Origin of the sequence: Gilvimarinus sp. DA14 (assembly GCF_024204685.1) — a bacterium.
Taxonomy (GTDB): Bacteria; Pseudomonadota; Gammaproteobacteria; order Pseudomonadales; family Cellvibrionaceae; genus Gilvimarinus.
Genome location: NZ_CP100350.1, coordinates 3,520,410 through 3,635,752 on the forward strand (window position 1 = coordinate 3,520,410; position 115,343 = coordinate 3,635,752).

Consider the following 115,343-nt stretch of genomic DNA (forward strand, 5'->3'; position numbering starts at 1 on the left):
TGTGTGGGGCCAGTGGATGCAACGGAAAGCTTTGAGTCCATTTCGTATCGCTTGTCTCAGAATGATGATTACCTGGTGGACGAGCGCTTGCAAGAACTGGCCAAGCGAGGAGACTCGGCGGCGGCGAAACTGCTAGCCGATCGCTGGTCGGCGTCCTCCGATTACGGTTTGCTCAAGTCGGCCATTGATTTGTATATCACCGGTTTTGATCGCGGCCGTGGTGATCCGTCAGCGCTATCTGGTCTGGCTCGGCTCGGCTCGGGCACTCCGTATTTACAGCAAAACGTGCGTGAACGCTTAACTGAACTGCTTCGTTATTTGCGGGTTGACGCAACCAATGAGAATACCCGGGTCGCTCTGGATGTGTACGTGGAGTATCCGGATCTGGCGACAGAACAGGAGTTTGAGCGTGCACTGGCTTTGTATCAGCGCTCGTGCGAGCCTCCTTGTCATACAGATACTTATATTGCCAAGCGTGCCGAATACCACGGTAACGAGAGCGAAGCTCTTTTGCTTTACCAGGTGGCGATGAAAACTGACGCCAAAGCGGTGACCGAATATCTTGAGCTGGTGGGCGAAGATGGGCGCAAAGAGCTGACGGTTTTTGCCGCGGACAACAAAACCGGTATTAATGATTTTTGTGCAGAGTGTATTGACATGATTGCGCAAGAAATTGGCCGCGGTGACGGTGAGTCCGACTCGACTGTAATGTACTGGCTGGATCAATCCATTAGTTCTGGCGCGGTGGCATCAATGGTAGTGAAGGCCGAGTATATGATGGATAGGCCCGTGACTTACAATTACGAACCGGTGCTAAGTTTGATTGACGAGGTTCGTGCAATCAGTCCGGACGATGCTGTCTATCTTGAGTCGCAAGCGCTACTGGTATATCAGTGGCTGATTCTTAATCCGCCCAAATCCGAGCAATTGATTACCCAGCTTGAATTTTCCCGCCCCGTACAGGCCAAGTTTGCGCGCGCACAACTTTACGTAATGGGCGGTCTGGACGAGCCGGACCCGCAAAAAGCAATCAGCGTGTATGAGGATTTAATTGCCGAGAAGAAAATCAATGCGATTTACCGTATCGGCGCACTCTACGATGGCGCGGCCGGAGTGCCAAAAGATCTGGTTAAAGCTTATGCCTATGCGGCGGTCGCCAGTGATCTGGGAAACCGACAAGCACGCTATATGGTGGCTAGGCTAACTCCCGAGTTAAGTGTTGAGCAGCAAGCTGAGGCTCTGCAGTTCCGTCAGGAAATAATGACCGAATTGGAGCGCAGCCTATGAGAGTTTTCTTACCAATCAGTTTGTGTCTCGCGGCTGGAGCTTTTTGTTTCAACGCTGTGGCCGATTCCGATTACTCATTCGCCAACCGTTTAACCGCGCAGGCCGGCTATGGGCCCACCCTGGGTGAGATTGGCAGTGATGAGGAAGGCTTTGGCGTTGCCCGCTACGCACCGTCGTTGCTTTGGTGGGGTGGGGAGGATGCCTGGCCCAAGTGGGAAGTGTATACGCGTCTTTGGTTTAGCTACAGCAGTAACGGCGCCTCATCTCCCGTGTTTGAGGACGATCAGGATCTTCAGGAAGGTGAAAGTGCTGAGTGGCGAGACTTTTATCTGAAAGTCAATCGCTTATTCGGCAGCCCTGGTGTGGATCTGACCATTGGCAGGCAACGATACTCCAGCGAATTAGGCGTCTGGTGGGACAATAACCTAGAGTCCCTAAAGCTTGAGTGGCGTCAGGCTCATTCGGATGGCTTTATTGCCTTTGGTTCTCGGCTGGCGACTTATAACTCCGCCATCGATGAGCTGCCAGAAAGTGAGGAGGAAATTCTTTACGGTTTTGGGCAATGGCGCTACAGCTGGCGCAACAAGCACTATGCCGGTATCCGCTTAATGCTGGAGGCTGATCAGTCGGAGGCTTACCAAGCTGAAGATCCTTACGATGTCGATGCGACCCGTTACGGACTTTTCTTTCAGGCCAAAGATTTGGATGGGTGGTTTAGTGATTATTACATCGACCTGATCGGTATTGAAGGTGACCTTGTAGAGTACGCGCAGGATCAAAAGGCGCAGCGTGATTTTTCAGGCTGGCTTGCCGCCGCCGAGTTTGGCAAACGCTTCTACGATACCGCATGGCGCCCGCGGTTTGCGCTTCGAGCTACCGTAAGTGACGAGGCCCAGGATCGTTTTGACGGTTATTACCTCAACAGTATGGAGTCTGACCGCATAAATATTGAGAGTCAGTTTCGTTCGGCCGCATCCGGCTCTCTGGTCGAGCTGACCATGTCTAACCTGCTGATGTATGGGGTGAAAATGGAGCTTCAGCCGCGTGCGAGGCAGTCGCTTGATGTGCTTATTACCCAGATTAGCTGTCGCAGTGCAACCGGTGTAATGCCTATTGAGAGAACGCGCGCGACTGACTCCTGCGCCGAGGATAACGTCGGTCAAACCTACGATCTGAACTATGTATGGGATATGTATCCCACACGTGCAGGCAGTCGAAAAGTCGATTGGCGCATTATGGTAAACCTCAGCTATTTCGCAGCTGGATCGGCTCTGACCCCGAAGGACTCGGAGTATCAGGCTCTTATCAGTACAGAAATTAATTTTTAGGGAAGGGTAAAGACATGATATTTACTTCTAACGTATTTTTGTTTTTGTTCTTGCCGGTTTACTTGGCTATTTATTACATGGCCAAGCCACACTGGCGCTCTAGCGTCATCGTTATTGGCAGCTACTTGTTTTATGCGTGGTGGCGTCCGGATTTTTTGTTTCTGTTTGTGGCGGTAACTTACTGGAACTATTGGTTTGGCCAGAGAATCAGTGCGTGCCGCGCCGACAACATGAAAAAAGCATTCCACTATTTGTGCGTAGGTGTGTTGGGTAATCTCGCCGCTCTGGCGTATTTTAAGTACGCCAACTTCGGTGCAGAGGTTATTTCCGGAGCGCTCGAGAGCATGGGGCTCAATACCTTTACCATGGAGCATATCATTCTGCCTCTGGGTATCTCATTCTATATCTTTCAGGCAATCAGCTACATTGTTGATATATACCGCAAGGAAGCAGAACCCGCCAATAACTTTATCGATTTTGCGGCCTTCGTCGCACTTTTTCCGCAGCTGATTGCGGGGCCTATTCTGCATTATCGCGAAGTGGATAAGCAGCTTAAAAAACGCACCCACTCCTGGGATTTGTTCTCTTTAGGTGTGTGCCGCTTTATGCTTGGCTTTATCAAAAAGGTGCTTATTGCCGACTCTCTAGCCCCCCTTACCAACCAGTTTTTGCAAAACCCAGACCTGCAGATGACCGACGCATGGTTTGGTGCTGCCATTTCGCTAATACAGCTGTACTTCGACTTCTCTGGCTACAGCGATATGGCAATAGGCCTGGGGATGATGATGGGCTTTAAGTTTTCTGAAAACTTTAATCAGCCGTTTTTGGCGAAAAGCCTATCCGAGTTTTGGCGACGCTGGCACTTAACCTTAGCCAACTTCTTGATGCACTATGTTTATCGCCCTCTAGTGAGAACGGTGAAGCTATCCCCCGATGTGGCCCTGTTTTGTACCATGATGCTTTCGGGCATTTGGCACGGCGCTGATTTTGCCTTTATCTTTTTCGGTTTGTCGTTTGCAGTTTTGATGGTTGCGGAACGCAGGTTCAACCTGGTTACCTCTCCGACCTCGCCTTATAACGTGGTAAAGAACATCGTTACTGTGATGCTGTTGATTATGATCATGCCGTTTTTTACCACCGGTAGTTTGCAGCACTCGCTCGATGTTTACACCGCCATGCTGGGCTTCCAGGGCCTGGGTAGCCTGACTCCCTACTTTATCGGTACCTCCAAGATGACAATGGCGTTTGTCGTGGTGGCACTTATCTGGCTATTTTTGGCCGGGCGGCAAAACGTCAAGTATGCCGCCACCAAGGGCCGGTATGTTATGGAAAACGTAACTGGGGCTCAGGCGGTATTGCTGTGGTTGGGGTTCGCCCTGGCTGTCACCAAGCTGTCTGCTAGTTCATTTTCTCCATTTTTGTACTTTCAGTTTTAGGAGGAAACTATGTATCCGGTAATGAAAAGTGCCAGTCGCTGGAACGGGTATATATTCTGTGGGGTTTTGGTGCTGATGATGGTGTATTCGATCCCGAAGTTGCTTAGCTTTTCCAAGGATGAGCAAGAGCCCCTAAGCCTATTTCTCAGTGGTGACTTATCGAGAAAATTCGAAGGGACATTTGATCAGCAGTTCCCCGTTCGAGATGCTTCTATCTCTTTCTGGGCGGGCCTTAAGTACCTAGCGTTCGGTGAGGGTGAGTCGGGGGTTCTGATAGGTCGAGAGGGCTGGCTCTTTTCTAATGAAGAGCTTCTTTTGCCCAATCGAACCGAAGATGTGGTCGCCGACCATGTGGCGAAAGTGTCCGAGTATATTGACGCGCTGCAGGCAAAAGGAAAAAAGGTGATTGTAGTACCGGTACCAATGAAAGTTACGGTGTACCCGGAATACTATGCATCTGAGCTTTCACCCGAGTACTACTCCGTGAATGAAAACTTTTTACGGGGTTTGAACCGCGAAGGCATACCCCACGTCAACTTGTACTCAGAGTACATAAACCACAAGTCGGTGGACGATAAACTGCTATACCTTAAAACCGATACACACTGGTCCGCCCATGGTGCCAAAATAGCCGCTCAGGTTGTGGCGCAGCAATACCCAGAGTTGGTTATGTCGCGTGAGTACCGTACCCAAAATGGCGGCAGAGATCAGTATCAAGGTGATCTGACCAACTTTCTTTTGGCTCCAGGCCCTCTGCTGGGAGACTTGAAAGCACCAGAAACCATTGATGTCTACGAAACCTCGGCGGTGATAGACGAGAGCAGTGCGAGCGCTCTGTTTGGCGAAACTTCCGACAGTCTCGATCTGGTGGGAACCAGCTATAGCGATATTGAACAGTGGAACTTTCGCGGTTTTCTGCAGCAGGATCTTGCGCGCAACGTTGACTCCTATTCGCTAAAAGAAAAGGGCCCATATGCGGCTATGGATGAGTATTTGGCCAGTGGCGTAGATCAATCAACCTCGGAGGTTGTGATTTGGGAACTGCCCATGCGGGTGCTGCTAAAAACCGACCACCGCAAAGCTACCTGGCAACAAACTCTGCAATCACAATTTTAACAAGGAATGAAAAGTATGAATATTGCCATGATTCGAAGCCTGTTTTTAATCACCCTGATAGGCTGGGTCAATGTTTGCGCGGCGGATGAAAACGCGGCCTTATACGACGCCGCGGTACCCGAAGATGCTTCCTTTATCCGTGTGGTTAATACCTCCGACGCAACCGTAACCGTTTCTGTAAACGGTATGAGCCAGGTGGTAGCTGCCAGACAGATGGGAAGTTACTTTATCCTCAGTGAGGGTGATTACAGTGTCGATGTCGCCGGTATGGTTGCTAATGTAAGTCTGGCAACAAAACAGGCAAGAACCTTTGTCTACGACGGTGAGGCTTTGAATATCCTTACAGATAAATTACCCGACACCGTGAAAAAAGCGCAAATAATGTTTTACAACTTTACGGGTGAGTCGCTCTCTTTGAAGACAGACGACGGAAAATTTCCGGTGGTTGAAAATGTTGCGCCTGGCAATGTAGGTTTTCGCGAAGTTAACGAAGTGAAAATGCCTTTTAAGGCATTTAATGGTGAATCTCCTGTGCAGAGCTTTGAGGCCCTTTTACTGCGCAAGGGGCAGACCTACAGCTATGTATTGATGCAAACCGGTGAGGGCAGTCTGTATTCGCAAGCGGGTGCCAATACCGTGTATATGCCGCAAGAGTAGAGCTGATCGAGGGCTTAATTGATGATGACCGGACTGACAAGCAGGCTGTTGAAAAAAACCTTGCCTGCTAGGGTTGTAACCCGATGCTGCTGCCTTGTGGCGCTGCTTACGTTGGGCTACAAGGCCTCGGGTGAAACCCTGATGTGTCCCGAGCTGACGCTAGAGGAAACTTACGCCGAAGGCTCTATGAAAGCCATGCGAAAAATAGTCGCTGGTCGCGATAATTGGCTCTTTCGATCTGAGTTTGATTTAACCAATCAGTTCGGTATGCCGCCTGAATATTTTCCGCAGCTCACCAGGTTGGTAGAAGCTTTAAAGCAGCAGGGCACTACCCTGGTTTTTGCGGTTCAGCCTACGCGAGGGCTTCTACATCGCGACAAGGTAGACCCAAATAACTCAGCGGGTTTTGATTACACCGATGCCAGACAAAATCTACAGGCCTATATGCAACAACTGAGTGCTGCCGGCGCCGTTGTGCCCAATACTCTTACGTTGTTAGACGAGCCCGCCAACGAAGACTATTTTTTCCGCCGGGATCACCACTGGACCCCGGATGGCGCTCGACGCACAGCGAGAATCGTGGCCGATGGCATTCGCGAACTGGCGGTCTACGGTGATCTGGAAAAGAAAGAGTTTGTCACCGAAAACGGTCTGTTTATTCCCAAAGATGGCACCATGAACTCGGCGCTCAAATACGTCTGCGGTAACAATTACGGTACTCAATACGTACAGGGTTATCAAACCATTGCCGCTGACTCATCTGATGCGGCGGCTCTGTTTGGCGATCAAGCGGAGCCCGAGGTGGTGTTAGTGGGTACCAGCAATTCTGCTATTCGGGACGACGAGCGAAAAAACTACAACTTTCAGGGTTTTTTGCAGGATTACCTAAAAGTCGATATTCGCAATTACGCGCTGCAGGGCTCAGGCCAGGACGGCTCTCTGGTGCAATACTTACAGTCCGATGATTATGATCCGAAAAATCCACCTAAAATAATTATTTGGGAGCTGCCCGCAAACTATGCGCTGGACGACCCGCTGATGTATCGTCAGCTTATGCCGGCTATTTCCGGGGCGTGTCCTGCGCACAAGACTTTGCTTTCATCCCAAACGAGCCAGCCAAGCTTGAAAGATTCTGAGCGTTACCAGGTGTTGGCCAATGCAGCCGATTCTCTGATTGATATCGCCGGTCGTGAGGGCTACTTACAGCTAGAGATTTCCGATGCCTCGTTGAAAGAGTTTTATGTCATTACCTATTACGATAATGGTGATCGGGACAAGGTGTGGTTCCGGAGACCGGCCATTGTCGATGGCGGCACCTATTACCTCGAACTGTCAAAGAGCCCAGAGTTTCACGGTGCCAATTTGTTGAGTGTCTTCATTGAGCCGACACAGATAATCGACTCGCCAGTTGAGTTCGACGTGAAGCTTTGCGGCGGCTAGAAGGAGTGTTATGCGCAATCCATTGTTAGTGCTTGGCGTCTTTACTGCTTTTATTTCAGCAGTGCATAAGGTGCAGGCATGCCCTAAGGATATTGCCGAGCCTTACACAGGCGCCCTGCAGATTGAAAGCAAGTATGTGCAAACTGACAAATCAAAATCCACTCTAAAAGAGGGCATAGGCGCTGACTCCAAAGCGGTGAAGGAGCAAATACAATCCTATGGCAAACAGGTCGTCGCCTTTTCAGACTATATGATTCGCGCCAACGGTGAAGCCCAGAAAGCGGCGCAGTCGTGTCTTGAACAGGCGTTAACTGATTGGGCCGAAGCGGGAGCGTTGTTATCTGGCGACGTTTCTAAAACCGGTATGGCGATGCGCAAATGGACACTTGCCTCTATTGCCATGGCTGTATACAAGTTGCAAGCGTTAAACATTGGAGACTTCTCCTTAACCGAGCGCCAGAGGGCCTGGTTAGATAAGTTGGCCGACAAGGTGGTGGACGATTATAAAGAGCGCTTGAGTCCGGACTTTCGTTACTTTAACAATCACGATTACTGGGCCGCCTGGGCCGTGGTTGCCAATGCCCTCGCGACGGGTAATACCGCCCATATAAATTATGCTTACGCCGTGTTGGATCGTGCGGCAGCACAGCTTGAAGTTGATAAACAGCGCAATGTCGGCTGGCTGCCCAACGAGGTTGGGCGGGGTAAGCTGGCGATGAACTACATGCACTATGCCCTAAGCCCCTTGGTGATGCTGAATAATTACGCCGAGAAATTTTCCCTCGCCAGCAACAAGAGCGAGAAAGCTGTAATACTGATGGTCAATTTTATTAGTGGCTTTGCCGACAACCCCGGGGCCTTTTCGGATATCGTCAGTGGGCCCCAGGAGCCCGTGCCCGCCTATAAAGCGGCTTGGCTAATACCCTATCTACATCGTTACCCCAAGGATAAGGCGGCAATGCAGCTTTACGATCGCTACGATCAAGATGTCGATGGCTATTCGCAGCTGGGCGGTTTGCTTGAGCCACTTTACCCATTAAACCCTTAGGTGTCCGGAGTTATTATGGCCAAAGCCTTTACCTGTCTGTTATTACTTTTGCTGCCAGTGTTGGTGTCGGCTCAGTCGGCGCAAGCTGATTTAACGCAAGAAGTAGAAGCCCTGACAGCAGACGCGGCGTGTTGTCGCCGGCCTGAGGCTATTGATGCATCGCAGTATCGGCTCCAGCCGCAATGGCGGCTGGAAACCATGTTTTCGGCCCAGGAGGGTAGCTGGCCGTTTGAGCCTTTTACCAACAATGGTTTGTTTACGGTGATAGCCCGCTACCAGAGTGCGCACCCAAAAATTGTTACTTTGGTGCAGGGGCGTTTTACCCTTGATGAGTTGTATAAAAAGATTGCGCGCGACGACATCATCAGTCGCTTCAACGACGGGTACCTATTGCATTACCCGATTATGGTCTTGCCTGACGCCCACCTTCTGATTGATAACACCGAGCTGCATTTATCGATTTATGGTGGCGCTGCTGTGATTAATCGTGGCGCCATCAGTATTCAAGGTTCGCTGCTTACGGTGCGCCAGGGGGACAGCCCTAAACCTTCGATGGCAAACTTCAGGCCCTTTGTGATGAACTGGGCGGGTAGCTTGCTGGATATAGAGTCCAGTAAGATCAGCAAGCTGGGTTACCACGCCAACCTGAGCACGGGCATTGCGAGCGCGCGCAGCAAGCATCAGCCAGCTAACAGCGCTCCCCCTCAGGTGACGGTGGTCAATAGTGAGTTTAACGACGTTAATATTGGATTAGACTTGCATACCTCCGACGCCTTTATCGATAAAACGCGCTTTCTTACCAGCCGCCATCACGCAATTAATATTGATAACTCGCAGGTTTCCGTAGTCGCTTCGCATTTTGCTGAAACAACCGTTAATAGTTTGATACGAATAACCGGAGACAGTCGTGTGCTGATTGAAGGTTCGAAATTAATGGATTCGGCCAAGCATGGTGTGGAGTGGAGTGCGTCGTCCGGGGCCGTGTCTTTGCGAGGCACGCTTATTACCGGCTCGGGGCAGCATGGCGTTGCGGTAAAACCTGCGCCGCAACAAGGCGCAGCGGTGTTATTGAGTGATGGCAATGTGATATCGCAAAACCTGGGCGCCGGAATTAATATTGAAAGACCCGTGGCGACGCTGGTAGAAAACACTTTGTTCAGCGCCAACACGGATTATGCTATTAGCTATCGCACAGACGGCGGTCACGACAGTAATACTTTGCTCTTGCGTAAAAGTCGTTTTGTAAATTCTCTAGCGCCCGCCGTGCGCGCGCAAAAGCTGGATCGTCTGGTGCTGCAAGACAATCAATTTGATCTCTCGCAGGTAAATCAAGAATTATTTTCTGGGGACCTTGCGCCCTACCAGAGTTCGCTGGCCGCTGCCGTGTTTCGCGACCAGTGTCCGACCCAGGTGGTACGGGATGTCAGTGCTAACCGGTTAGTGGTTTCTACACTTGCTGGCGATTCGCCCGAGTGTAAGCTCTAGTGCATCGTAGGGGCGTTCACTATATCTGGAACTGTTCCAGTTGGTGGTTAAGGCTGTGCGCAGCATCGCGTATTTGCCTCGAGCTGATTAACGCGCCCTGGGCAGTTTCTTTAGCGGTCACGGATAAATCTTCCACCTGACTCACATACTGCAGAATAAGGCCACTGGCCTCCACGTGCTCGGCCATTGCCTGGCGAATATGCGAGACAATATCCTCGACAATTTTGGTTTCTTCACGAATAGACTCTACCGTGGTGCCACCTTGTTTGGTTTGCTCAATCCCCTGGCGCAGCTCTTTAACCATCGTGTCCATTTGCGCTTTACTGTCGCGACTGCTGCTTTGCACCGCGTTAATTGAACTGGCTATTTCTTCGGTGGCCTGAGTAGTGCGCGAGGCCAGCTGCCGCACCTCGTCCGCTACCACAGCAAAGCCACGCCCTTGTTCGCCGGCACGGGCTGCCTCAATGGCAGCGTTAAGAGCGAGTAAGTTGGTCTGCTCGGCCACAGCGCTGATCACAGAAACAACCGCCGAAATGCTGTTTATCTTGTCTGCCAGCACATCAATGCTTTGCTGCGTGGCTGCCACCGTGTGATCAATTTCGGTAAAGCGGGTTACTGCGCTGGCGATGGCCTGGCGCCCGGACTCTGAGGTTTGCGACGCCGCATGCGTTTGTTGGCGGGCTTTTTCCGCTTCGCTCATAGCCTGCTGGGTTTGTTGGTTGAATTCTTCTGCAGAGCTGGCAATTTTGGCTGTTGCTTCGCTTTGTGCCTCGGCCATAGAGCTACTGGCTTGGGCCTTTTCCACCATATTGTCGCTAATGCCATCCAGGGTTTGTGCCGCAGCCGTCATTGCGGCCATCATCTCGCGCAGCGCATGGCGCATCTTCAATACCGAGGCGTAAATACTGTCCTCTGGCGCCTGGTGAGCCGGGTCGTTTTCAGTTAAATCGCCGCCGGCAACTTTGCGCACTAATTGCAAAACTTCTTTAAGCTCGCCACCCAAACCCTTTTGAATACCGCTAACGGCTAAGTGCACCGGGATCACAATCAGTAACATGATGGCCAGGCAGATGAGTAGTTGATCGCTTGCGCTGTCCCAAAAGCGCTGGTTCACCTCGTTAAAGCCTATACCCGTTCCGACTACCCAGCCCCAGCGAGGTGTGCGTTGGGCGATGGACAACTTCTCTTCTACCGAGCCGTCGGCTTGTCGCTGGGTCCAGGGGTACTGCGCCAGCTCGCCATTCGCACGGTCAATGGCTGCTAGCATGATATGGCCAACACTGTTGTTCTCGGCGTCTTTAAATTCGTGAAAGCTGGTGCCGTGCAGCTCGGGATCGAGTGGAGCGGCAACAAAATCGAGGTTTTGATCCGCTACGTAAACGTATTCGGATTCGTGGTAGATGTTATTACGCAGTAGGGCGGTGGCAATGTCTTTGGCTTGCGAGTCGCTTAGCACTCCGCTGGCTGCGAGTTTTTCCATTTCGGTGACGGTGGAGTAGGTGCTGGCCAATAACTGCTTTACCCGCGCCTCATTGTCGAGGCTGGTTGCTTGGCGCAATGTCCATAAGCCCACCGAGACGATTACTAAAAAGCCCACCAGTATCAGGCTGGATAAAACCCACGTTTTGCTGCGAAGTGTCATGCCCAGCCTCTCAATTTCCCGCTTTTTGGTTAATCTTTGGCTCAAGGTAAACAAAAAGTGGACAACGTTGTCAAATATTTTTGGCGCAATATTCTTCTTTTGTTTAAGGGCTTTACTTGCGGCGACTTTTGGCTATAAAGGCTGCTGCAAGCTGGTGCAGTAGTCGGCAAAAAATGCCTCAATTTGTAACACCCACTGCCCGTTAATTTTGTTTGCTCGTGTATACAAACGTTAAGGGGGATGGACGGGGCGGGTAATTCGTGTATTCTGACAACGTTGTCTAATTTCAGATGGTAACCGCAGTAAGGTGGGCGTGCTCAGGTGTGGGCCTATCGGGCGGCGGTACTGCAACCTCGCGAGGAAAATAACAATGAAGCGGATGATCGCATGGCTGGCACTGGCCGGTTGTTCTTGCGCCCAGGCGGGCGAATGGTCCCAGACTCAGTTAGCCCGTTTTACCGACTCGGCGGAGCTTAACTTTGCCGTTGTCTCCAATTTTAACGAGCAGGGCAAGCAGATGCAGCTGACGCTGGATAATCAATCCGAGCTCAGTTTGCCCGCCTCTGGTTGGGCGGTATATTTTCATTCGGTGCGCCAAATCGCACCGCTGGCGGATCAGCCAGTACAAATTGAGCATGTTCAAGGCGACTTGCATCGGTTAGTACCCGCTGAGAATTTCGCGGGGCTGGCTGCTGGCGCCGAGCTGAGCGTCACCTACCAGCCCTCGGCGCATATGGTTAGTTATACCGACTTTATGCCCCGCGCCTTTATGGTGTTTGATGGCTTAGAGGCCGAAGTTTTTGCCAACACAGACACTGAGGATATGACGGCGTTTGTGGCGCCTATCGTTAAGCCCGAACAGCAGCTTCGCAGCCAGGCTGATAACTTTACTATCGCCACCGCGCAAAACCGCTACGAGCGCAATAGCCAATTGCCCGCAATCGATAGCGACAGTGTTGCCACTCGCATTATCCCAGCGCCCACGCAAATGGACGAGCACCGCGGCGAGGCTCAGCTGACTGCGAAGTGGCAGTTGCGTTACGCCGGCAGCTTAAAAGCCGAGGCCGAGTATTTAAACAGTCGCTTACAGCAAATGTATGGTTTTAGCCTGACACTGCAGCCAGACCATATTCCCGCCGACGGTCCCACTATTTATCTGCGCGCCACCGGCCAGGGCGAGAAAAAACTGCCGGTGCCTGAAACCGCTGAGTCATATATTTTGAAAATTGATGATGACACCATCGTCATTGACGGTCGCGATGCGGCGGGTGCGTTTTATGGTGTGCAAAGCCTGCTGGCCCTGAGTCATAAATCCGACGACCAGGTAAAAGTAAAAAACGCCAGTATCAGCGACAGTCCACGCGCCGTTTGGCGCGGTATGCACTATGACATGGGGCGCAACTTTCACGGCCAGGAGGTAACTCTGCGCCTGATTGAGCAGATGGGCCGCTACAAGCTCAATAAGCTGCATATGCACGTTACCGAAGACGAAGGCTGGCGCCTGGAAATACCTGGCTTGCCCGAGTTAACCGAAGTTGGCGCCACACGCTGCTTTGATCTTGAGGAAACCGAGTGCTTGCTAACGCAGCTGGGTACCGGGCCGCACACTACGGGTTCGGGCAACGGTTACTACAGCAAAGCGGATTTTATTGAATTGCTGCGCTTTGCCGCCGCGCGCCATATTGAGGTTATTCCCGAAATCGATATGCCGGGGCATGCTCGCGCAGCCGTTAAAGCCATGGACGCACGCTATACAAAGTTAATGCAGGCGGGCGATGAGGCGGCAGCGAAACAGTACTTGCTTGCCGACCCCGACGACGCCTCGGAATACTTAACGGTGCAAAACTATACCGACAACTCCATCAACGTGTGTCTGGAGTCCACCTATCGTTTTGTGGATAAGGTGATTTACGAGCTGCAGCAAATGTACCGCGAGGCAGGTTTGAAGCTGTCAACTTTTCATATGGGCGGCGACGAAGTGGGCAAGGGGTCTTGGAGCGCCTCGCCAGTATGTGATGAGCTGTTCGCACGTGAATTGGGTGTTGCCGGTCCCGCTGACTTAAAACCTTATTTTGTCAGCCGGGTATCCCAGCTTGCCAGTGAGCGGGGCCTGGACTTGGCCGGCTGGGAAGACGGGCTCATGTACGATCCGACCAACACCTTTAACCGCAAGCAGTTCGTCAACGAGCGTGTGATTGCCAACGCCTGGGACAATATCTGGGAGTGGGGCGTTGCCGATCGCGCTTACCGCCTGGCGAACAATGGTTATCAGGTTGTGCTCTCCCACGCCACCCACCTGTATTTCGACCACCCGCATGAAGCTCATCCCGCCGAGCGCGGCTATTACTGGGCGGCGCGCTATACCGACATGGCGAAGGTGTTCAACTACCTGCCAGACGATATGTATGCCAATGCAGACTTTACCCGCAATGGCGACGCCATTGAAAACCTGGAGGCGTTGGTGGGGCGGCCGCTGCCAACGCTGCAAAAACCGGAAAACATTCTCGGTATTCAGGGGCAGGTATGGACGGAAACCATTCGCACTGCAGACCAACTGGAGCAGATGATTTACCCACGCATGCTGGTGATGGCCGAGCGCGCCTGGCACAAAGCGGGCTGGGAGTCGAATGGTTCTGAGCGCGAGCGCAGCGCCGATTATCAGGCCTTCAGCAGCGCTCTGTTCGGTCGGGAAATCCCCCGGCTGCAGGCTCAGGGAGCGGAGCTGTATATACCCCCACCGGGGGCCCGTATAGAAGATGGCGAGCTGACAATGAACAGTGCCTATCCCACAGCGGCGCTTGAGTACAGTCTGGATGGCGCCCAGTGGCAGACCTACCGGCAGCCAGTGAACCTGGGCTCTCAAGGTGCTCTGGTGCGAACCAAGCTGGGTGAAAGTGTAAGCCGAGTCGAGAGGGTCGAGGCGCAATAACGCCCAACTGTCACCACCCAAAAAGCCCGAACAGGCAGAGCTTGTTCGGGCTTTTTTTATGCCGGTGAGTTTGAAAACAGACGACCATAGAGATCTTTCTTGGTGCAAAGCGATTGGGATTCATTGCTCTCTTTTGGAGCGGTTTTCAGCGCGAAAGAAAAATCGCGAATCAAAGTTGTGCGTATTTTTAATATATAAATTTATTTTCAAAAACTGTTTGACAACGTTGTCAGGGCGCACGTAAAACAATAGCCACTCCCTGAAAAAGCCCAGAGGGTGTTAACGCATTAGCCGGCGCCTTGCCGCAGTGCGCAAGCTCAGACAAGAGGCGAAGGGTATACAAGTCGGTCGTGGTGTAAAGCAGCGCTGTTTCGCAAGACTGCTAACTCAGCAACCTAGCCGACTTTCCTAAAAGCTAAGATGTGAGGATGTGGTTATGAAAATTGGTCATCGTGGTTTTCAAAAGAAAGTGCTGGCTTCCAGTATTGCCAGCTGCCTGCTGTTGCCGGTTATGGCGCAGGCTCAGGAAACCGAGGAATTATTCGAAGAAGTGGTGGTAACCGGTATTCGCGGTTCGCTTGAATCCTCGTTGGATATGAAGCGCGATGCCAGCTCAGTGGTTGATGCAATTACCGCGGAAGATATCGGTAAGTTTCCAGATAAAAACGTGGCCGAGTCTTTGGCGCGTATTCCTGGTATTACTATCGATCGCGATTTTGGTGAGGGGCAGGGCGTAACCATTCGCGGCGTATCGCCCGATCAAAACATTACCTTGCTCAACGGTCAGGCGGTGGGGACCAGTAACTGGTTTGTGCTGTCCAATCCCACGCGTAATTTTAACTACGAGATTCTCGCCTCAGAAATGATTGCGGGGGTTGAAGTGTATAAATCAGCTCAGGCAAATATCGATGAAGGCGGCCTGGGTGGTACGGTTATCTTGCGCACGCGCAAGCCTCTGGATCTGGATGCCAATACCTTTCACGCCAGTGTTGAAGGTCAGTACAGCTCTAACGGCGAGAACTTCGACCCGGCTGCTTCAGCCATGTACAGCTGGAAAAACGATGCCGACACCTTCGGGGTAATGGTTTCTCTGTCGCAGCAAAACCGTTCGGTCTACCGTGAAGGCATGGAAGATTTTGGTTGGTTTGGTCCGTCTGTAGGACGCGTTGAAGGCTCTATGGAAGGGCCGAAGCTGCCAGATGGTAGCAACGACGATAAAGGTTCTATTCCTTGGGGTATGGGTTCTGCGCTGTTTGAGCAGGATCGTAAGCGCACCGGTATTGATTTTACCGCCCAGTTCGCGCCCTCCGATAACTTGGACATGAGCCTGCATTATCTGTCCTCTGAAATGGAAGCGGATAACGTCAACTCGAACCTGATTGGTATTCCCTTCCGCGGTGTTGCCTACCTGGGTACCGATACCGACATGGGTAATACCAACGAGCAGGGCATTACCGATGAGCTTTACGTGCGCGGTGGCGAAAACCACGAGGCGGCCACCTGGTCTCGCTTCTTGGCGTACGACAATATTTACCGTGACGGCTCAGAAATGAGCACCGAAGTGATCGACTTTGAAGGTAACTATTATAATGGGCCGCACCAGCTGCACTTCCAGCTTGGTCAAACCACCGGTGAAGGTACCAACCGTGACTTTTTCACCGAGTTTTGGGGTGATCCCACCGACGAGCGCACCGGGTTTGATTTTTATAATCCGGGCGGCACGGCGCCTTACATAGACTTTACCAGTTACAACGAATGGTTAAGCAACCCCACCGATGAGATGTGGTTGGGCGGCGCGTTTGACCAAATTAACAGCGCGGAAGACCAAGAAAATTACGCTCAGCTGGATTACGATTTAGAGGTCGATCTGGGTGCGGTGAATATGTTGAGCTTTGGTGCCAAGGTTCGTGACCGCTCTTTCTCGCAAATGCGCTTTCAAACTAACCTGTCTAACTTTGACCCTGTTGGTGAAGGTAGCTTAGGTCCGGCCAGTGATTTCTGGAGCGGCGACATGATTACCGTTGACCACTCCGCCACCACAGGCCGCGGTAGCCAAACCTATTTCATGCCCGATCGCGAGTTAATGTACAACGCCTTTTACGCTGTTGCGCCTTGCGGCGAAGCGACCACCACTTTGTGCCGGGTAGACGATCAGATTCAAAACCTCGCTTCGTTTGATGTGGAAGAAGATATTACCGCGCTCTACGCTATGGCAACGTTTGAGAGCAATGGCATTCGCGGTAACGTGGGCTTGCGCTATGTCGAGACAGATCAGCTGGCTTACGGTTATAACCCCGATGGTTCGGCGCAGGATGCCTACGAGTCAGACTACGCAGAGTTCTTGCCGAGCTTAAACGTGGCTTACGATCTGACCGAAGAAGTGGTACTGCGTTTTGCCGCAGGGCGCGCCTTAACTCGTCCAGCACCTTTCCAGTTGGCCCCCTCCTTTAACCTGACGCCGGAAACCGGACGTGGTGAAGCGGGTAACCCGGACTTAAAACCACTGTTGGCCGACCAATACGAAATGGGTATCGAGTGGTACTTTGCCGATGCGTCTAACGTAAGTGCTACCGCGTTTAAAAAGGACATAACCAACTTTGTCTTTAACCAAACCGTAAGCGCGGAAATTGACGGCGTACAGTACAACCAGTTGCAGCGTCCGGAAAACGGTGGCGCCACCAACATTGATGGTGTTGAAGTGCAGTTTACGCACACCTTCGATTCGGGCTTTGGCTTGCTGGCCAACTACACCTACACCGATGTCAGCCCCGCGGAAGTACAGAACGCTGTTCCGGTCACTGACGCTGAGGGCAATATCACCGGGGCGACTCTCGAAACCAGCACCGTGCGTTTCCCGAATGCGTCGAAAAACACCTACAACCTGGGTGCTTTCTTTGAAAATGACCTGATCAGCGCGCGCATGAACTACAGCTATCGCTCAGAGTACTTTATGGCGCAAACTGAGATCGGCAACCAAATGCGCGACGAGCAAGTGCAGCTTGATGCTCAAGTGTCTTACTATGTTACCGACAATTTGAGTCTGAAGCTTGAGGCGCTCAACCTTACTGACGAGGTTATTGAAAACTACTATGTGAGATCTACCGACGGCGCTCGCTTAGGTGGTACCTCATTCTCCAACGGTCAACGTATTTTCGTTGGCGCGAGCTACAAGTTCTAAAGCCAATTGGCTTTTCTCTCCTTGGTCGGCCTTCGGGCCGGCCCTTTTTCCGGTAAATGACTATGATGAACAACTCTCTCAATGGCATAAACCTGGTAATTGTGGGCGGCGGAACCGCAGGCTGGATGGCCGCGAACCTGGTTAAGCATCATTGCCCTCAGTCCGAGGTTACCTTGATAGAGTCAGATAAAGTCGCTCCTATCGGAGTCGGTGAGGGTTCAACGCCCTACCTAAAACAGTTTTTTAACACACTGGGGATTAAAGACTCCGTCTGGATGCCCGAGTGCGACGCCACCTACAAAGCCGGTATACGCTTTCCCGGCTGGTCAGAGGTGGCGGGTTTTAAAAGTTACTTTCACCCGTTTTTTTCCGAGTTGGATATTCCTACGGCGGAACAATTTTTTGCCCTGTCTAATAGGGCGCTGGCCGGTAAGGGTGGCCCGGTTCATCCCGACGACTATTTTGTCAATCAGCCTTTGGCGGCTCTGGGGCTAGCACCAATAGCCGCTGATGGCTCTTTCGATATGGACTACGGCTACCATTTTGATGCTGCAAAACTGGGTAAATTTTTAAAGCGTAATGCGCAAAGCCTGGGCGTCAAGTGTCTGGTAGATCATGTTGATGAGGTTCAGCTCAGTGAAACAGATGGCTCAATTAGAGGGCTTCAAACCCGTACTAACGGCGTGGTTAGAGCGAACGTTTTTATCGACTGTACCGGCTTTGCCGGGCTTTTAAGTCATAAAACCTACCAGCTGGAATTTAAAAGCTACTCCGAGTATTTATTCAACGACCGCGCTGTGACGGTTATGACCCCGGCCGATGAGGTTCTGCAAGCGCAGACCACATCTACCGCATTAAAAAATGGCTGGGCGTGGAAAATTCCGTTGCAAAATCGTAACGGTAACGGCTATGTATATAGCTCAGGTTACTGCTCGCCCGAGCAGGCCGAGCGCGAGTTGCTTGAGCACCTGGGGGTGAAAGAGCAAGAGACTAAAGTCCGGCACTTGCAGATGAACCTTGGGCGTTTACACGAGCACTGGCATAAAAACTGTTTAAGCGTTGGTTTGTCTCAGGGGTTTATTGAACCGCTGGAGGCCACCGCGCTAATGCTGGTGCAGTACACCATCGATACTTTTATCCGCAATTTCGATTCGGCAAAACCGGTGCTGGAAAATAATCAGCAGCGGGTGAATGAGAAAGTAAACAGCTTGACCGACGGCGTGCTGGACTATATTTGCGCCCATTACCAAATGAACACGCGCAGCGATACCGCCTATTGGCGCGACTGCCGCAAGGCACCGATACCGGCAACACTGGCGAGGCTTATTAAAGCCTGGCGCAGCGGCGCCGATTTTGACAGCGTTTTACAACAGCAGCACGGCGCGCTGGCCTACCTGCGCCCCTCTTGGTATGTGTTGTTTGCCGGTATGGGGTGCTTTGCTGCAGACAACCGCGAGCGCCAGCTCGATCAGGTCGCCGCGGCTAAGTGCCGGGCTAAGGCGCAGCAGCTTTTTACCGACCAACGAAAGCTGCTCTGTAATTACAACGCCCGCACCGGCGCCGAGGCCAAGGCATGAACCCTGGTCGCATTGTTATTGTCGGCGGTGGCGCCGCCGGTTGGATGAGCGCCTGTTTAATGGCCCATCACTGGCGCACCGAGCCCGTAGAAGTGACTGTGGTAGAGTCCCAGACCATTGGCACCGTGGGGGTGGGTGAGGGCTCAACCCCATTTTTGCGGGACTTTTTTACTCAGCTGGGCATCACTGAGCAAGAGTGGATGCCCGCCTGCAACGCAACCTATAAATGCGGTATTCGCTTTAGCGGCTGGTCAGAGCGGCCGGGCTTTGGCAGTTACTTTCACCCATTTAATACCGAGCTGGACCAGCCGGGGGCCGTGCAGTTTTTTAAAGATTGTTACGCCAGGCGCATGGGGTATGAGTTAACGCCTGTGCCGGATGACTACTTCGCCGCGAGCGCCATTGGCGAAAGTGGGCGCACACCTTTCGCGCTGATGTCGGACCGCTCGGCCAAACCCTTGACTGACTACGGCTACCATTTTGATTCACATTTGCTGGGTAAATTTTTACAGCGCCACGCCCTGTCGCTTGGTGTGAAACATATCGATGATACCGTCGTGCATGTGGAAAGAAATGAGTCCGGTGACATCAGCGCCTTGCAATTGGCGCAACAGCCGCGCTTGCGGGGCGATTTTTTTGTCGATTGTTCGGGTTTTAAATCACTGCTTATGCGCCAAGCTTTGCAGGTGCCTTTTATCAGCTGCCGCCAGCGCTTGGTGAATAATGCCGCTGTGGCGCTAGCGTCTGAGCACACTTCGCCTGGTGATACCGATGTCGCAGATGGTGCTCCTGGCTACCCCACTGAAACCCTAGCCCACGCCATGTCCAATGGCTGGATGTGGCGCATCCCCCTAACCGAGCGCTGGGGCAATGGGTATGTGTTTAACAGTGACGATGCCTCTTTTGCCGATGTAGAACAACAGCTGCGCGCTCACCTCGGGCTCAAATCGGATGCATTCAGCGCGCGTCATCTTCAATGGGAGAGTGGCCGCTTGCAAAACCATTGGCGCAACAATTGTATTGCCATTGGCTTGTCCCAGGGATTTTTAGAACCCTTAGAGGCGCCTATGTTGCGCATCATACAATTTACCTGCAAGCGGTTTATCGATCTGTATCAACGCCTGGGAGCCTCGACGCAGGCGCGACAGGCATTTGATAAAGCGGTTAATGGATTAATTGACGGCAACATTGATTACCTACAGGCTCACTATCTGGTCAGCGCCCGCACCGATACAGCCTATTGGCGTGCCGCGCGTGCCAATACGCACATCTCGCCGCTGTTGCGGCGGCTGTTGCAAGCGTGGCGTGGGCGCGGAAGCTTCGATGCCGTGCTGGGTGAGTTCGCTGAGGAATTGGTCTACCACAAAACTTCCTGGTACTGCCTGCTGGCGGGCAAAGGCGAGTTTAGCGCGGCGTGTCGTACCACCCCGGCTGTCGCCCATATGGCGCAGCATCAGTTTAAAGAACACAACGCGCGCCTGGCGCGCCAGTGCATGCTGGCAGAGGCGGTCTAGTGGGCTGTATTTGCCATACAAATCGAGCACTCAAGCAACAAACGCAAACAACGTTGTCATACCGGCGTATTTTTAATCTTTACAGGGGGTGTTTGACCCGAATTTCATGCTGAAATAATACTGTAACTTGCTGTTTTTCAAGGAAACCCTATGAATTCGTAACGTTTGCTGTCAAGTCGCTAGAGAGAGGCGGCTCAAAAAACTTTCTTGACAACGTTGTCGGGGCGGGTGTAAAACTACATTCCGTAACATACGAGCCTTCTAATTAACAAAATTAAGGGCTGGTAGAGCTAGATATCACTGCGCGTTTACCCCAAACGACAGTGTTATACCCATAAGAAAAGTCGATTGAGTTCGTCCGGCGGATAGGGGAGTTGGAGCCAACCAAAACTCTGGCCGTCATCAAGTTTGAAAATAACACTAAAACGATAGTGAGGAGACAGTTATGGAATCTAACAAAGGCACTTTCCGGAGGAAGGTACTGGCTTCCAGTATTTCATCCTGCCTGTTGGCATCCGCTTATATGGCTCAGGCGCAAGAGTCTGACCCAATGCTTGAAGAAGTTGTGGTGACCGGTGTTTACGCATCGCAACAAAATGCTATTGATGCCAAGCGCGACTCGGCCTCGGTAGTTGACGCCATCTCTGCCGAAGATATCGGTAAACTCCCCGACGTAACCATTGCCGACTCGCTGCAGCGTATCCCTGGTATTCAGGTAGAGCGTACCGCTGGTGAGGGTGGCCCGGTACAGATTCGTGGTCTGGGTAACGTAGATACCACTTTGAACGGCGAATCATTCCTGAGTGCGACCACCATTGATACTGTGGGCGCTGATTTTGGTGATCTGCCTTCACAGCTGTTCTCCGGTGCGGAAGTTTATAAGTCTGCCCGTGCTGATCTGAGCTCATTGGGTATTTCCGGTACTATTGATTTGCAAACACGTCGTCCTTTTGATCTGGACGAGGGCTGGACTTTTGCCGGTCAGGCTGAAGTTGACCACGGCACCATCAGCGATGAATACGATCCTACGGTCAGCGGCCTGATTGGTTACAACGCTGAAAAGTGGGGTTTGTTGGTAAGTGCGGTAACCACCGAGAAAAATCTGGCAACCGACTTTAATGGTTACTTCGATACCTCTGAAAACGGCGGTATTGGTGCTACTAACAACAACCACAGCTGGAGCACTCCTGCACAAGACGCAGATGTATATCACGTAATTCCGCAGGGTTTTGCTGCTTTCCATAAGGAAGAAGAGCGTCAGCGTGATGGTATTAACGCCTCTTTCCAGGCGCAATTGACCGACGGCGTAGAGCTGGTTGCTGATTACTTTTACAGCAAGCAAGATCGCTTTAACCGTCGCATGGGCTTCTCGCACAACAACCGCTGGCAGACTTTTACTGACTATGCCTACGCGGTCGATTTTGGCGATAATAGCTTCGTCGACGATTCAGGCAATACGTGGCACACCGTCAACCATTTTGAAGCGCGCCCTTATCGCGTGCAGTCCTTTACTCAGGTGAACCGCAACACTGAAGAGTCAGAAAACGCCAGTGTAGAGCTGAACTTTGACAACGGCGGTCCCTTGACCGGTCAGGTTCGTATTACTCGCGCCGATGCTACAGCCTCTATGCGTCACGGCTATATCGAAGGCGATATGATGAGCATTGACCAGAATACTCTGGTTACTGGTCCCGGTGGCTTTATTCAGTCCAAGTACTGTGATGGCAATAACCATATTGAAGGCACCAATATGGGTGAAAACGGCGGCTGCTATATTGAGTACGCGCCGGGCGGTATGTATGGCACTGATTGGCGTGTTACTTACGACGCCTCTGGTGAGCATCCCGTATTTGGTGGTTTCGACCAAGTTGTTGACGGTGGTCAAGGTGAAATGACCGTTGCCGACTACATGGCGAGCATCGATTCATACCACGTAGGTGCAATCTCTTCTGAAAACAATACCGATGACGACGGTGAGCTGAATACTTTCAGCACACGCTGGAGCTACGCTTTCGAAGAAACTCCCTTCTTGAGCAGTATTGACTTCGGTGTGCGTCAGAGCGAGCGCACTGTAGATCACGAAGTATTCTCCTACTTCGCTAACTTTGCTGATACTGGCTGTTCTGCACAGTGGAAAGCGGTTGACCAGTTTGCCGGTACTTCTGAGTGTGATCCTAACTTACCCCAGGGCGAGTACATCCTGGATGAAAACGGTGACCGCGTACAGGTAGCTATTGAAGACGAAGATGGCAATGTTACAGGCTACGAAGATCTGTACGAAAACTACACCCTGGTTCCACCAATGCGTCTTGATTCAAACAATGACGTAATTTGGATGGATGATTTTGGTGCGGTTGAGGGCATCCCCGGTGTATGGGTGGCCGATCCTAAAGCGTTTGACGATACTTTGGCGTATCAAACTCGTGTCTTCGGTGAGCAAACCAAGTTTATCCAGCCTGGTCAGAGCTACAGCGTTGGTCTGGATGAGTTTAGCTACTTCCTGCAGGCAAACTTTGAAGCCGGCGCCTTCAGCGGTAACGTGGGCGTGAAGGTTGTTGAAACCGATCTGCGTGTACGTCAAAACGTAACTGGCGGTGGTGTGCCTCACTCAGGTGTGAACTACGATGTTGGCGACACGCTGACCGAGCGCAGCTACACTGACGTTCTGCCTGCCATTAACTTGCGCTACGACATTACCGACAACTTGGTAGCTCGTTTCGGTTATGGTGAAACCATGCAGCCGTTGGATCTGTTGCAGTGGGGTGGTGCTAAGTCTGTAGGTCGTGTGTTTAACGAAGAGTGTGGCTGTATGCGCGTAACCGACGGCGGCAGCCTGTCTGGTAACCCGGATCTGGATCCGACTCGCGCCGACAACACCGATTTGTCTATCGAATGGTACCTGGGTAACGCTTCTGCATTGAGCGCGGCGTTGTTCAGCATCAACATCGACAGCTTCATCCAAACAGGCGACATCTGGATTGACGAGCCAGACGATGACGGTGTTTACCGTGGTCCATGGCGCTTCAGTGCTCCGATTCAGGGCACCGGTGGTAAGGTTGAAGGTGTAGAGCTGGCCGCTAAAGTAGCGTTTAGTGATCTGACCGATGGCTTTATGTCTAACTTTGGTTTCGACGTTAACTACACCTACTCTGACAGCTCACAAGACGCCGTTGGCCTAGGTGGCGAAGAGCTGCCTTTCGTGGGCAACTCGGAAGACACCTACAACCTTGTGGGTTGGTTTGAAAATGAGTTCCTATCAGCACGTCTGGCCTACAACTTCCGCTCGCCTCGTTTGATTACCGGCGGTAACGCAGCGACTGGTATGCAGAGCTTGTATCAAGATGACTATGGTCAGCTGGACATGAACGTAACCTGGGACGTTACTGACAACGTCGCTGTTTACCTGAATGGTTCTAACATTCTTGAAGAATACCAGCAGACTTATCTTGAGTTTGAAGAGCAAAAGACCTTCCAGAACATCTACGAAGCTCGCTGGGCACTGGGTGCTCGCGTAAACTTCTAAGTTCTGAGCTAAATCGTGCGTCGCTTAGTGGCGCACACTTTTCTAACCGCCACCTAAACCCAGGGTTTTGTGTGGCGGTTTTTTTGTATACGCTCTGTAAAAATAAATTTAAGGTGACTATCCGTGACTCACATTCCGGTGCAACGAATTGCCATTGTCGGCGGCGGAACCGCCGGTTGGATGACGGCGGCCATGCTTGCCAAGCATTTTCGTAAAACCGATATTGAACTGACGTTAATCGATTCTTCTGAGATTGGTACTGTGGGGGTGGGTGAGGCAACCATTCCCACTCTGCGGCGTTTTTACGCCGAACTGGGAATGAGTGATCTGGATGTGATGCGCGCCTGCCAAGCTACCTGTAAGCTGGGTATCGAATTTCGCGACTGGTACAAAGAAGATAGCCGATTTATTCATCCTTTTGGCGTCTACGGCCAAAAGGCCAATGGCATCGATTTTCACCATTACTGGATGTATCTGCGTGAGCAGGGTGATGCGGGCAGCCTCGATGAGTACTCCTTGGGGGTACAGCTAGCGAAACAACACAAATTTATTCAGCCCTCACCCAACCCGCCGTCTGAATTATCGGTATTTGACTGGGCACTGCATTTTGATGCCGCGCTTTTTGCCCGCTTAATGCGCGATTATGCTCTCGGCAATGGCGTTACTCATATCGATAAAAAAATTGAGCGGGTAGAAACCGCAGCGGATAACAGCGTTACCGCCCTGCATCTGCAGGGCGACCAAGCATTAAGTGCGGATTTATTTGTCGACTGCTCCGGTTTTTCGGGGTTGTTGATTGAGCAGGCGCAGCAGACCGGCTACGAGGATTGGAGCCAGTGGCTTAAATGCGACCGCGCCGTGGCGGTACAAAGTGTGCGCGAAGGTGAGGCCGCCCCCTACACCGTAAGCCAGGCCCACCGTGCCGGCTGGCAGTGGAAGATACCCCTGCAGCACAGGCAAGGTAATGGCCATGTGTATTGCAGCGAATATGTCAGCGACGATGAAGCTGCCAATACCTTAGCGAATAATATTGAGGGTGAGTTAACAACCGATTTACGCGCTTTTCAATTTGTAGCGGGGCGGCGGAAAAAAGCCTGGAATAAAAATGTGGTGGCGGTTGGTTTGGCGGCCGGCTTTTTAGAGCCGCTGGAGTCTACCAGTATTGCGCTGGTGGAAACGGCGATTGAAAAAATCCGCCGGGTATTTCGCGGCCCTTTCTATACCGCACAGCAGGTGGATGAATTTAACGATTTGACCGCGCAGGAATACGAGCGAGTGCGAGATTTTATTATTCTGCATTACAAACTCAACCAGCGCAGAGACTGTGATTTTTGGCGCGAATGCCGCGAGATGAACATACCCGCCACCTTGGCGCGCAAGCTGGAAGCGTTTAAAACCAAAGGCGACCTATTACGCTACCCCATTGAGATATTTGGCCCGCCCAGTTGGCTGGCGATATACAGCGGCTTTAATTGCCTGCCGGAACATTATGATGAGCGCGTTAAAAAAATGGACCCGGCCTATTTGCAAAGAGCCTTTGGTGATATGCGCCGTTCTGTGGCCGATGCTGTGGCCAGCGTGCCCAGCCACGATGAGTTTATTGCTGAACATTGCGCTGCAGCCGCGCCTTAATTAGGCGCCGCGCAGTGTCGTTGAATAAAATCTTCGTGACTTAAAGGCTGGCTGGACGCCTGTTTTACGGCTGTGCGCATTTTCTCCAGCTGCTCGGCCAGCTGGGCGTCACTCAGGGTGTCGGCGCGCCGGTCGTAATCTTGCGGCAGATCGTTAAACCCCCAGTACATGGTGACCCAGCTGTCGCGCTCAAAGGCCTCTGGCTCAAGCATCACCACTTTGCCGCGGCTGTTAAACACGTCCATCTTATGGGCCAGGGTGTCGGGAATCGCCATTTGCCTGCAGTGTTGCCAAAAAGGCGTATCGCTGCGTTTGCTGGCTTTGTAATGCAAAATAAGAAAATCGCGAATACGTTCAAACTCGTGACTGTGCTGGCGATTCACTTCATTCTGATCCGCGCGGTTAATGCCCTGGTGGGGAAAAAACTCTAGCAGTTTACTGATGCCGGTTTGAATCAGCGAAATACTGGTGGATTCCAGCGGTTCTAAAAAGCCTGAGGCCAAGCCGAGAGCGAAACAGTTTTTGTGCCAGATTTTTTTGCGCTTGCCGGTCACAAACTGAAAGCGACGCGGTTCGGTCAACGCGGTGGTGTCCAGGCCGCTTAGTAAGGTTGCTTCGGCCTCATCCTGTTGGCAAAACTCGCTGGCGTATACATAGCCATTGCCGGTGCGGTGCTGCAAAGGAATGCGCCACTGCCAGCCGGCGGCTTTGGCCGTGGTGCGAGTGTAAGGAGTCAGCTCGGCGGCTTTATCGCTTTGCACGGCAATTGCACTGTCGCAGGGTAGCCACTGGCGCCAGTCGTCATAGCCGGTATGTAGCGCCTGTTCTATTAGCAGGCCACGAAAGCCAGAACAGTCGACATAAAAATCACCGCTCACTCGGCGGCCGTCATCTAACGTCACGGCAGTGATATTGCCGTTGTCCGGCTGTAGCTCGGTGTTTGCGATTTTTCCTTCAATACGGGTTACCCCGCGCGCCTCGGCGTAGGCGCGTAAAAACTGCGCATAGCGTCCGGCATCGAAATGGTAGGCATAACCAAAATCGGCCAGCGGTGAAGGCGGGTTAGGGTGTGGTTGGGCAAAGCGGTTTTGCCAGGCAAGCTGGGTGGCAAATGAATACTCGGCCGGGTCGGCTGGCAGCCTAAGACTTTGCGCGCGGGTTAAATAATGATGAAACGCCACGCCGTTAAGATCGATACCATAATCGGCAAAGGGATGAAAAAAGCGGCTGTTTTTCTCTCGCCAATCGCGAAATTCAATGCCGAGCTTAAAAGTCGCTTGAGTGGCTTTAATAAAATCAATTTCATCAATACCGAGCGAATCATTGTAACTGCGAATGCTGGGAATCGTGGCTTCACCCACACCTACAGTGCCAATGTCCTCAGATTCAATAAGCGTGATTTTTATCGGAAAGTTTGCCAGTTGCCGGCTAATGGAGGCGGCGGCCATCCAGCCTGCCGTGCCGCCGCCGACAATAACAAGGTGATTAATTTGACTGTGTGACACGGGCTCGCTCGCATAAGAATGTGTACCGCGAGAATAACCAATGAGGTTGTGAGCGTCCAGCGTCGTTAATGCCGAACGCTCTTAATTTTACAGCGCTGGCGGTGCGGTATCGCGAAACGGCTGGTAGTTGTTTAAGGTTTCTAAAAAGTGCGCAAGATTCGGGTAATCACTTAAGCTGAAACGCTGGCGGTAAATGCCCCAGGCAAGAAAGCAACCCAAGCGCAGCTCCATATCATTGTAGGGGGCGTTGTGGGGCAGGGGCATCTTTTCCAGTTCGGCAAAAATAGAGTCCACCCGTGCCTGCTGGCGTTTTAAATAATCGCTGCGCGCCGGGGTCAGCCCTTCTTTTTCCAAGAAAAACAAATTGACACAGGCGTCCATGGCGGTGTTTACCAGGCAGAAGACGTCATAGGCGGCCACATCGCTGAAATAACTGCCGCCGGACTTCTCGCGCAGGTATTTTAAGATTGAGGTTGAATCGGTCAGCTGAATATCGCCATCGTGCAGAAAAGGCACTTTTTTACTGGGCGATTTTTCGGCGCTGGTGGCTGCATCGGTTTCGATAAATTCACATTTTAGCTCTGTTTCCACCAGGGCAATGCGACAGTGGCGCACAAAGGGTGAGGTGTAACTGCCGTACAGTTGCATACTTGGCTCCTTATACTGTGTCTTCGCCGCCAAAGGCGTCCAGGGCGGCCTGAATAAATGCGCTTAGCTCCAGGGTCATTATGGCGAACTCGTTGTCGAACTGCTCGGCCAGGGTTTCCGGATTGCGGTCGCCAGCGCGCTCGATAAGCTCGTCAGAAAACTTAACACGTTTAAAGGTAAATTGGTCATCAATCACGCAGCTGATGCTCTCTTTCCAGCTTACCGCCAGCTTGCTGGCAAACATGCCCGTGTCTAAATGTTGGGTAATTTGATCGTCCAGTAAATCCAGCTTCTTACCGCGAATCACTCGTTCGTCTTTGCTGGCGATTAATTCACACTCATCGCCCAAGGTAAATTCACCGTCGGGCTGGCCGGTTTTCAGCCAGCTGGTCATAACGCTGCTGGCGGGCTGTTTGGGATTGAGCGGGGTGGCTTTTAAGCTGCCCAGGGCATCGCGTAGGGCGCTGGTAAATTCTTCGGCCTTGTTGGCACTGGCGCAATCTACAACCAGCAGGCGATTGCGTGTGTCAATAAAGCCATGGCAGAGGCTGGATTTACTGAACGCCTGAGGCAGCAGCGAAAAGGTAATTTCATCTTTTAGGGTTTCGCGCTCTTTGCGGCCTACGGGGCGGCTCTCTTTATTGCGAATGTCGCGCACTTTTTCTTCTAGTTGTTCTTTAATAACCCCGGCAGGCAGTATTTTATCCTGCTTTTTGGCGCACAGTGCGATATAGCTGCCTGCGCCGTGGGTGAGGCTGGCACCCTCGGGCCCCAGGGGCGAAACCCAGCCGTAGCGCGATAAATCCATCTTACCGCAGGGCGTAAAGCTGGCCGGTTCCAGTTGTTCGGCCAATTGTTCGGCGGTTAGCTCGAATGCGTCACCGAGGCGAAATACACGTAAATTTTTATACCACATAGAATGCTTGTCTGTTGAGTTGAAACAAAGGTGGGCGAGTGTACCACTGCTGCCGATGAGTGCGGCGAGAATCTTGGACGTTGCTTTACTCGGCACAGAAACATCGGCTATTGAGTGTTCCCGTGACCTAATTCACGTGCTGATAACGTTCCCAGCAGCGGCTGGCAGTTTCGCGACCAATTTGGCAGTGAAGAGTGCCTGATCTGTCTACCCTGCAGATCGATTTTTCAATTACAAAGAGGATTGGCCATGAACCGTTCACTTTTTGCACTAATAATCAGCTCTGCGGCGGTGTTAACCGCCTGCGGCGGCTCCAGTAGCGGTGATAGCAGCGCTACTGCGGGGTCGGTAACTGCGCCGCAAGACTCCGGAGTAACTGCCACCGATGGCCTGGATGCACCCGATACCCAGGCTGTGCTGGTCCCCGAGGCGGGAGAGTCAGTTAGCAATGATATGACGCAGCTGCGAATCCACCTGACCGATGCGCCTAATCCGGCCATTGAATCGGCCGTGGTTACCATTGATAGCATCAGCGTTCACACCACCGGCGAAGCCCCTTTTAATGTGTTAAGCGAGCCGCGCACCCTGGATTTACTGGATTATCAAAATGGCTTGACGACCCTGATGGGCGAGCTGGAGTTGCCCGCGGGCAAATATACTCAGTTGCGCCTGTCGGTATCTGACGGTGTCGTGGTGAGCGAGGACGAAGAATACGATGTGTTTGTGCCCAGCGGGTCGGTGAGGGTTAACCGCCCGTTTGACCTGTGCGCTGGCGGCGAAACGGATTTAGTGTTTGATTTTGATGCCCTTAAATCTCTGCGCTATAACAAGGGCAAAGACGAATTTATGCTGCGTCCGGTGGTTAAAATTGACAGTGTTGAGTCGGACTGCCCAACGGAGATTGTCGACGACCAAGAGGGTGATTCCGAAACCGTGGAAACCTATTCCGGTCCTACAGGCTGGCTGTCTTTTGTCGTGCCTGCTGTAGAGACGGAATTGTTCGATTCTCTGGTCACCACTGTCGATGACATTCGTGTGCACGACCAGGGAATAGGGCAGGTAAGTGTGCTAGCTGAGGCCTACGATATCGACTTACTGGAGGCGGAGCGTCAGCTGGAGGACGGCGAGACGGGGGAAGTGATGCAAACCATGATGATCCCTCCTTTTGAGGTACCTGCCGGTGATTTGGATCAGGTGCGATTGATGCTGCAGCCGATTGTGGCTACCGATGCAGAGGGTCGCAGTATCAGCTTTGCATTGCCCGAGGCCGCTGATTTAGAAGAAGACGGGCTAAAGTTTTTTGACCAGATTGAGGTGTGTGAAGATGCTTTAACCGTTGTTCGCTGGGAGTACGCCTTTGATGCCTCTGTCATCGACTTTGAAGTGACCGACTCAGAGGTTAAGCTGCATCCGGTGGTTCAGGGCGTTAACCTGGTCGAGGAGTGTGTCGCCTACACGCCCCCGGTTGACGAGGCGGATGATTCTGAAGGTGGTGAAGAGTTGGACGAAAGTGAGGGCTCAAGCGAATCGGGCGGCGATAACGGATAACCTGCTATATCAGAGCAATAAAAAACCCGCCGCGGCGGGTTTTTTATTGGGTACAATTGAGGGCTCAAACAGTTAAAAAGGAGAAAGCCGTGCGTCAACTTTTAGCTTTAGGATTGAGTTTAATCTCATTGTCGGTAATTGCTAGCGGTAAGCTCGGCGCTCCCGCCTGGGAAATTCAGGGCTTGCGTACTCCCGAGTCTGTGCTGGTGTGGCGCAGCGAGGCTGGTAAACAGTTGCTGGTGTCGGAAATTGAAGGCGACTCTACCGCAGCGGACGGCCAGGGTGGTATTGCCCTGCTAAGTACCGATGGCGAGATCATAGACCAGAATTTTATTCGCGGCTTGAACGCGCCCAAGGGTATGGCGGTGGTGGGCTCCACCCTTTATGTGGCCGATATTACCGAGTTGGTTGCGATTGACTTAAACAAGCGAGAGAAAATTGCCTCTTACCCGGTCGAGGGCGCGGTATTTTTAAATGATGTGGCGGCTGATGCCGCGGGTGTGGTGTATGTGTCGGACACACGCACGGGCAAGGTACATGTGCTGCGTGACGGAGTTATGCAGACATTCCTGCCTGATGTGCCCAACGCCAATGGCCTGCTGGTGGAGGGCGATGCCTTGCTGATCGGTGCGGGTGATACGCTTTATCGAGCTCGCGACGGCGCGCTTGAGGTGGTCGCCAAGGGGTTTGCAGAAAAAGCCGACGGGGTTGAACCCCTGGCCGAGGGGGGCTACCTGGTTTCTTGCTGGGCCGGGCTTGTCTACCGTGTGGGCGGCGATGGCACCTTAACGCTGCTGCGCGACACTCGTGAGCCGCAGGTCAATACCGCCGATATTGGCTACGACCGGGAAACCAACAGGCTGTATATTCCTACCTTTTTATCTAATGGTGTGCAGGCCTACAGCCTGTAACTCAATTCTACTCAGGTGCCTGAAGAGGGCACCTGGTTGCTCCCGAAGGCGTAAGCGAGTCTGATTGCGACTGACAAAAAGTACCAAGATGATAAAAATAATATGAAAAATATTAACCTTCTTTGCTTTTCTAATTGTAAGCCCATGAAATTAAAAGAAAAATATTTTTTGTCGCGGTAGGAAATATTTTTATGTAGTACTTGACAACGTTGTCTTATCGGCCTAAAGTGAGAGTCATTGACAACGTTGTCCTATGGTGCAGCTTGTCAGTTTCTGGGCCGCTTAGCGGCTGCAGTCGAATTTAGTCTCGGGTCATTATTATGGGCATTTTAATGCCCCGGGCTGAATCGCGGTGCCAGGGATCGCATCGTGTGATACGCAGGGACTGTAAGTATCATCTATCATGGCTCTCCTTGTGGTTGGTGCCAGTTGGCACCAACCACCTTTTTTAAGAGCAGCTTGCGCTATAAAATCAAATATAAATCCCTATGGCACCTTGCGGTAGGGCGGGTCTCAAGCGAGGCCACAGTGAAAATAAACGAGGGTAAACATGGGCAGACAGCCTGGCATCAGCGACACTCTGTACTTAGGTATTGATGGCGGCGGCACTAAGTGTAGAGCGGTACTGGTTGATGAAAACAACCAGGTGCTGGGCGTTGGCAATGGTGGCCCCTCCAATCCTTATCACGGCGTTGCCCGTGCGCTTGAATCCATCGTCAATGCCAGTGATAACGCGCTGCGTAACGCCGGCTTAACCCCGGCGGACAAATCGCGTGTGGTGGCGGGCCTGGGTTTGGCCGGGGTGAATTTGCCGAGCTTGTTCAAAATCGTGGATCAGTGGGAGCATCCCTACAAGGCACAGTATCTGACCACCGATTTGCATATCGCCTGTATTGCCGCCCATGAGCAGGACAATGGCGCCGTTATTGTCTCCGGCACGGGCTCTTGTGGTTTTGCTCACGTGGATGGCAAATCTCTTACCTTGGGTGCACACGGTTTTCCTTGCGGAGATGTAGGCAGTGGTGCATGGATGGGGTTGGAGTGTATTAAGGCTGTCTTGTTGGACTCCGATGGCTTGGGGCCGCAAACCGCATTGACCGAGCTGGTAGCTGAGCAGCTGCAAGCGCGCGGCATTATGATTGTCGAGCGCTTAAACGGGGCCAAATCCAGTGATTACGCCAAAATGGCGCCGCTGGTTTTTGCCGCAGCCGAAGACGGCGATGAAGTAGCGCTCGCTATTGTGCACGCCGGCGCTGATTATCTGACCCAGGTGGCGCGCAAGCTATGGGAGTTGAACCCACCGCGCATGGCTATGCTGGGTGGCGTTTCTACCCGAATTGTCGATTGGATGGAGGCGGACATTGCCTCGCGCATGTCAAAAGCTCTGAATCAACCCGAATTTGGCGCAGTACATTTCGCCCGCAGCAGTTACGCCAGCGAAGTGGTTGCTGTCGCGCAGTAAACAACTCTACCGTCAGACAGGGCCGTCGCATAATAATCTTTACAAGAGGCGAAGATGGCAAAACAGCGTTACATTGCGCTTGACGCAATGCGTGGGCTGACTCTGGCCCTGATGATTCTGGTAAACACTCCCGGCTCCTGGTCGTATGTATACGCGCCTCTTTTGCACGCCGATTGGCATGGCGCAACCTTTACTGATTATATCTTTCCGTTTTTCTTGTTTATTGTCGGCTCGGCCATGTTCTTCTCTAACCGCTCGCAGCAGGCGGTGGCGAAATCGGTGCGTGCCCGCAAAATTTTTAAGCGCACTGCGCTGATGTTTTTAATCGGGTTGCTGCTTAATGCTTACCCCTTTACCGGGGCGTTGGATGAGCTGCGTATTCTCGGCGTGTTACAGCGTATTGCGCTGGCCTATTGCGCCGCCGCGTTTATTGTCTGGCTGCCCGGTGTTTGGCGCCTGGCGGTAGGTGTGGTGTTACTGGTGGGCTATTGGGGGCTATTAAATATTTCCGCCGACCCGTATTCACTGACGGACAATATCGTTCGGCAGGTCGATTTGGCGCTGCTGGGGGCGGATCATCTGTGGCAGGGTAAAGGTCTTGCGTTTGATCCCGAAGGGCTTCTTAGCACTTTGCCGGCCATCGTGAATGTATTAATCGGCTTTGAAGCGGCGCGTATTTTGATTGGCAGCGAAAACAAACAGCGCGCTCAGCTTACACTTTTGGCACTGGGGGTGGTGAGCGTTGTGGTTGCCCTGGTTTGGCATCAGGCTTTTCCGATTAACAAATCCCTGTGGACCAGCTCGTTTGTTTTGCTGACCTCTGGTGCGGGTATTCTTACTTTGCTGGCTCTGGTATGGCTGGAAAAATTACCGCCCGCCGTACCGGTATTAAAAAGTTATACGCTGCTGGGTAAAAACCCGCTGTTTATTTACGTGCTGAGTATTGTCTGGGTCAAAACCTATTATTTATTCAGCGTTGATGGCGTTTCTTTGTACCAGGCTATTTTTGAGTTTTTTAATGGCTTTCTAAACCCTTACAACGCATCGCTGGTGTTCGCCCTATTGCACGTTGCAATATTGTGGGCGATCGCCTGGTGGCTGGATAAGCGCAAGATTGTCATTTCGATTTAAGGCTGCTGAGCGCGAAGCGGTTGACGGGGAAGGGGGTACGAGCAAAATTCCGTAACCCGTAACCCGTAACCCGTAACCCGTAACCCGCGCTTTCTATTTCGGTGGCGGACAGCTGGATTCACGCACGATAAGTTCGGGGTAAAAGCCTTCGCTTTCCACCTTTTTACTTTCTCGCAGTGATTTAATTAACAGCGATGCCGCTTTTTGCGCGATGGTACTGGTGGGCTGAGCGGCGGTGGTCAGGTTGGGCCAGGCCTGGCGCGAGAAGGGGCTATCCTCGAAACCTGCAATAGACAGGCTGCGCGGTACGTCGATGCCTTCAATGCGCGCGGCAAACAGTGTGCCCGCCGCAATTTCATCGTTACAGGCAAAAATGGCGGTGGGGTTTTCACCTTTCGAGGTAAGCAGTTTACGGGTGCGCTCAACCCCGGACTCAAACGAGTAGCTGCCGGGTAAAAAGCGTTTGGCGAGATACTTAATGCCGTTATCTTCAAGCGCCGCCTTGTAGCCTGCCAGGCGTTCACCGCTCGATTGGTGTTCTTCATCCCCGCCCAAAAAAGCAATGTCGCGATGCCCGAGTTTGATCAGGTGGTCGGTAATGGCGTAGGCGGCGTTGCGGTCATCGATATAAATGCACGGCGACAGATCGTCTGGCGCCTTTGCGCCGGACAGTACGCGCACAAACTTTATGTTGCGCTCGCCAATGGCGGCGAGCACCTCAGGGTTTTCGGAAATTGGCGGTGTCAGCACCAGTCCGCCCACGCGACTGCGATCGATCATCTCCTGTACTTCTTGCACGATAGATCGGTTGGCTGCATCGCAGGGGTGAATCACCAACTCGTAACCCTGCTTGCGGCATTCATCGAGAATACCTTTTTGCATGTCGATAACGTAGTTGCTGTTGGGGTTGTCGTAGATAAAACCGATGGATGAGGCTGCGCCGCGCAAACCGCGGGCCGACAAGTTGGGTCGGTAATTTAGCTGCTTTACCGCTTTCCAGACGCGATCCTGCAGTTCTTGCCCCACGGTGCCTTCATTATTGATGACGCGCGAAACTGTTTTGAAGGAAACGCCGGCCAGCTTGGCAACATCTTTAATGGTGGGTTTCATGAGTGTTTTTATTCAGTCCTTGTGGGCAGTGGGGGTGCTTATTATGGGTGCACCATCGGGAGTAAAGCCCGACAAAATATAACGGATTTTGCAAGAGCGCAGTTTACCGTGTTTGCGGCCTGATGGCGAGTTAAACGAGGGCTCGTGCGGCCCACAGGGCGCGCTGTTCATTACTGCGCGGCTTCGAACGCGTCGAAATAAACCTCTCGAGGTTTGGCCCCTTTTAAAAAACATTGCTTGCGCATCTTCTGCACAAAGCTCGGCGCGCCGCACAGATAAATTCGATGGCGGTGCAAATCTTTGAATGTTTGTTTTACGTAATCGTAAGCATCGGCAAGCTGTGTCTCAGGGATTCTTGCCTCGCGTTGCACAAGACACTGCAGCGAAATTTGGGGGTTGGCCTGGGCTAGGTCTTGCAAAGCTTGCCGCCAGTACAGTGCCGTGGTGCTCACGCCGCAGTAGAGTATGGTGATATCGCCCCTATGGCCCTGGCTCAGGGCGTCTCGAGCTATAGCGTAAAGCGGAGCAATGCCCGTGCCTGTGCCGGCGAACAGCAGCGCTCGGTCCGGATCATCGTCGCGGTAATAGCAATCGCCGGCGGGGCCGGTAAGCGGCAAGATGGATCCCTTTTGCAGGTGTTGGCGAGCCCACTGGCTAAAGCGTCCGTTCGGCTGCAGGCCAATATGCAATGCAATGCGGCCATCTGCCGGAAGGCTGGCAATGGAGTAGCAGCGCGCAATCTGCTGGTCGCGCCACAGGGTTATATGTTGCCCGGCGCGAAACTTAAGATCGCATTGCAGTTGCAGCTCAAGCACGCGCTCGCTTAGCGGCGTCAAGGCGGTTACCTCGGCTTGAACTTGTTCATTGCGCGGGTCGTAAAGCTGTATTTGCATATCGCTTTGCAGATCGCAGCGACAGCTCATTAGCAGTTGCTTGGCTTTTTGGGTATCGCTTAGCCCCAGCTGCGCCTGGGCTGGAATTGGGCCCTGTTGTGCTTGCACCAAGCACGATTGGCATACCCCGGCGCGACAGCTGTAGGGGACTTGATAGCCATTTTGCAGCAGGGTGTCCAGCAGTGAGGCGCCGGGCTCCGGCTCGAGTATTTGTTTCTCTACAACCAGTTTTACCATAGTGTGATTTGGCTTCGAATGTATTAGTCTATTGTACGGCATTATTCAGTAGAGGCTTGGTGCCTTGTCGGGCGCGATTTACTTGCTTCCGACAGTTCAGACTTAATCTAAGCAATTTGGAGGCTTTATGAACAAGCTTATTACCCTTTTCGCGTCGGTAGCGCTGCTCTTTTCATTCTCCCTGGCCCAGGCCGACGACGATGAAAAGTATCAGGCAACGCTAAACACTTTCAAAGATTCCCCCCAGGTCAGTTCGTTTTTCGGCAGTGCTTATGGTTACGCCTTGTTTCCCACTATTGGTAAAGGTGGTATTGGTGTGGGCGGTGCCCATGGTAAAGGTCGGGTGTATGCTCAGGGTGCCCATGTGGGCAACACCAGCATGACACAGTTGAGTATTGGTTTTCAGCTGGGTGGTCAGGCGTTTAGTGAGGTCATCTTTTTTGAAACCAAAGAAGATTTCGACAAGTTCACCTCGGGCAATTTTGAGTTTGGCGCCCAGGCTAGTGCGGTCGCCATTACCGCCAGTGCCAACGCCAAAGTAGGTACTACCGGCTCGGGCATCGGCGCTTCTGGCACCTCTGATAAGGCAGGTATGCAAAAGGCCCGTTACAACGACGGTATGGCTGTGTTCACTCACGCCAAGGGTGGCTTAATGTACGAAGCGGCTTTAAGTGGCCAAAAGTTCAAGTACGAAGCTCTTTAAGTTCTTCGGCAGCCCTACGGGGCTGCTTTATTGCTTTTCTTTACTGCATTCTCCCCGCTCTCCGTCCCGCTCTCTCTTTACCCGCCGTAGTTTTCGGCGTAAAATGAATGATTGTTCATTTTCTCGTTGGGCTATTCATGGCTGAAGACAAGCGCCGTTCCATCTTACATGCAACCTTATGTCTGCTGGCATCGCGAGGCCTGCACGGCTTTTCCATGAAGCAGCTGGCTGAAAAAGCTGGCGTGGCGGCGGGAACGATTTATTTGTACTTCGAAGACAAGGACGATCTGATTCGCCAGCTGCATGAGGACATCATTCGCGAAGTGGCGCGGCGGATTTTTTTCAACTACGACCCGAGCATACCTCTTTACGACCAATACCGGCGGATGATGGAGAACCTCTGGTCCTTCCACAAGGACTGCCCCGAGATCATGCTGAGTAAGGCTCAGTTCGACACTATGCCGCCAGATTTGTTGTTTGGTCATCGGGGTAAAGATCCAGATACGCTGAACGAGCAGAGAGAAACTGTGTTGGCGGTGTTTCAGCCCATGGCTGACTTATACGAGGCCGGGCGCGCCAGCGGTGTGATTAAGCCGCTGCCGGATGAGCTTCTGTCCGCTCTGTGTATTGACCCGCTGTGCGCCTTGGCGCGCGAGCATCACTTGGGTATGACGAAACTCGGGGACAAGGAGCTGGCGGCTGTGATCGCCGCCGGTTGGGACGCCATCAGTATCCATCACTAAAGTTTTGTTAAACGGGCTTACCAGCTCGCTTTAATTTGCCTGATAATGAACGATTGTTCATCGGGCGTCAGATTATTATTGTTATTGCAGGCGTTGGCCTGTCACAAAGGAGCTGCAAATGTTGTTACGTTCAGTCGGGAAAGGTGCGGCGCACAGCCGGTCGATTGTTGCCTTGGCCTTATCTATGGTGCTTTTGAGTGCCTGTGGAAAATCCTCTGACGCTCCGGCCGGAGGCGGTGCCGGACAGATGCCTGCGCCAGAAGTATCGGTTGTCACCTTAAAAGAGCAGGAAGTCGACTTAAACGTCGAGCTGCCGGGCCGGGCGGTAGCGTTTCGCAAAGCCGAAGTGCGCCCGCAGGTGACTGGCATTATCGAAAAACGTCTGTTTACCGAGGGGGCTTATGTAGAGCAAGGTCAGCAGCTCTATCAAATAGATGCCGCGCGCTACGAGGCTGCGGTGGCCAACGCTAAGGCGCAACTTGCCCGCGCCCGTGCGAATGTGTCTACCACCGAGGCCCGCGAGAAGCGTTATAAGAATTTGCTGTCTGAAAAAGCTGTGAGTCAGCAGGATTATGACGATGCTTTGGGGGCGTACGATCAAGCAAAAGCCGATGTTGCAGTGGCTGAAGCGGCTTTGCGTACGGCCGAGATCGATTTGCGTTATACCGAGGTAAACGCGCCCATTAGCGGTCGCATCGGTATTTCCAGCGTTACCGAAGGTGCACTGGTGTCGGCGCAGCAGGCAGCGGTGCTGACCACTATTAATCAATTGGATCCGATTTATGTGGATGTGTCGCAATCGGCAAGTCGTATTCTGCAGATGCGTCGCGATGTGCAAAGCGGAAAAATCTCGCGCTCTGAAACCCCCAAGGTGAAATTGATTTTGGACGACGGCAGCGAATATCCGCACGAAGGTGAGCTGCAGTTTTCCGATGTAAGCGTGAATGAAAGCACAGGCACTGTGGTAGTGAGGGCACTTTTTGAAAACCCCGACAGCATGTTAATGCCGGGCATGTTTGTACGTGCCGAGCTGGCTGAAGGCGTGCGCAGCAATGCTGTGCTGGTACCTCAGCGGGCAGTGCAGCGCGATCGCGAGGGTAACGCCAGCGTAATGTTAGTAACCGCTGAAAATACCGTTGAGCCTCGCCCAGTGGTGGCCAATCGCGCCGTTGGCAGTGATTGGTTGGTTGAAAGTGGGGTCAGCGCGGGTGATCGGGTGATTGTTGCCGGGCTGCAAAAAGTCCGCCCTGGCGCACAGGTAACCACCGTCGAAGAAGGCAGCGCTCAGGGAGAGTAAGTTATGGCGAAGTTTTTTATCGATCGCCCGGTTTTTGCCTGGGTGATCTCAATCATCATCATGTTGGCGGGGGCGTTGGCGATCAACACTCTGCCTATTTCACAGTACCCCGAGGTGGCGCCGCCATCGGTGGAAATTCGCACCAGCTACCCGGGCGCCTCAGCCAAGGTGGTGGAAGACTCGGTGGTGCAGATCATCGAGCAGAACTTAACGGGTATTGATAACGTTCAGTATATGTCCTCGACCAGTGACTCTTCTGGTGTCGGGCAAATTACGGTGACCTTTGAAGCTGGCACCGATCCGGATATCGCTCAGGTGCAGGTGCAAAATAAACTGCAGGGTGCCATGACGCTCTTGCCTCAAGAGGTACAGCAGCAGGGCATTCGGGTTAATAAATCGTCTGCAGGGTTTTTATTGGTTCTGGGGTTTGTTTCCAACGACAACAGTCTGGATAAGTACGACATTGCTGACTATGTCGCGGCCAACGTGCGAGAACCTCTCAGCCGCGTCGGCGGTGTGGGCGATATTACGATTTTTGGTTCGCAGTACGCCATGCGAATCTGGCTCAACGCCGATAAGCTGGCTACTTACAAACTGACCAGTGAAGACGTTGTTGCGGCGATTCGCTCGCAGAACGTGCAAATTGCCGCCGGTGAGCTGGGCGGTGCACCGGCGATGCCCGGTCAGGATGTGAACGCCAGTATTGTGGTGCAATCGCGCCTGGAAACGCCGGAGCAGTTCCGCAATATTTTGCTGCGCGTCAACGAAGACGGTTCGCAAGTGCGCATGGGTGATGTGGCACGGGTTGAACTTGGTGGTGAAAACTATCAGTTTGAAACCGAATATAACGGCCAGCAAGCAACCGGTTTGGCAATTACGCTTGCCTCGGGCGCGAACGCATTGGAAACCGCCGATAGCGTGCGCCAGCGTATTGACGAATTAAAGCCATTTTTCCCCGAGTCGGTTGAAGTCGTTTACCCGTTTGATACCACGCCCTTTGTAAAGCTCTCGATTGAAGGTGTTGTGCATACCCTGATTGAAGCGGTGGTGCTCGTGTTCTTGGTGATGTACTTGTTCTTACAGAACTTTCGCGCCACTTTAATTCCCACCATTGCCATTCCGGTAGTGCTCTTGGGTACCTTCGCGATTCTGGAAGCCTTTGGCTTTAGCATTAACACCCTGACCATGTTCGCCATGGTGCTCGCCATCGGCTTGCTGGTGGACGATGCCATTGTGGTGGTCGAGAACGTCGAGCGGGTGATGCACGAGGATAAGTTGCCGCCGCGCGAGGCCACGCGAAAATCCATGGATCAGATTACCGGCGCATTGATTGGTATCGCTCTGGTGTTGTCGGCGGTGTTTGTGCCTATGGCATTTTTCGGTGGCTCCACCGGGGTTATCTACCGTCAGTTCTCGATCACCATTGTCTCGGCCATGGTGTTGTCGGTGGTGGTGGCATTGACGCTAACGCCTGCGCTCTGTGCCGTAATGCTCAAACCCACCAGCGATGGACACTACGACAAAAAAGGCTTTTTTGGCTGGTTTAATCGCTTTTTTGATCGCTCATCTAACGGTTATCAGAACAGTGTTAAGGGAATTTTGGCGCGCAAAAGCCGTTTTATGGTGGTGTATCTGGGGATCGTGGTGGTGCTGGCGCTCTTATTCGGTCGGCTACCTGGTTCTTTCCTGCCGGATGAAGACCAAGGCATTTTGTTTACCCAAATGACGCTGCCGGTTAACGCCACTAAAGAACGCTCGATTGATGTGATGAACCGCATCGAAAACTATTACTTGCAGCAAGAAGAGCAAGTGGTGGAGTCGGTGTTCTCGGTCATTGGTTTTAGCTTTAGCGGTCGTGGGCAGAATAATGGTATCGCCTTCGTGAAGTTGCGCGATTGGGATGAGCGCACGGAGCAGGGGCAAGATGTGCACTCGTTGGCCGGGCGTGGTATGGGTTACTTCTCTACCATTAAAGAAGCCATGATCTTCCCGTTTGCACCACCCCCCATTATTCAGCTGGGTACCGCCTCGGGCTTTAACATGCAGCTGAAAGATTTGGGCGGGCAGGGCCATGAGGCCTTAATGAACGCGCGTAACCAGCTGTTGGGAATGGCAGGGCAAGAGTCTGAACTGGTTGGCGTTCGCCCCAATGGTCAGGAAGACACACCGCAATTTAAATTGGATATCGACTTTGAAAAAGCCTCGGCTTTGGGCGTATCGATCAGCCAGATTAACAGCGTGTTTTCTACTGCCTGGGCAGCATCGTATGTGAATGACTTTATTGACAACGGCCGGATTAAACGTGTGTACGTGCAGGGCGATGCGCCTTACCGAATGATGCCGGACGATGTTGGCGACTGGTATGTCCGCAATGACGCTGGCGAGATGGTGCCTTTCTCGGCATTTTCCAGTGGCCGCTGGGTGTACGGTTCACCGCGCTTGGAGCGTTATAACGGTGTGTCATCGGTGAATATTCAAGGGCAGGGGGCTCCCGGAGTAAGTTCGGGTCGTGCCATGCAAATTATGGAAAATCTGGCCGCGCAGCTGCCACCCGGTTTTGGCTTTGAGTGGACCGGTATGTCTCTGCAAGAGAAAGAATCCGGCGACCAGGCGCCACTGCTTTACGCTTTATCGATTCTGGTGGTGTTCCTGTGTTTGGCGGCTTTGTATGAAAGCTGGTCAGTGCCCTTTTCGGTCATGCTGGTAGTGCCGCTCGGCGTCCTCGGTGCGCTGCTGTTCGCCATGGGGCGCGGCTTGTCCAACGATGTGTACTTCCAGGTGGGGCTATTGACCACCGTGGGTCTGTCGGCGAAAAACGCGATCTTGATTGTGGAGTTTGCCAAAGACCTGTACGAAGACGGCATGGATCTGATTAAGGCCACCATGGAGGCGGTACGGATGCGTTTGCGCCCCATTATTATGACCTCGCTGGCGTTTGGTTTAGGGGTAACGCCTCTGGCCATTAGTACGGGGGCTGGTTCCGGTGCGCAAAACGCCATTGGTACGGCGGTACTGGGGGGCATTATCTCCGCGACCTTCCTGGCGATATTCTTCGTGCCACTGTTCTACGTGGTAGTGGTTAAGCTGGGGCAGTTGCTGTCTCCCGGTAAGCGTCAGCAGCCATAAAAATTAATCCAACGGCGACTTAGGTCGCCGTTTTTTTACTCTGCTGAAATGCTGTAATTGTTTCTTCCAGCGTGGCCTGTAGCTCCGGTATGGCAGATTCTAACAGAGTCCACTGTTGCCTTTGAGCTGCGTGCTCGACTTGTTCAGCGTGTTTGTGGAGTTTAAATGCTTTTAACTGTCCGGCGCTGCCTTTCAGGCTGTGGGCTTGTAGCGTGATCAATTGCGCGTCTTTATTGTTCAGAGCAGTTGCTAAAATTTGACTCTTTTCGCGACCGGTTTTGGTAAATTGCACTAACAGTTTGTCTAGAAAATCTTGTTTATTAAATAGGCTTTTGAGCGCTTGCTCGCGATCCCAGATTAAGTCCTCATTCGGTTCTCGGTCGGTGGCTTGCGGTTGCTTTTCATCTTCCGCCAGCAACCAATACTGCAGAGTGCTTAACATAGAAGCGGCGTCTATGGGCTTGCTGAGATAGTCATCCATGCCCGCTTGGAGGCATTTCTCTTTATCGCCCTGCATGGCGTTAGCGGTTAAAGCGATGATGGGAATTTTACTGTTGCTTTCCCCTGCTTCTTTGTTGCGTATACGCCCTGTAGCTTCAAATCCGTCCATCTCTGGCATCTGACAATCCATAAAGACTAGGGTGTAGGGGTTGTGGCTCGGGCTATTTTTCAAGGCGATTAATGCCTCTTTACCGTTGCCTGCAATATCGGCGCTCAATCCTAGCTCGTGGAGTATTAGCTGGGCGACTTCTTGGTTAACGGGGTTGTCCTCAACCAGTAGCAGGCGGGTATTTTTTGGCCATGTTAATAGGCTTTCATTGCTTTTACTGAGAGTGTTTATACTTTCGGCATGGATGTAACCGTTATGTGGCTTGACCTGATTGAGCAGTTTCAGCAGCGCCAGCGTGCCCGGCGGGTGGTAGAGGTATTGGTCGTAGCTGCCTTGGGTAAAGCTTTCACTAAGGCCAATTATGGAAATTAAATAATGCGTGTTTTTCTCCTCTCGCCACTTTCGCGCCTGCGCCAGCTCATGTGATCCCGAACGACTATCGATAAAAACGAGGTCGAAGCTTGGCTCTTGCAGCTCTGTGAGCTGAGCCAGATCATGGGTGCATTTAGCCTCAATTCCCCAGCGGGTAAGTAGCCGATGCAAGGATTCGCTCAGAAGTTGGCTTGGGGTGTGAATCAATATTTTAGGTGGGCCATCGCTAAAGTCGGGGGCTTTAAACAGAGAGGCTTGTGCGGGCTTTAATTCTACCGAAAAGCTAAAACACGAACCTTCTCCCGCGCTACTCTGAGCGCTGATTTTTCCCCGCATAAGTTGCGTGAGCTTGCGGCATATGGCCAAACCTAGGCCAGAGCCCCCGTAGCGACGGGTGGTGGAAGCATCCAGTTGCGAGAAAGGATCAAACAGCTGCTCGATTTTATCGCCGGGAATGCCTACGCCGGTGTCTTGAATATCTGCCGAAAAGTGAACCCGGCCTGCTGCGAGGTGGCTGTGGCAGCGGATAACAATGCTGCCCTGCTCGGTGAATTTAATGGCGTTACCTACCAGGTTGGTGAAAATTTGTTGCAGTCGACCGCAATCGCCGCTGACACTGGCGTGGTTTAACTCGGATTTATCGAGAATCAGTTCCAGTCCTTTATCTTGGGCTCGCATTGCCATGGTGTGGGTAAACCCATCGAGAAACTGGTGCAGCTCAAATTCCGCCTCGTCCAGCTCGAGCTTGCCGGCCTCTACCTTGGAGAAATCCAAAATATCGTTAATGATGGCCAGCAATGATTCGGCACTAGTTTTGGCGATATGCAGTTTGTGTAAATCCCGGTCGGGGAGCTGGGCCTTTTTCAGCAGGTTTAGCATGCCCAATACTCCGTTCATTGGAGTGCGTATTTCATGGCTCATCATGGCGAGAAATTCGCTTTTTGATCGTGCGGCCACTTCGGCCTCAGTTTTGGCTGCCTGCAGGGCAAATTCTGCCAGCTTGCGCTCGTGAATATCCTGGAATGATCCGTACAGACGCACACACTTGCCATTTTCCATTACGGCTTTGCCCGCTGTAGAAATCCACTTTTCCGTGTTGTTGGCGGTGATTAAGATCAGCTCATCTTGAAACTGAGTGCCATTCTCAATGGCCTGTTCTACCAAAGAGGTTATTTTCTGGCGGTGCTCGCCTTCCTTATAAAAGTTAATGCCTGTGGCGAGGTCGGGAGTAAAATCTTCGGCGACCTCGTGAATTTTTTTAGTCATTTGTGACCAGTATATTCTGCCTTTTTCAAGGTCGACCTCCCAGGCGCCAATCTTTCCCAGTTCGCTCATGGCGTTCAGCAAACGGCTCTGGCGATTTAATTTTCGGGCAGAGGCTTCCTGTTCGGTAATGTCGACGGCAGATGCATAAATTTTGCCGGTTTCGTCATCAATTTTTGCACTCCAAAGTAGCGTTACAAAGTGACCTTCCTTGTGTCTGAAACGGGCTTTTACAGAGCTGATCGTGCTGCCCTGCTGTAGCTTTTTAAGCGCGTTGAGGGTGGGGGCACTGTCATCGGGGTGGAGGAACTCGAACACTGGCACCGCAAGTAAGTCTCTTGCGCTATAGCCCAAGGCGTGGGTGAAGTGGTTATTAACGCGCTCGAACACCCCTTCTGCAGTAGTTATACATAAGAAAGAGTTGGCGTTATCGAAGTACTGGTTTAACTCGCGCTGCGATAGCTGGATTTTATGCAGCGCTTGCTTGTGCTCTGTGATATCCAGGTGAGTACCCACCATCCGCCTAGGGGTTCCGTCACTATTCCACTCGACCACTTCTCCGGTATCAATCACCCAAACCCACTGGCCGTTTTTATGCCGCATACGACATTCGCAAATATATTTTTCGCTACGTCCGTCCCAGTGTTCCTGCAACTTTTTCTCTGAATAGGGAAGATCTTCAGGGTGGGCGTGATCCAGCCAGGTGTTGATGTCAATCGGGGCTAATTCTTCGAGACTATAGCCAATAATCTCGGCCCAGCGGTCGTTAAAACGGACTCTACCAGTGGGAATGTCCCAGTCCCAGATGCCGACCCCTGTGCTGTCAATGATCAATTCCAGCCTTTGTCGTTGCTCGGCCAGGCGGCGGGCTTGGGCCTGGGCTGTACTGATATCCTCGACGATCGACCACACCAGCTTTTCACCGGAGTTATCTTTCACCAATACACTGCTCAGCTGCACAGGGAGGGGCTCATCGTTACATTTAACAAATTCCAATTGCACCGGTCCGCAGCGACCCTCTTGGGCAAGCTGGGTGCGAAGATCCATTAAAGTGTGGTGATCCGAAGCGGTTAATACTTTTTTCACCGTTAGTTTGCGCAACTCGTCTAATTGATAATTGCCGTAGGCCAGCAGGGCTGGATTGGCGTCGAGAAATTTGCCGCTGTTGAAGTCGTGTAGGCAGATACCGATAGGAGAGCCGTGAAACAGGGTATGCAGTCTTTGTTCTGCGCCACGGCGAGATTCCAGCAGATAGATCACCCACAGCAAAGGCGCCAGAATAAGAATTGCAACCAAGCACATAGCCAGACGCAAAGGCGTCGCGTTGGGGGCTCGTTGGGGCCAGCCTTGCGCCGGAATAGCGGCCAGCTGCCACTCGCCGCCGGGAATGTCGACTGTGGCGGTGACCGGGTCTTGTGAGCTGATCGCCTGATCCCCCCAAAAAGGTAGAAGTGAGTCGCTGTGACGGATGCTCACATTTAAATTTGCTAGCTGATTTAGGCCGCTGGCGGCGTAGAAAGCTTGGGCGTCGAGCACGGCCGAGACTAACCCCCATAATTGCTGGTCATCGGTGTAAACCGGTATGCGCCCAATGATGCCTTGGCCGCCCTGTACTAATTCCAGCGGGCCTGCGACGGTCATATGACCAGACACAATAGCCTCTTGCACTGCAGCTTTTTGCGAGGGGTGGGTTAGATAATTCAGCCCCAGGGCCGTTTTGTTGTTCTCGTAGGGGTAAACCAATGAGAGCACAAAATCTGGTGCCGCACCTATATTGCGCAGCAGGCTGTTACCGCCAAATAAATGTTGGGCGTAGTGGCTAAAGGTTGCCTGGTCCATGTCGGGATTGACCTGGATGGCGGCTACCAGTCCCTGCACCGTTTGCAGGCTGGCGGTGATATTGCCTTCGAGGCGGGTGCGCAATATAGCCACTTCGTCCAGGGTTTCGCCGCGCACCTGGTGCAGGTGGCCCTGATAGTTAAGCCGGTCGATGTAATAACCACTGGCGAATGCGGTTACCCCTACCACTAAGGAGATAATGAAATAACCGATGCGAGAGAGAGAAAACGCCTGAGGCAGAGAGGAGTTGGATGAAGTACGGAGCATAAAACCTGCGCGCTTTTGTATGGCGGTGAATTTGTTTTTTTGACTCATCCAACTATAGCGTAAAGCTGTCGGGTATAAACGAAGTCGAGTAAATTTTTATGCTAGGAGGCGCGACCTTTGTCCGCAAACCCAGTGGGTAGGGTTATATCCAGAATGTCTCTGCTGATGGGCGAATATAGCGCCTTGGGAGGGTATGGCTGGAGTCAGGGAGAAATGGCGGCCATTGGGCCGCCGTGTTCAATTAGATTTGCTCATCGGCTTTCACAAAAACCGCGGTGGTCAGAGCGGGAACCATAAAATCTCCCTCGCTGAATTTTGCTTGTGTGGTCATAGCATCCGCCGATTGTTGCTGTACCGGATGCAAGGTAAAGGTTCCGCTGAGCGGGTTGGCTATCTCAACGGCTTGCGCTTGCGGGTTAAAAATAACCACGATGGCATCGTGTTCAGCGTCTAGCATTGGCACGTCCGTTAAGCTCATCACGATCACCCCGGCTTGCTGATCTGTGCCGGTGTTGTGAAACTTAAGCACTTGCTCTACGTCGCTGGCGCTGCGTAACCGAAACAGTGGCGAGCTGGCCCGAATGGCGAGCCACTCTTGAAACAGTTGGCGTGCGGTGTCGATATGCTCCGCCGAGGGCGCTGCCTGTTCATCCGCGATAATTTCACCGATTAAGGGCCAGTTGCTGCCGTCTTTGTCCTCGCGGGGTAGGCCCACATTCCAGTTGTTGCTTTGGCCGGTAAAATCTACGCGGTTAAACCAGTCGCCGGAATCGTAGCTGTCGCGCTGCATGGATTTAGAGCGCAGCAAGTCAACCCCCATATGGATAAACGGAATGCCCTGAGCCAGCATAGGCACGCTGAGCGAGAAGTTCTGCATACGCACACGCTCGGCCGCGGTTAATGCGCTGGGCGCTTTGTATTGCAGGTTATCCCACAGGGTTTGGTTGTCGTGCTTGGAGATATAGTTGATGCTCTCCTGCGGGTCCTCGGTGTAGCCGGCTTTAAGGTCAAAGTATGGCACCTGGCCGCCGGTGGTTGGGTTGCCGTTGCGATCCACCAAAGGGTAGCTTTTTAAGCTGCCCGCCAGGTTTACCCGTAAACGGTCGGTTAAATCCGTTAACGCATTTCGCTCGCTATCGGCGCCCGAATTTAGGTCGTTGGGGTAGTGGAACAGCCCGGTGCCATAGCCCTGGTTGCGGCGAATGTCATCGCCACTGTCGAAGGGGCCGCCGCCTCGTACCGCATCGCGAATGCGGTCGTTAAAGCTGCCCACGCCAGTGCCTGCCATATTATTTTGGATGGCGTTAACCCCCCGGCGGCTGTTGGCCACTTCGCCAAAGTTCCAGCCCTCCCCGTAAAAATAGCTGTCGGCATCTACCGCCTGTACGGCATTGCGGGCGGCGAGAATATCTTCGCGCATGTGGTGGCCCATCAAATCAAAGCGGAAACCGTCAATTTTGTAAGCATCGGCCCAGACCACCAGCGAGTCCACCATCAGCTTTTCCATCATCTCGTGTTCGCTGGCGGTGTTGTCGCAGCACGATGACATTTCTACCGCGCCGGACAGTTCGTTGCGGCGGTGGTAGTAGCCGGGTACTAACTTATCCAACACGGATTTTTCACCCAGGCCCGACGCGTTGGTGTGGTTGTAGACCACATCCATCACCACGCGCAGGCCCATCTCGTGCAGCGATTGCACCATCTGGCGAAACTCTACAATGCGCGCAAAACCTTCGCTTTGCGTGGCGTAGCTGCCTTCGGGCGCGGTGTAGTGGTAGGGGTCGTAGCCCCAGTTAAACGAATCCAGCCCGCGCAGATCATTCATCAGCGCTTGCGCCTCGGCGCCGGTGGGGTCAAAGCCCGCCAACACCGACTCGATGCTTGCACTACTGTCGGCGGAACCGCAGATAGCGGCGTTGGCATTCAGCGCGCACAGCTCGCCCACGGTATCGGTAATATCCACCCGCATACTTTCATCTTCATTGACGGTGGCAATATCAAAGGTGGGCAGTAGGTGAATGGTGTTCAGCCCCGCTTGCTGTAAATCGCGCAAGTGATTAACCGGCGCGCTGTCGGTAGCGCTAAAGGCGAGGTATTTACCGCGATGGGCTTCAGGGGTACTGGTATCCTGCGCCGAGAAATCGCGAATATGCACCTCGTAAATCACCGAGTCTTCAGGCGCGGCCAGTGGCGGCACACTGTGGTTACTCCAACCGCTAGGCTGGGTGTCGGCGCGGTCTAAATCCACCACCTGCGCCAGAGTGCTGTTGCTGGACAGGTTTAGGGCGTAAGGGTCGGTGGTGGTGAGGCTTTCTACCGTATCGGTTAAGTAGTGGTACACATCAAACCGGTAGCGGTAATACTGACCGTGCAGGTCGCCTTCTACCGTCGTTTCCCACACGCCTTCATCGGTTTTGACCATGGTGTGGGTTGCGCTGGGCTCATCGCTTAGCGTGGCAAAAACTTCCAGTGTCATGTTGCGTGCGGTGGGTGCCCATACCGCAAACTGCGTATTGCTGCCGTCGATCCAGCTGCCCAGTTTGGCATTGGTAGTAAAGTAGGCATCCAGTGCCCCCGGTGTTTGTACGCTGGTGGCTTTGAGTAAATTGCCGTCGCTATCGTAGGCGCTGGCTACCAGTTCACCGGTCAGCCAATCCTGGGTATTGATGTCGCTAACCGGAATTTTAAACGCTTGCCAGCTGGCAATATGAGGAAACTTTTCCGCGCTGGCGGAGCTGAGTTCGCCCGCGGTTAATTCAACGCCTGCACCGCCCGTGAGTTCATTATTGCTTACGTTAATGTCGCCCGCGCTGTCGGCGTGCAACATAATGCGGCTGGCATTAGCGGGGGCATCCCAGACCAGGGTGTCGGCGTCTACCCAATGGGCGGCGTAACCCGAGAGAGTAATTTGCGCAGGGCCTTCTTCGCCCTGGTAAACAATGGCGCTGGAGCCGTGCTCGGTGTAGGCGATATTGCCCTGGGTTAAATCCATCGCCAAATCGGCGTCGCCCAGCGCTTTTTCATCACCCTTATGCAAAATAAAGTTGATGCAACCGCCGGGGTTGTTTAAATCCAATATAAAGTACGCGCCGCGCTCGGCATCGACGCCGGTGGCGGGCATGGGGTTATCCCAGGTGATGCCGTTAACGCTGTTGTCAGCCAGGGCGTTACAGTCGCCGCCGTTCCACAAGTGCAAGCCCCAGCCGTCGTATTCGCCATCGGCGCGGGTGTAAAAAATAGCGGCTTGGGTCTCGGTTAAGGTAAAGGGCAAAGGTGCCTCGCCACTGTCGTCTTGCGGGTATTCAATGCTGGCTAAACCGTGCGTGGTAAGGGCAATATTGCCGTGCTCTAAATCGAGTATTAAGTCGCTTTCGCCCAGTGCTTTATTGTCACCTTGATGCACAATAAAGTTTACGCAACCGCCTTCAGTTGCCGCTTGCGCCAAGTCCAATACATAGTAAGCGCCGTAGATGTCATCGATGCCTGTGGGGGCCATGGGGGTGTCCCAAGTGACACCTTCTACCGCTGATTCCGCCAGCGCGTCGCAGGCGGCGTTATTCCACAAGTGCAAACCCCAGTTGTCGTAGTTTCCATCCTCGCGGGAGTAAAACACGATGGCCTGGGTATCGCTGAGCGCGACCGGCAACTCCATGCTCGGCACCGAGCTGGAAGAACTGGACACGCTGGAGGAAGACACACTGGAAGAACTTGAAGATTCGATACTGCTGGATGAGACCGAGTGGTCGTCGCTGTCACTGCCACCGCAGGCACTGAGCAGAGCGGCGCTGATAAAAACGCCAAGCGTAATAGAGCGCATGGATAAACTCTCCGTATTTTATGGTTATTGGAGTGGGAGAGATTACGCCAGGAAATTCTAGACAGAAATTTGCATACGTATTCATTTTTATGAATACGTATGCAAATTCTTTAAGGGAGAAAGGCTGAAAATAAATTTTCTACTATTGATATGCCCGTGTCGCCGGGCGTTGCGAGTTACTTTTTTCGGCAAAAAGTAACTCCGCCGTTCCTGCGCATCCATGCGCCCACGGCATTAGTGATTCCCTTCACGTCAAAACCTCGCCCAATAACTGGCCCCTGCGGGGTTCCCTTACTCCAGCCAATTTTAGCGGGCCGTATCGACAGGCCTTCCGTGGCCTGACGATACTTGCGCAAACGTCCTGTTTGCTTACCCCCTAAAATAGGCCTCCGCTCGGCTCAGTCATAATCGGGCGAAAATCCCCAGTTATCTCCATATTTTGAGTGCTAAAAGCCCCAGAAATAGTGGCTTTCGGCCTTGTCTGCTTTTGGAAGTCTCTGTTGCTATTTAAAAATAACGATTAGCTTTTTAACTTGTACCCGGTGTGAAAAACCCAGGCAATCAGGCCGCTGCAGATGGCGATAAACAGGGTAATCATCGCCAGGCTGACACCAATGTGAACATCGGCGCTGCCGTAAAAGCTCCAGCGAAAGCCGCTGACCAAGTAAACCACCGGGTTTAACAGGGTGACCTTCTGCCAAAACTCCGGCAGCATGCTGATGGAGTAAAAGGTGCCGCCCAAAAAGGTGAGCGGTGCAATGACCATCATCGGAATAATTTGCAGCTGCTCGAAACTATTGGCCCACAAACCGATTAGAAAACCCAGCAGCGCAAAGGTGACGCATGTAAGCACCAGAAACAGCAGCATCAGCAACGGATGATCGATGGAGTAATCCACAAACAAGCGCGCGGTTAACAGAATAATCAGCCCCAGAATAATGGACTTGGTGGCCGCGGCGCCCACATAGCCAGCAACGATTTCAAAGGCGGAAACAGGCGCTGAGAGTATCTCGTAAATCGTGCCACTGAATTTCGGCATATAAATGCCAAAGGACGCGTTGGAGGTGCTCTCGGTCAGAATAGTCAGCATCACCAGCCCCGGAATAATAAAAGCGCCGTAACTGATGCCGTCAATGGAAACGATCTGCGAGCCGATGGCCGAGCCAAAGACAATAAAATACAGCGAGGTAGATAATACCGGCGAGGCGATGGATTGCATTAAGGTGCGCCAAGTGCGCGCCAGTTCGAACAGGTAAATAGCTTTAATTCCGTAAGTGTTCACGCTTTTTCCTCCACCAGCGAGACAAAAATTTCTTCCAGTGAACTCTGTTTGGTCGATAAGTCAGAGTACTCGATACCAGACTGAGCTAGCTGCTGCAGTAGCTGGGCTACGCCCGTATCGGTTGCGGCGGTATTGTATTGGTAGCTTAGGCTCAGGCCATCCGCTGCCAGTTCTACGGTTTCGCTATCGATAGCGCTGGGTAAAGCGGCAAGAGGTTGTGTGAGATGAACGGTTAAACTCTTACGGCCCAGATCGCGCATTAAGCGATGTTTTTCTTCTACCAGCATTAACTGCCCTTTATTGATGACGCCAATGCGGTCGGCCATATCTTCGGCCTCTTCAATATAATGAGTGGTTAAAATAATGGTCACCCCTTCATCGCGCAGGCGGCGAATCATGGCCCACATGTCGCGGCGCAGCTCCACGTCTACCCCGGCGGTGGGTTCGTCCAAAAATAAAATTCGCGGTTGGTAGGCGAGGGCTTTGGCGATCAGTACCCGGCGTTTCATGCCGCCGGATAGCGCCATAATGGTGCTGTCTTTTTTATCCCACAGGCTGAGGCTCTTTAACAGCTGTTCCAGGTAAGCGTCGTCCGGCGCGCAGCCGAACAGCCCGCGACTGAACTTTACCGTGTTCCAGACAGACTCAAAAATATTCACCGCTAACTCTTGTGGCACCAGGCCGATACGCTGGCGGGCCTCGCGGTAATGGCGCTGAATATCCAGGCCATCGGCGCTGATACTACCGCCCGAGGCATTGACTATGCCGCAGATAATACTGATTAACGTGGTTTTACCCGCGCCATTGGGGCCCAACAGGGCAAATATTTCGCCGCGCTTGATGGTTAAATCAATCGGCTGCAGCGCCTGAAAGCCAGTGTTATAGGTTTTACTGACGCTTTTTATTTCGATAATTGAATCCACTGTGACTCCTTTAGTGGTAACAGGCTTAGGCTTTAGTGGTAACAGGCTTAGGCGCTTCGAGGCGCCCTTTGCCTGCGGTAATTAATGGCAGGTTAGTGCCGCCAGTGGCTACCAAATGTGCGGCTATTGGCAGGCGCAGTATTGACGTACCCGCTCGCGGCAGCGAGCAAACAACCCCGGATAGACACTGTTGCGCATAGGCGGCAAGGCTACCTTTTCCTCGCGAGGTAACAGTGCATCCAGCCGCACATGGAAATCCAGCTGTACTAAAAATTCTGCCAGCAGCAGGTTCCAGTCCAAGTACAGACTATAGCGCTCGGCACTAAGGCTCGCACCCTGCAGCTTTGTTAGGCATGCAAAGCGCGGCGCAAGTTTCGCCAGTAGGGCCGCCAAACGTAGATTACCGTCTTCCAGCCGATTGGCCAGTAGAGGGTCGTAGTCGCGTATACCTGGTTCCAGGGCTGTGGCGGAATTCTCCAGCGCTCGATGCACGCTGGCTGATATGCGCGCAAATTCAGCGTTGATAGCAACGCTGCTGTGGGGTTCGTTAGCTCCAAGTGTTTGCGCCAGGGCGAACATGTCGCCACGCAGAGCGTTTGTTTCGTGTTGGTTGGTGGTGTCAGTAGGCATGGTGCGCGTCCTTTACAAAAGTGTCAGTTCCTGGTCGATGGGGACAGAGCAAAATCGACCGGTACAGATTTTTCAATAGCGCTACGCTAATCCGGATATACGTCATATTCTGACGTATATACTGACTATGGTTAGAAAAGAACCGTTAGGCCCCTTTTAGGTAACTTTGCTATGGCGAATACCGCAACACGTTTAATTCATCTGATTATGGCGCTGCAGCGTCAGCCTAATTTGCCCGCTTCCAAGTTAGCCGAAGAGCTTGAGGTGTCGGTGCGCACGGTGCAGCGCTACATCGGCATGCTGGAAGAAATGGGCGTGCCCATTTATGCCGAGCGCGGTACCCACGGCGGTTATTCACTGGTGCGCGGTTACCGTATGCCGCCACTGATGTTCTCGGCCGAAGAAGCGGTAGCGGTGTGCCTGGGGGCAGAAATGGTGGCTCGCGCCTGGGGCAAGCTGTTTCGCCCATCGGCGCAAAGCGCGGTGACGAAAATTGCCAATGTACTGCCCCAAGCGCAGCTGGCCGATATTAACTGGGCCCGTGAGAGTCTGCTGACACGGGGTATGCCCCGCATTAACCCGAGTGTAGACGAAGATACCCTGCAAGTGGTTTATGGTGCGGTGCACGAGCAAACCCGTATAGAAATTGTCTATCGTGGGCGTGGCCAGCTCAGCACCGAGCGCCGCACTATCGACCCCTACGCGCTGGTGTACAGTTGGGGACAGCAATACTGTCTGGCATTTTGCCACCTGCGCGGTGCGCTGCGCTCGTTTCGGGTAGACCGAATCGAAGCGGTGAAAGCTTTAGCCGAATCTTTTGCAAGGCCTGCGGATTTTGATCCCGACGAACACTTTAACCCTTATGCGTTGGAGGCCGAGTCGTTTGATGTGGTGTTGTCATTCCCTCCCGCCCAGGCGCTGGTAGCCAAAGATCATCCCTGTTGCTGGGATTCGTTAATGGAACACGACGATGGCGCCGTAACGGTTACCTTTAAAAGCGCAGACCTGTCCATGGCGGCCTGCCGGGTAATGGGCTTTTTACCCGGCGCACAGCTGGAAAGCCCGCCGGAGTTAATTACTCTGGTACGGGATAAAGCCCGTGCCATCGCGGCCAGTTACGAACCGGCCAGTAACTACGAAGTGAACACTGGTTACGACAATTCAATAAAACCAGATAACGCTAAGGAACCTGCGTATGCCAAACACCATTAATATTTCGGACTTGCAACCCCAGCCTTTGCCGCCGGGCATGGCGCCCGAGGGGGAGGCCTGCGATAAATACAATGCCACCATTGCTTATATTGGCCCGCAATTGGGCGCGCAAAAACTGGGTTATAACCTCACCGTAGTGGCTCCGGGCAAGCGCGCCTTCCCCTTTCACAGCCATCGGGTGAATGAGGAGATGTTTTTTATATTGGAGGGGGACGGACAGCTGCGCCTTGGCGATACGCTCCAGACGATTAAAGCGGGGGATATCATAGCTTGTCCCGCCGGCGGGCCGGAAACGGCCCATCAGATAATCAATACTGGCGCAGAACCTCTGCGGTTCTTGGCCGTAAGCACTCGCTTAACCCCCGAGTTAGCCGAATATCCCGACAGTGGTAAGTTCGGTGTTATGGCGCAATACGGAGGTGCGGACGGCAAACCGGAAATGTTTTTACACGTCGGCAAGCGAGAGCAAAATTTGCCGTACTGGGACTGAGCTTATTCAACCGGGTCGCAGTTGATCATCCATTTAATGCCAAACTTGTCGGTAAAAGCGCCGAAGCGTTCGGCCCAGAATGTTTTTTCTATCGGCATTTGAATATCGCCGCCTGCACTTAATGCCCCATAGAGTGTTTCGGCCTCAGCGGCGGTATCGGTTTGCAGGCAAATGGATACCCCTTGGGGTTTTTGATAGTTACCGGGAGGTGCGTCCGAGGCCATAAGCGTCGAGGCGCCTATCTTCATACTGGCGTGCATAATTTTATTTTTGTAGTCATCGGCGACAGGCGATCCGCCTGGTGCCTCGCCATAGGTCATTATGGCGTCGATGGGGGTTTGCAGAATATCGCGATAAAACTCAAACGCAGCGCGACAATCACCGTTATAAAAAACATAGGGGGTTAGGCTTTGCATAATGACAGGCTCCTATTGTTTTTGCAGATGTTCAGGGTCCATATAAAACAGCTCCCAGGTGTGGCCGTCTAAATCCTCCAGGGTGCGCTGGAACATAAAGCCGTGATCCATGGCAGCGCGCGGCTCTCGCCCACCCAGCGCAATGCCTCGCTCCATTAAATGATCCACTTCCTCACGGCTCGCGCAGGAAAGCGCCACCAGTGTTTCTATCTGGTCGCGGGTATTGCACAGTTGTTTAGGGGTGAAGGTTTTAAAATAGCTGTCGGTCAGTAGCATCACATAAATATTGTCACCGACAATCATGCAGGTGGCTTTGTCGTCGGTAAACTGCGGGTCGAAATCGAAGCCCAGGCCGCGAAAAAACTCGATGCTGGTGGGCAGGCTTTTGACCGGGAAGTTAACAAAAATTTTATCGGGCATTGCGCTTATCTCCGTTTAAATGTGTGGAAAGCCTCAACTATTCATCCGGCAATTATGATTGTCGGGTTAACAGCGGCGCAGGATGCGCTGACCTCGCCGAAGGCGAGCGCGAGCTCTGTAAAATCAAGGGATTTCGCAAATTCCACCGATTTTGCAGAGTGACAATTAAGATGTTCTGGACGAGTAATCTTAATTAGCTGGTTAATAGTCGGTTGAGCGAATGGTCATTCGACCCGAGCCAGGATTTTATTTGTCGCTTAAAGGCCGTTAATCAACTTGCAGTTGGCGCACGGGGCGCACTTCTATACTGCCCACCCGGGCGGGAGGAATGCCCTGGGCGATGCGTAGGGCTTCGTTTAAATCTTTGGCCTCAATCATATAAAAGCCCGCTAGCTGCTCTTTGGTTTCGGCGAAGGGGCCATCGGTGATGTGCACTTCACCGCCACGCACACGCACGGTGGTCGCGCTGTTGACACTTTGCAGGGCTTCGCCCGCGACTAAATGCCCGCTATCGGCTAGCGATTGGGCGTAGGCGGCGCATTCGCGATCTTCAGGGCTATCGGGCAGACCGTGCAGGTCTTGCTCATCGCTGTATACCAGGCAGAGGTATTTCATGATTGGTTCCTTTCACGTTATCAGCCGTTGATAGAGGTTAGTCGGTTTGCGTGGCGTGGAATCGACAGGCGGGCTTAAATTTTTTCGCACTCGCGCAACCGTTTTTGAATATAGCGCTGCTCCGGCGCCTGGCCAGACAGTGCCAGAGCTTGGCGATAACTGACCGCCGCCTCGCGTGGGCGGCCTAAGCGATGCAGTAATTCCGCGCGGGCGGCGTGTGCAGGGCAGTAGTTTTTTAGTTCGCCCGCGGCCAACTGGGTAATCGCCAGCAGGGCTTGCTCTGCGTCTGCGGCCATGGCCTGTGCTACCGCCAAGTTCAGGGCTACCACCGGGGTAGGGGTGCGCGCGTACAACGCGTGATACAGGCCATGTATTTCTTGCCAGTCGGTAGCCTCGGGGCTGCTGGCCTCGGCATGCAGCGCCGCTATGGCCGCCTGTAATGCGTAGGGGCCAGTGGTTGGGCCAACCAGAGCACGGGGTACTAAAGCGAGAGCCTCGGCAATGTCGCTTTGGTGCCATAGCTCGCGGTCTTGGTCCTGGAGTAAGACAATATCTCCGCGCGCATCGCTGCGGGCGTCGCGGCGGCTGTGTTGCAGTAGCATCAGCGCTAAAAGGCCAAGTACCTCGGGTTCGGGCAGTAAGTCCGCTATCAGCCGCCCCAGGCGAATGGCTTCCTCTGCCAGTTGTTTGCACAGAAGGTTATCGCCGCCGCTGGCGTGATAGCCCTCATTAAAAATCAGATAAACCACCTGTAGCACCCGGGGCAAGCGCTCGGGCAAGTCTTGTTTACCCGGTACTTCGTAGGGAATGCCCGCTGTTTGTATTTTGCGCTTGGCGCGCACAATGCGCTGGGCGATGGTGGCGGGTTTGCTCAGGTAGGCGCTGGCAATTTCTTCGGTGGATAGGTCGCATATTTCGCGCAAAGTTAGGGCGGTAGCCGCCTCGGCATTAAGGCTTGGGTGGCAGCAGGTAAATATCAGCCGTAGACGGTCATCCGCCAGGTGCAGTTGCTCGGGGTGCTCTTGTTGCGCTTCGAGCTCGATAATGTCTGCCGGTAAAGGCGCTTCGCGGTTGTATTTGCGCAGTTTGTCGATGGCCTTAAAGCGCCCGGTAGAAACCAGCCAGGCGGTTGGGTTGTCGGGGATGCCCTCTGTCGGCCACTGCAGCAGGGCGTTGGTGAATGCGTCGTGCAGCGCCTCTTCGGCTAGATCAAAGTCCCGCAATAACCGAATTAAGGTTGCCAGCACCTGCCTGGAGTGCTGTTGATAAATTTGCGCGATGGTGGTTTCCATACACATGTAAGCAGGCCTCAATGCATCGATTCAACGGCCGCTATCGTATAGCCAATAACAGTGTGTAACAATTGCGCTGCTTTGCAGTCTGTAGAGTCTAGTTGAATAAAATTAGTGAATGTTATGTTAATTAAATCGCCATCCGATATTAAAGAAAGTGACATTACGCCCGAGTCCGTTTACCGCGAGAGACGGCGCTTTATGCAGTTAGCAATGGGGGCGGGCGCTCTTGCAGCGAGTCCTTTTGCACGCAGTAAACCCGGGTTTGTTACCGAGTCTGCGGTGAGCGAGGGGCCTGACTGGCTAGAGCGCCAGATCGCAGGTGCCGAGGCATACGAAAAACAGGTGAACGACAAGCTCACGCCTTACGAACACGTTACCAGCTACAACAACTTTTACGAGTTTGGCTACGATAAATCGGACCCGGCTCAGCACAGTGGCAGCCTTAAGCCGTATCCGTGGACGGTAGAAATTGCCGGTCATGCGGAGAAAACCGGGCGCATTAACCTGGAAGACTTACTCGCTAAAGTCAGCTTGCAAGAGCGCGTGTACCGGCTGCGCTGTGTTGAAGCCTGGTCTATGGTCATCCCCTGGGTCGGTTTCGAGCTGGGTGAATTGCTCAAGCAGTTTAAGCCCACCAGCCGCGCCAAGTATGTGGCCTTTACGACATTGTTGGATAAAAAGCAGATGCCGGAGCAGGCCAGCCGCTTTAGCACCATTGATTGGCCCTACCGCGAGGGGCTGCGTATGGATGAGGCTATGCACCCGCTCACTATTTTGGCCGTGGGGTTATACGGCAAGGTACTGCCCAATCAAAACGGTGCGCCATTACGCTTAGTCGTACCTTGGAAGTACGGCTTTAAAAGCATTAAGTCCATCGTCAAAATCGAATTTACCGAAAAAGAGCCCGCCACCAGCTGGAACGTGAGCGCTCCCAACGAGTACGGCTTTTACGCCAATGTGAATCCCAAGGTCGATCATCCGCGTTGGTCCCAGGCTACCGAGCGGCGCCTTCCCAGCGGCTTGTTTAGCCCCAATATTATCGATACCCAGATGTTTAACGGGTATGGGGATGAAGTGGCGCAGCTTTATAGTGGGATGGATTTGAAGAAATATTATTGAACGAAGAACGAAGAACGAAGAACGAAGAACGAAGAACGCAGAACGCAGAACGCAGAACGCAGAACGCATTGCGTCGGACGTCCGACGTCTGACGTCAGACGCAAAACCAGGAGGCTGCATTAATGCCGGTTGTGGCACGTAGATTGGTCATTTTCGTACTTTCGATGATGCCGTTTCTCTGGCTTGTCTATCGCACTGCGACGCAGCAGTTGGGAGCGGACCCGGCGAAAACGATTGTTCTGTTTACCGGCGAGTGGACGATTTACTTTTTGTTTATCACTCTGTCAGTCAGCCCGTTGGTTAAGTTGGCAAAGTGTCGTTGGCTGATGGTGCACCGGCGTATGCTAGGTTTGTTTGCGCTCTTTTACGCGCTTTGTCATGTGGCGGCTTATTTAACGTTTATTCTCGGGTTGGATTTGTCCCGCTTTTTCTCTGAAATGGTCAAACGCCCTTATATCACTGCGGGCATGCCGGCGGTGCTGATTTTAATTGCACTGGGAGTCACCTCCACCAAGAGGATGATGCGACGGCTAGGTAAGAACTGGGTTAAGTTGCATCGCTTGGTTTATGTAGCACTTCTTCTCGGTTGGGTGCATGTGCTCTGGCAGGTTCGTTCCAGCTATTTTGAAGCGGTAATTTACGGCTTGATTACTCTGACATTGCTGGGCATGCGCGTTTATTGGTTTTGCAAGCGGCGCAGTGCTCACTCAAAGGCCTGAGCCTGTGCGCTTCAGCACTCGTTTGTGATTACAAAATCACACAGAATCTTGTCGTTTTTTGGTTATGCTGGGAAGATAAATCCATACCAGGAAGGTGGAACATGCGCTCAATACTCTTTCCCGCACTCATTGCCGGGGCTTTAACGGCCTGCGGTGGCTCGTCATCCAGCTCGGATACCACTAGACCTATTGATCCGGGTGGCCCTAGTGAGCCCGTCGACTATAACCAACTCAAACTCAGCGAGCCCAGCGATGCGCCTTTGACGCTATTAGCGGGTGAAGATTTTGAACGCTTGGTGAAAAATGGTCTGCGATTGCAGACCGGCGCGAGGGACGAGGGCGAGAACGGGGGCGGCACGGTGGACTTCTCCGCCGGCCCCCCTGAGGCGGATACGGGCAACGATAATTACTCTGATACCAATGTCCATATTGAGGGGGTAGGCGAGTCCGACGTCGCCAAGTATGACGGCCAGCACTGGTTTGTCGCTTATCAGCCCAGCAGTTACAACGGCGAGTTGCCAGGTGTGCAAATTGTCTCAACCGACCCGGACATTCCCGATGCGACCATCGTTGGAACCTACAGTTTTGATGACCCTTTGTGGGGCCCGGCTTACTCGCTTTATTTGCAAAAGGACAGTGGGCTTGCCTCGCACTTGGTGGCTATTCGCAGCCAGTGGGGACACGTTGAGCCAGTGCTGCCCGGCTGGGGTATCGAGTTTTCAGCCGCGGATAGCGCTATTTGGCCCGGCCCCAGAAACAGTGAGTTAAACATTGAGTTTATCGATGTCAATCAGCCCTCAGCGCCTAAGCTTGCGACCGCTATCTCTTTAGATGGTTCTTTAATCGACAGCCGTCGTCTCGGGGACACCCTTTATGTGATTACCCGTTATGACCCCTGGCTGGAAACCCTGCAATTTGAAGAGGTGGAAGGTCAAGCTCGCAGCGAAAACGAGACCGCTTTAAGCCGTGTTGAACTTGCCGAGCTTCTGCCCCGGTACCGACAGGGCGATTTGGAAGCTCCGTTAAGTGACGATTGTTATGCCTCCAGTGAGACCCAACCCGAGCACGGCTTCTTTTCCATGGTGAATATTACCGCCATTGATTTGAACGCTCAGCAGGTCGTGTCCAGTGAATGCTTGAGTACCGGCGTTGATTCCATGACCATGAGCACTAACGCACTCTACTTAACGTCTTATGACTGGCGCCAGAGTGAACCCCGCACCATCATCCACAAGTTTGATTTAACCGATTCCGGCGCCAGCTACAGCGCCACTGGCGGTGTGCCAGGCAGTATTCGCGGCGACGCGCCTTATCGGGTTAATGAATACGAAGGCGACCTGCGGGTGGTGACCACGCGGGGCGACTGGAATCAGCCAACGCACCACCTCAGCATATTGCGCCAGTCGGGCTCGGGTTTTGACGCAGTGGCGGAGTTACCTAACAGCGCTCGCCCCGATCCTATCGGCAAGCCGGGGGAAGATATTTATGCCGTGCGTTTTGCCGGCCCCACCGCCTATGTGGTGACCTTTCGGCGTGTTGATCCGCTCTATGTGCTGGATTTGTCTGACAGCGCCGACCCCAAAGTCAGCGGCGAGTTAGAAGTGCCGGGTTTTGCGACTTATATTCATCCGCTTAACGATGACTATCTGTTTACCCTGGGGCAGGACGCCGATAACCAGACCGGCTGGACCCAAGGGCTCAAGGCGCAGTTGGTGAAGGTGGCCGGTGGCACCCCCGAGCTTGTGGGCGAAATGCTAATCGGCGAGCGCGGCAGCCATAGCGAAGCCCTATACGACTTGCGCGCGCTTAACTTCTTGTCGGTAGGTGAGGGTGATATGCGAGTTTCTTTTCCGGTCAGCGTAAACAGCGCGGAGAATGGCTGGCAGTACAGTGGCTTGCAGATGTTGTCTTTGCAAGGCTTGGATAGCGCCGAGGGTGTGATGCTGGATCAGGGCACCTTAATTGCCGAGGCGGCGGGTAATGACCGATATGATTACGGCGGCGGGGTGAGGCGCGGACTCTTACACAATGATGCCGTTTACTATGCCCACGATAATCATATTTGGTATACCCAATGGGGCGCGGCCGATGCACCCAGTGGCCCCATTGGCGGCGAGCCCATTGCCTGCACTGAAGAGATCCGCTATGGCTTAAATATCGATGTCTGGGCAAGTGAAGAGGACGCCGACGTGTGCGCCGCCCAAGTGGTAGCCACCGAAGGTGAATACTCTGAGCTTCTGCAGCCCAAAACCGGCCACTACGGAGCGGAGGGCTGCTATTTTTACGGTGCCTCCGAGCGAGCCGGGACCTATTCTATAACCGTCCAGCTGGACGGTTATGCCACCCAGACTCGGACGGGCATTGTGGTGTCCGAGGATGTCTGCCATGTGCAGCCACGTTGGTCGTCGATTGAATTGCACACCGTCAGCGGTCAATAGATTTACCCCTCGGTAGGGGTTTCGCATCGCCCTGGGGTATACTCCGCTTAGATTATAACAAGCAAGGAGTTACCCTATGGGTGAATGGCTGCAAACCGGGCTCGCGCCCTGGATCTGGATTGTTTTCGGTATCGCCCTGTCGGCGTTAGAAATTCTCTTACCCAGCTTCTTTATGCTCTGGCTTGGTGTCAGTGCCATTGTGGTGGGGCTGGTCACATGGCTGGTGCCGCTATCTCTGGCGTTACAGTTATTACTTTGGATCGTCTTGTCGTTTCTCTCGCTACTGGCCTGGTTTAAATGGATCGCGCCGCGCATGAAAGACAAAACCCTCTCGGGCATGGCCATGGAAAAAGCCGTAGGCCAGATCGGCACCGTGCTTAATTACACCGTCTCCACTCAACGCGGCATTCTGCGCTTTCCTGCACCAGTGCTAGGCGAAGATGAATGGCGTTTTATTTGTACTAGCGACTTGCAGCCGGGCGATCGCGTCATAGTGATGGACTTTTCCGGCAACGATCTAATCGTTAAACCGAAAGCATAAGGAAATATTATGGAAACAACATTAATTACGGTGGCAGCCATCGTTGTTTTGGCATTGGTGGTGATTACCCGCGGCGTACGCATCGTACCTCAGGGGCGCAAAGACGTTGTACAGCGTTTGGGGCGTTACCACACTACGCTCAACCCGGGGTTAAATCTGATTATTCCGTTTTTTGACACAGTTGCCTACAAAGTTACTACTAAAGATATCGTGTTGGATATTCCCTCGCAGGATGTGATTACCCAGGACAATGCGGTGATTATCGCCAACGCCGTGGCTTATATAAATATTGTCAGCCCCGAAAAATCTGTTTATGGGGTCGAGAATTACATTATCGCTATTCAGAACCTGATTCAGACATCTCTGCGTTCCATTATCGGTGAGATGGCGCTGGATTCGGCGCTGTCCTCGCGGGATCAAATTAAAGCAAAATTAAAAGCCTCTATCTCCGACGATATCGCCGACTGGGGTATTGTTCTGAAGACCGTGGAAATTCAGGATATTAACCCATCGACGACCATGCAGCAGGCCATGGAAGAGCAGGCCGCGGCCGAACGCCAGCGCCGCGCCGCCGTAACCAAAGCTGAAGGTGAGAAACAAGCCGCGATTTTAGAAGCGGACGGCCGGCTTGAAGCATCAAAGCGCGATGGTGAAGCGAAAATTGTATTGGCCAATGCCTCGGCAAAATCGATTCAGCTGGTGACCGATTCGGTAAAAGGGGGCGATGAGTTGCCTGTTATGTATTTGCTTGGCGAGAAGTACATAGAATCCATCGGGGAGCTCTCGACCTCGGATAACAGCAAGACGGTGGTTTACCCGGCCGATTTGGCAAACGCCTTTAAGGGAATGTTTGGCAAGTAAAACTATTCAGGCTTCGCAGTTTTGCGGAGCCTGATTTTTTAGATTTTTTTGTTGTGTTAATAAAGTTATAATTTTTCTTGCTTATTAAAAAGCTCTATTTCTCTTAGAATCTCACTTATAAAGTCTTTCCGGTATTTTAAATTTTTCGCTAATGCGCCTTTGTTCTAAGGTTGATTTGCGTACTGGTCTTGCTGTGCTAATTTCATACTTAACCTTGGCGCTTAAATCTTTCGGGTTTTAAGACAAGGTAATAAAAATGACGCAAATATAATTTTAAGTAGACCGTTCCAGGGAAAATCAATTTGTTGAGGGATATAACATGTACCGGATATTCTCACTGGCATTAGTGTGCCTGTTTTGCCTTGCGGGTTGCGGCGGTGGAGGCGGTGGTGGTTCATCGCAAACACCCAATCCTCCCGTACAATCCTCCAGTAGTTCCAGCTCCGACGGCTTTGAAGAGCCAGACCCCATAGACATCCCAGACGAACCCGCCGACGCCGATGACGACGGTATAGCGGATGATTCAGATAACTGCGTTAACACCGCTAACCCCAACCAGCTTGATAGCGACGGTGACGGTGTGGGCGATGCCTGCGATACAAGCCCGGTGACTGACGGTGATGGCGATGGTGTGGACGATAGCGTGGATAATTGTCCGCTCATTGCGAATAGCAACCAGCAGGATACCGACAACGACAATATAGGCGATGCCTGCGATCAGGATGATGACGGCGATAATATCAGTGATGGCGAAGACAATTGCCCGCTGCTGGTCAATCCGAACCAGCAGGACAGTGATGGCGATCGGATTGGCGATGCCTGCGATGGCGACAGCGATGGCGATGGTGTACAAAACGACAACGACAATTGCCCCCTAATTGCCAATACCGCGCAGTCAGACCTGGACAGCGATGGGCTGGGCGATTTGTGCGATACCGATATTGATGGCGATGCGCTGGATAATGGCGCTGACAATTGCCCTCGCGACCTTAATGAAGATCAAGCCGATACGGATGCCGATGGCATCGGAGATAGCTGTGATCTCAATGCCGACTCAGATGGCGATGGTATTGACGATGGCATTGATAACTGCGCCTTAGATTTCAACCCACAGCAGCTGGATCAGGATAATGATTGGATTGGTAATGTTTGTGATCTTGACGTCGACAATGACGGCGTAGCCGACTCTGGTGATAACTGTCCTTTAACCGCGAATACCTTGCAGCTCGACGATGACAGCGACGGTTTGGGTAACAGTTGCGACAGTGACGATGACGGCGACGGCGTAAACGATGCGGTGGATAACTGCCCGGTCGATGTCAATGCCGATCAGCTCGACTCCGACAGCGATGGTGTTGGCGATGTCTGCGATTTAGACCGCGATAATGACGGTTTGCCTAATCCCATCGACAATTGCCCAGCCAATGCCAACGCGGCACAAAACGACCTGGACGGAGATGGCATTGGCGATGCCTGCGATGATGACCGTGATGGCGACGAGATTGTCGACGAAGCCGACAACTGCCCCGCCGTTGCCAACCCAGGGCAAGTGGACAGTGACGGCGACGGTATAGGCGACGCCTGCGATAGCAGTAACGATCCGGTGGATCCTGTCGACAGTGATGGCGATGGTATAGCGGATGATGACGACAACTGTCCGTTAATTTCCAATGCCGGTCAGAGCGATGCCGACGGCGATGGCGCTGGCGATGTTTGTGACAATGACCGCGATGGTGACGGCATTGATAATACCGGTGATAACTGTCCCTCGGTTGCCAATCCAGATCAGTTGGACACCGATGGTGATGGCCTGGGAGATGCCTGCGACGAGGGCTCTGCTACCGATAGCGACGCCGACGGGATTGTCGACAGCGCCGATAACTGCCCCCTGGTTGCCAACGCCGGGCAGCAGGACAGCGATGCCGACGGCACCGGTGACGCCTGTGATACGGACGTGGATGGCGACGGTGTTGCCAATGATCAGGACAACTGCCCAACAACCCCCAACGCCAGTCAGCTCGATACTGATAGTGATGGGGTGGGTGATGCCTGTGACGGCAGCGACGATAGCGACACAGACAATGATGGCATTCAGGATGATGCCGACAATTGTCCGCTGATTGCCAATGCTGACCAAGCCGACATGGATCTGGATGGTGTCGGTGATGTGTGCGACAACGATCGTGACGACGACGGTGTTAATAACGGCGCCGATAACTGTCCCGACCAGGCTAACGCCAACCAAAATGATCTGGACGGCGATGGTATAGGCGACTCTTGTGATGCCGATGTGGACGGCGACACCATTAGCAATGGCAGCGACAATTGCCCCAGAACCGGTAACACTAATCAAAGTGATTGGGATGCCGATGGTGTCGGCGATGCCTGTGACGACGACCTGGACGGCGATGGTGTGGCCAATGGTGCCGATAACTGCCCAGCCATGCCCAATGCGGATCAGGTGGATACCGATGCCGATGGGGTAGGGGACGCGTGCGATAGCAACACCGACAGCGACGGTGACGGTATCGACGATGGCTCAGACAACTGCCCGGCCACGGCCAATGCGGATCAGCTGGACTTTGACGGCGATACTGTCGGTGATGTGTGTGACGACGATCGTGACGGTGATGGCGTTAACAACGATGATGACAACTGCCCCGACACCGCCAACGGCGACCAGGCCGATGCCGACGGCGACGGTATTGGCGATGCCTGCGACAGCTTTACCGACAGCGATAGCGATGGCATAGCCGATGCGGCAGACAACTGCCCGCTTACAGCCAATGCCGATCAGGCGGATGCCGATAGCGATGGTATAGGTGACGTATGCGACGGCGACAGAGATAACGATGGCATTGCGAACAGCGGTGATAACTGTCCTCTGGTCAGTAATCCCGACCAGTCCGATATGGACGCAGACGGTATGGGTGATGCGTGCGATGACGACCAGGACGGTGACGGCACCGACGATGACGCAGATAACTGTCCGCTGATCGCTAACCCGAGCCAGCTTGATAGCGATGGCGACGGCATTGGCGATGCCTGTGACAATGATCTGGACGACGATGGTGTGGACAATGGTGCCGATAATTGTCCCTCTACCCCTAATCCCGATCAGGCCGATATCGATGGCGATGGCGTAGGCGATGTGTGCGATGCCACAGAAGATGTAGCCTGCGCTCCGGGCAAACTCTACGAGCCGCTAATCGACCCCAATATCACAGTGCATACCGATGTAAGCAGCATACTGTGCGTGGGATGTGGGGTGTTGAACGCTGGCAACATTGAAGACAGCGACCTCAACAACTTTGCCACGGTTGCCACCCCAGTGGCGGTAGCCGGCACAGTGAGTCTGGCGGCGGAGGATACTGCCACCAGCTATGCAGGCAGTCATCGGGTCGGGGTAGTGGTCTCGTCTGCCAACGATCTCTTGGAGCTGGATTTGTTGGACAACATTACCCTAACCACATACCTCGATGGTGTGGCGCAGGAGTCTGGTGGCGCTACGGGGTTACTGGGTTTGCAGCTGTTAGGGTTATTTAATAACCCGGATCAGTACTTGGTAATGATGCCCACCAGCGCGGAGTTTGACCGGGTAGAAATATCTAAAGCCGCTGTACTGGGGCTGCTGAGCGACCTTCGCGTACACACCATGTGCGTTGCTCCGGCAGCACAGTAGCTGCCTGGTAATAGGGGTGGAGGGATCCGCCCCTAATTGCCAACCGTTTTATCCCTGCCCCATTTGTGGGGCTTTTTTATGTGCATGAGTTAAGCAATCTATTTTTATAGCGCTGGCTTATATCCATCGATGTGGATTTGAATGACATCTATCCATATTGGTTATTTTACGACCAGCCTCTTATACCTTATCATTCCCAACAGTTTCTAGTCAGAAACATTGGAACTAATCGACTGTAATTCCTTTGGGTTGATGGAATATCACCGGGTTTTAACACCCCCCTCCGCGTTTTAGTTGAACGCCTTCAGTCAATCAGGATGGATTCGTATTGGTCTGTGTTGATCGCAGCCCTTTGCGGCCAGAAGTTGGCGCATAAATCTTTTATTGGTGTGAGTGGGCTTAGAGCAAAGCTTAGGGATTTTTACGCTGGATATTGGCGTATTATTCATCTTTAGGGGTGAAGAAAGAGAAGTTTAGTTGCTCGATAGTTGGCCTGCGGAGACTAATCAAGCGTTTTCTGCGCTTTAATCGCTGAGGCTATTAATGAAATTATTGCAGCATCTTATTGTTTTCCCCGCGTTCTTGGTTCTTGCTGCCTGTGGAGGCGGTGGTGGCGGATCATCCTCAGGCGCTACCAGTGGGGCTGTCTCTAACGATATCGCGAGCAATGCAAGCAGTTCTGCACAGGCCAGCACCTCTTCGGTGGCGTCGCTCAATGAGCCGGAATTTCAGGACCTGGATAACAGTGGTGAAGGTTTTGGGTTTCTCGCCGGGCAAGTGGTGCGCGAAACACTGTTTACCTCGGCTATTACCGGGGTTGAGTATCCAGTGCATATCTATCTACCGCCAGGGTACGATGACTCGCAGCGCCGCTACCCGGTTATCTACGCGCTAGATGGGCAAACATTGTTTCCAGGCCTGCCGTATTTGCTCGAAGATGAAGGTGTAGAGGCCATACTGGTGGCCATTGCCGAGGGCCCCGATGACCGCCGTCGCACAGATTATTTGCTGCCCGGTGCGCGCGACTACTTCCAATTTATTGTCCACGAATTGATTCCCTTCGCCGAAGCTGGCTTGCGGGTAGACACCAGTCAGCGCACCATCGCGGGTACTTCCTTTGGTGGCGTATTTGCGGGTTTGGCCTTGTTGATGGATGATTCCGTCGATCCCGTGTTTCATAACTTTTTCGCGTTTGATGCCAGCTTTTATCAGCATCCGGAGCAGACTGAGCAACTGGAGCAAAACCGCTATCTGGCAAGTGCACAGCTCAATGCTAAGGTATTTCTTTCCAGCGCCTTGCCTGAGGGAAACGATGAATTTGTCACCCTTTTTGAGGCTTCTTTGGCTGAGCGTAATTTCAACGGCTTGACCGTCTATCGCGATCGCTTTCAGAGCACTCACGGCAAAATTACCGAGCCGTCTTTTCGCCGCGCCATCGGCCAGTTATGGGGAAATGACGCTAACTAGTGAATGGCGTATGGGCCTCAGCGGCTTACTTGCGGGTACTTTTGCCGTTAACCTTTAGCGTTTTTTGTTTGCTTTCGGTGTCGCTTTGCTCGTGCCAGCTAAAGCGTAAATTAACGCGGTTGTAGGCGTCTTCGCGCTGGGCGGTAACTTTTACTTGCATCAATCCCTGGGGGCAGAGCGTCAGGGTTTCTTTACCCTCACTAAAAGACAGTTCGCCCGCGTCTATGCCATCCATAAGCGCCTGCAACAAGTTGCGGATGGATTGCGAGTCCTGCAGCGATTCGTGGCGAAAGCTGTTTTTCTCTCGGCTCATGGTTGTTCCTTTGTTATTTTGCCTGCGGCTGAAATAATTTAATTGCGGGCCAATCGCTACTGATTCCGGCGACGAAGCCCTTGGGGTCGATAATCGTGGCGCCCGCTCCCAGCCCTTTAAGAGACTCTTTTTTGCGTGAGTGCTTATCCAGGGTGATATCGCACTCTATGTGCAGCAACTCGCGGCGCAGTGCCAGGCGTTGGCCCCGGTGTAAATTGCGGTGGCCGTGCACAATGGCGTGAATGCCGGCACTGTGAGTCCGCCGAGCACCGTGTTTGCTTAGCGGGTGATCCACAGCGCGGTATTTGGTGCGAATGCTGTTGGCCAGCGAGCCGTAGTAAAAATCAAAGGGCGAGCCTTTTAATTGTTTGGCAAACTCTTTGTTTAATGGTGTGAGACCGCGAGTGCTAATTTCGTTGGCAAGGTTGTCATCCAGGCCCGCGTGTACAAATAAAAAACTGCCGCGCTTGAGAGCTAGCCTCAGTTTTTTATAAAACCAGTAAAACTCCCCACTTTTAGATAAAAACAGCTTTTGCCATAAAAGGGCGCTGGCGTATACCTCGCGCAGGGTCAACCCAGCCTTGTGGCATTGGTCTTCAAATTCTGCGGATTTTTTTGCAATCTTGGCCAGTTCTCGTTCGCAGGCGGCGGGCGATAATTGGCTTTTAGCGGCCTCTTGGAAGCCGGCAAACCAGGTGTTTTGTGGCAAGAGTAATTGGCGGCATTGCTTGGTGTCTGGTACATCTGCCAGCGCATTTTTTCCGCTTAAGTATTCGTTGCGAATTTCTTTTAGCAGCGGAATAGCTTTGGCTCCCATGCGTACAAAAAAATGCCCGTTTTTAACATCGGCGGCGCAGCCTGCTGTACGCATGCCGAACAGTACTCTAACGTCGTGATTGCCCGCCAAGAGTTTTACCCGCGCCTTCTGATCGATCAGGTTTTTTAACACCCGCAACAGGCGCAGGTTGCTGGGGCCTTTATCAAAAAAATCGCCCCCGAAAACAAAAACAGATTTTTTCCCCTGTTTGCTCAACTTGAATTTATTGTCGCCTTTACCTGTGCGTATCACCCCGCCGCTGGCAACCAGTGAGGCGAGCAGAGCGTCGGCATCGGCGTGCAGATCCGAGATAAAAATGATCCGCCGCTTGGGCCACACCCAGGGGTATTGTGATACCTGTTGGTCAATGGCGTGGCGCGCGCGGCGGCGCCCGCGCTTGCGCTGGCGAAAAGCGTGTTTGCCCTCATCCAGCCAGGGGCGCACATGATCCGGCAGGGTCATAGGCAGCCATTTTTCCCCCTCGTAATGGGTAAGCTGGCTGATGGCTTTGCTGTTAAGCGACGATTCGGCATTCATGCTCAGTCGGTGAACTCCCGTGGTGAGGTGCGCGGTTTCCACTGCCCCGCTAGATGAACCCAGCCGGCCTCAGTACAAGCGATAATAACTGGTTGGGCATGATGCATACTCAGGTTGGCAACGTCAGATTCACTCAGTATACCCAGATTACTGGCGCCGTGGCGCAATGCAGCGCCGTGGCCGACAATCACCGTAAGAGAATTGTCCGCGCTTTCGTCGGCGAGCTGGCTGATATAACTTGCAACCCGCTCGCCGGCCTGCTGCAGAGATTCGGCCCCGGGCAGTGGCAGGCAGTAGTCGCTGCGCGATTTCCAGTTCTCCGGTGGGCTGGGGTAGCGTGGGTCTTGTTCCAGCAGCTGTTCTATCTCATCGATGGTGAGATTCGCCGCGCTGCCTACGCAGCGCTCGGTTAACGCATCGCTTTGCAGCAATTGCCCCTCGTCTACTGCCAACTCGCGGCGAATAATCTCGGCAGTTTGCCAGGCGCGAAGTAACGTTGAGCTGTGCATAACCGACGATAAACCCAGCTCTAAATCGGACGCTGCCTTTTGCAGTAACAGTGCACAGTCGCGCGCTTGCTGTTCACCTTTTGCCGTGAGCGGGTAGGGCTGATGGGCGCTGGGGGTGTCTTTTTTCTGCCGGTAGTCCCCATGGCGTATCAAGGCAAAAGCGCGCATTAATCCTGTGCCTCTGGTAATTGCCACAGCTGCCAGCAAAAATCCCGCAGCGCGCTAAAATCTACCCCGCCGCTAACGGCATAGACTTGGGTGTGGCTTAGCTGCTGCAGATAGGCTTGAAGCGCAGGCATTTGTGCATTGGGCTGGAACTGGCCATCGCTACGCTGGTAAAAGGGGCCAGAGGATTTCATCAATGCGGGGAGTAATTCCTGGCGCTCGTTTATATCAATTTTGTCAATGCGAGTGGCGCATTGCTCGCGGCGGTTCCAGTTCAACAACACAATGGCTTTTAGCGGCGCGGTATTCTCAATACGGGTGTTTTCACCTCTGCCGTAGAGTTTGGGAATCAGCACGTCGTATTTTTCCTCCAGCTCCCACAGCTCGTCCGGAGCCATGGTCTGGTAGCGCCGCTTTTGCTCGGCCGTTAATAACGGTTGCAGGCGCGGGTTGTTGAGCAGGGTGCCCGGGTTAACCCGTGGCATTTTGGCCGCGCCGCAAAGCAACAGCTGCTCACCGACTTGCTTGGTAAATATCCGATCGTTGCTCACAAAGTTAACTTTCGGGTGATCCAGAAGCCGCAGCATACTGGTGGATTTTCCGCCGCCCGAAAACCCGGCAATAGCGATTGCCTGCTGGTTGTAACTTGCCGCGGCGGCGTGGCCAATTAACCAGCCATTTTGTTGCAGCTGGTTCATGGCTTGGTTGTTGATAAAATTAATAACCTGATTCAGGTTGTCATTACAGGGGCCTATCGCGATACGCTGGTTTCTGCTTTGCAGAAATACCATGCCGGTGCGACATTTGCGCAGAAGACGCGCATCATCCAGATCGATAAACGTATCTTTGCGCGCGCTTTTGCCCGGTTCCCGCTGCCATTCTTGCCAGGGTAAATACTCCGCAACAGTGGGTGATTCAATTACGGTAACTGTGGCGTCACAATTTTTCTCGCCAGACATAAGCCAGGGCTGGAAGTAGGCTTTAAGGCTGCTGGCTGTTTGTGCCTGCGTGCAATTGACCTGCACTGAAGCGCCAGGTAGTGCCAGGCTCAGGGAGTACTCCGTTTTTTCCGGATGGCGCTGCAACCAGTGTAAAAAGTTGTGTATTTCCGTTTCGGTATTTGCCTTGGCTTCAGCCATTGAGCTTCTCCAGAACGTAATCCGCGTAAAGTGCAGCGGCATCGATACCTATACCATCTTTGGCGCCGCGAAAACCGCCGAACGCCGATACTTCAAAAACTATGGGGCCATTGTCTGTTTCAGCCACATCTACGGTGGTAAAGTCCATCGCGAATGGCGCTTGAGCACGGGTCGCGAGGTCAATCAATTCGGGTTCAGGTTCGGCTTTGGCGTATTTTCCGCCGCTGTGAATAGTCGTGTTCCAGCTATCTCCCGCTCCCAGTCGGGCATAGCTGCCAAGATACTGACCGCCCAGAAATACCATACCTAAATCGCGCCCGCTCAAATTCAGCTTTTGTTGGATATACATGCACGGGTGAGTGCTGGAAAAACGCTCCACGGCGGATTTCTTATCCGCATCCTCGGCCCTGATAATTTCCATACCGCGCGCTTTGGTGGAATAGAGAGGTTTAAATACGGCGGCGCCAAATTTATCCACGGTGTGCAGTGCCTGATCTACCGATTCGGTGATCACTGTGGCCGGCATGGGAATATCGTGGTTGCGCAGTGTTACCGTACAGCTCAAACGGTCAATCAGGCGCAGTATGCTTTGCGCCTGACTAAAAACCGGCACGCCCTGGGCCTCGGCTACCCGCAGAAGCTCCAGTCGGTCGAGAGTATTGGGGCTGTACTCGGCACTGATTTTCTTGACGATAATCCCATCAAATTCACACAGGTTGTGCTCGCGGTAATAGAGACTTTTGTTTTGTAAATCCAGTACCACCTCGCGCATGTCGACCACCAGACGAAAGCCGGTGCGCGCTTGCAAGGCATCGGCCAATACTTCGGTGGACCATTTGCCGGGCAGGCCTACCACAGCTATTTTTCCCTTGGTCGAATCAGTCACAAAAAAGCTCCGTTAATGGCACGTGGTAATCGGTCAGCTTGTGGCGTGGCAGCTGGTTGACTTGCTCCAGCAGGTAGCGCGCTTTTAAATACATGCGTGTGGCCATGGTGTGGTCGAGAATAAAGCGGGTCGAGGTGACGAACGAGCGTGCCAGCCCAAGCGCCAGCCGTACCTCGAAGGTGTCATCATTGTGTTTGCGGGCAAAGGTCTGAACAATGCTGTAAAACTGCTCAACTTGCTGGCGTATGCGCCGGCGTACTGGTTCGTCCAGCACTTGCAAACGATAGTTCGAAACCATAAACACCGAAACGTCTTGCACGTAATCCATGTGGCAAGAGCGGTGAAGATCAATAAAGTTAATTTTGTTTTCAACCGGGTCGTAAATAATATTGTCGACGTTAAAGTCGCCGTGAATAAACACACTAAAAGGTGCGCCGAGTTTTTCTTCTTTCTTCTGCACCTTCTTTACCAGGGCGTCAAAGCTCTCTATTTTGTAGCTGCCGAGACTCTGGCGCTCATGTTGAAAGTCCGGGTGCACGCTGTACACATCCGGCAGGCGCTTAAGAGTTTGAGCCATAAAGTTAGCCGGGTTGGGCTGGTCGGTATAAGTCTGTTGCCAAATGCTGTTGAGTGTTTTTTTCAGACTGGTCATGGCCTTTTTACGGCGCTTTTGTGGCGATTTTATGACCAGCTGTTCGAAGGTTTCTCCGTTTAAATGTTCAATCAGTAAGGCGGCATTGTCGCCTTGCTTTTGGTAGGTATGAATGTGCGGTGCAACCCCCGGATAAATATCGTGCCAGCGATTTACCCCCTCCAGCTCTTCTTTAAGCTTGCGTTTGCTGCCGTCTTTGTACACCAGTCTCTGCCACTGCTCATCGGTGGGATTGTCGATGGTGCTGATACCACTGCCAGAGCGGGTTTCGGCAAGGGGGGTAACTCGCAGTTGCGCGGCCAGATCTTCCTCGAGCCAGTTATTGATGGTGCTGCGCAGAGAGCTGTAGCGCTGTAAGTCCAGTGGCTGGCCCATATGCCCCGAGATAATGGAATCGCTAATGTTTAACAGGGCGTCGCCCATCTGCTCAATGGCGTGGGCAATAAACAATCCGCTGACTAAATCCTCGGTGTGCTTTTTCTTTTTCAGCTGGCGGGTGTACTGGCTGACCAGCTTTTTATAAGACTTCTCCAGTTTGCGCTCGGTCTTTCCCAGCTTTAAGGCCAGTTGCGTGTCACGATCTTTTAACGCCCGGGATATCAAATCGATACTTTTGTCGACTTTTTGCAATAGTGGCAGGTACACACTTAAGTCCAGTCGTGCGCCGCTGTGCAGAAAATTCATCTGTTGCAGGCATTCGCGTGCAAGCTCGGCGATGCGCTCCAGCTCGCTGGCAATGCGGCTCACAGCCCGGTAACTCATAGAGTGCTGGTTGCTTTGCAGCGCGACATGCTTCATGCAGGCATTTTGCACCCGCAGGTTAAGGTTGTAGGCGTGACCACTGCGCTCCAGTAAACGGTGGGCATGGGCTACCTTGCCCTGGGCGAAAAAGTTCTGCAGGTGCGCCAGGTGCGTTTTTACCTCGGCGATCAGAAAATGCAGATTGTCGGTGATGGCCGGGGTTAACACCATGCCGGGCTCCGGTTGTCCGTCTTTGTTGCTGAGCGGCTATATTACGGCCCGCCTTGTGGGATTGAAAGGCGAAGCGCCTCTTGTCATATAAATGTCATCCCCCAGCTTGCGCGCAGAAATGCCACATCTGTACAAGAAATAGCCGTTTGCGAGGGCGAGGTTGTTAGGCTAACTTACCCTTCAGGATGCGCAAACTGATAAACTCTCACGGATGAATCCAACGGCCCTCCACACTCTGCAAACCACCTTCGGCTATGACGCGTTTCGCGGTCAGCAAGCCGAGATTATCGACACTGTGATCAACGGCAAAGACGCGCTGGTGCTTATGCCCACCGGTGGTGGCAAATCGCTGTGCTACCAGATACCGGCGCTGGTGCGTCAGGGGGTGGCAATAGTGGTCTCGCCGCTAATCGCGTTGATGCAGGATCAGGTGGATGCCCTGGCGCAGCTGGATATCAGCGCCGCCTATTTAAACTCCAGTCTCAGTCTGGAGGAGGTGCGGGCGGTTGAGCAGGGGCTCGTAAGTGGTGAGATTAAAATTCTGTATGTCGCGCCAGAGCGCTTGATTCAGCCTCGTACTCTGGATTTGTTGCACCGCTTGCCGGTGTCTCTATTTGCCATTGATGAAGCCCACTGCGTGTCTCAGTGGGGGCATGACTTTCGCTCAGACTATTTACAATTGAGTCTGCTGCATCAGCAGTTTCCTCAAGTGCCCCGCGTTGCTCTGACCGCCACCGCTGACGAGCGCACCCGCGCGGAAATTCTCAGCCGGCTGCAGCTGGAGGGCGCGGCGCAGTTTGTCAGCGGCTTTGATCGCCCCAATATCCAGTATCGGATTGAACAAAAGCAGAACGCACGCCAGCAATTGCTGCGGTTTTTACACAACGAGCACCCTCAGGATGCGGGCATTGTCTACTGCCTGTCGCGCCGCAAAGTAGAAGAAACCGCCGCCTGGTTGAGTGTTCAGGGCTACACCGCCCTGCCTTATCACGCCGGTTTGCCCGCCGCCACCCGGCAGCAGAATCAAGAGCGCTTTTTGCGCGAAGACGGGGTGATTGTCGTGGCGACCATCGCCTTTGGTATGGGTATCGATAAGCCGGATGTTCGGTTTGTGGCGCACCTGGATTTGCCCAAAAGTCTTGAATCTTACTATCAGGAAACCGGCCGGGCCGGGCGCGACGGCCAGCCAGCCACCGCCTGGATGGCCTATGGCGTGCAGGATGTGATTAAGCTTAAGCAAATGCTCAGCCAGTCTCAGGGCACTGACGAGCACAAGCGGTTGGAGCACCACAAGCTGGATGCCATGCTGGGGTTGTGTGAAATCACCAGCTGTCGCCGCCAGGCGCTGCTGTCTTATTTTGGCGAGCAGGATCATCCTGACTGCAACAATTGCGATACCTGCCTATCGCCGCCGGAAACCTTTGAGGGCACAGTAGCGGCACAAAAAGCGTTAAGTGTTTGCTATCGCACCGGCCAAAAGTTCGGTGTCAACCATTTAATTGATGTGTTGCTGGGCAAAGCCACCGATAAGGTCACGCAGTTCGGCCACGAAAAGCTCAGCACCTTTGCCATAGGCGACGAGCTGGATGCCAATCAGTGGCGCTCGGTATTCCGCCAGCTGGTGGCACGAGGCCTAATGCAGGTTGATGTAGCAGGTTACGGCGGCCTGATGCTGACGGAAAAGTGTCGCCCGCTGTTAAAAGGCGAGAGCCACATCCAGCTGCGTAAAGACACAAAAGTCGAAAACGGGAGAAAGTCTCGCAGCGGCCAGGCCGCCAGCGGCTTAACCGGCCCGGACCGCGCCCTGTGGGATCGCCTGCGCGAGCTGCGCAAACGCCTGGCCGCCGAGCAGGATATCGCCCCCTACATGATTTTTCACGACGCGCATTTAATGGAAATGGTCAGCCTGCAGCCGCAAGATTTGGAGGCATTTGCACGAATTTCTGGCGTGGGCGCCAGTAAGCGCGAGCACTATGGCGATGCCTTTGTGGAGGCGATAACCGAGCATGTACAGAGCCTGGCCGATTACGCCGGTAGTGCTGCCAACGTAAAGGCCACCGAACACGAAACCTTTGCGCTTTTTAAGGCGGGCATGACGGTGGCGGATATTGCCCGCCAGCGCGACATTACCGAGACGACAGTCTATGGCCACTTGGCAGGTTTGATTGAGCAGGGCCAACTGGACGTCGCCGAAGTGGTGGAGCTACCCGAGCAAGAGCTGGATGCCATTTTCGATGTAATGCTCGCCCACGACGATGAACCCTTTAAGCTCAAGCCGGTCTATGAGGCGCTCGATGGTGCGTATGATTACGGTGTGCTGCGTTGCATTCGGGCGGTTATTGTGCGGGAGACGGCGAATTGAAAACCCAGGTTACATCGAGCGGCCAATGTAAAAACTCGCCTAAAAACCAACGAGCAGAAACTCTTGCCGTCGCGCTTGCTAGCGCAGACGCTCAAACCGCAGCGACACTGTTAACCGACAACGCGATTTGGCAAACAGCTGAGGGCAAAACCTTAATCGGCGACCAAATCGGCGAGAGTTTGCGCCGTGCCGAGGCCCCAGTGTCGGTTGTCGTTACTCATGTGATCACGCACGGCAAAAGCGCCGCGGTAAATGCCGAGGTGCGCGCCGGCAAGTCTTATCGACAGTGTGATGTTTTTGAGTTTTCAAACGCGAAAGCCGAGAAAGTACAGCGGATAATAAGTTACAGAGCTGTCGCTGATTGAGCACAAATATTAATCATAAATTGGATAAATTAAGCATGAGCAACTTTACTAAAAGTAATTTGTTAGGCATTTCAGGTTGCCGCTATTTTTGGCTTGCAGTGGCGTTGTTAATGCTCGCGCTTGAAGGCGGGGCACTTTACTTTCAGCACGTGAAGTATTTTTACCCCTGCGAGTTGTGCATTTATGTGCGGGTGTGGGTGGCAGCATTATTTTTACTTGCGTTGCTGGCGCTGGTGGCAAAGCGTTGGTGGTGGGGGCGTATTCTTTGTGCCACCACCGGGTTGGCGTTAAGCATTGGTCTGGCCGTAGAAACCTGGAACCTGATTAAAGTGGAGTACGCGATTGGCGATGGTGGCGCTTGTGGGTTTAAAGCTAACTTTCCTGCATGGGCGCCGCTCGATAGCTGGCTGCCCTGGATGTTTGAAGTCCAGGACATGTGTCAGGCCACACCGCCGGTGTTTTTAGGATTGACAATGGCTCATTGCTTGGCTGTTGTGAGCTTTGCATTGATAGTGTTATTCCTAGTGGCCCTGTTTGGCAGTCTACGTAAAAATAAAGCCTGATGTTTTCTGCTAGGTGAGGGTGTGCGGCGTGTTAATGTTAGCTCGCCGCAACGCCAATTGTCAGAGTCGCTGTATACCCCTCATTAATGGTGCCTTGGATAGTCACTCTTTGACTCTCAATTCCATCGGCAAAAATGCCATCTTCAACGTATGAGCGCACCGAAGTGTTTTGTCCTTTATCACGATAGAGGTCAGAATTATAAACGGTTTGGACTACGTCATCGGGAAACGCCAGCTGAGAGGTGGCGGTAGCGACTGAGACCGTATCATTGTAGAGAAATACTTGAAAGTGGATGTGCGTTAGTCGCCCGGCATACCAACCGGGAAAAATGGTGTGGAATGTGACTTCGCCGTTTTGATTTACATCTTGCACGCCCCGGCAGAAGGTTTCGCCGATGGTGTTGGCGCCCGGCTGAGAATAGCCGGAGTAAAGACCGTCTTTGTCGCAATGCCAGACATAAATAGACGCATAGGGAAAAGCTTCGCATCCGTTGTTGATGTCCACCAAATTAAATTTTAACGTGAGCGGAATGCCTGGTTTGTCTTCGTGAATAGTGCCGCGAACATAGGCCGAGTTGCTGAGAATGACTGATAGCGGATACGGGCCTTCAGTTTCCTGTGGAATCAGTATACAGCTGCCTTCCCCTGTACTTATGCTGGATGAGCTGCTTGTAGTTGTAGCGCCATTACCATTGTTGCTAGAGCCACATCCGGCCAGTCCCGCACCAGCCAGGCTTGCACCTAACCCCCGTAGCAGATTGCGACGGCTGGTTTGTGTAAGGTTTAAATCGGTTTTCGGTTTTTCAAGCATAGGGCCACTCCACTTATTGTTGGTGTTTCCAAGGTGCGGGATTGGAGATAAAAGTCGGAGTGAAGTTCGTGTGCGTGTACTAACTTTACAGTTTGATACATTCGCATACCGAGTTTTTCGTCGGCTGCGTGGTGGTAATCTTACCGTTAGTTAACGACAGTGCCTTGAAATCTGGCAAGGCTAAACCCGAGCTCTTTTCCTCAAAGGGTAAATTCCAGCGTGAGTTTTAGATACCAATCGCTCGCTATATCTCTGTCGTAATTCACATACTCAATATTGGGCAGTAAGCGAAGTTCAGGTGAGAGCCGGTACTCGCTCCCCAGAATATACAGGGTGGACTTGGACTCGGGAGAAAACGGCATATAGTCGATGTTTTCACCGCGCGCGCTCGGCTCTAGCAAGCGGTCTACACGGGCAATGAGTGGCCATGGCGTTGCCGAGGTTGAGGCAAACACCGAGAAGAGCTCAACATCGCCGGGGGTATTGTCGCCGCCGTGTGAGTCGCGATGGGTGTAGTGCGCACCGATACGGGTTCTGTCATCCTGCCAGCGAATAAACACTTGCTCGGTATTGGCGCTGGGGGTGTCATGCTCGCTTTTAAGCTCATCGGCATAGAGCTCTAGCGATAATCGTTCCGTTAACTTTATGTCGAGCGATGCCTGGTATTTCGCTTGTTGGGCATGATCTACGCCCAAGGTCCCGCTGGTAGAGATGACAAATGCGTAGCGAACTTCGTCGCTAAACAAAGGGCCGCTCGCACCTAGGCCAAAAATTCGGCTGGTAATACCCTGCAAATCCGGCGCTGTCTTCTCCAGCGAACGGAATTTCCAAAATGATTCAATGCGTTGAAACGTTAGGGCGCTCTGTTTGCCGAAGATAATTTTATGATTATGGGTATTCCATTCAAAATAGGCATCTTTTAGCTGGCTGCTGAAATCTTCGCTCTCGGCAATATGATCCGGGCCGTTGGTTTCACTGCGCAAACGCAAACTAATGGGTAACTCGGCGGGTGTTAAGTCCAAGGTTAAATAGAGCCTGCGCAGCCATAAGCCAGCATCGTTATCGGCTGCGTCCAGATGGTGGTCGGGTATGGCGTAAACATCGCCAAAGGCGATCAGAGAAGGATCCATGGACCAATCGGCGGTAACAGGTGAACTTGCAACCGCAAACAGAAAAAAAGTGGCAGAAAACCTCACGAACACCTCGAATAAATAGCGCAGCAGCTAAGTATAGGCCGCAATTGTTACTCGTTTTGTATTTGCTGCACCGCCCGACAGAGCCACGACTATCCGGCAGAATCTATTTAATGAGCTGGCTACAAAGCATGACTAAAAGTGGTAGCATCAGTGTCAAATGATTACCTGAGTTCATAAGTATGTTGGAGCGACACCACCTGGCTTTGCTGCGTGCGGTTGAGCGCGAGGGGACTTTAACCGGTGCGGCCGAGCGCTTGCACCTGACACAGTCGGCGCTGAGTCACTCGGTTAAAAAACTGGAACAGCGCCTGGGGATTGATCTGTGGGAAAAAGAGGGTCGCAGACTGCGTCTTACCGCCGCTGGTGAATATCTGCTGTCGCTGGCCAATCGTCTGCTGCCCCAATTTGAGCATGCCGAGCAGGTACTGCAGCAAATGGCGGCTGGCGAGCGCGGTGCACTGCGCATAGGTATGGAGTGTCACCCTTGTTATCAATGGTTGTTAAAGATAGTGGGTCCTTACTTAGAGGCCTGGCCAGGGGTGGACGTGGACGTCAAACAGGAGTTTCAGTTTGGCGGTATGGCGGCTCTTTTTGGTCACGAGATAGACCTGCTGGTAACGCCGGACCCCTTGCACAAGCCGGGCGTTGTGTTTACCCCGGTATTTGCTTACGAACAGGTGCTGGTGGTGGCCGCTGACCACCCGCTGGCGTCAAAAGCCTATGCGCAACCGCAGGATTTAGTGGACGAGGTTCTGATTTCTTACCCGGTGCCTCTGGAGCGACTTGATGTTTACAGCTATTTTTTAATGCCCGCCGGCATTGCTCCCAGGCGTCATAAAACCATTGAAACCACCGATATTATGTTGCACACAGTGGCCGCCGGGCGCGGCGTAGCGGCACTGCCGCGTTGGCTGGTGGACGAGTACGCGTCGGGTTTACCGATTACTCCCGTAAGTCTGGGAAAAAAGGGCGTGGCAAAACAGATTCATTTAGGCGTGCGCGAGACTGACCTGCACACTGATTACGTGGATGCTTTTGTGCAGATGGCGCGCCGGCCGGGTGGGTAAAGAGTTGAAAAAGCGCTAGCGAGAGCTGCGGCGCCTCGCTAAGGTTAATTTCTTTTGCAGTCACACAATAACAAGCAAAGGAGTTATCCATGAAATACGCTATCAGCCTGTTAATGGCGTGGTCTCTCGCCTACAGCACACTCGCCACTGCCGATACCTACAAGGTTAAAAAGTACGACGATATTCAGTGGGCCGAAGTCGCCGGCAAGTCGCTTAAGCTGGATATCTACACCCCTGAAACCGACCAAAAGGCACTCCCGGTGGTGGTTATCTACCACGGCGGCGGCTGGTTGATTAACGATGAAAGCGTGATGGACGCCATGAGCCAATACCTGGCCGAGCACGGCGGCTATGTGGTGGCGAATATGAATTACCGCCTGCTGCCGGATAACGGCAACACCACCACCATGAATGAAATTGTAGAAGACGTATTTGGCGGTTTACTGTGGGTGAAAGCGCATATCGCAGACTATGGTGGCGACCCAAATCGCGTTGCGATTACCGGCGACAGTGCAGGGGGCCATTTAACCAGCATGATTTTGACCGCCGGGCGCAAGCTGGAAAGCGACGGTTTTGCCGGGGACAGTTTGGGTTTTAATCCCACCTGGTTGCCAGAGGGTAAATCCGCCGAGCAAGTTGCCGCCGAGGACGGCCTAAAAGTGCAAGCGGCGGTGGTAAGCTATGGGGCCTTTGATTTATACGCCGCAGCCAAGGGCGGTTTCGAATCACCGCAAAATATATTCTGGCAATTTGCCAACGCCGAGGCGCGCGGTATTTTTGGCGAGGGCATCAACCCAGATTCCGCCCCAGATTACTACAGAGCGGTATCTCCCGCGTACAACATTCCTCAGGCCAGTGAGTATCAGCTACCGCCGCAATTTCACCATGTCGGTAGTGTTGATACCACAACGCCGCCCCAAGCGGTAAAGGCCTATGTCGACAAACTCGAAGCTGCAGGGCAAAGTGCCAGCTTAAAAATTTATGAGGGAAATAATCACGCCTATATGGATACCGGCTGTATAGAAGCGTTAGGCAGTTGTTTTGATACCCATGCCGTGCCTGTGCTACAACAAGATATATTGCCGTTTTTGCAGCAGCACCTGTAACCAAAACGAGGTATGGTCAATGTCCGATATCCCCGACACCGCCGATGCATTGGTTTTACAGTTTCGGGAGCGGAGGGTGGAACTACACCTGCGCCGCGATGAAGACGACATTGCCACGCTCCTGGCCTACGCTGGCGTGGGCCCTCAACCCGACAAAAGCAATGTGCAGGGGCCATACCAGCGCCTGGATCAGGCCATAGGCGCGCGCCGCGCTATTGCTCGGCAGTTGCAGAGCCAGGGGTATGAGTATTTGCCTGACGAATATCCGCAGTGGTCGCTACAGGCTCAGCGTGATATTAACGCCATGCGCAATATTAAATCTGGCTCCAAGGTGGATTACCGATTCGACCCGAAGGACGTGTTTCTAGACTGGTAGCCTGAGCTGGCAAAAGTTCTGGCGGGTAGGGCTATTGGTAAAAGTTACAGGATGGCCGTAAAAATTTCGTCTAAGTTTGGTGGTTTTTTGCGCGCAATGCGCATTTATTTTGCGTTTTATCACAAAAAACACTCTGTTTTAGCGTGATTTCGTTATTGGCACGTCTCTCGCTCTGTGCATGTCAGTAATTATGCAACGGGAGCAAAACATGATCAGCAAAAGCAAATATTTGGGCGTTTCTCTGTGTGTGTCGGTAATGGCGTTAAGTGCCTGCAGCAGCACCGATACCGCCCAGACCAGTGAACAAGACAGCTCTTATGAGCTGGTGAATATGCGCACCGAAAAAGATGTGCAAAATGTTAACGCTGCGCAAAGTGGCTACCATGCGGTGAAAGTTGCGGACGATGAAGCGCCGCAGAGCACAGACAGTGCTCGGGATGAGACTGTATCCACCGAGCCTGAGATGGAAATGGAAGCAACGGAAGAAGTCCTGCCGGTGGCGAAAACCGTGCGCTTTGAATTTGATTCTGACGAGCTAACTCCTCGCGCTAAGACCGAATTGCTGACTCTACTTGATAGCGCCGAAGACGCCGAGGGCGTAAAGATTCAAGCGGCGGTAGACGGCTATGCTGATGCCACCGGGCCCAGTAGCTACAATCAGGAATTGTCCAAGCGCCGCGCGCAAAGTGTTGCCGAGTACCTTGAGTACCAAGGCGCTGAAGTGGTCGAGTGGCAAGTGCAAGGTCATGGTGAATCCAACCCAGTGGCGGATAACAGCGATGCGTCTGGGCGTCAACAAAACCGTCGGGTGGAGGTGAATTTAGTAAGCCTGACGGACCGAGAGCTGCAAGATCGTGATAAGTCGCGCGAGCAATTCAGTGCGCGTTAACAGCGCGTAAGTTAAAGCGAAGTGTTTAAGCAGACGGGGGGCGCTTTTGCGGCCCCCGCTGTGTTCTCCAAGGTGATTACTGACCCCACAGAGAGCTGAGTGAGCCCAACAGTTCTTTGCCACCATTATTGCCAACATAGTCCAGCACCACCGGCGCAAACTGATTCACCATAGCCGGGTCCATTCCCAGAGAATCAAAAATCGACTTTACACTGTCCATATTGGTCACTTGGCTGATCAACTGCGAGGTGAGACCACCACTGTTGCCCACCGGCAGTATATCGCCCAGCGCCGAGGCTTGATCGCCAGATAAGTTGTTGGCCGCCATGGCCAACAGCGCTGAGGTGCCCCCCGCGGCTTGTTCCGAGCTAACTCCGAGCGATTCGGTCAGGTTGTTTAATAGGCCCGAAGGCAGGGTGCTCTCAGAGTTAGAGCCCAACGCTTTGTCGACATCTCCCATATCAAAAGCATTGGCACTTAAGGCGAATACCAGTGACAGAAAAGCAATAATGACGTGTTTCATACCATCTCCATTTGATTAAAGTCGGCCTATTTTACCTAGCCGTTAATGACATCGACGTGATCAACCGCCGAAAGCAGAAATAGTTTGCGCGTATGTCACTGACACCGCAATAGCGCAGATGTGAGCCACAATCCAGAAATGGCGGATTAATCATGTTAATCTTCCGTTTTTTATATCGAATTGCCCCGGAGGAGCCGATGTCGCGTTGGTTGAAGTGTGTGTGTATGTTGTTGTTAGCTCCGCTGGTATGGGGCGACGAAAACGCCCAAGCGTTGCAGTTGGCGTCCGTAAGCGCTCAGGTAATGCCGCTACAGAGCGAACAGCCGCTGTTTGAAAAGCGCTCAGACTGGGTCATGCCTATCGCCTCAATCACCAAAGTCATGACCGCTATAGTGGTACTGGATTCAAAAGCGGATATGGACGAACGCTTGAAAGTCGAAAAGCGTCACTTCCCCGCCGCCGCCAATGCCTACTCACGCATTCGTCCAGGCTCGGCCGCAAAACGCTCGGATTTGTTAAAAATTGCCCTTATGTCTTCGGAAAACTATGCCGCTTATTTGCTGGCCTGGCATCACCCCGGTGGCTATGACGCCTTTATTGAGGCAATGAACGCCAAAGCCCGCGAGCTGGGGATGCTGAATACCCGTTTTGTGGATTCCAGCGGTTTGTCGGAAAAAAATGTTTCCACCGCTAGCGACTTGATGCGCATGGTAAAAGCGGCCTATCAATACCCCGAGATTCGCGAGGCGAGTACCAGCTCTAAGCACGACGTCTGGTTTACCCAGCCGGGCTATTCGCTCTATTACGCCAATACCAACCCCTTGGTACGCAGCTCGCGCTGGGATGTGAGCCTCAGCAAGACCGGCTATTTGATCGATGCCGGGCGCTGTCTGGTGATGGTGACGGATATCGATGGTGAAGAGGTGGGCATGGTGTTTCTCGATTCGTTTGGCAAACGCACGCCTTTGGGGGATGCCGGGCGCACCAAACGCTGGATAACCTCTGGCACCGCCAGTCAGATAGCCGGTGCAGCTCAGCGCTACGAGATTGAAAAAGCCGGCTCAATCAAGGCGCAGCTGGTTAATAGTGAAAAAGAAGCTACCATTTCAGCAGGTGCAGCAAGTGTACAATAAATAGGGCAATTACATGGCGGAACGCAAAGGCTTGGATCGGGTTTCTACCCGGCAGTTGTGGTGGGCTCTTTCACTGGCTAGTGTGTTCTTTTGTGCCATTACAGTCTTAACCTATCAGCTTGGAGCTCGAGATATCCGTAACGCGTTGCAGCGGGAAATGGACATCTACCAAGCGGAAAGTCGTTCGCAACTGATCGAGCTTTTATCTTTGCCTGCTCAGCATTTAACCGGAATGGCTCGGGAGCCGATGGTGCAAACAGCGCTTGAAGCTCGCGATGAATCCATTAAGCGCCATAATTTCTCCCTGGCGATGTACTCGCTTGTTTATCGCAACCCTAGGTATTTTCAGGTGCGCTGGATTTTACCTGACGGGCGTGAGCAGATAAAAATTATTGCTGACACGCTCGGAATACGCGAATTAAGCCCCGATGTTTTACAAAATAAGTCTACCCGCCCTTATCATCAAAAAGTTTTAGAGTTAAATCCCTACGAGACCTATGTATCTCAGCCCGATTTAAATGTTGAAAATGGGCTTTTGGAACGTCCATTAAGACCTGTTGTACGTTACGCGATTCGTCTGCCGTCTATCCACGGTGTTGATCATGGATATCTTATTTTCAACTTGCTGTTTAATATCCATGACGGCTTGCTGCCGCTGTCTCGAGACTATGTGAACTTGTCTCTTGCCGACCATCAGGGCAATTGGTTGATGCAAGCCGATAGCGCAAAAACCTGGGGCCATTTGCTTGGCAATAACCACTCCGTTAAAACTGATGAGCCTGAGCTGTGGGCCGCTATGCAAGCTGGAGATAGCGACATTTCGAGTAAGTCTGGGATGTGGGCCTGGAGTCAAGTTGCCCCCTCTCTTGATAACTCTCCGAATGTAGCCGGTTTGAGTTTTCAGCCGGTGTACTTGTTAACATCTATACCCCGCGCTGTAATCTCACAGCGAATGCAAGCGGCTGCGATACGGTCGGCCGCTGTGCTCTTGCCTTTTTTGGGGCTGTTGATTATCGGCATTTGGTATTACTACAAATTGCTTCGCAGCGCCTCACAGCTGCGGTATGCACAGTGGCAACAATCCCAAGATTTACTGCGTCGCAATGAGTTTATTCTCACCTTGACAGAGTCCCTGCCTAATATGGTGAGTTATTGGACCTCTGACAGACGGTGCGTTTATGCCAATAAAAGCTTTCGTGAATATTTGCAGCTGGCGCCTGGCACCGATCAAGATATCTCTTTGCATAGGCTGATCAATTACAACGAACAGTCCTATTTTGATCAATGCGTAGCCGGTGAAGAGCTCGGCTTTCAAAAGAAGGAAGTTCGCAATTCAGGCGAATCTCATCTGCAAATTTATTTAATCCCAAATTGGGAAAATAGTGAAGGTGGGGGCCGAAAAGTGGCAGGCGTTATTGCCATTGCAACGGATTTGACCCAAATCCTACAGGCTAAAGCTCAGGTTGAAATCCTTAATGAGCAGCTCAAACTGCGCACGAAACAGGCCGAGGCTGCTGCGGAGGCAAAAAGTAGTTTTCTCGCCAATATGAGCCATGAAATTCGTACCCCCATGAATGGCATTACCGGGCTTATCGAAATTCTTAAACAGACACCTTTGGATGACAAACAGCGCGACTACGTGGGTAAACTGAGCCAGGCGTCTACGTCCCTGTTGGCAATATTGAACGACATACTTGACGTTTCCAAACTGGAAGCGGGCAAGGTGAGTATTGTAACCGAGCCCTACCACCCTGAAAGTTTGGTTTCTGATGTGGTCAACTTGTTTGAAGTTAACCTGGCTAAAAAAGGTGTGGCGTTACACACCTGGATTGACCCGCTTTTGCCATCGACCTTGCAGGGTGATCAGCACCGGTTGCGGCAGGTGTTAAATAATTTGCTGAGTAATGCGAATAAATTTACCGAGCAGGGACAAATATTGTTGTCAGTCACCCGAGAGTTTAGTGCCGAGGGGACGGAGCAGGTTCGTTATTCAGTCAAAGACAGTGGCGTTGGGATTAAACCTGAGAAGCTCGAAACAATATTCGGTAAGTTTAATCAAGCGGACGAGTCGACCGAGCGTCAGTACGGCGGTACAGGATTAGGACTCTCTATTTGCGAAAAGCTTGTGACGCTTATGGGCGGTAACATCGGTGTTTTGAGTACGGTGGGCAAGGGCAGTGAGTTTTATTTTAACGTGCCAATGCAGGTGGATTCCCACGAGCGGCCAAGCTTTGGTGGTTTGGTTGGAAAAAGAGCGCTGTTAGTGGATGACAGCGACACCTCTAATGAAATTATGCAAAGTTATCTGACCGCCTGGGGTATGCAGTCAGATTGCGTTAGCTCTGTCGAGGAAGCGGTAACGAGCTACCAGCGTTCTTTAGGCGGCGAGGGCTACGACCTGGTTATTGTCGACTGGAAATTGGGTGAAGAAGATGGCGTGGAGCTACTAAAAAGTTTGCAAGCGCTTACACCGAATCATGAGCTGGCCAGCCAGATTATGATGGTAACTGCCTACAACAAAGAAAAGCTGATGGACCAGCTGAAGCGAGAAAAAAAGCAAGAGACTCCGATTCTTACAAAACCGGTATTGCCATCCACTTTATACAACGCCATCGCGGATAAGCCCATGCGTTTACGTTCTAGCCGGCCCAGCGTTGGTACTCTTCCGGCGGTTAGCGAAAGTGTGCGACAGCTCATACGCGAGAAAAAAATTCTGCTGGTAGAGGACAATCTGTTAAATCAGGAGGTTGCTCTTACCCTTTTGGGCTACGCAGGTTTACACGCAGACGTGGCTTCATCGGGTGTTGAGGCTCTCAACAAAATTCAGGCGTGTCGGTACGATGTGATCCTGCTTGATTTACACATGCCTGAAATGGATGGTTTTGAAACATGTCGTCGTTTAAGAAAAGTACCAGGCTATGGCAATACCTTGGTGGTCGCACTCACAGCCGCGGTTCTGAATGAGGACGTTGAGCAGGCTCTGGCGGCTGGTATGGATGACCATCTGGGTAAACCCTTCGATGTCGAGCAGCTATTGAGGCTGCTGGGGCGATGGTTTGAGACAGAGCCAGAATCAGAAATCACACCGTCTGCCGCAGAAACGGCGCAACCCGTGCCAGATGCTCTGGCGCCACTGTTTAAAGCAATGGGCGTCAATCCGCAAGAAATGCTACGGCGTTTTCGCGGCAATGAGAGCATGATTTTACAGCTGCTGCGCAATTTCTCTCAGCGGCATCAAGACTGGCCTGCAATGTTGCGTCAGACTACAGAGACGGAAGCCCTGGCGGCACTGGTTCATACCATTAAGGGCACGACTGGCACCATGGGGTTGATGGAAGTCTATCGCCATGCCGAGCAAATAGAAGAAGACTTTCGCGAAGGACGCAGCGTTAACCTGGAACCTTTAGCCCACGATTTAGAAGTGTTAATCGGTGCGGTATTAGCCGATGCGCAAGCACAATGACAGTATCTTCAGCGGTTGTTATATTGCCTAAGCGCGAGGGTTTGCAGCGCAGTTAAAAAAACAACGACATACGTTACGGAGAGACATGCCCATGAAATCATTCTTTGCTTGCTTTATCATCGCAGTGTTGGCAGCCATAAGCACAGCCTGTTCGACAAGTCCAACCTCAAATACCCTGGAGCAAAATCACGGTTTTACCGCCGAGCAGGCGGCTGCCGAAGAGTTTTGGAACATTCCCTACCCCACCGCGTTTGATGCCGACAGCCTGGCCGAGCAGCAAAGTATGCTGCATGTAGACGGCCGCTTAGTCGTCAACGAACAAAACCAGCCGGTGGTGCTGCGCGGTGTTAATATCGCTGATCCCGCCAAGCTCGCCTATAACGATCAGTGGAGTGAAAGGCTTTTCAGCGAAATCGCCGCCTGGGGTGCGAATACCGTGCGCATACCTATTCACCCCATGGCGTGGCGGCGTGAAGGGCAAGCGTGGTATTTCCAGCGTCTGGACGAAGCGGTGCACTGGGCCAATCAGAACGATCTTTATATTATTCTCGATTGGCACGTAATTGGGAATATTCAGTCCAGCCTTTATCAGCACCCCATGTACGAAACCACCATGGTTGAAACCCGAAAATTTTGGCAGCAGGTGGCGCTGCGCTATCGCGGGGTGCCCACTATGGCCGTGTACGAGTTGTACAACGAACCAACCCACGACTTTATTGGCAACGGCCCCGAATCATTAGGTAAAGCCAGTTGGGAGGGGCTGCGCGCCATTCACGAAGAGTTGATTGACTTGATCTATGTCTACGATCAGAACGTGATTCCTCTGGTAAGTGGCTTTAACTGGGCCTACGACCTCAGCTTTATCCCCGAGCAGCCAGTGCGCCGCGACGGCATCGCCTATGCCATTCATCCCTACCCGCAAAAGGCCAAGCCCCAGCAGGACACCAAACAAGCCTACTTCGATGCCTGGCAAAAACAGTGGGGCTTTGTGGCCGAGACTTACCCTGTGATGGCAACAGAGCTGGGGTGGGTGCGAGAAGATGGCTATGGCGCCCATGTGCCGGTCATTCACAACGAGGGAACTTATGGGCCGCGCGTGGTGGAGTTTATGGCGGCAAGGGATATCAGCTGGACCGCCTGGGTGTTCGACCCGGACTGGTCTCCGACGCTTATCGACGATTGGGACTTTAACCCTTCTGAACAGGGCATGTTTTTTAAGCAGACCCTCGACGAGCTAAATCAGTAGGGCTTTTGCAACAGTGCTGTGAGGTTTTATAACCAACTTAACCTCTCGGCCCAGGCTTATGTATAAAGCGTATAAACGGCGTGGCGCATTATGCATTATAATGAGCATCATCTAAGCTAACCTTGATTAAGCAAATCGCCCCAAAGGCTATTAATGAATGGCATCTAAACTGCGCGATTATCTTTCACCCACCGACCTTGGGCTGGCGCTATTGGCGATTATGTCAGTAGCCGTTTTGTTTGTGCCCAAACAGTGGATAACACGTCAGTATCAATTGCCTTTATCCGAAGTTAATACCGCCCTGTTTAGTGATTCTGTTATCGGTGGAAACAGTCAGGCCACCGCAGTCGAGGGAAGTGATCACGCTTGGCACTGTAGTCTGCGATCAGGTTTTGCAGACCCTTTTTGCAGCTACCAAATTGATTTAATAGGGTCAGAAGGCAAAGGTTTAGATTTGTCGGTATACGAGTCAATGACGATTAATTTGAAGTACGAGGGTAACGCCAACAACGTGCGTTTGTACTTGCGCAACCGCCATCCTCAGTACTATAAGGTCGGTGATTTAACCACAACTAAGTACAACGGTGCCGAGCTGGATGTAGAAAGTCTTAACCGCGGTGCGTTTACATTTAAGCTGAAGGATTTCTCGGTTGCAGACTGGTGGATAACCGCTAAAAGTATACCGATGCCGCTGTCTCACCCTGATTTTAACGATGTGCTGTTTGTTGAGATACAAACTGGTTCCGATGTAAGTTCTGGCGAACATCAATTTAAGCTTGATAGCATTTCTTGGAGCGGGCCCGTTATCTCCCAGGCGACATTATATCGCGTGTTATTGATTACCTGGATTTTCGCTATCGTATTGGTGTTATTGATCCGGATCATTAATTTAAAGATAACCCTGCAAAGAAACGCCCGCTACCAAGCCGAGTTGCAAAAGATTAATGGTCTTCTCAACGTCAAGAACCGGAAGTTCGAAGAGCTTGCCAAAACCGACGGTCTTACCGGCGTGGCGAATCGCCTGGGTGTGCGTGAAGCGCTCTACCGCAGCTTAACCGAGTGGCGAGATAGCCGCACACCCCTGTCGCTAATTATGGTGGATATTGATCATTTTAAAGAGATCAACGATAAGCATGGTCACGACATGGGAGATAAGGTGCTCCAAGTGGTTGCTGACACCTTTTCTCACAGTGTGCGGCAAACTGACTTAGTGGCCCGCTGGGGTGGCGAAGAGTTTATTGTGATTTGCCCTAATACTGAGTTGCTCCAGGCGCAGTCTGTCGCGGAAAACCTGCGCGGGCGTTTGGCCAATACTTTGATTGGTGGGGCAGTACACGTCACCGCCAGTTTTGGCGTGGCTAGCCTTAGCGATAATAATTTAGATCAGCTTTTCAAACAGGCCGATGATGCGCTTTATAGGGCCAAGGCCTCGGGCCGCAACCGGGTGATGTTGGCTGAAACCCTCGCACCACCAAAGCTTGTGAGTGGTTAATGCGTGAGCTTGGTAAGAGAGCCCGGAACATCTGGGGCGACAGTAATCGCCAAGTTAAATCGCCGCTGCATCGCCTAAAGTCGCGGTAGTTGGCGTTACAAAAAATTAAAGGTTTTTGATTTTTTCACTTCGCGCTGTCGGCTCGATCAAAACATTAAGGCCAGATGCGAAAAAGTCCTGTTAAGAATGGCCTTATCGGCACTGTCACGGCCATTCTAATAAGTTCGCAAAGTATTATTGATAAAGCGCTTTCCGGCTTATCGGTCGCAGACAGTTTTAAAAGCAGATTTTCTCTCGCGGTATAGGCGTCGAATGGTATTAAGATTGACTGCAATCAGGGTTATTTCCAGTAGCGTTAAACCGATTGAGCCCACCAGAATATTGTTGGTTAGCCAGCAGCAGGCGCCCAGCAAAAAGCCAAAGCGCATCGCAATACCACTTAAGCAAAATACCGTGTAAGTGCCGATGCAGGTGCCCAGAATAGGGAAGAGGTCGTACCAGGCATCGGACAAATAAATCCCCCAGGCCAAAGATACCGCAATAAAGATAAAGGCCACCAGTTTAGAGCTGGTGTGCAGCGCAAGGGTTGTGCGCAGTAGCGAAAGCAACGCACTAGCTACGGCCGTGTGCGCGCCAAGCAGGGCAAAATGCAGCGCATGATTTAAATTCATGGCCACCATAATGCGTTTTAAGCGCAGGTCATCGCGCTGATAAAAACAGGCAATGCCCAACGCAAAGCTGACAAAGCCCACGGCCTGGGCAAGGTCGAGTTCGGGAAACGTCATAGCGGGGGTTTATAATATGAGGAAGAAAGGTCGCCAAGTTTACCAGAACCGCGCTTGTTCCGCCATTGGGTTACACGGCGGTTGCTCCAGGACGCTCGACCTGCAGACGCCCCGCTGGTCATAAATTACCAGTGTTTCAACACTGGCGGCGGTATTGTAGGGGCTCGATACACAAGGAGGGTTAAACCATGAAACTATTTCTTAAGCCTTTATTAGCGGTATGTCTTGCAATCTGCTCCGGCTCGGCGATGGCGGCCGATTATTCGCAGGAGCTAAACGCCCGCTGGCGCGGACTGCTGGAGTTTCCTCAGGGCGTGCATCTGGTGCTGGGTATCAATATTGAAAACGGCAAGCTTACTCTGGATAGCCCCAATCAGAGCATGTTCGGCCGGGTCCCTAGCGAATTTGCCCTGAGCGGCAACAAGGTTACTTTTACCGACCAAGAGTTAAATGCCAGTTTCAGCGGCGAGTTAAACGCAGGTGTTTTAAAGGGTAAGTTTACCCAGGGCAAGTCAGTCAAAATTACCTTGCAGCCACTGACTGCGGCCGATCGTGAGCGCTTAACGTTTGAGGGCCGTTACAGTGGCGAGCTGCTGATCGATGGGGCTACCGCGCTGCCTTTGCAATTGAATATTGCGGTTCTGCCTACAGGCTACATTGGCACCCTGGATAGCCCGGCGCAGCATTCATACAACATTCCGCTAACGGATGTCGATATCAATGCTGCGCGTGTCAGTTTTGCCTCGCCCTTGATTCACGCCAGTTACAGCGGCGAATTTAAAGATGGTGCTTACCGGGGCACCTTTACTCAGGGAATGGAGCGCCCCCTCAGTTTTAAAAAAACGCCTTTGGCAGAGGAGGCGCAAGTACCCTCCCCAAAGCCGCAGGCGGGTAAGCACGGTGGCGCCCTAGCCGTGATTACCCGCGCAAATGTTGAAACAACCTACTACGCCGATCACGATGCCAGCACCCAGTACGAGATAGGCTCAAACACCAAAACCATGGTCGCCTATGTGCTGGCGCAAATGCTGACTGAGGGGCGTTTAAACAGTGACAGCCAAGTCGCTGACTTTTGGCCGGATGTCCCTGCACAGCTAAGGCTGGTGGATTTGGCCAGCCACCACAGCGGTTTGCCGCGCCTGCCGGCTAATCTCGCTCTAACACCCGAAACTTTTGCCGACCCCTACGCCGACTATGGCCAGGCCGAGCTGCACGCGGCGCTGCAAGACCTGAACCCGCAGCGCGATGGGTATCAGTACTCTAATTTCGCTTATGGCATTTTGGGCGAGGCTTTGGCGCGCAGCGCGAGTGTTGGTTTCGCCGAGCTGTTGCAACACCGGGTATTTGCACCATTGCAAATGCAGGATGCTTATGTGGCTTTAACGGCGCGAGGGGATCAGGGCAATTTGGTTCAAGGCTACAACGTAGCCGATAAACCTGTATCAGCTTGGCATTTTGACGCGCTCGCTGGCGCCGGCGCTGTGGTCGCTACCCTGCCTGATATGGTGAAATACCTGCAGGCAATGTTGCAGCTGGCGCGGGATGATAGTGCGCTGCTTGCCACTATGCTCAATCCTGCCTCTGAGTTAGGGCCCTGCTGTACGCATCCGCTCGGCTGGATGCTGGGCGAAGATGCCCAGGGGCGCGCCTATGCCTGGCACGGCGGCATGACCGCGGGCTTTACCAGCATTATCGGCTTTTACCTGGACGGATCGCGGGCGATGGTGCTGTTGAATAACCAGTCCATCCCCCTAGGGGCTGAGGCGCTGGCACCCATGCTGACAACACCATGAACAGTATTTTTTACCCGGTTTATCAGGCGCTGGGCTGGTTGGCCTTATACATCGGTCTTACCTTTGTCGTTTCTCTTAAGGCTTTTTTCACTCCGTTTGAGTATCTGTACGGTGCTGTGTTGATAGGCGCCGCAGCCTGTTATTCACATCTGATCCGCTTGGGATTTAAACGCTGGTTGTACCACACCGCGATTTACTGGCAGTTGCTGTATTTATTCTGTCAGTCGGTAGTGGGTGGCTGCTTTGCCGGTTTGGTGCTTATGCTGTGTGTGTTCGGCTTATCGGCCGCCGGTATCACCGACCCAATAGCGCCCGGGCAGCAGTGGCTGGTATTTAAAATGGTGTTCTGGGGCAATGCGGCTAACATGATTACCGCACTGGTTCTGTGGAGTGCTATTTACCTGACCATCATAAAAACCAGACAACTGCGGGAAATGAATCAGGCGTTAGCTTCCAGCCAGTTAGACGTCCTGATTCAACAGTTAAGCCCGCATTTTTTGTTTAATGTGCTCAATAATATCCGCGCGATGATTTTGCACGACCCGTCCAAATCCCGTGAAGCGCTGGCGCAGCTGGCGGATATGTTGCGCTACAATTTACAGCGCGATAACAGCAGCAAAGTCAGCCTCGCCGAAGAGCTGGAAATAGTGCGCGAATACATTGCCTTGTGTCAGCTGCATTATGAAGACAGGCTTATTTTTAACCCTGAGGTCGAACTCGCCGCACGTGAGTGTTTAATTCCGCGCATGCTGCTGCAGCTGGTAGTGGAAAACGCCATCAAGCACGGTATTAGTAAGCTGGCCGGGGGCGGAGAGATACTGCTGCAGATCAAAAAAGAGGACGAGACGCTGTTGATTACAATACAAAACCCCTGCCCACACTACAGCGACAAGGCAATTGAAACCAAACCGGGCATTGGCTTGCACAATGTTGAGCGGCGTTTGGCCTTAATGTACCCGGCCAAAGTTGCACAGCTGGAGTATCAGCGTACCTCAGGGGAAGATCACGATTGTGTCAGGGTGATGGTATCCCTGCCTGCGGAGTCCGCCTCATGCGCGTAGCCATTGTCGACGACAGCCGCCTGGCACGTGTCGAGCTCAAGCAGCAGCTGGCCGAATTCGGGCACACCGCAGCCGTGCTGGAAGCAGCCACCGTGGCCGAGGCGGTAGCGCTGCTGGGACGGGAGTCGCCGGATCTGTTGTTACTGGATATTGATTTGCCCGATGGCAGTGGCTTTGATGTATTAGAACAGGCCGCGAGCGTGCCCCAGGTTATTTTTGTTACCGCGTTTGATGAATATGCCGTGCGCTCATTTGAAGTTAACGCACTGGATTATTTACTCAAGCCTGTGCGCCAGGAGCGTTTGGCTGCGGCGCTGGCCAAGGTGCAAAAAAACCGCCAGCAACCGCAGCCGCTGAAATCCGACAATCGCATTTTTATCAAAGACGGTGAACGCTGTTTTTTTGTCAGCCTCACCGATGTTTACGCTTTTGAAGCTATGGGCAATTACACCAAGGTTCATCTGGCCGACGCAGCGCCCTCGGTATATCGGCCTATCAGTGCTATCGCCGAGCGCCTCGATAGCTCGCAGTTTTTTCGCGCCAGTCGCAGCTGGATTATTAATACCGCCTACATTGAGACGATAGAACCTGCGCTCAGTGGTGGTTTCGCGCTGACGCTTGAGAACAGCCTCGAAGTGCTTATTTCAAAACGCCAGAGTGTCGAATTTCGGCGCTTGTGGTCTCTGTGACTTTTGGTAAGGCCAAATTGTGTGACAAATAATGTAATCGGTTTCCTGCTTTGCGTCTTTCTCGGGTGTTTAAAACTCGTGCACTTGCTGAGGCTTTTTTTGCAAAATATGCGTAACTACAGCCGTTTCCGCTTATTCTGCGCTGATTGTTAACCAATTATCCCCTAATATATGGCGCAAATTAAAATTGGGTTTGGATAGGCCAATAAATTCAGATAGAATTAAATTGGTAAGCCCAATTATTTTATGTGGTTTGGCAAAGTCTCGAATTGAGGATTCTGGTAAATGAAAAAACGCGCGCCGCTTGTGGTAGCAAACTGGAAACTAAACGGCGGTACGGATCTTATCTGTACCTCGGTGGCTTCTTTTCTGACAAAAAGCTTCAAGGCTGAAATTGGCATTGCTCCGCCCTATGTCTATATCAGCGATATGGTCAGCTTTTTGCGCAACTCCAAAATCATGGTGGGTAGTCAGAATGTCAGTAAGTTTGCCTCCGGAGCTTTTACCGGTGAGACCTCGGCGCAAATGCTCAAAGAGGTGGGCTGCGGCTTCTGTTTAATTGGTCATTCCGAACGCCGCCAGGTATTTTTGGAAAATGATGCTTCCTGCCACACTAAAATCGAACGCGCGCTCACCGCGGGATTAATGCCCATTCTGTGCGTGGGAGAAAACAATCAGCAGCACGAGCTGGGGCTGACCCATGATATTCTTTACCGCCAGTTGCATCAGGCGCTGCCTGGGTTGGAATTAAAAGGTAAACGTCTGTGTATCGCCTATGAGCCGGTGTGGGCGATTGGCACCGGCAAGGCGGCGACCGCCGAGCAGGTGCAACAGGTGCACGAGTATATTCACCAGGAGTTGATCGAAATTCTCGGCGCTGAGTCTGCCGATCAAGTGCAAATTCTTTACGGCGGCAGCGTGAAAAAAGATAATGCCGCTGAACTGTTGGCCATGCCCAATGTGGATGGCCTGCTGGTGGGTGGCGCCAGCCTGGACCCGGAACACTTTACTCAAATCTGTTCGATCGCTAATGATGTGGCGCCCAGCGAGTAACTGAATAACTAGGGCCTGTTAACACTAATTAGATGCAGCCTGTTGCGACTAAAAATTTGCCAATCAAGGCGCGAGGAGAGTGGTTTGGTTATTCCAAATGAACGACGAGCAACACAGAGTGGCGGATTTTTAGCCGCAACCCGAGGGGCTGGAGCCAGTTTTGCCCTCAGCGTTGTTGCCGATCGCTTATTTGGAGTTACCAAACTACGCTCACGGCGCCTAGCTGGAAACACCACTTGTTTGCAAAACAGGGGCTTCCCGCAGGCGCATCTAATTAGTGTTAACAGGCCCTAGGCAGAAACTACACCGCCAACGAACAACAACGCCAAAGAGATAATAAGCGAGATAAATAAGGAAGCAGCTGTGATTGATTTAGCCAGACAACTCACCGATGACAATACTCCGGCCGAACTTGGCCAGCTGGTGCTAAAGCTCGCCAGCGTCAGCGCGGACATTTCCGCCAAGGTGCGCCTGGGCGCGCTTGCCGGTGTGCTGGGCAGCGCCGGCGAGCAGAACGTGCAGGGCGAAACGCAAAAAAAGCTGGACGTTATCGCCAATGACATGCTTAAAGAAGCGCTACTGTCACTGCCGCAGGTGAGGGCATTGGCCTCGGAGGAGGAAGATAATGTGGTAGCGGCCAACCATGGCGGGGCCTACATTGTGGCCTTTGACCCGCTGGATGGTTCCTCCAACATCGATATTAACGGTCAGATAGGCACTATTTTTACTGTGTACCCAGCGCGCGACGAAGTCGCCTGCGACAGCGCCGAGCAGTTTGCCCAGCCCGGCCGCCAGCAGGTGTGTGCGGGGTACATGCTGTATGGCCCGTCAACGCAAATGGCATTAACCACTGGCGGCCCGTCGCGGCTGTTCACCTTGGTGCCTGAGCAGGGCGCCTATCAACTGACCCAAAACGAGTTGAATATTGCCCCCGAATGCCAGGAGTTCGCGATCAATATGGCCAACCAACGCCATTGGTCGCCCGCTACGCAAGCTTATATCGCCGATTTACAGGCGGGCAGCACCGGGGCGCGGGGCAAAGATTTTAATATGCGCTGGAACGGCGCCATGGTGGGCGATGTACATCGGGTACTGATGCGTGGCGGCATCTTTTTATACCCCGCCAACACACAAAGCAAAACACATAACGGCAAATTGCGACTCCTGTACGAGGCAAATCCCATGGCGCTGTTGGTGGAAAACGCCGGTGGCAAGGCGGTGGTTGGGGCGCAGGCGATTTTAGATGTGGCGCCCGAAAGCCTGCACCAGCGCGTACCGGTTATTCTCGGGTCTGGCGCCGAGGTAGAGTACTTTCAGGCGCAGCAGTAAGCGCAAAAAACAGCGAGCGGCGCAGTACAAACACGGGTAACTGCGCCGCTACTGCAATTAACTTTTCTTGACGCTCTATTGTCTTTATACTCAATTCTCTTTCTTTCCCGTTCCCACGGGCCCTGTCAGTTATATCCATTGGAGAGGATTGTATGAAAACCATTACTACTGTCACCAGCTTGGCCGCCCTTATTGCAATGGGTGCATTAACCGCATGCAGCGAACAAAGCCAGGACGATGCCGCCGAGACGGCGCAAGAAGTTGTTACCGTGGTCGAGGAAGAGGTGGTTGAACCGGCCGCCGAGCAGGTGAGCGAAATGACCGACGCCGCCGAAGATATGATGGCAGAAGACAGCGATCTAAAAGATAAGGCATTTATCGCCCTCACCGAGACAGAGATCGTCACCGCCGCAGTAACCGCTATTGATCACGAAACCCGCGAAGTAACCCTTGCAGGCGAGAACGGCGAAATGACGTTCGTCGCTGGTGACGAAGTGCAGAATCTCGATCAGGTACAAGTGGGTGATCAAATCGTTGCTGAGTACCTGAACCAGCTAACCCTTGAGGTGATAGATGGCGAGGGGATGGAAGCCGGCGAAGGCCTGGTGGAAATTGCCGAGCGCGCCGAGCAGGGTGAGCTGCCGGGTATGGTTGCCGGCGCAAGTGAAGTGCGCGTGTTTATGATTGAGGCTATCGACCTGGAAGACAGCACCTTCAAACTGCGCAACGTAGACGGCGAGGTGCGTCAATTTACCGCGCGCAACCCCGAGAACCTGAAGCTGGCCGATGTAGGCGATGCACTGGTCGCTACCATGACCACCATGGTGGCTGTGGAAGTGACTCACGCCGAATAAGCGCTGTTAGCACGCCCTTAAAAAGCCGCTCCGCAAGGTGCGGCTTTTTTGCTTGGGCCTGCGACGCAGAGCGTGCGCTAGGGATTGCGCCAACCACCGTTTACCCGGTGGTCATAAAGCGGCGCTATACTGAGCTTAAAATGTATTAGTGCTGGAAACGCCTTACTGACTTCGCGTAAGCTTTAGCGCACTTACTCTTATAATCTCGCGTTCGCGCGTCATTTTTATTGACTCCCCGGTGGCGGCGTTGACAAAAAAATTGAACTCTTGATAGGGATGAATCAACCGCAATGAAACCTACCTCCTCTCCCATTATTGATGTGGCAATTCGCTTGGGTCTGATCGCCCTGTTGGTGTTTTTATCATTTACCTATCTGCGCCCGTTTTTGGGGTTGATGCTCTGGGCGATGATCTTGGCCATCGCGCTATATCCGGTGCACGCCAAGTTGGTTCCCAAGCTGGGGGGCAAAGAGGGGCGTGCCGCCACAGTCCTGGTACTGGGGATCGTGCTGGTAATAGGCGCACCCACGGTGATGCTGAGTGTGTCTCTGGTGGACCATGTGTTGAGCATATACAACCAGGCTATTGCAGGCTCGCTGCGTGTGCCCGAGCCGTCTGACAATGTTGCTGGCTGGCCCATTATTGGTGAGCGGGTGGACACCGCCTGGCGCGCCGCCTCGGAAAATTTTCACGGCTTTGCCGTGGCTCACGAGCAACAAATCCGGGATTTCGCTCACAACCTGATGTCCCTGTTTGGCAATGTGCTTACCACCTCGCTGGCTTTTTTGGCGGCGTTTATTGTCGCCGGTATTTTTATGGCCTACGCGAAACCCGGTGCGCAAACCACTAGCCGTATTTTTAATCGTATTTGCGGTCCTGAAACGGGCGACGAGTTGCATATTTTAAGTGTGGCAACCGTGCGCTCGGTTGCCGTGGGCGTCATCGGTGTGGCTTTTATTCAAGCCTTATTGTTGGGTGTGGGTTTTATGCTGGCGGGTATTCCCGCGGCCGGTTTATTGGCTTTGGCGGTACTGGTGTGCGGCATTGTACAGCTGCCCGCCGCTATTTTTGTGATACCTGTGGTGGCCTGGATGTGGATGGCCGGTGACGGCTCCATGGTTGCCAATATCGTGCTTACCATATATTTGATTGTCGCAGGTCTGGCTGACAATGTGCTTAAACCCATGTTGCTCGGGCGAGGGCTGGCCGTACCCATGCCGGTCGTTTTGCTCGGCGCATTAGGGGGCATGATTGTCAGCGGTTTAATCGGTTTGTTTATTGGCGCAGTGGTACTGGCCGTAAGTTACCAGCTGTTTATGGCTTGGGTGAACGAAGGTAAGGGCTTGGAAGAGAAAGCCGCCAGAGTGCAAGGAGAGTTAGAGGATCGTGGCTAACTTACCGCAACGAAGCGGGCGAGCGGGTAGTAAAGGCGCAGCGCTCGCGCTGGCCGTCTGTTTGGCAGCGGTGGGTTGTGCGCCACTGGGACCAGATTTTCAAGAGCCGCAGGTGCAATGGCTGGCCGATTGGCAACCGGAGCTGTACGGCGAAATACAAAGCGACGCCCCGGCTACGGATTTAAGTCAGTGGTGGCAGCGTTTTAACGATCCGGTAATCAATCAGCTAATGAGTGAGGCGAGAGCGCAAAGCCCAAGTTTAAAAATTGCGGGCTTGCGCATTTTGGAAAGTCGTGCTCTGCTCGGTGTTGCCACAGGCGCCCAGTACCCACAGGTACAGCAGATAACGGCGCAGGGCGCTTATGTGGGCAAAAAGCGTGGCGGTAGAGACTACAGTGATTTCACCACCAGCGAAGCGGCATTTAATATCGGCTGGGAAATGGATTTTTGGGGGCGTTTTCGCCGTGGTGTCGAGTCGGCGGATGCAGCTTATTTTGCCTCGCTGACGAGTTACCGCGATGCCCAAGTGCTGTTAACCTCGCAAGTAGCCAGCCTCTACTACGGCATTAAAACCACGTTACAGCGTATTGAAATTGCCCAGAACAATTTAAAGCTGCAGCAGCGCAGCTACGATATTACCGAGCAGCTGTACGAACAGGGGCAAGATTCCGAGCTGGATTTACAGCAAGCCAAGTCACAATATTTATCCACCAAAGCGACCATTCCCGGTTTGCGTTTAGCGCTGCAGCAACAGCGCAATGCTTTAAGCGCGTTGCTCAATCGCGGCCCTGGCGATTTGCCCGAGCTGGATAATATTGACAGCCGTTTACCCCAGGTAGATGCGCAGACGGTGGCGGGTATACCCGCGCAATTAATTGTGCGCCGCCCCGATGTACGCACCGCTGCCTGGCAGGCCGCCGCGCAGTCGGCGCAGGTGGGTCTGGCCGAAGCGGATTTGTACCCGTCCCTGTCGCTGTTTGGCACTGTGGGGTGGTCGGGCAATGACATTGACATTGTTGATGACGTCTTAAGCTTTGCCGCCGGCCCCTCGCTCAGCTGGAACATTTTTAACTACGGGCGCATTAAAAATAATGTGCGTGTGCAAGACGCTCGCCTGCAGCAGGCACTGGAGGCCTACCAGGCCAGTGTGCTCAATGCCGCCCGCGAAATAGATGATGCCGCCAACCGCGTGGCGCAAACCCAGGCCAGCCAGCAAATACTCGACGAAGCACTAACCGCGGCCGAGCGCTCGTTGGCAATCGCTACCCGCCGTTATAAAGAGGGCTACTCAGACTTCCAGCGTGTCCTTGACGCCCAGGCCTCCACCTTTCGCCAATCCGATCGTGCGGTCACCAATCGCGGTGATCATATCGCCGCGGTGATTGGTTTGTATCAGGCGCTCGGCGGTGGCTGGCAAGAGGCAAGCATTGACACCATTGTGCCGGCTGCGACTCGCGAAACTCTTGAAGAGCGCACCGATTGGGGCGATTTACTAGAGGCTCCATTAGATTACCCGCCAGAACAAGGAAACCCCAATGACTGAACCTGCCAATCAAGAACCCACTGCGGCTGAGTCGCCCAGCGCAGGTAAGGCCGTATCCCGCGGGGCGATCATTGTGCTGGCCGTGGTGTTGTTAACTCTGCTGTGGCATTTACTGGCCGATCGCTTTACTCCCTACACTTCGCAAGCGCGGGTCCAGGGGTATGTGGTAGGCGTAGCGCCCAAAGTTGCCGGGGTGTTAACCGATGTCTGGGTCGACAATAATCAGCGTGTAGAGGCGGGAGAAAAACTGTTTGCCATTGATCAGTCGCAGTACAAAATTGCTTTGCAGCAGGCGCAGTCCAATTTAAATAACACCCAAAATCAGGTTGCCGCAGGTGATGCCGGCGTGGAAAAAGCGCGCGCGAGCTTGCGCGCCGCCGAAGCCGGACAGCTAAAGGCCGAACAGGACTACAAGCGCTTAAAGCGTCTGCGTGAAAACGATCCGGGCACTATATCAGCACGGCGCCTGGAAATGTCCGAGGCGAGCCTGGAGCAGGCGCGCGCTCAGGTCGCGGCGGCTCGCGCCGATATTCAGCGCGCCATTGAACAAAAAGGTGGCGACTCTGCCGATAACAATACCCTGTTACAAACCGCCCAAACGGCGGTGGATAAAGCCACTCTGGATTTAAACAACACCACTGTTACCGCCGAAGCCGCTGGCGTGGTGACCGACTTGCGCGCTGAGGTGGGTCAGTTTGCCGGCACGGGCAGCCCGGTGCTGACGCTCGTGGCAATTGAAGATGTGTGGATCAGTGCGGACTTTACCGAAAATAATCTCGGGCATTTAAAGCCGGGCACCAAGGTTGAAATAATTTTGGATTCGTTACCCGGGCAAGTGCTTAAGGGCCGCATTAGAAGTATTGGGGTGGGCATTAGCGCCGGCCAGCCGACCCACGCGGGGGCTTTGCCCAGCGTGCAAAACAACCGCGACTGGTTGCGCCAGGCGCAGCGTTTTCCGGTGCAGGTCGAGTTTGCCGAGTCCCTGCCTGGCGATGCCATTCAGCAGTTGCGCATTGGTGGGCAGGCATCGGTCATTGCCTACGCCGAAGGGCACGGCTTTTTGGCACTGCTGGGCAAACTGTATATTCGCTTGCATAGCATCCTCACCTACGCCTACTGATTATGTTTAGCCGCGCGGATCAGCCTATGGTTTTACCGCGCCTGCCCCTGGCGGCCAGGCGCGCCTACCGTTTGGCTTTTAGCACCAGCTTGGTGTTGGCCATGGCCTATGGGTTTGGTTTGGCCATTCCTTTCGTTGCACCTTTGTTTGTGGTTATTTTATCGGCCAAGCCTGCGCCTCCCCCGGGGCCCAAACAGCTGTTAATTCTGTTGCTGGCTGTAGCGGTGAGCTTGGGCGTAGGAGTCATACTCGGCCCTCTGTTGCACGGCGCTCCCTTGCCTGCGCTGGCGATTATTATCGCCGGCTTGTACGTCAGTAACCGCTTGGCGTTGCAGCCGGGTAAGGCGGCGGTGGGTACGTTACTCGCACTGGGGTTAACCGTGATTGCGGCGGCGAGCGGTATTAGCCCGACTCTGGCCTCGGGCATTATTTCCACATTGGTGCTCGGTATTGCATTGGCTGTGCTGGGGCAATGGCTGGTGTACCCGTTTTTTCCCGAAGATCCTGCCCCCCAAGTAGCACCGCCACCGCCGCCCAGCGCAGCGGACAGCAACTGGTTATGCTGGCGTGCCACCGCAATTGTGATTCCTGCATTTGTTCTAACTCTGACCAATCCGGCGGCTTATTTACCGCTAACGGTAAAAAGTATTTTGCTCGGGCGCGAGGCTTCACAGCTGCGCTTACGCGATGCTAACCGCGAGATGATCGTCTCAACATTGTTGGGCGGGGCCTGCGCCATCGGCGTCTGGAGCTTGCTGAGCCTAGCGGTAAATTTATGGTTTTATGCGGGCTGGATATTACTGATTACACTGTTTCTCGCCAGTGGTATGTACGGCGTGTTGCGCACCTCGTTTAAGCCGTCGTTCTGGATGGCGAGCATGACCACCATGATTATTCTATTGGGTGCGGCGGTGCAGGACAGCGCCAATGGCAAAGATGTTTATCAGGCATTTGTGGTGCGCATCGCTTTATTTCTCGCCGTTGCGTTCTACGCGGCTGCGGCCATGGCGGTGCTGGAGTACTGGCGCGCGCGACGCATGCAAAAATCCAACAAGGAGTAAACATAGTCTTATGTTAATGAATTTTGTCCTCGGCATATCCATGATGGTGTTTTGCCTATTTTTGCAGGGTATTTTGGTGTTAGTGGCACTGCGGTTCTTTAGCCGGCGCGAACATATTGTGGGAGCTTCATTTGCCGCATCCATGCGCGTTACGGCCGGGATGATGGCCATTCTGATTTTGGGCAATATCTTTCAGGTAATGGCCTGGGGTGGGCTGTTTTATCTTCTGGGTGAGTTTGATGACTTTGCCGTGGCCGTGTATCACTCGGCGGTGAACTTTGCCACTTTAGGTTACGGCGATATTGTGATGTCGCCCGAGCACGAACTGCTAGGCCCGCTGGAGGCATTAAACGGCGTGTTAATGGTGGGGGTGTCAACTGCAGCTCTGTCGCGCGCCTTCTCCGAAGCGCTTAAAGATCGCATCCCCCAATCCCATTAGCGCCTAAATGCCATCAAGCGCGAGCTGGCAGTTGTCGTCGGCAAGCTTTTCCAGCTCGCGCTCTATTTCCACCTCGCTGGGTAATGATTGAAACGCTTCGCGGTACTCACTTTTCAGCCGCTTGCGGATCTTGCCCCAGATAAAACGCCGCACTTCTATTTTATCCTGCAAGATTAAACCGGGTACCGGCACGGGTTTGCGGGTGTCTTCATCGATTGCCACCATGGTGAAGTAAGAGGTATTGGTGTGCTTATTAATGCCGCGCTTAAAGTCCTCCGAATACACCTTAATACCCACCTCCATGGAAGAGCGGCCTACGTAGTTGACCGAGGCCATAAGCGTCACCAGTTCTCCCACCTCGACGGCGTTGACAAAGTTAACCGAATCTACCGAGGCGGTAACACAATAGCCGCGCGAATGGCTGGCGGCCGTGGTGTAAGCAATTTTATCCATCAGCGACAGAATAATACCGCCGTGAACTTTGCCCCCGAAGTTGGCGTAGGAGGGAATCATCAATTCTTTGAGTATGTTCTGCGATGACTTAACGGTGCGATATTCTGACATGTAGGCGTCCCTGTTGCTGTGAGATCAGGTGAGATTATGATGTGCGTTAGGATACTAGCGGTAAATGCGCCGGGCTCCAAGTCGCAGGCGCCCATAGGCAATGGCGTATTTTGTCTGGTCATGGTGTAATGGCGGGTGAATAGACTTAGCCGGAGCCCCCGTTTGTGAGCTTAAGTACCCGAGTTCTGTCCTTGGCGACCCTGCTGATTGTGGCGGCGGGGGTCGGCTCTTGGGTGGCCTATCAGAAACTGACCGAGTCAATCATTGAGCGCTGGGGCCAGCAGGTCACTGAAATTCAGGTGCGTTACGACAGCGCCCGTCTGCTCAGCTCACTCGAGCGCGAAATTGGTTTGGCAAAGCAGCTGGCTCGTTCGCCCAATCTCGTGGCCTGGGCGCAAGACCCGGACAATCGGGCATTGCAGAACACTGCGCTGAGCGAATTGGAGAATTTTCGCGGCGGCTTTAGCGATAAAAGCTACTTTGTCGCACTCACCGCAAACTTGAATTACTACTTCAACAACGCCGCCAACGAGTATGCTGACAACCAGTATCGCTATACCCTCGACCCGAACAAACCCGACGATGCCTGGTTTTTCCAGCTGGTTGAAGAAGGGCGCGACTTTCACCTTAACGTAAACCCGGACACCAACCTCGGCGTTACCAAACTGTGGATTGACGTGCTGGTGCGCAATCAAGCGGGCGAGATTGTTGCCATGGTGGGCACTGGCCTGAATCTGGATAACTTTCTTGAGGATATCGTCGATATCGGGCAGCAGGGCGTGACCACCTTATTCGCTGATTATAATGGCGCTATTCAGCTCTATCGCGATCGCAATTACATCGATTTTGGCAGCATCATCAAGCCCGAGGGACAAAAGAAAACCGTAGATTTACTGTTCGATGATCCGCAGGACAAGCAGCAAATGTTGGGCATGTTGGCCATGCTGAAAAAGCAGGGCGACACCGCCGGCTCTGTCGAGAGTGGTTTTGTCGAAGTCGATGGCCGCAAACATTTAGCGGGGGTGGCTTACTTGCCCACTATCGGCTGGTTTGAAATTACCTTACTGGATTTGAGTGTACTGCTGCCCAAGCGCGAGTTCTGGCCCTTGGTGGTAGTGTTTATTGCCGCATTGTTGGTGACCTTGGGCGTATTTTATTGGGTAATTCAGTCGCGGGTACTGCGCCCGGTCGCCGAGCTGGAAAATGCCGTAAAGCAGGTGCGCGATGGCCGTTACGATCTGCCGTATCTGCCCAAGCCCGATAACGAAATAGGCCAGCTGGCGGATCACTTTGAAAAAATGACCGATCGGGTCAGGCGCACCACGGAGGAGTTGGAAGCAAGGGTTGTGCATCGTACCGAACAATTGCATTTGCAGGCTCGCACCGACCCGCTTACCGATCTTAAAAACCGCCGTGGCCTGGATGAGGCCCTCAAAGAAATGGTGGTGCGCGCCGAGCGCGAAAACGTCAGCTTTGGCATACTCTGGTTGGATGTAGATAACTTCAAAAACATCAACGATGAGTTTGGTCATCAGTTTGGCGACGACATTCTGCGCCGGGTTGCCCTGTGGTTGCGCGCTGCCATTCGTCCTTACGACCAGGTTGGCCGCTGGGGCGGCGACGAATTTGTGGTGGTTATGTCGCCCTGCGAGCAGAATGCGTTGGCCCAAGCGGCTGAGCGTATTCGCGCCACAGTGGAGGAGGAAAGCCGGCGCACAGGTACCGCACTAACGCTCAGCATAGGTGCCCACCTGGGTAAGCCCGGCGAAAGCATCGATACCTTACTGCACTATGCCGATTTGGCGCTCTATCAAGCCAAGGGTGCCGGGCGCAATACCATTGCCTTTGAGTAACGCGCGCTAAAGCATTGCCTTAATCAGGTGTCGGCATGGTTTATTCGCGTACTGAGGGTTGGCTTGAATCGTCGCGTAAGCGGGCGCGCACTGTATGCGCGTGCCATATGGCAGGCACTATCACCGCAAAGCTAATCAGGCCAAGTAACCACAGATAACTCGCGTTCAGCGCCGCCAGGTTCACAAGCTCTGCGGCCTCTTCTGAATTCACGCTGCGTGCATGGGCAATAGGTGCCAGGGCGGCATCTTTTGCGACCGCGAAGCCGCCGCTAAACGCGCTCTCCCAGCCCAGCGCCGAAAGTGAACTATAAGCTTTGTAAGCCATCGCCGAGGCGCCAAACCCTATCAGTCCTATGGCTACAGTACCGGCCACCAGTAAACCAAACCCCACAGCGCCAATGCTTATAATGCCAACGGCGACAATGCCCACGCTAATCGGCGCCACCGCCAGCCCTCCCCAGGCGAACAGCAGGCCATAGGCGCGATCGCCTCCGGCAAGCCAGGCAAAGGCAGGTCTTTCACCCAATTCGGTCACGCCCAGCTTAAAGTGGTACAGGGGCGCGCCCATTAGGGTGATGCGGCTTTTCACCTCTCGGCGTTTGGAGTGTGGGCGGTCGTAGGCGCTTGAAAAAGCATCGGGGTTAGTCAGTCGCGCCTGCGCTCGGATTTGTGGCTGCGAGCTCAGCATATAAGCGACAGCTTGCAAATTGGCTAGGGCAAAAAGCAGTGCTAATAATTGCGCGGCAAGGGTATAGAGCAGGCCGTAATTACCCTGTGCAATTGCCAGGTGTTTAAGTGTGAACATACCCAGGGTGTAAACAATAGCCAAGCTAAAAAACAGGGCCACAATTTTCACCACATGGCGCTTCTCGTTCGCTGTGCGCGACTGCGCAAGGCTTGCTTTCACACTAAACAGCGAGCCTATGACACCAGAAAGCGATGCCAGTAGCGTCAGCAAGGACGCCCCCTTGAGCGCCGAGCCGGCCGCGCCCATGCTCAGCACAGACGCCTTGGCCTTGGGGGCAGAAATGCTGCTTATGGCGAGCAATACCGCCATGGTAAACGAGGCGCCGGGCTTGCTTTTCACCAAAGTGTCTTCGACAAACCCGATCATCGCTGTGTGCAAGGCCTTGCGCCCGCGCGACAAACGTTGCTTGACTGTCGCCTCGGTTAAATCCAGCTCGGCGGCTACGTGTTCCACCGAGCGCTGTTCGCGATAAAACAGAATTAAAGGTTCACGGTAGGTTTCGGGTAACTGCTGCAGGGTCTGCCACAGCAGCGCCTGTTGCTGCTCTTTTATCAGTGTTTCATCTATATGCGGCTCGCTAGATACTTGCTCATCCAATCCGTTTGAATCGGTATTGGCGTGGCGGGCTTCCCTGCGCCGGTAGCGGCTGACTTTAAAACGTAAAATGCCGCACAGCCAGGCCTTGAGTTTCTCCGGTTCTGCCAGGGTGTCTAGCTTGCGCCAGGCATCCACAAAAGCCTCCTGGGCTATATCTTCACTGTGCTTCACATCGCCCACCGACGAATAGGCCAGCGAACACAGCAGGCTTTGGTAGCGACTGACTATTTCACCAAAGGCATCGCGATCGCCGCCAATCGAGGCTAACACCAAGCTGGCGTCATTAGCCTCGTTATAGCGCACTCGTTTTCTAAATAGGCTCATCGTTGAATCCGTTGTGTTTGTTCCGGCCTATAAGTGCCAGCCTTTAGAGAAAAGGTGACAAAAAAATCGAATTAAAAAATATTGTCACCTTTGGTGCGCCGATGGGTACTTAGAGTCTGTTAACACTTACGTCGCAACTCTTACGGAGAATATTCCATGCAAGCACGTCCATTCATTCAGTCTGTCTCGCTCAAGTCTATTGCTTTGGCTGCCACTTTATCTTTATCGGCGCTGGCCTGGGGGGATAACTTACCCCCAGTGGTGGATACTTTTGCCAACCCCGAGAATAACAGCTTGGCGCTTAAGCGTCAGTTGATAACAGATAGCCTGACAGGTGGTGGCTCTAGCGCCCAGCAGCAGGTAGAAAAAGGCATGATTACCGTTAGCGGCGATATTGCCCCGGCGCGCGGTCAGTTGGGTTGGGTGAGTTTGGTGTTGCCACTCGATGCCGAAGGTGGTTCGCAAAACGCCCAGGCCTATACCGGTGTTGTACTGAAGGTAAAGGTCAATAAGGGTAATTTGTCGCTATCGGTAAACTCGAGCGAGGTTAACAATTATGACTATCACGCGGCGCCGGTTAGGGTGACTAACGACGGTGAATTTCACGAGATAAGAGTACCATTTGACTCGCTTAAGCGCGCCTGGTCAGAGCAAACGCCTTTAAACACCACGACAATTAACAGTATCAGTGTAGTTGCCTATGCCATGCAGCCCGAAGCTTTCAGCTATGCGCTGGATCAAGTTGGCTTTTACTAAACCGAGGGTTGCGTCATGAACACTGTGCCATCGAACAATACCCGCCTGGATTATTTGGATGCTGTGCGCGCCTTTGCGCTGTTGCTTGGCATCGTCTTTCACGCCAGCTTGTCGTTTTTGCCGGTGTACATAGGCTGGGCGGTCATGGATATTTCCACCAGCGAAGTAGTGGGGGTGTTTGCCTTAATCAGTCATTCATTTCGCATGGAGCTGTTCTTTTTGGTGGCAGGTTTTTTTAGTCATATGAGCTACCACCGCAAGGGCGCTGCGAACTTTTTAAAATCTCGCGTTTTACGAATTGCTGTGCCCTTTGTGGTGGGCTGGATCTTACTGCGGCCCTTGTTGGTGTCCGGCTGGATTATGGGAATGCAAAGCCTGCGCGGCGAAGTTAGTATCTGGCCGGCGCTGGGGGAGGGTTTTGCCTCTTTGCTTGGCGATTATCAGGCGCCGTTCACCGGCACGCACCTTTGGTTTTTGTATTACCTGCTTATTATTACTGTCGGCTTATTGTGTTGTCGCACTCTTGTTACGCGGCACGAGCCCTTATACCGGATGTGTGTTGCCAGGGTGGATGCGGTGCTAATGCGCTGGTGTCGTTCGCCAATGGCTATTTTTGCTGTTGCCATTCCCACCACGGGTTGCCTGTGGTTTATGGGCCAATGGGGTATGGATACTCCCGATAAAAGCCTGGCGCCCCATTGGCCGGTCGCTATTATCTATGGGGCTTGCTTTACTTCGGGGTGGTTGATGCACCGCCAGGTCGATGCACTCCATCGCTTTAGTCAACTGCGTTGGTACAAAGCGTTAATGGCGGTAATTGCCATTATTGCGGCTGTTGTCTTGTCGCCCTATGAAAGCCAATCGGGGCATCCGCAAGCTACCGTTTTAAAATTAGCTTTTCAATTCAGTTACGCGGTAATGATGTGGTCACTGGTCGCTATTACCATCGGCATATTTCGCCGCTTTCTCGACCGCCCCAATAAAACAGTACGCTACCTGGCCGATGCCTCCTACTGGTTGTACTTACTGCACCTGCCGCTGGTGATTTGGCTGCAGATCGCCTTTGCCGAAGTGGCATTACACTGGAGCGTAAAACTCGCATTGATTACCGGCATCACCCTTGGCCTGTCACTGCTGGCTTACGATTTACTGGTAAGGTCCACTTGGCTGGGGCGAGTGCTTAATGGCCAGCGAAAGCCAAGGCTGCTGAGCGCTGCGCGATTTAATCGGCCTGCCCTACATTAAAACGCTTGCGATATTCTCCCGGCCCTAAGCCGACAATGCGGGTAAAAATTTTGCGAAAAGATGCCGGGTCTGTATAGCACGGCTTTTGGTTAATAAATTTGATTACGACCTATAAGGATACAAGGCCTTGTTTGGCAACCGTGCTTTGCTATTACTCACTTAATAGTGTGAGTAACCGGCGGAGCAGGGTCGCCAAGCGCAAAAAGCAAACTCTACACGGCTGTTGCAGTTCTTACCCTTAACCCCCCACACCTAACGTCCAATCTCCCGCAAACACGCTAATTAGGCTGTAATCCGACTGGAACGCAGTTTGCTATAACGAAGCATTCTTTAAGGCGCTCAAACCGCCATTTTGCTCGACACGGCGCAGGCCGCCTTTCGTTAAGGGGAAACAATGTATTACCAAAACACTGCTGAGCTACCTGACTCGGTAAAAAACTCACTGCCTCAGGATGGGTTAAACATATACCTGCAGGCCTTTAACAGTGCCTGGGATACCTTCGCGGACCCCGAAAAGCGTATCGGCAATGACGATCGGGAAACGGTGGCTCATAAGGTGGCCTGGTCGGTGGTGGAAAAGTCATACACCGAAACGCCTCAGGGTAGCTGGGTCAAGGCCATTGCGATAAATACAGCCAGCGAAGCGCGCTCTTGGCGTGGTCGTATAGGCGTACATGCAGACAGTAAGCAAACTAAGCCACATCCAGAAAAAGAGTTTGTAAGTGCGCCAGAGAGTCTATTGCGCTCTAGTGTTCACCCCAGTCCCGAGGCTTAGATGGACTATCGTAATCAGCAATCCACCGCCACAGAAAACGGCACCTTACCGACCGTCTCGCGTCCTGGCAAAAAGCTAAGGCTCAAAAAGCGCGCCGGACTGCTTCGGGATGCAGAAATTCTTACCTACCGTGGGCACGGCACAGAAAGATGCCTGCAAATTAAAGGTCGGGTGATCGAGACGGCAGGCAAGAAAACAGCGCTGTTTAAACATAATAAAAAGCTCTACAACTTTTTCACCACGATCCGCAGCCTGCGCTCTAATGAGATTCCGGGGGCGGAGTTGGAAGCCCAGTTTCGTGGTAAAACCTACCGGTTTTACACCGATAACGAAGGTTTCTTCTTGTTGAACTTGTGGTGTGATGATGAACCGTTAGAGCCGGGCTGGCACGCGGTTAACTTGCAGCTAATGGATTCAATCGGGGGCAATCGTGCAACAGCGGCTGTGCATTCCTATGTGCCGCCAGCTGACTCGGAATTTGCCGTTATCAGCGATATCGATGATACGGTACTTAACAGCAGTGCCTTTAATAAAATTCAACAGGTCAAGCTAACCTTGTTTAAAGATGCAGCCAGCCGCACCGCGGTGGACGAAGTGGTGCCGCTTTACCAGCGCTTAGTTAAAGGCGCCAGCGGCCACGCGAATAACCCCATGTTCTACCTGTCGCGCAGCGGTTGGAACCTAAACAATTTGCTCGAAGAGTTTTTAGACCTAAACGAGCTACCCCCGGGGCCAATGTTTTTACGCGATCTGGCTTGGCGCGAGGCTAAATCCATAGCGCTCGGCAGCAACAACCATAAAATTGATTACATCCGCTCCTTAATGAACACCTATCCGCACTTGTCGTTTGTACTGATCGGTGACAGCGGCCAGCACGACCCCGAAACCTTTTGGCAAATTGCCATGGAAAACCCCGGCCGCATTAAAGCGGTTTACCTGCACGACCTAGAGCGAAAATCGCGAAGAGAGGCCGTTGCGGCTATTTGCAGTGACTTACAGGCCAGAGGCGTACCCGTGGTTCACAGCACAAAGGTGACCGGTTACGCCGAGCATATGGAAAAGTTGGGTTTGATAAAGCCGGCGGAGTGAAGCGCCTTACAAGCGAAATAGCGTTGTTAATCTGCGTCGATGTATGGGATATCGATGGGGGGGTTAAATCACGCACTGCTACTGCGTTCCCGTTGCCCGCGTTGGGCTTTTAGAGGTAGGTTTGTAAAATCACCCTCAAAAGCGTAATATTCCCAGCCTTTTACGGCCTACTACGCCCCTCGAACATGCTCAATCACTTTTTTCAACAGAACAATAACACCCTATCTTTTACCCGCGAGCAAGCGAGCCAGTTTGCAAAGGAAGTGGCCGGGGATTACAACCCTCTACACAATATTGATGCAAAGCGGTTTTGTGTGCCGGGCGACTTATTGTTTGCCGTGGTGCTGTTAAAGTACGGTATATCGCAGAATATGCAGTTTTCATTCGACGCGATGATCACAGAAAAGTCGGTAATTACCTTGCCGGAACCGTCTGAAACATTGGTGTTTTCGGATGAAAATAAATCTTATGTCACTGTGAACCGCTCTGGCGATAACAATACCGACCCCACTTGTGTAGAAAGTATCATCAAGCAGTATGTGGCTTTTTCGGGCGAAGCCTTCCCGCATATTTTAGTGCCAGCTATGTCGGCCCAAAAGGTGATGATTAACCCCAAGCGTCCCATGGTGATGTACCAGAGCATGTCGGTTCAATTCGACCGCACTGATATTCAAAACCCTTTACTGGAACCTCTGGCCGCCATCTTCACCTGCGATGGCAAGCGCGGCAGCCTCACCTTGCCATTTAACTGGAAAGACGGCGATGAGCTTGTCGGAAAAGGCGAAAAAATCATGCTCGTCTCCGGTATTATCGACTATGACAAACCCGTCATGGACGAGCTAGTTGAGCAGTACAATCAAAGCATGGCGTAAATTGCCGGGTGGAGGCAGGAGCACGCGGTATGTGGTGGGGTATGTTCAAGAAACCTCCGATTAATTTTTCTGCGGTCTTGGAGCGACTCCCAAACCTCTATTCCGTAAGTTGCCAGATTTGCGACGGCGGCGTTTGAAACACACAACATCAATGCTCCTCAGACTGCTGCAGGGCCCACAGCTGTGCGTAGCGGCCACCGCGCTCTAGCAGCTCTCGGTGGCTACCTTGTTCTGCCAATTCGCCATCGTGGAGTACCAGTATCTGGTCTGCGTCCACCACCGTGGAAAGCCGGTGCGCAATCACGAGGCTAGTGTGGCCGCTGGAGACTTCTCGCATGGCGGTAAGTATCGCCGCTTCGGCATGGGAATCCAGCGCCGAGGTGGCCTCGTCAAACATCAAAATGGGCGCGTTCTTAAGCAGCACGCGGGCAATGGCAATGCGCTGCTTTTCACCGCCCGAGACTTTCAAGCCCCGCTCGCCTACCAGAGTTTTGTCACCCTCGGGCAGGGCGGCGATAAACCCATCCAGGTGCGCCATGGTAATGGCCCGGTCAATGGCCTCGTCCGGGGCCTCGGGATTGCCGTAGGCTATATTGGCGCGAATGCTGGTGTTAAACAGCACCGTGTCTTGCGGCACCACGGCGATGGCTCGGCGCAGCGAGTCCAGGGTCACCTCTCGAATGTCCTGCCCATCAATGGCGATGGAGCCGCCGTCCACATCGTAAAAGCGATACAGCAACCGGGCGATGGTGCTTTTGCCCGCGCCCGAGGCGCCCACAATCGCCAGCCTTTGCCCCGGCGCCACGCGAAACGACAAATCCGTAAAGGTGGCTCGCTCGGGCCTGTAGCCAAACGCCACGTTTCTAAACTCAATTTCTCCGGCGGTTACCTTTAAAGGCTCGGCGTTAGGCGCATCTACAATACGCGGCGCACGCTTTAACAGCCCCAGCATATTTTCCAAATCGGTCAACGCCCGGCGCATCTCCCGGTACACAAACCCGAGAAAGTTCAGCGGAATAAACAGTTGAATCATATAGGCATTCACCATGGCCAGATCACCCAGTGTCATCTCCTCGGCAATCACCGACTGCGCCGCCATGGTAATCATGCCGGTAATGGCGGCGGCGATAATCAGCGCCTGGCCCGAATTGAGCGCCAGCAGCGACATGCGGTTTTTCAGTTTGGCCTGCTCCCAGTCGGCCAGAAACTCGTCGTAGGTCTGCGCCTCAAAGTTCTCGTTATTAAAGTACTTAACCGTCTCGTAATTGAGCAAACTGTCCACGGCCCGGGTATTGGTGGACGAGTCCGCCCGGTTGGCTTCGCGCACAAAGCGGGTGCGCCACTCGGTGGTAAACACCGTAAAGCCAATATAAACGCACACCGCCGCCAGAATAATCAGCGCGTACCAGGCGGAAAAAGCAAAGGTAAAAATTGCCGCCACCATAAAAATTTCAAACAGGGTGGGGACAATATTGAACATCAAAAAGCGCATTAAAAAACTGATGGCACTGGTGCCGCGCTCGATATCTCGGCTAATACCCCCAGTCTGGCGGCTGAGGTGAAAATCCAGCTCCAGCCGGTGCAAATGCCGAAACACCCGCAGCCCAATCCGGCGCATGGCCCGCTCGGTCACCCGGCTGAAAATGGCATCGCGCAGTTCACCAAAAAACACCCCGCCAAAGCGCAAAAAACCGTAAAACAGCAAAAACGCCAGGGGCAAAACCAGCTCCGGCTGCAGGCTTCGGTCCACCCCATCCACAATATGCTTCAGCGCCCAGGGCATGGACAAAGTCGCCCCTTTGGCCGCCAATAGCGCCGCAATGGCCAGCACAACCCGCCATTTGTAATCCCACAAATAGGGCCAGATATAGCCCCACACCTGCCGCAGGTTCAGCCGGGGCACTGAAGGGTCGGGCGCCGAAGGGGGCAATTTACTAGACATACCGCGCATTGATGCTTCCGAATGGGAGTTTGGGAGTAGTTTACGCGAGTGTGGGAGGTGGTGTTGGGGTAAAGGTGATTGGCGTCGCGGGCATAGTCGCCGAGCAATCATTAGCGGTAAGTGAGGGGAAGTCCCTGACAGCTTCAGGATGTTACTGCTTAAGGTCTTACGCCTTATTGAGGTTACGGCTGAAGTCTTAGCGTATGCTCTATACTCCCTGTGGTCGCACAAATGCGTTTGATACTTTCCATGCTCTGAGAGGAATCCCAATGACACAACGCCCAATACAGCCCAGAAGCAAAGCTTTAGAGGTTAATTTAGACGCTTCTCGTTACGGCTCCTTTGCCGAGATTGGTGCCGGCCAGGAGGTGGTGCGCTGGTTTTTTCAGGCCGGTGGTGCCGCCGGTACTATCGCCAAGAGTATATCGGCCTACGACATGAAAGTGAGCGACGCGATTTACGGTAAATGCGCTCGCTATGTGTGCCGGGAGCGCTTAGAGGCCATGCTGCGTTACGAATACGATTTAAACCTGGAGCGTTTGAGCACTGACCGGGGTGAGTCGACGGCCTTTTTC

General features: G+C 52.9%; 87 protein-coding genes (2 of these 87 cut by a window edge). 59 read left to right on the forward strand and 28 right to left on the reverse strand.

Translation table 11 applies throughout. The features are described 5' to 3' along the window. The 8 genes from NHM04_RS15490 to NHM04_RS15525 form a co-directional block, all read left to right on the forward strand. Nucleotides 1–1,287: the 3' portion of a hypothetical protein gene (locus tag NHM04_RS15490; RefSeq protein WP_254264658.1), read on the forward strand. It extends 15 nt beyond the left edge of the window; the window shows 1,287 of its 1,302 coding nt (coding positions 16–1,302); the start codon falls outside the window, past its left edge; its stop codon occupies nt 1,285–1,287. Continuing rightward, a complete protein-coding gene (locus NHM04_RS15495; RefSeq protein WP_254264659.1) occupies nt 1,284–2,615 on the forward strand; it encodes an alginate export family protein in 1,332 nt (443 codons plus the stop codon). Before NHM04_RS15490 ends, NHM04_RS15495 begins: the two co-directional genes overlap by 4 nt. A 14-nt stretch (nt 2,616–2,629) precedes the next feature. After that, complete coding sequence (locus tag NHM04_RS15500) at nt 2,630–4,051, forward strand: MBOAT family protein (protein WP_254264660.1); 1,422 nt, start codon at nt 2,630–2,632, stop codon at nt 4,049–4,051. A 9-nt stretch (nt 4,052–4,060) separates the two neighbouring features. Then, on the forward strand, nt 4,061–5,167 hold the full coding sequence (locus NHM04_RS15505) for a hypothetical protein (protein WP_254264661.1): 1,107 nt from the start codon (nt 4,061–4,063) through the stop codon (nt 5,165–5,167). Nucleotides 5,168–5,182: 15 nt separating this feature from the next. Continuing rightward, on the forward strand, nt 5,183–5,824 hold the full coding sequence (locus tag NHM04_RS15510) for an alginate O-acetyltransferase AlgF (protein ID WP_254264662.1): 642 nt from the start codon (nt 5,183–5,185) through the stop codon (nt 5,822–5,824). A gap of 96 nt (nt 5,825–5,920) precedes the next feature. Continuing rightward, on the forward strand, nt 5,921–7,264 hold the full coding sequence (locus NHM04_RS15515; protein ID WP_254264663.1) for an alginate biosynthesis protein AlgX: 1,344 nt from the start codon (nt 5,921–5,923) through the stop codon (nt 7,262–7,264). 10 nt (nt 7,265–7,274) lie between these two features. Beyond that, entirely contained in the window at nt 7,275–8,312 is a 1,038-nt protein-coding gene (locus NHM04_RS15520) for an alginate lyase family protein (RefSeq protein ID WP_254264664.1), read from the forward strand. Between the two features lie 15 nt (nt 8,313–8,327). Continuing rightward, nucleotides 8,328–9,797, forward strand: coding sequence for a right-handed parallel beta-helix repeat-containing protein (locus NHM04_RS15525; protein ID WP_254264665.1), 1,470 nt, complete (start codon nt 8,328–8,330; stop codon nt 9,795–9,797). Between the two features lie 19 nt (nt 9,798–9,816). Here NHM04_RS15525 and NHM04_RS15530 read toward each other — a convergent pair whose 3' ends face one another. Then, on the reverse strand, nt 9,817–11,439 hold the full coding sequence (locus tag NHM04_RS15530) for a methyl-accepting chemotaxis protein (RefSeq protein ID WP_254264666.1): 1,623 nt from the start codon (nt 11,437–11,439) through the stop codon (nt 9,817–9,819). Nucleotides 11,440–11,809: 370 nt separating this feature from the next. Between NHM04_RS15530 and NHM04_RS15535 the strand changes: the two genes are divergently transcribed. The 6 genes from NHM04_RS15535 to NHM04_RS15560 all read left to right on the forward strand — a co-directional run bounded on the left by NHM04_RS15535 (nt 11,810) and on the right by NHM04_RS15560 (nt 25,792). Beyond that, complete coding sequence (locus tag NHM04_RS15535; RefSeq protein ID WP_254264667.1) at nt 11,810–14,368, forward strand: family 20 glycosylhydrolase; 2,559 nt, start codon at nt 11,810–11,812, stop codon at nt 14,366–14,368. A 436-nt stretch (nt 14,369–14,804) separates the two neighbouring features. Then, nucleotides 14,805–17,546, forward strand: coding sequence for a TonB-dependent receptor (locus NHM04_RS15540; protein ID WP_254264668.1), 2,742 nt, complete (start codon nt 14,805–14,807; stop codon nt 17,544–17,546). Nucleotides 17,547–17,608: 62 nt separating this feature from the next. Continuing rightward, the gene (locus NHM04_RS15545) at nt 17,609–19,123 is read left to right on the forward strand and encodes a tryptophan halogenase family protein (RefSeq protein ID WP_254264669.1); all 1,515 of its coding nucleotides are present in this window, start codon (nt 17,609–17,611) and stop codon (nt 19,121–19,123) included. Next, complete coding sequence (locus NHM04_RS15550) at nt 19,120–20,637, forward strand: tryptophan halogenase family protein (RefSeq protein WP_254264670.1); 1,518 nt, start codon at nt 19,120–19,122, stop codon at nt 20,635–20,637. The genes NHM04_RS15545 and NHM04_RS15550 overlap by 4 nt, the downstream gene beginning before the upstream one ends. Nucleotides 20,638–21,082: 445 nt before the next feature. After that, the gene (locus tag NHM04_RS15555) at nt 21,083–24,160 is read left to right on the forward strand and encodes a TonB-dependent receptor (protein ID WP_254264671.1); all 3,078 of its coding nucleotides are present in this window, start codon (nt 21,083–21,085) and stop codon (nt 24,158–24,160) included. A gap of 123 nt (nt 24,161–24,283) precedes the next feature. Continuing rightward, nucleotides 24,284–25,792, forward strand: a complete 1,509-nt coding sequence (locus NHM04_RS15560) for a tryptophan halogenase family protein (protein WP_254264672.1) — start codon at nt 24,284–24,286, stop codon at nt 25,790–25,792. Here the strand turns inward: NHM04_RS15560 and NHM04_RS15565 are convergent. From NHM04_RS15565 to rdgC, 3 genes are all read right to left on the reverse strand, one after another. After that, nucleotides 25,789–27,297 (reverse strand): tryptophan halogenase family protein, encoded by a 1,509-nt coding sequence (locus tag NHM04_RS15565; RefSeq protein ID WP_254264673.1) that lies wholly within the window; start codon nt 27,295–27,297, stop codon nt 25,789–25,791. The two genes, NHM04_RS15560 and NHM04_RS15565, sit on opposite strands and share 4 nt — an antisense overlap. 87 nt (nt 27,298–27,384) lie before the next feature. After that, nucleotides 27,385–27,945: a glutathione S-transferase family protein gene (locus NHM04_RS15570; RefSeq protein ID WP_254264674.1), complete on the reverse strand. Its 561-nt coding sequence runs from the start codon at nt 27,943–27,945 to the stop codon at nt 27,385–27,387. Nucleotides 27,946–27,955: 10 nt separating this feature from the next. Continuing rightward, entirely contained in the window at nt 27,956–28,861 is a 906-nt protein-coding gene (gene rdgC, locus NHM04_RS15575) for a recombination-associated protein RdgC (RefSeq protein WP_254264675.1), read from the reverse strand. 249 nt (nt 28,862–29,110) lie between these two features. On the opposite strand from rdgC, the gene NHM04_RS15580 reads away from it, so the two are divergent. The 4 genes from NHM04_RS15580 to NHM04_RS15595 all read left to right on the forward strand — a co-directional run bounded on the left by NHM04_RS15580 (nt 29,111) and on the right by NHM04_RS15595 (nt 33,913). After that, complete coding sequence (locus NHM04_RS15580) at nt 29,111–30,409, forward strand: DUF4382 domain-containing protein (RefSeq protein ID WP_254264676.1); 1,299 nt, start codon at nt 29,111–29,113, stop codon at nt 30,407–30,409. Nucleotides 30,410–30,498: 89 nt separating this feature from the next. Then, nucleotides 30,499–31,320 carry an SMP-30/gluconolactonase/LRE family protein gene (locus NHM04_RS15585; protein ID WP_254264677.1) on the forward strand — a complete coding sequence of 274 codons (822 nt, stop codon included), beginning with the start codon at nt 30,499–30,501 and terminating at the stop codon, nt 31,318–31,320. A 550-nt stretch (nt 31,321–31,870) separates the two neighbouring features. Beyond that, nucleotides 31,871–32,782 (forward strand): N-acetylglucosamine kinase, encoded by a 912-nt coding sequence (gene nagK, locus NHM04_RS15590; protein ID WP_254264678.1) that lies wholly within the window; start codon nt 31,871–31,873, stop codon nt 32,780–32,782. 54 nt (nt 32,783–32,836) lie between these two features. Further along, a complete protein-coding gene (locus NHM04_RS15595; protein ID WP_254264679.1) occupies nt 32,837–33,913 on the forward strand; it encodes an acyltransferase family protein in 1,077 nt (358 codons plus the stop codon). A gap of 93 nt (nt 33,914–34,006) precedes the next feature. Here NHM04_RS15595 and NHM04_RS15600 read toward each other — a convergent pair whose 3' ends face one another. Together NHM04_RS15600 and NHM04_RS15605 are read right to left on the reverse strand one after the other, a co-directional pair. Further along, nucleotides 34,007–35,023 carry a LacI family DNA-binding transcriptional regulator gene (locus NHM04_RS15600; protein ID WP_254264680.1) on the reverse strand — a complete coding sequence of 339 codons (1,017 nt, stop codon included), beginning with the start codon at nt 35,021–35,023 and terminating at the stop codon, nt 34,007–34,009. A gap of 170 nt (nt 35,024–35,193) precedes the next feature. After that, the gene (locus tag NHM04_RS15605; RefSeq protein WP_254264681.1) at nt 35,194–36,153 is read right to left on the reverse strand and encodes a 2Fe-2S iron-sulfur cluster binding domain-containing protein; all 960 of its coding nucleotides are present in this window, start codon (nt 36,151–36,153) and stop codon (nt 35,194–35,196) included. A gap of 127 nt (nt 36,154–36,280) precedes the next feature. On the opposite strand from NHM04_RS15605, the gene NHM04_RS15610 reads away from it, so the two are divergent. The 4 genes from NHM04_RS15610 (at nt 36,281) to NHM04_RS15625 (ending at nt 42,022) form a co-directional block, all read left to right on the forward strand. After that, a complete protein-coding gene (locus tag NHM04_RS15610; RefSeq protein ID WP_254264682.1) occupies nt 36,281–36,856 on the forward strand; it encodes a YSC84-related protein in 576 nt (191 codons plus the stop codon). A gap of 137 nt (nt 36,857–36,993) precedes the next feature. Further along, complete coding sequence (locus tag NHM04_RS15615) at nt 36,994–37,599, forward strand: TetR/AcrR family transcriptional regulator (RefSeq protein ID WP_254264683.1); 606 nt, start codon at nt 36,994–36,996, stop codon at nt 37,597–37,599. A 118-nt stretch (nt 37,600–37,717) separates the two neighbouring features. Then, on the forward strand, nt 37,718–38,896 hold the full coding sequence (locus NHM04_RS15620; protein ID WP_254264684.1) for an efflux RND transporter periplasmic adaptor subunit: 1,179 nt from the start codon (nt 37,718–37,720) through the stop codon (nt 38,894–38,896). Nucleotides 38,897–38,899: 3 nt separating this feature from the next. Further along, nucleotides 38,900–42,022: an efflux RND transporter permease subunit gene (locus NHM04_RS15625; protein WP_254264685.1), complete on the forward strand. Its 3,123-nt coding sequence runs from the start codon at nt 38,900–38,902 to the stop codon at nt 42,020–42,022. Between the two features lie 19 nt (nt 42,023–42,041). Here NHM04_RS15625 and NHM04_RS15630 read toward each other — a convergent pair whose 3' ends face one another. The 5 genes from NHM04_RS15630 to NHM04_RS15650 form a co-directional block, all read right to left on the reverse strand. Next, nucleotides 42,042–46,373, reverse strand: coding sequence for a PAS domain S-box protein (locus tag NHM04_RS15630; protein WP_254264686.1), 4,332 nt, complete (start codon nt 46,371–46,373; stop codon nt 42,042–42,044). Between the two features lie 241 nt (nt 46,374–46,614). Next, the gene (pulA, locus tag NHM04_RS15635; RefSeq protein ID WP_254264687.1) at nt 46,615–50,190 is read right to left on the reverse strand and encodes a pullulanase-type alpha-1,6-glucosidase; all 3,576 of its coding nucleotides are present in this window, start codon (nt 50,188–50,190) and stop codon (nt 46,615–46,617) included. A gap of 520 nt (nt 50,191–50,710) precedes the next feature. Further along, complete coding sequence (locus NHM04_RS15640; RefSeq protein WP_254264688.1) at nt 50,711–51,472, reverse strand: ABC transporter permease; 762 nt, start codon at nt 51,470–51,472, stop codon at nt 50,711–50,713. Next, nucleotides 51,469–52,395: an ABC transporter ATP-binding protein gene (locus tag NHM04_RS15645; RefSeq protein ID WP_254264689.1), complete on the reverse strand. Its 927-nt coding sequence runs from the start codon at nt 52,393–52,395 to the stop codon at nt 51,469–51,471. The genes NHM04_RS15640 and NHM04_RS15645 overlap by 4 nt, the downstream gene beginning before the upstream one ends. A 123-nt stretch (nt 52,396–52,518) precedes the next feature. Then, nucleotides 52,519–53,025, reverse strand: a complete 507-nt coding sequence (locus NHM04_RS15650; protein WP_254264690.1) for a hypothetical protein — start codon at nt 53,023–53,025, stop codon at nt 52,519–52,521. A 171-nt stretch (nt 53,026–53,196) separates the two neighbouring features. Between NHM04_RS15650 and NHM04_RS15655 the strand changes: the two genes are divergently transcribed. Together NHM04_RS15655 and NHM04_RS15660 are read left to right on the forward strand one after the other, a co-directional pair. Continuing rightward, a complete protein-coding gene (locus NHM04_RS15655; RefSeq protein ID WP_254264691.1) occupies nt 53,197–54,237 on the forward strand; it encodes a YafY family protein in 1,041 nt (346 codons plus the stop codon). Continuing rightward, nucleotides 54,221–54,727 carry a cupin domain-containing protein gene (locus NHM04_RS15660; RefSeq protein ID WP_254264692.1) on the forward strand — a complete coding sequence of 169 codons (507 nt, stop codon included), beginning with the start codon at nt 54,221–54,223 and terminating at the stop codon, nt 54,725–54,727. Before NHM04_RS15655 ends, NHM04_RS15660 begins: the two co-directional genes overlap by 17 nt. A 2-nt stretch (nt 54,728–54,729) precedes the next feature. Here NHM04_RS15660 and NHM04_RS15665 read toward each other — a convergent pair whose 3' ends face one another. The 4 genes from NHM04_RS15665 to NHM04_RS15680 form a co-directional block, all read right to left on the reverse strand. Continuing rightward, entirely contained in the window at nt 54,730–55,143 is a 414-nt protein-coding gene (locus NHM04_RS15665) for a VOC family protein (RefSeq protein WP_254264693.1), read from the reverse strand. 12 nt (nt 55,144–55,155) lie between these two features. Further along, nucleotides 55,156–55,563, reverse strand: a complete 408-nt coding sequence (locus tag NHM04_RS15670; RefSeq protein WP_254264694.1) for a VOC family protein — start codon at nt 55,561–55,563, stop codon at nt 55,156–55,158. A gap of 267 nt (nt 55,564–55,830) precedes the next feature. Beyond that, complete coding sequence (locus NHM04_RS15675) at nt 55,831–56,178, reverse strand: YciI family protein (RefSeq protein ID WP_254264695.1); 348 nt, start codon at nt 56,176–56,178, stop codon at nt 55,831–55,833. A 74-nt stretch (nt 56,179–56,252) separates the two neighbouring features. After that, nucleotides 56,253–57,470, reverse strand: a complete 1,218-nt coding sequence (locus tag NHM04_RS15680; protein ID WP_254264696.1) for an RNA polymerase sigma factor — start codon at nt 57,468–57,470, stop codon at nt 56,253–56,255. Nucleotides 57,471–57,593: 123 nt separating this feature from the next. Between NHM04_RS15680 and msrP the strand changes: the two genes are divergently transcribed. The 7 genes from msrP (at nt 57,594) to NHM04_RS15715 (ending at nt 68,300) form a co-directional block, all read left to right on the forward strand. Then, nucleotides 57,594–58,592 carry a protein-methionine-sulfoxide reductase catalytic subunit MsrP gene (gene msrP, locus NHM04_RS15685; RefSeq protein ID WP_254264697.1) on the forward strand — a complete coding sequence of 333 codons (999 nt, stop codon included), beginning with the start codon at nt 57,594–57,596 and terminating at the stop codon, nt 58,590–58,592. Between the two features lie 122 nt (nt 58,593–58,714). Further along, nucleotides 58,715–59,311 (forward strand): sulfite oxidase heme-binding subunit YedZ, encoded by a 597-nt coding sequence (locus NHM04_RS15690; RefSeq protein ID WP_254264698.1) that lies wholly within the window; start codon nt 58,715–58,717, stop codon nt 59,309–59,311. A gap of 101 nt (nt 59,312–59,412) precedes the next feature. Next, a complete protein-coding gene (locus tag NHM04_RS15695) occupies nt 59,413–61,749 on the forward strand; it encodes a beta-propeller domain-containing protein (RefSeq protein ID WP_254264699.1) in 2,337 nt (778 codons plus the stop codon). Nucleotides 61,750–61,825: 76 nt separating this feature from the next. After that, nucleotides 61,826–62,290, forward strand: coding sequence for an NfeD family protein (locus NHM04_RS15700; RefSeq protein WP_254264700.1), 465 nt, complete (start codon nt 61,826–61,828; stop codon nt 62,288–62,290). Between the two features lie 9 nt (nt 62,291–62,299). After that, complete coding sequence (locus tag NHM04_RS15705) at nt 62,300–63,151, forward strand: SPFH domain-containing protein (RefSeq protein WP_254264701.1); 852 nt, start codon at nt 62,300–62,302, stop codon at nt 63,149–63,151. Between the two features lie 319 nt (nt 63,152–63,470). Continuing rightward, nucleotides 63,471–66,833: a thrombospondin type 3 repeat-containing protein gene (locus tag NHM04_RS15710; RefSeq protein WP_254264702.1), complete on the forward strand. Its 3,363-nt coding sequence runs from the start codon at nt 63,471–63,473 to the stop codon at nt 66,831–66,833. A 543-nt stretch (nt 66,834–67,376) separates the two neighbouring features. Beyond that, entirely contained in the window at nt 67,377–68,300 is a 924-nt protein-coding gene (locus tag NHM04_RS15715; RefSeq protein ID WP_254264703.1) for an alpha/beta hydrolase, read from the forward strand. Nucleotides 68,301–68,325: 25 nt separating this feature from the next. Here NHM04_RS15715 and NHM04_RS15720 read toward each other — a convergent pair whose 3' ends face one another. From NHM04_RS15720 to NHM04_RS15745, 6 genes are read right to left on the reverse strand one after another with little or no spacing between them, the layout of a single operon-like run. After that, on the reverse strand, nt 68,326–68,613 hold the full coding sequence (locus NHM04_RS15720; protein WP_254264704.1) for an amphi-Trp domain-containing protein: 288 nt from the start codon (nt 68,611–68,613) through the stop codon (nt 68,326–68,328). 13 nt (nt 68,614–68,626) lie between these two features. Further along, the gene (locus NHM04_RS15725; protein ID WP_254264705.1) at nt 68,627–69,967 is read right to left on the reverse strand and encodes a metallophosphoesterase; all 1,341 of its coding nucleotides are present in this window, start codon (nt 69,965–69,967) and stop codon (nt 68,627–68,629) included. 2 nt (nt 69,968–69,969) lie between these two features. Continuing rightward, on the reverse strand, nt 69,970–70,671 hold the full coding sequence (locus NHM04_RS15730) for a histidine phosphatase family protein (protein ID WP_254264706.1): 702 nt from the start codon (nt 70,669–70,671) through the stop codon (nt 69,970–69,972). Beyond that, nucleotides 70,644–71,780: an HprK-related kinase B gene (locus NHM04_RS15735; protein WP_254264707.1), complete on the reverse strand. Its 1,137-nt coding sequence runs from the start codon at nt 71,778–71,780 to the stop codon at nt 70,644–70,646. The genes NHM04_RS15730 and NHM04_RS15735 overlap by 28 nt, the downstream gene beginning before the upstream one ends. Next, nucleotides 71,773–72,666, reverse strand: a complete 894-nt coding sequence (locus NHM04_RS15740; RefSeq protein ID WP_254264708.1) for a GAK system ATP-grasp enzyme — start codon at nt 72,664–72,666, stop codon at nt 71,773–71,775. The genes NHM04_RS15735 and NHM04_RS15740 overlap by 8 nt, the downstream gene beginning before the upstream one ends. Further along, nucleotides 72,659–74,290, reverse strand: a complete 1,632-nt coding sequence (locus NHM04_RS15745) for a PhoU domain-containing protein (RefSeq protein ID WP_254264709.1) — start codon at nt 74,288–74,290, stop codon at nt 72,659–72,661. Before NHM04_RS15745 ends, NHM04_RS15740 begins: the two co-directional genes overlap by 8 nt. Nucleotides 74,291–74,501: 211 nt before the next feature. Between NHM04_RS15745 and recQ the strand changes: the two genes are divergently transcribed. Further along, nucleotides 74,502–76,652, forward strand: coding sequence for a DNA helicase RecQ (gene recQ / locus NHM04_RS15750; RefSeq protein WP_254264710.1), 2,151 nt, complete (start codon nt 74,502–74,504; stop codon nt 76,650–76,652). 400 nt (nt 76,653–77,052) lie between these two features. Continuing rightward, nucleotides 77,053–77,580, forward strand: a complete 528-nt coding sequence (locus NHM04_RS15755) for a disulfide bond formation protein B (RefSeq protein WP_254264711.1) — start codon at nt 77,053–77,055, stop codon at nt 77,578–77,580. A 37-nt stretch (nt 77,581–77,617) separates the two neighbouring features. Here NHM04_RS15755 and NHM04_RS15760 read toward each other — a convergent pair whose 3' ends face one another. Further along, nucleotides 77,618–78,391, reverse strand: coding sequence for a protocatechuate dioxygenase (locus tag NHM04_RS15760; protein WP_254264712.1), 774 nt, complete (start codon nt 78,389–78,391; stop codon nt 77,618–77,620). A 200-nt stretch (nt 78,392–78,591) separates the two neighbouring features. Beyond that, entirely contained in the window at nt 78,592–79,521 is a 930-nt protein-coding gene (locus NHM04_RS15765; RefSeq protein WP_254264713.1) for a hypothetical protein, read from the reverse strand. Nucleotides 79,522–79,766: 245 nt separating this feature from the next. Between NHM04_RS15765 and NHM04_RS15770 the strand changes: the two genes are divergently transcribed. From NHM04_RS15770 to NHM04_RS15785, 4 genes are all read left to right on the forward strand, one after another. Next, the gene (locus tag NHM04_RS15770; RefSeq protein WP_254264714.1) at nt 79,767–80,654 is read left to right on the forward strand and encodes a LysR family transcriptional regulator; all 888 of its coding nucleotides are present in this window, start codon (nt 79,767–79,769) and stop codon (nt 80,652–80,654) included. An 89-nt stretch (nt 80,655–80,743) separates the two neighbouring features. Beyond that, nucleotides 80,744–81,760 carry an alpha/beta hydrolase gene (locus tag NHM04_RS15775; protein ID WP_254264715.1) on the forward strand — a complete coding sequence of 339 codons (1,017 nt, stop codon included), beginning with the start codon at nt 80,744–80,746 and terminating at the stop codon, nt 81,758–81,760. 19 nt (nt 81,761–81,779) lie between these two features. Continuing rightward, nucleotides 81,780–82,136: a hypothetical protein gene (locus NHM04_RS15780; protein WP_254264716.1), complete on the forward strand. Its 357-nt coding sequence runs from the start codon at nt 81,780–81,782 to the stop codon at nt 82,134–82,136. 208 nt (nt 82,137–82,344) lie between these two features. Next, complete coding sequence (locus NHM04_RS15785) at nt 82,345–83,025, forward strand: OmpA family protein (protein WP_254264717.1); 681 nt, start codon at nt 82,345–82,347, stop codon at nt 83,023–83,025. A 76-nt stretch (nt 83,026–83,101) separates the two neighbouring features. On the opposite strand, the gene NHM04_RS15790 is transcribed toward NHM04_RS15785, so the two are convergent. After that, nucleotides 83,102–83,548: a DUF2780 domain-containing protein gene (locus tag NHM04_RS15790; protein WP_254264718.1), complete on the reverse strand. Its 447-nt coding sequence runs from the start codon at nt 83,546–83,548 to the stop codon at nt 83,102–83,104. A 224-nt stretch (nt 83,549–83,772) separates the two neighbouring features. On the opposite strand from NHM04_RS15790, the gene pbpG reads away from it, so the two are divergent. The 4 genes from pbpG to NHM04_RS15810 all read left to right on the forward strand — a co-directional run bounded on the left by pbpG (nt 83,773) and on the right by NHM04_RS15810 (nt 90,882). Then, entirely contained in the window at nt 83,773–84,681 is a 909-nt protein-coding gene (gene pbpG, locus NHM04_RS15795; protein WP_254264719.1) for a D-alanyl-D-alanine endopeptidase, read from the forward strand. A gap of 13 nt (nt 84,682–84,694) precedes the next feature. Then, nucleotides 84,695–88,144 carry a response regulator gene (locus NHM04_RS15800; RefSeq protein ID WP_254264720.1) on the forward strand — a complete coding sequence of 1,150 codons (3,450 nt, stop codon included), beginning with the start codon at nt 84,695–84,697 and terminating at the stop codon, nt 88,142–88,144. Nucleotides 88,145–88,235: 91 nt separating this feature from the next. Next, the gene (locus NHM04_RS15805; protein ID WP_254264721.1) at nt 88,236–89,390 is read left to right on the forward strand and encodes a glycoside hydrolase family 5 protein; all 1,155 of its coding nucleotides are present in this window, start codon (nt 88,236–88,238) and stop codon (nt 89,388–89,390) included. 157 nt (nt 89,391–89,547) lie between these two features. Beyond that, a complete protein-coding gene (locus NHM04_RS15810) occupies nt 89,548–90,882 on the forward strand; it encodes a GGDEF domain-containing protein (RefSeq protein WP_254264722.1) in 1,335 nt (444 codons plus the stop codon). Between the two features lie 257 nt (nt 90,883–91,139). On the opposite strand, the gene NHM04_RS15815 is transcribed toward NHM04_RS15810, so the two are convergent. Beyond that, complete coding sequence (locus NHM04_RS15815; protein WP_254264723.1) at nt 91,140–91,667, reverse strand: YgjV family protein; 528 nt, start codon at nt 91,665–91,667, stop codon at nt 91,140–91,142. Between the two features lie 188 nt (nt 91,668–91,855). On the opposite strand from NHM04_RS15815, the gene NHM04_RS15820 reads away from it, so the two are divergent. From NHM04_RS15820 to NHM04_RS15870, 11 genes are all read left to right on the forward strand, one after another. Next, the gene (locus NHM04_RS15820; RefSeq protein WP_254264724.1) at nt 91,856–93,460 is read left to right on the forward strand and encodes a serine hydrolase; all 1,605 of its coding nucleotides are present in this window, start codon (nt 91,856–91,858) and stop codon (nt 93,458–93,460) included. Continuing rightward, entirely contained in the window at nt 93,457–94,521 is a 1,065-nt protein-coding gene (locus NHM04_RS15825) for a sensor histidine kinase (protein WP_254264725.1), read from the forward strand. The genes NHM04_RS15820 and NHM04_RS15825 overlap by 4 nt, the downstream gene beginning before the upstream one ends. Then, a complete protein-coding gene (locus NHM04_RS15830; RefSeq protein ID WP_254264726.1) occupies nt 94,512–95,210 on the forward strand; it encodes a LytTR family DNA-binding domain-containing protein in 699 nt (232 codons plus the stop codon). Before NHM04_RS15825 ends, NHM04_RS15830 begins: the two co-directional genes overlap by 10 nt. 285 nt (nt 95,211–95,495) lie before the next feature. Continuing rightward, nucleotides 95,496–96,263 (forward strand): triose-phosphate isomerase, encoded by a 768-nt coding sequence (gene tpiA, locus NHM04_RS15835; RefSeq protein ID WP_254264727.1) that lies wholly within the window; start codon nt 95,496–95,498, stop codon nt 96,261–96,263. A 363-nt stretch (nt 96,264–96,626) separates the two neighbouring features. Continuing rightward, entirely contained in the window at nt 96,627–97,592 is a 966-nt protein-coding gene (locus NHM04_RS15840) for a class 1 fructose-bisphosphatase (RefSeq protein ID WP_254264728.1), read from the forward strand. Between the two features lie 152 nt (nt 97,593–97,744). Continuing rightward, nucleotides 97,745–98,446: a hypothetical protein gene (locus tag NHM04_RS15845; RefSeq protein WP_254264729.1), complete on the forward strand. Its 702-nt coding sequence runs from the start codon at nt 97,745–97,747 to the stop codon at nt 98,444–98,446. A 290-nt stretch (nt 98,447–98,736) separates the two neighbouring features. Next, nucleotides 98,737–99,840 (forward strand): AI-2E family transporter, encoded by a 1,104-nt coding sequence (locus tag NHM04_RS15850; protein WP_254264730.1) that lies wholly within the window; start codon nt 98,737–98,739, stop codon nt 99,838–99,840. Beyond that, nucleotides 99,833–101,383 (forward strand): efflux transporter outer membrane subunit, encoded by a 1,551-nt coding sequence (locus NHM04_RS15855; RefSeq protein ID WP_254264731.1) that lies wholly within the window; start codon nt 99,833–99,835, stop codon nt 101,381–101,383. Before NHM04_RS15850 ends, NHM04_RS15855 begins: the two co-directional genes overlap by 8 nt. Next, nucleotides 101,376–102,503, forward strand: coding sequence for an HlyD family secretion protein (locus tag NHM04_RS15860; RefSeq protein ID WP_254264732.1), 1,128 nt, complete (start codon nt 101,376–101,378; stop codon nt 102,501–102,503). The genes NHM04_RS15855 and NHM04_RS15860 overlap by 8 nt, the downstream gene beginning before the upstream one ends. Nucleotides 102,504–102,529: 26 nt before the next feature. Next, complete coding sequence (locus NHM04_RS15865; RefSeq protein ID WP_254264733.1) at nt 102,530–103,564, forward strand: DUF2955 domain-containing protein; 1,035 nt, start codon at nt 102,530–102,532, stop codon at nt 103,562–103,564. 10 nt (nt 103,565–103,574) lie between these two features. Beyond that, nucleotides 103,575–104,003 (forward strand): ion channel, encoded by a 429-nt coding sequence (locus tag NHM04_RS15870; RefSeq protein ID WP_254264734.1) that lies wholly within the window; start codon nt 103,575–103,577, stop codon nt 104,001–104,003. A 3-nt stretch (nt 104,004–104,006) separates the two neighbouring features. Here the strand turns inward: NHM04_RS15870 and NHM04_RS15875 are convergent, their stop codons facing one another. After that, complete coding sequence (locus NHM04_RS15875; protein WP_254264735.1) at nt 104,007–104,567, reverse strand: acyl-CoA thioesterase; 561 nt, start codon at nt 104,565–104,567, stop codon at nt 104,007–104,009. A 164-nt stretch (nt 104,568–104,731) separates the two neighbouring features. On the opposite strand from NHM04_RS15875, the gene NHM04_RS15880 reads away from it, so the two are divergent. Next, a complete protein-coding gene (locus NHM04_RS15880; RefSeq protein WP_254264736.1) occupies nt 104,732–106,420 on the forward strand; it encodes a diguanylate cyclase in 1,689 nt (562 codons plus the stop codon). 40 nt (nt 106,421–106,460) lie between these two features. Here the strand turns inward: NHM04_RS15880 and NHM04_RS15885 are convergent, their stop codons facing one another. After that, nucleotides 106,461–108,089, reverse strand: a complete 1,629-nt coding sequence (locus NHM04_RS15885) for an RNA polymerase sigma factor (RefSeq protein ID WP_254264737.1) — start codon at nt 108,087–108,089, stop codon at nt 106,461–106,463. Between the two features lie 156 nt (nt 108,090–108,245). Between NHM04_RS15885 and NHM04_RS15890 the strand changes: the two genes are divergently transcribed. The 5 genes from NHM04_RS15890 (at nt 108,246) to NHM04_RS15910 (ending at nt 112,826) form a co-directional block, all read left to right on the forward strand. Next, nucleotides 108,246–108,845, forward strand: a complete 600-nt coding sequence (locus NHM04_RS15890; protein WP_254264738.1) for a CIA30 family protein — start codon at nt 108,246–108,248, stop codon at nt 108,843–108,845. 15 nt (nt 108,846–108,860) lie between these two features. Further along, nucleotides 108,861–110,090, forward strand: a complete 1,230-nt coding sequence (locus tag NHM04_RS15895; RefSeq protein WP_254264739.1) for an acyltransferase family protein — start codon at nt 108,861–108,863, stop codon at nt 110,088–110,090. A 394-nt stretch (nt 110,091–110,484) separates the two neighbouring features. Beyond that, complete coding sequence (locus tag NHM04_RS15900; protein ID WP_254264740.1) at nt 110,485–110,865, forward strand: ChaB family protein; 381 nt, start codon at nt 110,485–110,487, stop codon at nt 110,863–110,865. After that, on the forward strand, nt 110,866–111,954 hold the full coding sequence (locus NHM04_RS15905) for an App1 family protein (protein WP_254264741.1): 1,089 nt from the start codon (nt 110,866–110,868) through the stop codon (nt 111,952–111,954). A gap of 185 nt (nt 111,955–112,139) precedes the next feature. Continuing rightward, nucleotides 112,140–112,826 (forward strand): DUF3581 family protein, encoded by a 687-nt coding sequence (locus NHM04_RS15910; RefSeq protein ID WP_254264742.1) that lies wholly within the window; start codon nt 112,140–112,142, stop codon nt 112,824–112,826. A 148-nt stretch (nt 112,827–112,974) separates the two neighbouring features. Here NHM04_RS15910 and NHM04_RS15915 read toward each other — a convergent pair whose 3' ends face one another. After that, complete coding sequence (locus tag NHM04_RS15915) at nt 112,975–114,777, reverse strand: ABC transporter ATP-binding protein/permease (protein WP_254264743.1); 1,803 nt, start codon at nt 114,775–114,777, stop codon at nt 112,975–112,977. A 260-nt stretch (nt 114,778–115,037) separates the two neighbouring features. Between NHM04_RS15915 and NHM04_RS15920 the strand changes: the two genes are divergently transcribed. Next, nucleotides 115,038–115,343, forward strand: partial view of a hypothetical protein gene (locus tag NHM04_RS15920; RefSeq protein ID WP_254264744.1) — the 5' portion only. The gene runs 1,110 nt beyond the window's last position; only the first 306 of its 1,416 coding nucleotides appear in the window; its start codon is at nt 115,038–115,040; its stop codon lies off the right edge, out of view.

Bases quoted from the DNA above. Each gene is read 5' to 3' on its own strand.
- NHM04_RS15765 (WP_254264713.1), bottom strand. From the start codon at position 79,521: ATGGATCCTTCTCTGATCGCCTTTGGCGATGTTTACGCCATACCCGAC.
- NHM04_RS15860 (WP_254264732.1), top strand. From the start codon at position 101,376: ATGACTGAACCTGCCAATCAAGAACCCACTGCGGCTGAGTCGCCCAGC.
- tpiA (WP_254264727.1), top strand. From the start codon at position 95,496: ATGAAAAAACGCGCGCCGCTTGTGGTAGCAAACTGGAAACTAAACGGC.
- NHM04_RS15670 (WP_254264694.1), bottom strand. From the start codon at position 55,563: ATGCCCGATAAAATTTTTGTTAACTTCCCGGTCAAAAGCCTGCCCACC.
- NHM04_RS15885 (WP_254264737.1), bottom strand. From the start codon at position 108,089: ATGAGCCTATTTAGAAAACGAGTGCGCTATAACGAGGCTAATGACGCC.
- NHM04_RS15555 (WP_254264671.1), top strand. From the start codon at position 21,083: ATGGAATCTAACAAAGGCACTTTCCGGAGGAAGGTACTGGCTTCCAGT.
- NHM04_RS15595 (WP_254264679.1), top strand. From the start codon at position 32,837: ATGGCAAAACAGCGTTACATTGCGCTTGACGCAATGCGTGGGCTGACT.
- NHM04_RS15850 (WP_254264730.1), top strand. From the start codon at position 98,737: ATGAAACCTACCTCCTCTCCCATTATTGATGTGGCAATTCGCTTGGGT.
- NHM04_RS15605 (WP_254264681.1), bottom strand. From the start codon at position 36,153: ATGGTAAAACTGGTTGTAGAGAAACAAATACTCGAGCCGGAGCCCGGC.
- NHM04_RS15865 (WP_254264733.1), top strand. From the start codon at position 102,530: ATGGTTTTACCGCGCCTGCCCCTGGCGGCCAGGCGCGCCTACCGTTTG.
- NHM04_RS15655 (WP_254264691.1), top strand. From the start codon at position 53,197: ATGGCGAATACCGCAACACGTTTAATTCATCTGATTATGGCGCTGCAG.
- NHM04_RS15500 (WP_254264660.1), top strand. From the start codon at position 2,630: ATGATATTTACTTCTAACGTATTTTTGTTTTTGTTCTTGCCGGTTTAC.
- NHM04_RS15650 (WP_254264690.1), bottom strand. From the start codon at position 53,025: ATGCCTACTGACACCACCAACCAACACGAAACAAACGCTCTGCGTGGC.
- NHM04_RS15520 (WP_254264664.1), top strand. From the start codon at position 7,275: ATGCGCAATCCATTGTTAGTGCTTGGCGTCTTTACTGCTTTTATTTCA.
- NHM04_RS15815 (WP_254264723.1), bottom strand. From the start codon at position 91,667: ATGACGTTTCCCGAACTCGACCTTGCCCAGGCCGTGGGCTTTGTCAGC.
- NHM04_RS15630 (WP_254264686.1), bottom strand. From the start codon at position 46,373: ATGCTCCGTACTTCATCCAACTCCTCTCTGCCTCAGGCGTTTTCTCTC.
- NHM04_RS15800 (WP_254264720.1), top strand. From the start codon at position 84,695: ATGGCGGAACGCAAAGGCTTGGATCGGGTTTCTACCCGGCAGTTGTGG.
- NHM04_RS15535 (WP_254264667.1), top strand. From the start codon at position 11,810: ATGAAGCGGATGATCGCATGGCTGGCACTGGCCGGTTGTTCTTGCGCC.
- NHM04_RS15690 (WP_254264698.1), top strand. From the start codon at position 58,715: ATGCCGGTTGTGGCACGTAGATTGGTCATTTTCGTACTTTCGATGATG.
- NHM04_RS15580 (WP_254264676.1), top strand. From the start codon at position 29,111: ATGAACCGTTCACTTTTTGCACTAATAATCAGCTCTGCGGCGGTGTTA.
- rdgC (WP_254264675.1), bottom strand. From the start codon at position 28,861: ATGTGGTATAAAAATTTACGTGTATTTCGCCTCGGTGACGCATTCGAG.
- NHM04_RS15710 (WP_254264702.1), top strand. From the start codon at position 63,471: ATGTACCGGATATTCTCACTGGCATTAGTGTGCCTGTTTTGCCTTGCG.
- NHM04_RS15570 (WP_254264674.1), bottom strand. From the start codon at position 27,945: ATGCAACTGTACGGCAGTTACACCTCACCCTTTGTGCGCCACTGTCGC.
- NHM04_RS15870 (WP_254264734.1), top strand. From the start codon at position 103,575: ATGTTAATGAATTTTGTCCTCGGCATATCCATGATGGTGTTTTGCCTA.
- NHM04_RS15910 (WP_254264742.1), top strand. From the start codon at position 112,140: ATGCTCAATCACTTTTTTCAACAGAACAATAACACCCTATCTTTTACC.
- NHM04_RS15550 (WP_254264670.1), top strand. From the start codon at position 19,120: ATGAACCCTGGTCGCATTGTTATTGTCGGCGGTGGCGCCGCCGGTTGG.
- NHM04_RS15825 (WP_254264725.1), top strand. From the start codon at position 93,457: ATGAACAGTATTTTTTACCCGGTTTATCAGGCGCTGGGCTGGTTGGCC.
- NHM04_RS15715 (WP_254264703.1), top strand. From the start codon at position 67,377: ATGAAATTATTGCAGCATCTTATTGTTTTCCCCGCGTTCTTGGTTCTT.
- NHM04_RS15725 (WP_254264705.1), bottom strand. From the start codon at position 69,967: ATGAATGCCGAATCGTCGCTTAACAGCAAAGCCATCAGCCAGCTTACC.
- NHM04_RS15530 (WP_254264666.1), bottom strand. From the start codon at position 11,439: ATGACACTTCGCAGCAAAACGTGGGTTTTATCCAGCCTGATACTGGTG.
- NHM04_RS15675 (WP_254264695.1), bottom strand. From the start codon at position 56,178: ATGAAATACCTCTGCCTGGTATACAGCGATGAGCAAGACCTGCACGGT.
- NHM04_RS15540 (WP_254264668.1), top strand. From the start codon at position 14,805: ATGAAAATTGGTCATCGTGGTTTTCAAAAGAAAGTGCTGGCTTCCAGT.
- NHM04_RS15625 (WP_254264685.1), top strand. From the start codon at position 38,900: ATGGCGAAGTTTTTTATCGATCGCCCGGTTTTTGCCTGGGTGATCTCA.
- NHM04_RS15665 (WP_254264693.1), bottom strand. From the start codon at position 55,143: ATGCAAAGCCTAACCCCCTATGTTTTTTATAACGGTGATTGTCGCGCT.
- NHM04_RS15700 (WP_254264700.1), top strand. From the start codon at position 61,826: ATGGGTGAATGGCTGCAAACCGGGCTCGCGCCCTGGATCTGGATTGTT.
- NHM04_RS15915 (WP_254264743.1), bottom strand. From the start codon at position 114,777: ATGCGCGGTATGTCTAGTAAATTGCCCCCTTCGGCGCCCGACCCTTCA.
- NHM04_RS15780 (WP_254264716.1), top strand. From the start codon at position 81,780: ATGTCCGATATCCCCGACACCGCCGATGCATTGGTTTTACAGTTTCGG.
- recQ (WP_254264710.1), top strand. From the start codon at position 74,502: ATGAATCCAACGGCCCTCCACACTCTGCAAACCACCTTCGGCTATGAC.
- NHM04_RS15720 (WP_254264704.1), bottom strand. From the start codon at position 68,613: ATGAGCCGAGAGAAAAACAGCTTTCGCCACGAATCGCTGCAGGACTCG.
- NHM04_RS15890 (WP_254264738.1), top strand. From the start codon at position 108,246: ATGCAAGCACGTCCATTCATTCAGTCTGTCTCGCTCAAGTCTATTGCT.
- NHM04_RS15895 (WP_254264739.1), top strand. From the start codon at position 108,861: ATGAACACTGTGCCATCGAACAATACCCGCCTGGATTATTTGGATGCT.
- NHM04_RS15790 (WP_254264718.1), bottom strand. From the start codon at position 83,548: ATGAAACACGTCATTATTGCTTTTCTGTCACTGGTATTCGCCTTAAGT.
- NHM04_RS15775 (WP_254264715.1), top strand. From the start codon at position 80,744: ATGAAATACGCTATCAGCCTGTTAATGGCGTGGTCTCTCGCCTACAGC.
- NHM04_RS15760 (WP_254264712.1), bottom strand. From the start codon at position 78,391: ATGCTTGAAAAACCGAAAACCGATTTAAACCTTACACAAACCAGCCGT.
- NHM04_RS15525 (WP_254264665.1), top strand. From the start codon at position 8,328: ATGGCCAAAGCCTTTACCTGTCTGTTATTACTTTTGCTGCCAGTGTTG.
- NHM04_RS15845 (WP_254264729.1), top strand. From the start codon at position 97,745: ATGAAAACCATTACTACTGTCACCAGCTTGGCCGCCCTTATTGCAATG.
- nagK (WP_254264678.1), top strand. From the start codon at position 31,871: ATGGGCAGACAGCCTGGCATCAGCGACACTCTGTACTTAGGTATTGAT.
- NHM04_RS15805 (WP_254264721.1), top strand. From the start codon at position 88,236: ATGAAATCATTCTTTGCTTGCTTTATCATCGCAGTGTTGGCAGCCATA.
- NHM04_RS15510 (WP_254264662.1), top strand. From the start codon at position 5,183: ATGAATATTGCCATGATTCGAAGCCTGTTTTTAATCACCCTGATAGGC.
- NHM04_RS15615 (WP_254264683.1), top strand. From the start codon at position 36,994: ATGGCTGAAGACAAGCGCCGTTCCATCTTACATGCAACCTTATGTCTG.
- NHM04_RS15770 (WP_254264714.1), top strand. From the start codon at position 79,767: ATGTTGGAGCGACACCACCTGGCTTTGCTGCGTGCGGTTGAGCGCGAG.
- NHM04_RS15660 (WP_254264692.1), top strand. From the start codon at position 54,221: ATGCCAAACACCATTAATATTTCGGACTTGCAACCCCAGCCTTTGCCG.
- NHM04_RS15755 (WP_254264711.1), top strand. From the start codon at position 77,053: ATGAGCAACTTTACTAAAAGTAATTTGTTAGGCATTTCAGGTTGCCGC.
- pbpG (WP_254264719.1), top strand. From the start codon at position 83,773: ATGTTGTTGTTAGCTCCGCTGGTATGGGGCGACGAAAACGCCCAAGCG.
- NHM04_RS15735 (WP_254264707.1), bottom strand. From the start codon at position 71,780: ATGGCTGAAGCCAAGGCAAATACCGAAACGGAAATACACAACTTTTTA.
- NHM04_RS15820 (WP_254264724.1), top strand. From the start codon at position 91,856: ATGAAACTATTTCTTAAGCCTTTATTAGCGGTATGTCTTGCAATCTGC.
- NHM04_RS15620 (WP_254264684.1), top strand. From the start codon at position 37,718: ATGTTGTTACGTTCAGTCGGGAAAGGTGCGGCGCACAGCCGGTCGATT.
- NHM04_RS15495 (WP_254264659.1), top strand. From the start codon at position 1,284: ATGAGAGTTTTCTTACCAATCAGTTTGTGTCTCGCGGCTGGAGCTTTT.
- NHM04_RS15505 (WP_254264661.1), top strand. From the start codon at position 4,061: ATGTATCCGGTAATGAAAAGTGCCAGTCGCTGGAACGGGTATATATTC.
- NHM04_RS15745 (WP_254264709.1), bottom strand. From the start codon at position 74,290: ATGGTGTTAACCCCGGCCATCACCGACAATCTGCATTTTCTGATCGCC.
- NHM04_RS15875 (WP_254264735.1), bottom strand. From the start codon at position 104,567: ATGTCAGAATATCGCACCGTTAAGTCATCGCAGAACATACTCAAAGAA.
- NHM04_RS15610 (WP_254264682.1), top strand. From the start codon at position 36,281: ATGAACAAGCTTATTACCCTTTTCGCGTCGGTAGCGCTGCTCTTTTCA.
- NHM04_RS15900 (WP_254264740.1), top strand. From the start codon at position 110,485: ATGTATTACCAAAACACTGCTGAGCTACCTGACTCGGTAAAAAACTCA.
- NHM04_RS15545 (WP_254264669.1), top strand. From the start codon at position 17,609: ATGATGAACAACTCTCTCAATGGCATAAACCTGGTAATTGTGGGCGGC.
- NHM04_RS15785 (WP_254264717.1), top strand. From the start codon at position 82,345: ATGATCAGCAAAAGCAAATATTTGGGCGTTTCTCTGTGTGTGTCGGTA.
- pulA (WP_254264687.1), bottom strand. From the start codon at position 50,190: ATGCGCTCTATTACGCTTGGCGTTTTTATCAGCGCCGCTCTGCTCAGT.
- NHM04_RS15705 (WP_254264701.1), top strand. From the start codon at position 62,300: ATGGAAACAACATTAATTACGGTGGCAGCCATCGTTGTTTTGGCATTG.
- NHM04_RS15830 (WP_254264726.1), top strand. From the start codon at position 94,512: ATGCGCGTAGCCATTGTCGACGACAGCCGCCTGGCACGTGTCGAGCTC.
- NHM04_RS15680 (WP_254264696.1), bottom strand. From the start codon at position 57,470: ATGGAAACCACCATCGCGCAAATTTATCAACAGCACTCCAGGCAGGTG.
- msrP (WP_254264697.1), top strand. From the start codon at position 57,594: ATGTTAATTAAATCGCCATCCGATATTAAAGAAAGTGACATTACGCCC.
- NHM04_RS15810 (WP_254264722.1), top strand. From the start codon at position 89,548: ATGGCATCTAAACTGCGCGATTATCTTTCACCCACCGACCTTGGGCTG.
- NHM04_RS15695 (WP_254264699.1), top strand. From the start codon at position 59,413: ATGCGCTCAATACTCTTTCCCGCACTCATTGCCGGGGCTTTAACGGCC.
- NHM04_RS15905 (WP_254264741.1), top strand. From the start codon at position 110,866: ATGGACTATCGTAATCAGCAATCCACCGCCACAGAAAACGGCACCTTA.
- NHM04_RS15600 (WP_254264680.1), bottom strand. From the start codon at position 35,023: ATGAAACCCACCATTAAAGATGTTGCCAAGCTGGCCGGCGTTTCCTTC.